Here is a 113893-nt window from a genome sequence, read left to right as displayed (position 1 = left end):
GGGCGGCCCCGGCCGCGAGGCAGGCCCCGGCCGTCGCCGACACGACGACCGCCCCGACGGGCGCGGTCGTGCCCCGGTCCAGCACGGCGGCGGTCACGGCCGCCGCCTGCACCACCGCGGCGGTGGCCGGGAGGAGGGCGTGCGGGCGGTGCCCGGCCGCGGTCACGGCGAGCGCCGCACAGACGGCGAGCATGCCCAGCGCGGGCGGGAGGACGACCGGCCCGCCGTAGTCGCCCGCGGTCATCGCCACCGGCCAGAGCGCGGTCAGGGCGAGCAGCACGCCGAGCGTGGTGAGCGGGGCCCGCCGCAGCCACAGCAGCGTGACCGCCTGGGCGGCGGCCAGCAGCGCGAAGAGCACGCCCGCCGACACCGGCCCGGCCGATACGGCCTCCGCCCGCACGACCAGCGCCGGCACCAGCGGCTGCAGGACGAGGCCGGCGGCCGCCGTCACCTGCGCCAGGCGGTAGCCGCGCGAGCCGGACCGCTCCGTGAGGGCGGCGGTGCGCCCGGGCAGGGCCGCCCGCACCTCCCAGCCGCCCTCCGGGGTGGGGCCGGTGGTCAGGGTGCCGCCCGCCTCCCGGGCCCGGGAGCGCAGGAAGCCCTGGCCGCGTCCTCCGCCGAGGCCCGCCCCGGGCGCCGGTGTGCCGGGCCGTGCCGCCCCGCTGGTGACCACGACGTCCGTGCGCTCGTCGCCGTACCGGCACAGCACCCGCGTGGGGGCCCCGGGGGCGTACCGTGCCACGTTGGTCAGCGCCTCGCGCACGATGCCGTACGCCGCGTCCGCGACGGCGCCGTCCGGCAGCGGGTCGATCTCGGCGTCCACCCGCTGGTCGAGGCGCCGGAATCCGGCGACCAGGTCGAGCAGCCGTTCCTCCGGCGACGGCAGGTCCTCGCCCGAGGGGGCCGGGGCCCGTACCGCGCCGAGCGCCCGGGTCACCTCGTGACCGGTGTCGACCGCGAACCGCAGGGCCTCCCCGGCGAGTTCGGGGCGCCGCTCGCGCAGGCCCAGCGCGGCGCCGGCCGTGACCACCACGGCCGTCAGGTGGTGGGCGCTGACGTCGTGCAACTCCCGCTCCATCCTGCGCCGTTCGACCGCCGGGAGCCGGTGGCGCTCGGACTCGGCGCGCCGCAGCAGCCGTTCGGACGCCTGCCGGGTGTGACGGGCCCGGCGGACGAACAGGCCGGTGCCGCACACGGTGGCGTACAGCAGGGCGGTGAGCACCAGGTCGAGTCCGTCGCGTTCGCTGATCCCGTGCAGGGTGATCCCGTACAGGAGCTGCCACAGCGCGAGCGCCACCACGCACAGCACGGAGGTGAAGGTGTCGCGTTCGGTCGCCACCGCGTACAGGGCGAGCGCGGCGCCCGCGGTGCCGAGCACCGCCGTCGCCCCGGCGGGCAGCGGCCCCGCGCCGAGCGCGCAGGCGGCGGCGGTCACGACCAGGGTGGTGACCGGGCGGGCGCGGCGCAGGGCGAGCAGGGCCGTGACGGGCCCCGCGACCAGGGCCGCCACGAGCAGGGCGGACGCGGACGGGACGTCCCCGCGCGCCAGTGCCGCCCCCGGCCACACCACGGCCTGGGCGCACAGCAGCAGGACCGGGAGCAGCCGGTCGTCGATTCGTTTCATGACCGGTTCAGGCTAGGGCGGCACCGGCAGGTCACGACTCCGGCTGGAGGGGGATTCCGCCCTCTTACCTGGGTTGCAGACGCGGGGTGGGTGGGGTCAGGGGGCGGGGTTCTCCGCCGCCGGTTCCGGACGGTGGTCGTCCCGGGGCCGGAGGACCGCCGGCCGGCCCGGTCCCGGGCTCGGTCACACCGGAAGGGCGGTGACGGGACGTCCCGTCACCGCGACCGCCCTGCGCGCCGGAGGTGACGCGGGAGGAGGCGGCCGGGTCGGAGAAGGGGGCCTGGCACGTCTCGGTGCCGGCGACGGCCGGTGACGGCGACACGGTGTTCGCACCGCGCGCCGCCTCCTTCGGTCTCGCCGGCCGCCCCGGGGCGGGCGGCGGCCGGGACCCCGCGTGGGGGGGGCGGGGTCAGGCCGCCGTCCCGGTCGCCGGGCGCGCCGCGTCGGCCGGCGCCGCGGGAGCCGCGGTGGCTACGGGGTCGGCAGGGGCCGCGGTGGCCGCGGCGCGCACGGCGCGGCGCCGGGTCGGCAGTCCGAGCGTCGGGTGGGCCACGGCCCAGGCGGCGCCCTTGCAGACCAGTTCCTTGTAGAGGGCGGCGAACCGCCCGGTCAGGGCCGCGTTCACGGAACGGTCGTCGGCGGTGACGTACTGGATGAGGCCCTCCTTGCGGCCCAGCGAGACGCACTGGTTGAAGTAGCGGATCGTCACGTCGGGCAGCTTCCCGCCGGTCAGGCGTGCCGCGATGGAGTCGGCGGCCTGCCAGGCGGTGGGAATGCCCGAGGCGCAGGACATCCGCAGCGGCTTGCCGCCGGGGCCCGTCACCATGGCCGCGTCACCGACGGCGTACACCTCGGGGTGCGAGACCGAACGCATGGTGCGGTCGACGACGATCTGGCCCGTGCCGGTGGTCTCCAGCGCGGTGGTCCGGGCGATCGGGTGGACGGCGAAGCCGGTGGTCCACACGGTGAGCGCGGCCGGGAGGGACACGCCGTCGGCGGTGGTGACGCGGTCGGCGTGGACCGCGGTGACGTCGACGTGCTCGTGGGCGGTGACGCCGAGCCGGTCGAAGACCTTGCGCAGGTGCCCGCGCCCCTTGGGCGAGAGCCAGTCGCCGAGTCCGCCGCGGGCGGCGAGGGCGACCTCGAGGTCCGGGCGGGCCTCGGCGATCTCGGTCGCGGCCTCCAGACCGGTGAGACCGCCGCCGACCACCATCACGCGCTGTCCGGCCTCCAGCAGGGCGAGGCGTTCGCGCACCCGGAGGGCTCCGCCACGGCCGGCGATCTCGTGGGCGTGCTCGGCGGCCCCGGGGACGCCCCGGTCGTTCCAGCCGCTGCCGAGGGCGTACACGAGGGTGTCGTACTCCAGTTCTCCCTCGCCCTCGCCGTCCGCGTCCCGGACGGTGACGGTCCTGCGGTCGACGTCGACCGCGGTGACCCGGGCGATCCTCAGTTCGACACCGGTGCCCGCGAGCATCTCGGCGAGGGGCCGGTGCCGCAGCCGCCGGCCGGCCGCGAGCTCGTGGTTGCGGACGCGTTCGACGAAGTCGGGCTCGGCGTTGACGAGGGTGATGGCGGTGTCCTGGCGGCGCAGCCGCCTGGCGAGGCGTCCGGCGGCGGAGGCTCCGGTGTAGCCGGCTCCGAGGACGATGATGCGGTGCTGCATGGCCTGCTCCTGTCGTCGGCGGGTTCGCCCCTTGAACCGGGCGGCCCGCCGTTTCCTGACAGGAGTGGCATGTGGCCTGTGTCACACGTCGTTCAGAAGGCGTGGAAGAGGGGTTCCCCGTGGTCCTCGGCGGCCCAGCGCTCCGTGAGGCGTGCGAGCTTGTCGGGGTTGGCCTGGCTGCGGATGGCGGTGATGCCCTCGGTGGTGACCTCCAGGCACATGACACCGACGACCCGGTCCTCGACGACCGCCACCAGGGCGGGACCGCCGTTGACGGTCGCGACGTGGATGCCGGGGGAGCCGCCGACCAGGGCGCGCTTGCCCTTGCCCGGCGTGAACAGGCCCCGCATGAACCGGGCGACCGCGAGCGCGCCCTCGAACGCCTTGGTGCGGGCGGGGACCTTCCCGCCGCCGTCGCCGACCGCGACGGCGTCCGCGGTGAGCAGCCGGACCAGCGGCTCGGTCCGGCCGCTGGTGGCGGCCGCGAGGAACTCGTCGAGGACCTTGCGGGCGGCGGCCGCGTCGACCTCGGTACGGGCCCTGCCCTGCGCGAGGTGCTTCCGGGCGCGGTGCAGCAACTGCTGGCTGGCGGCCTCGGTGAGGTCGAGGATCTCCGCGATCTCCCGGTGCGGGTAGTCGAACGCCTCCCGCAGCACGTACACCGCCCGCTCGTTCGGGGCGAGCCGCTCCAGCAGCACCAGCACCGCGTACGACACCGACTCCCGCTGTTCGGCGGTGTCGGCGGGGCCGAGCATGGGGTCACCGGCGACGAGCGGCTCGGGCAGCCACTCGCCCACGTACGTCTCGCGCCGGGCCCGGGCGGAGGTCAGCTGGTTCAGGCACAGGTTGGTGAGGACCTTCGTCAGCCACGCCTCGGGCACCCGGACGCTCCCGGCGTCGGCGGCCTGCCACCGCAGGAACGTCTCCTGCACGGCGTCCTCGGCCTCGCTCGCGGAACCGAGCAGCCGGTAGGCGATGGCCTCCAGCCGCGGCCTGGAGACCGTGAACAGCTCCACGTCGCTCGCGCTCAGGGCCATGCCCGGATCCTAACTCCGGTGACGGGGAACGGCCCTGGGGGGGGCCGACGGGTCACGGTCCCGCCGCCCCCCTCACGCCTTCGGGGCGCTGTCCTCGGCGAGGGTGTGGGCGACCAGGGCGTTGGCGTGACCGTGGCCCAGGCCGTGCTCGGTCTTGAGCCAGGCGACGAGCTCCATGTGCCGGGTCAGCGGCGACGCCCGGATGAGGTCCTTCCACTCCGCGACCGGGCGGCCGTACTTCTTCTCGATGGACGGGAAATAGCTCGCGGGGCCCTTCACCTGTGCGCTCATGCCGGCCGCTCCTTCTCTCGCTCGCGTCTGCGTCTCACCTGTCATGACCGGCGGGAGGGGCGGACGTCACCGGACCAGCGGAGTGACGTGTGCCACAGTCACCTGGTCACGGGGTGAGGCCGATCTCCGCGCAGGCCGCCGCGTAGGGCTTGGTGCAGATCTCCCGCACGCTGTAGACGCCGTCACCGACCACGGTGTCCTCGACGTTCTCCCTGGTGAGGGCGGTCACCGGGACCAGCATGGCGGGGATGTCCTCGCGCGTGGAGCTGTCGACGCGGTCCCGGGCCAGCGCGTCGAACTGGATCGAGCGGTCCTGCACCTTCGCCACCGCCATCTCCGCGGCCCCGGTCGCCTCCTGGAGGAACGGCTTGTACACCGTCATGTACTGGGTGCCCGCCACGACCCGCCGCACGGCCGCGAGGTCCGCGTCCTGCCCGGTCACCGGCGGCAGGTCGGTCACACCGGCGTCCTGGAGGGTCTCGATGACGGCGCCGGCCATACCGTCGTTGGCCGAGTAGACGGCGGCGACGTTGCCGGCGCCGACCTCGTCGATCGCCTTGCGCATGTTCTCCGCGGCGACCTCGGGCAGCCACTTCTCGGTGTCGTAGGACCTGGCGATGTCGACCTTGCCGTCCAGCTCGCCGAGGGCGCCCTTCTTGAACAGCGCCGTGTTCGGGTCGGCGGGAGCGCCGTTCATCATGACGACCTTGCTCTTCTCGGCGTCGTCGCCGAGCGCGTTCACCAGGGCGCGGCCCTGCACCTGGCCGACGAGTTCGTTGTCGTGCGAGACGTAGGCGTCGATGGGACCCTCGGCGAGCCGGTCGTAGGCGATGACGGGGATGTCCGCCTCCTTCGCCCGGCGCACGTCCGGCGCGATCGCTGCGGAGTCCACGGCGTTCACCAGGATCACGTCGACGCGGTCGGCGACCAGCTGCCGGAACTGCTCGCTCTGCCGGGTCCTGCTGCCCCCGGCGTTCGCGTAGACGACCCGGCCCTGCTGGTCGGTGAGCGAGGAGACCCGCTGCTTGATCAGCGGGTAGTCGAACTTCTCGAAGCGTGCCGTGTCCGTGTCGGGCAGCAGCAGGCCCACGGTGATGTCGTAGCTCCGGGACTCCGGTCCCGCGTCGGCGCCGCCGGTGGCGCCGAGGACACCGCAGCCGGTCAGTGAGAGGGCCGACAGCGCGGCGGCGAGGACCGTGACGCGGCGGCGTACGGAGGTGGGGGCGTGGGGGGTACGGGGGTTCACGTGGGGCGCCTTCCGGGCGGGAGTGCGGCGTGGGCGGCCGCCCGGCCGGGCGGCCGGCGCGGCACCTCGGCAGGGCGTCGGGGCCGGTGCGCGGCCACGCCCTGGACGTCGGTCAGCAGTGTGTCCGGTGCGGGGCGGCGCGGCGGGCGTGCTCACGACCTTCTCGCCCGGTGCGCCGAGAACGTGCGCAGGAGAGGCACACGGGCTGCACACAGTCGGCCGAAGGCGTGGCTAGCGTGGCTGTTCCCCGCTCCGGACCGGGCCCCTTCCCGGACGGCCGGTCCGACGACTCAGGAAGAAGCGGATGGACTACTGCTCCACGTGCCGCCGGCATCTCAACGGCGCCCTGGTCTGCCCCGGCTGCGGCGCCTACGCCCCCGACATCGCGCCCAGCCTCATCGGTGGCCGCGCCCTTCCGGGGACGGCGACCGTCGCCGCCCGGACCGGCGCCGTGCCTTCGGCCGTCCCGCCGGCCGTGCCGCCGGCCGTCGCGTCGGCCGTCACGGCGCCCGACGGCACAGGGGACGGCGCGGGTCACGGTGTACCGCGGGAGACGGCCGCGGCCCCCGACACAGGTGCGGGTACCGGCCGGGCGGCGCGGCGGCGGCAGCTGGCCCGCTGGAGGAAGACCCAGCGGCGCGCCCTGGTCGCCACGGCCGTGGCGCTGGCGGGCGGCGGTCTGACCCTCGCCTCGGCGAACGGCGGCAGCGGTGACCGGGGGCAGGCCGCCACCGCGCCCGACGTCCGGGGCATGGGCGGCGCGACGGGACCCGCGGACGGTTCCCCCGGTCCGGCGTCCCCCTCCACGCCTGCGGACCGTGCGCCCGCGTCGCCCCCGGCGGGCGACGGTGAGCGGGCTTCGGACGCCGCGGCCCCGGCCTCCACCGCCGGTGGCACCGCTCCCCGCACGGAGGCGGTGGCCCCCGCGCGGTCGGCCGACCCGGACTCCGTCTCCCGCTCCGGCGGACGCGCGGGCGGGGACACGGGCGCGGGCGTGGACACCGGCCAGGGGCAGGCTCCCCCCGCCGCGGGTACCACCCGGCCCGCGTCCCCGCCGCCGGCCGCGGACGACGGCACCGGGGGCACCGGCGGGGGCGAGGACGCCCGGCCCGCCCCCTCCACCCCTCCGGCCACCGCCCCGGAGAACACGCCGGAGACCGACCCGGACTCCGCACGGCTCTGTCTGCTGGTCATCTGCCTGGGCTGACCCGGCGCGTGCCCGTCGCCCTCGCTGCGGAACAATCGGGACATGAGCATCGTCAAGATCAACGTACTCACGGTTCCCGAAGAGCAGCGCGAGACGCTGGAGCAGCGGTTCGCCGCGCGGGCCGGGGCGGTGGAGGGTTCGGACGGGTTCGAGTGGTTCGAGCTGCTGCGCCCGGTCGAGGGCACCGACACCTACCTCGTGTACACCCGCTGGCGGACCGAGGAGGACTTCCAGCGCTGGATGGCCGGCCGCGGCCAGGCGGCGCACGGCGGCGAGCAGGGCGGGAAGCCGCGCCCCGCGGCCACGGACGCCACCCTGTGGTCCTTCGAGGTGGTCCAGCAGGCCGCGCCGAAGCAGGGCTGACGGCACGCGGCGCCGCCCTCCGGGTCAGCCGAGGGCGGTGAGGACGCGGCGGGTGACCTCGGCGATCAGCGGGTCGACGGGGTCGGCGTCGCGGTCCGGGCGGTCGGTGAGGACGGCCAGCACCAGCGGGGCCCCGCGGTCCGGCCACAGCACGGCCACGTCGTGGGCCCGGCCCCACTCACCGGTCCCGGTCTTGTCGCCGACCTTCCAGCCCACGGGGACGCCGGCCCGGATGCGCCGGTCGCCGGTGGTGTTGCGGACCAGCCAGTCCGTCAGCAGGGCACGCTCGGCGGGCGGCAGCGCGTCGCCGAGGGTGAGGGCGCGGTAGTCGGCGGCGACGGCGCGGGGTGTCGTGGTGTCGCGCGGGTCTCCCGGCGGGTTGCCGTTCAGCTCGGGTTCGACGTGGTCCAGGCGGCTGACGGAGTCACCGAGTCCGCGCAGGTGGGCGGTGAGGGCGCGCGGCCCGCCGAGGTCGCGCAGCAGCAGGTTGGCGGCCGTGTTGTCGCTGTGCCGGACGGCGGCGTCGCACAGGTCGCGGACGGTCATGCCCGTTCCGGTGTGCCGCTCGGTGACGGGTGAGTACGCGACCAGGTCGTCCCCGGTGTAGGGGACGCGTTCGTCCAGGCGGGCGAGCCGGCGGCGGTCCAGGACGGCTCCGGCGGCAAGCGCCTTGAAGGTGGAGCAGAACGCGAAGCGTTCGTCGGCGCGGTGGACGACCGTGGCTCCGGTGCCGGTCGCGAGGGCGTACACCCCGAGACGGGCGCCGTACGCGCGCTCGAGTCCGGCGAGGCTCCGCGGGGTCACCGGCGCGGGCGCGGACCGGCCCGCGGAGGAGGGCGTGCCACCCCGGCCGTCGGGCCGCGCGGGGGCGTCGTCGGTGGCACATCCGGCCACCGGGGCGAGGGACCCGGCCAGCAGCAGCGCACGGCGCCGGAGGGAGAGGGCCACGGGAACGCTTCCTTTCGGACAGGCCGGCGGCATCACGGTCACGCGACCGGATACGGAATAGCGGGTGAATGCAGCGTGCCGATCGGCGGAAAACAAAGAGCAGGGGCCCGCACCGAAGTGCGGACCCCTGCTCTTGAATCCCTGCGTGCAGGTCAGGCGGGGACGATGTTCTCCGCCTGCGGGCCCTTCTGGCCCTGGGTGACGTCGAAGGTCACCTTCTGGCCTTCCTGGAGCTCACGGAAGCCCGAGGTGGCGATGTTCGAGTAGTGGGCGAACACGTCAGCGCCGCCGCCGTCCTGCTCGATGAAGCCGAAGCCCTTTTCCGAGTTGAACCACTTCACCGTACCGGTGGCCATATCAAATCTCCTGAGACAGTGTCGGAACTCGCACTTTACGAATCCCTACATCGTCGCGATGATCACCTGCCCGGAGACCCGGTAGCAAACTGGCAACCACAACTGCAACTGGCGTCAGCCTAGCACGGAGAGGACTCGCGGCAAGCGAGGAAAATCACTGGAATAAAACGCCGATGGCGTGTTTAGGGAATGAGATTTTCCGCAGCGGGAGAGGAAATTCTGTCCCGACGGGGGGAGATTTTCACCGTGACCCGCGGGCCGGGCCCGCCGCCCGCGCGCGCAGCTCCTCGTTGGCCCGTTCGGCCTGCTCCAGCCGCTCCTCCAGACTGATGATCCGGCACGCCGCGTCGACCGGTGTGCCCTGGTCGATCAGCTCGCGGGCGCGGGCCGCCAGCCGCAGCTGGTGGCGCGAATAGCGGCGGTGACCGCCCCCGGAGCGCGCCGGGGTGATCAGCCGCGCCTCGCCCAGCGCGCGGAGGAACGCGGGGGTGCTTCCGACCAGTTCGGCGGCCCTGCCCATGGTGTAGGCCGGGAAGTGGTCGTCGTCGAGCCGGTCGGCGACGGGGAGCCGGTCCTGGTCCGGCTGCCGGCCGTCGGCGTACGGCTGACTCTCCGGGGGCATGCGCGCCTTTCCGCGGACCACCGTGGGCACGGTCCGCCACGGGGACGGGTTCCCCGCAGGGAAACTCTAGTCGGCCTGGCGGAAAAACTGTCGTGACGGAGGCAGATGTCCGTTCCCCGCGCCGGCGGAGCGCACACCACCCGTCCGGGCGCATTCCCCGGCGGCCCGGCCCCCGTGCGCTTCCCGCCGGTGCCCTCGTCCGTTCGGGTGCGATGGGACCCGTCCCGCCGAGTGCGTTCCCCAGCCCGGTCCGGGTGAGGACGGCTCCGTGGAAGGGGACCCGCGGGGCGGTGCGCGGGCCGCCCATGAACACGACGAGGGGGCGGCGCCAGGCGTCGGGGGCGGTGGCCGTGACGGGAGGGCGGGACGGCACCGCCGGGGGCGGCCAGGGCGAGGGACGGGTCCCCGGTGGTGGCGTCGGGCCGCGTGGCACCCGGCGCGCGTGCCGGGCCCAGGACGGCAGCCGGGTGGTCCTGCGTCCTGAGGTCGCTGGTGCCGCGGCCGGCCGCGAGCACGGCGAAGACGGTGCGGAGGCAGCCCGTCCGTCCCGCCCAGGCGCCCGGCGCGGGCGTGCTCCCCGGCCGTCATGGTGCTCGCGGTCCTGCGGGGCGAGACCGCTGCCGCGGTCGAGGAGTCGCCGCCGGCGCGGCCGGCGCGCCCGGACGCCGGGCGCCGGGCGCGGGAAGACCGGGCCGGGCCCCGAGCTGCACACGTGGGGACGCGACGGCCCGTCCCGGCCTTCCCTCCGGCCGCAATCTGTCACGGGCCGGGGCCCGCCGCCCGCCGGGACGGGCCGAACGAGGGCCCGCCGCACGGCCGGTGGCGCCCTGATCCTCCCGCGGAGCCATGGCCAACGATCTGGACATTCCGGGCGCTTTATCTCATTTCCTCGTCCATACTCAAAGCATGAGCATCGGAACGTATCAACTTCTGGCGGCCGTTCAGAGTGGGTGGAGCGTGACCGCGATCGTCGTCGGCGGGCTGATCGTGGCCGGCGCGCTGGTCTGGGCCGTACGGGTCGGCATGCGCGTCATGGACCAGGAATCCCCCCGTCCCACTCCCGAGCAACAGCCGAAGCTGCCGGACGGCGGCGCGGTCCGCGAGATGCGGGAGATGCGGGAACCCGACGAGATGCCCCGGGTGGAGAGGGGCGGGTCCCGGCTCATGCCCTACGAGATCCACCACTCCGGGTCCAGGACCGGCAAGGACCAGAAGCGCAAGCGCTGGCTGCCCGGCTCCAGCGGGGCCTTCGGCAGCGGTGGCCCGGGACACGTCTGACATGACGGCCCCCAGCCGTCGCGCGGCCGCCGGAGCGGCCGCGCTGACGGCTCTGCTGGTCGGCGGCGCGGTCGGCTGCACCGGCGGGGAGGACGGCGCGGAGCCGTCCGTCTCCTCCGCGGCCTCCCGCGCCACCGGGGCGTGGGAGTCGGCGACGGCCGAGGCGGGGCGCCGGTTCGAGGACTTCACGCGGAACCTCGACGCGAAGGACGACGTCACCCTGGGCTCCCCCGACGTCCCCGCGAGCGGGCGCGCGTCCGTCGGGGTGACCGTGCGCAACACCGACGACTCGGCCCGGTCCTTCCTGGTGCAGATCGACTTCAGGGACGCGGGCGGCGACCTGGTCGACGTGGCCCTGGTGACCGTGGACGACGTGCCGGCGGGCGAGTCCGCGCGGGCCACCGCGCGCAGCACGCACGACCTGCCCTCCGACGCCCGCCCGGAGGTGGCACGAGCGGTGCGCCACTGAGAGGTGCGCTACGGAGCCACGGTGATCTGGATCTGCTCGCTCGACGCGCTCACCCCGTTCAGGGTGGCGGTGGCCTGGAGACGGTTGGGGCCCTCGGGCAGGGCACGGGCGGGGGTGCAGACCCAGAGGCCGTCGGAGCCGGTGGTGTCGGTGCACACCTCGCCGCCGTCCTGGTCGGAGACGGTGATCTGCGCCCCGGGGTGCGCCCGGCCCGCGATCGCCGGCCGCCCCTCCAGCGGGACGCCGGACTCGGGCCTGGCCAGGGTGGGTTCGGCCAGCCCCACGGTCACCTGGCACCCGCCCGACGCCCTGACCGCGCCGCCCGCGTCCGCGAGCCGCAGCACGCAGCCGCCCAGCCGGGTCCCGGGCACCGCGTCCGCGGGGACCGCGACCACGAACGGGAACGCACCGTCCCGCCACGGCCGCTCGGCCGAGGCCGCGGTGTAGACGGCGGTGCGGCCGTCGGCGGCCACCGCGCCCCGGTAGCCGGGGGTGTCGAGGGGGACGCCCGTCACCCGCGTCCCGGCCGGCGCGGTCAGGGTCAGCGTGGATCCGCTGCCGAGCACCGGCCCGGTGACGCCGCCGGCCTCCACGATGCCGTCCCGCCCCGGCGGGATCGTCACGTCGCCCCACAGCACCGCGGGCCGCGCGACCGGGGCGGGCAGGGCGGTGGCTCCCGCCGTCCCGGCCTGCAGCCACCCGCCCGCGAGCACCCCGGCCGCGCCCCACACGGCGGCGGCTGTCCTGCTTGACCTGTTCATCGTCGGCGGGCTCCCTGTACGACCTTCACGGACACACCTGGTAGCGATCATGACGGCGCTCCCGCCGGGCCGCCCGCGCTGGACGGCCGTACGGGTGCCCACCGCGGCCGCCCCGGCGCGGCGGGCACCGGGGCGGAGCGGCACGGTTCAGCGGGCGAGCCAGGCCGTGGTGTCGGGGGCGAGGCGGCCGTCCTCCAGGGGGGCGCTGGTCAGCAGGACCTCACCCGCCGGGAGGGGCACCGGGGCGGCGGACAGGTTGGCCACGCAGCGCCAGCCGTCACCGCGGTCGAACTGCACCACTCCGGCCGGGGCGTCCTCCGCCCAGGTCAGCGTCTCGCCGTCCAGCAGTTTGCGGCGCAGTCGGAGCGCCGTGCGGTAGAGCTCCAGGGTGGAGCCCTCCACCCCGTCCTGCGCCTCCACGGCGTACTCCGCGAAGGACGGCGGCTGCGGCAGCCACGCGCCGGCCGATCCGAAGCCGTACGAGGGGCCGTCCGTGGTCCACGGCAGGGGCACCCGGCATCCGTCGCGGCCCTTGCGCACATGGCCGGTCTGTTCCCAGATGGGGTCCTGGAGGACCTCGGTGGGCAGGTCGGCGACCTCGGGCAGACCGAGTTCCTCGCCCTGGTAGACGTAGGCCGAGCCGGGCAGCGCCAGCATCAGCAGGGTGGCCGCGCGGGCCCGGCGCAGACCGGCTCCGGCGTCGACGGCGGGGGCGTGGCCACCGGACAGCAGCCAGGCGTTGTCGTCGGTGCCCGGCGGGAGCACCAGCCGGGAGGCGTGCCGGACCACGTCGTGGTTGGAGAGCACCCAGGTCGCCGAGGCCCCGACCGCGTGGGCGGTCGCGAGGGAGTCGGCGATGACCCGGCGGAGCGCGTCCGCGTCCCAGGGGGTCTCCAGGTACTCGAAGTTGAAGGCCTGGCCCAGTTCGTCCGGACGGGCGTACAGGGCGCGCCGCTCGCCGGGGATCCAGGCCTCGGCGACGGCCGTCCGGGGCGGCGTGTAGGCGTCGAGGATCTTGCGCCAGTCGCGGTAGATCTCGTGCACCTCGTCGCGGTCGTAGAACGGGTGGGTGCCGGGCGCGAAGTCGGTGAGGGCGGCTTCACCGCCCGCCGCGTGGTCGCCGAGGTCGCGCAGCGGCTCGCTCAGGTCCTTGACCAGGGCGTGCGCCACGTCGACCCGGAAGCCGTCCACGCCCCGGTCGCTCCAGAACCGCAGGGTGGTGCGGTGGTCGTCGCGGACGTCCTGGTGGCCCCAGTCGAGGTCGGGCTGCTCGGCGGCGAACAGGTGCAGGTACCACTGCCCGTCCGGCACCCGCTGCCAGGCGCTGCCGCCGAACACGGACTGCCAGTCGGTGGGCGGCAGCTCGCCCCGTTCGCCCCGGCCGTCGCGGAAGACGTAGCGGTCGCGGGCGGGCGAGCCGGGACCGGCGCGCAGCGCCTCCTGGAACCAGACGTGCTGGTGGGAGGTGTGGTTGGGGACGATGTCGACGATCACCTTCAGGCCGAGCCGGTGGGCCTCGCGCACCAGCGCGTCGAAGTCGTCGAGGGTGCCCAGGCGCGGGTCGACGTCGCGCGGGTCGGCGACGTCGTAGCCGCCGTCGGCGAGCTCGGAGGGGTAGAAGGGGCTCAGCCACAGGGCGTCGACGCCGAGGGCGGCGAGGTGGGTGAGGCGGCGGGTGATGCCGCGCAGGTCACCGAGTCCGTCACCGTCGGCGTCGGCGAAGCTGCGGGGGTAGATCTGGTAGACGACGGCCTGCCGCCACCAGTCGGGGTCCCGCGAGGAGAGGTCGGGCGTGGCGTCGGGTGCGGGGTGGGGCGGCAGGGCGTCGGAGGGGTTCGGGCGATCGGTCACGCGGTCTCCTCTGGGTGCGTGCGGGTACCGGCGGAGAATCTGTCCAGACCACCGTAAAAGCGAACGCACCGGCAGCGGGGAGCCATTCCCTGGGCATGTGGCGTACGGCGCCGTTCACCCGCGCCGGGAGGGGGAACGGGTGTCCGATCACACGGCGGGGCGTTCGACCGTCGTCAGGTACAGCCGCACGTAGCGCTCCACGTCCACGTCCAGGCCGACGTCCACCAGGGGCTGCTCGCGCACCCCCTCGTGGAGTTCGGACTCGCCCGCGCGGGGGCGGCGGTCCACCACGGTCTGGCCGCGGGCCGGACCCGGGGCGAGACCGACCTCGACGGGGAGGCGGTGGGTGGTCAGGCCCTCCGGGTCGGCGACCGCGCACAGCGCGCCCGCGTCGCCGAGACCGCCGGCGTCCTCGGCGGGGTCGTCGGGTCTGCTGCCCGGGTGCGCCGGCCGGTGGGCGAGCAGGTCGCCGGCCAGCCGGGTGCCCGGTTCGGCACTCGCGCGCAGCCGCCGCACCTCGGCGCCCGGGACGACGACCCGGGTGAACACGTCCAGGCCGTACATGGTGATCGGCACGCCCGCGGTGAGGAGGATCGCGGCGGCCTCCGGGTCGTGCCACACGTTGAACTCGGCGACCGGGGTGGCGTTCCCCACGCCCGCCGCGCCGCCCATGAACACGATCCGCCCGATGTTGCGGGTGACCTCGGGGTGGGTCCGCAGCAGCAGCGCGATGTTGGTGAGCGGGGCGGTGGGCACGAGGGTGACCGGGCGGGGCGAGGCGAGGATCTCGCGGCGCAGCAGGGTCACCGCGTCCACCCCGGCCGGGGCGCGGCGCGGGGCGGGCAGCCCGAGGTCGCCCATCCCGTCGTGGCCGTGCACGTGGCGGGCGGAGCGCGGCTCCTCGATCAGCGGCCGTTCGGCGCCCCGCGCGACCGGGACGTCCGGCGCGCCCGCCCGCTCCAGCACGGTCAGCGTGTTGCGCACGACGCCGTCCACGTCGGTGTTCCCGGCCACGCAGGTGACGGCACGCAGGTCGATCCCCGGATGGCGTACGGCGAACAGCAGGGCCAGGGCGTCGTCGACCCCGGTGTCGCAGTCGATGATCACCGGGACGGGCTGACCGTCGGTCACGGCGGTGCTCCTTCCGAGGGCGGTCCTGCCCCGTGACCCTACGCGGGGTTCCCGGCCGCGGCGCCGCGCGCTCCGCCGCTCACCCGGACGGCCCGCCGCGCTGGTGACGCGGCCCGCCCGGTGGTGGCGTAGGGGCACGGCCGCTCGTGGACGGCCCGGTCCCCCCAGGAGGCACCCCGATGACCCATGCCCCGGCCACCCGTGTCCTCCTCGCCTCCGCCCTGTCGGTGACGGCCCTGTTCGCCGCGGGGTGCGTCGCCGACGACCGGAACGTGCCGCGCGCGCTGCCGGAGGCCGTCTCCCAGCCCCCCGAGCCGTCCCGGTCCGCCTCCGTCCCGGCCGGCGAGCGGCCCGCGCCGTCCCCGCCCGCGCTCAGCGAGGCGCAGCTGCGGGAGGCGCTGATCACGGACGCGGACCTGGGGGAACCGTGGATGATGAGCCGGGGCGCGGCGACCTGGCGGGACGGACTGCTCAAGGGGACCACGGACGACCCCGACTGCCGCCGCCTCCTCGACGTCCTCTACACGGAGGAACTGTTCGGCACCCCGGCCGGCCCGCGCGTGACGACCACCCTCGACGACGCCTACAACGACACCCAGCTGCGCTATCAGATCGCCGCGTACCGTCCCGCCGACGTGGACCGTGCCCTGGACTGGCTGGGCACCCTGCCCGAGAGGTGCGAACGCTTCGAGACGAGGACCCCCCGGGCCGGCACCCAGCTCGTCGAGGTGGCACGGCTCCCGCTCCCCGGGGCGGGCGACGCCCGGGCGGCCGTGCGCCTGCGCATGACCGGGGAGGCGTCGGACGGGGCACCCACCGTCCTCACCCTGAACCTCGCGGCGGTCCGCGTCGGCGAGGACACGATCACCCTCACCAACGCCGGCTTCGGCGCGGTCCTCCCGGAGGTCACCCAGGCGGTCACCCAGCTCGGCGCGGACCGCCTGGCGGAGGTCGGCCGCCAGGAGCGCCTGCGGATCTGAGCGGCGAGGGCCCGCCGCCGGTCAGACCAGGCGGTCCACCGCCTGCTTGGCCTCCAGCAGGTCCGCGCCCGTGGTCTCGCGGTACAGCTTGATCGCCTGGACCTGCTTGCCCGCGCGGACGAGGCCGATGATCTCGTCCTTCCCCGGGATCTCCTCCTCCAGGCCCAGGTGGCCGAGGATCAGGTCGAGTTTGCGCTCGACGCGGACGGCGCGGCGCTCGGCGCGGGAGAGGGCGGTCTGCAGGGTCATGACGCCGGCGATCACGAGGCAGGTGAGGAAGAGAATGGCTATGTCCATGGTCCCGCAGCGTAGTTGGCGTCCGTACGCGCGGGGCGGCGCGCAAGGGACGGCTGCCCGGCGGGTGTTGTCACCGGGTGTCGAAGCGCCGGCGGTGGGAGACGACGTCCAGGGCGACCTCCAGCGCGGTACGGCCGTGGGCGAAGGCGTCGCCGCGGAGCCGGGCCAGTGCCTCGTCGGCACCGACACCGAGCTGGGCCATGATCATGCCGACGGCCTGGTGGACCCGGTCGTGATCGGCGGCCAGCCCGCTCAGCCAGGGTTCGTCGCCGTCGGGCAGGCCGTACGGCAGGTCCATCAGCGCCGAGGTCATCGCGTCGGCGACGAGGCCCGCCACGCCCAGCTGGCGGTCGGTGAGCACGCCGGGGGTGTCGCGGTAGAGGTCCAGGCTGCCGAAGCAGGCGCTGCCGCTGCCGAGGGGCAGCGCGTAGACGGCCCGCACTCCGGTGCCGAGCGCCTGCTGGGCGAAGACCGGCCAGCGGTCGGCGCCGTCGGCGGCGGCCAGGTCGCGGACCAGGACGGGGCTCCCGGTGTCCAGGACGTGCCGGCAGGGCCCGTCGCCCAGCGTCGCCTGCAACGCGGCGAGACGCGCGGCGTACGGGCTGGAGGCGGCGAGGTGTACGGGCATGCCGGAGCCGCGCAGCGACACGCTCGCGCCGTCCACCGGCACCAGGGCGACGGCCGCCCCGCAGAGCCGGCCCGGCACGGCGGCGGGCCCGTGCTCGCGCAGCCCCGTCGTGATCGCCTCGGCGACCTGCTCGTACACCCCCCGCTCGGCGCCCCGGCCGTCCGGGTCGCCCCCGGAGTCGTCCGCGGGTCGCACACCCCTCGCCTCCCGTCACGTCCGAAGCGCCCCCCGACTACCCCTGCGCCCATCCGGCGAAACAGGCCGGGTCCGGGGCGGCCGGTGTCCGGGGTGCCGGGTCAGAGCTGGGGCTGGGCGGGGGCCGGGCCCAGGGTGGTGGTGCCGGGGGCCGTGCGGTGGCCCAGGCCGGTGCGGTAGGCGTCCAGGGCCGCCTCGACGCGGCCGCCGCGGCGCAGCAGGTCACCGAGGAGGCGGCACAGGTCGGCCAGGTCACCGGCGGCGCCCGCGCGCTCCAGCAGGCTCAGCGCGCGGACGTAGTGCTCCTCGGCCTCCTCGGTCCGCCCGGCGTCCTCGGCGATGATGCCGAGCAGCCGGTGCGCGGCCGCCGCGTGCACCGCGCCGCGCTCGGGGGACAGCCCGCCGAGCACGCCCCGCAGCAGCTCCGCCGCCTCCCCGGAGCGGTCGCGCCGGTGCAGGACGTCCGCCAGCTCCACCGTGAGCTGGCTGCTGTAGAGGGCCGCGCGGTTCGCGGACAGCATGTGCAGCGCCTCCCGCATCTCGTGCTCCGCGCGCTCCAGCTCGCCGTTCTGCGCGTACACGTACCCGCGCATCCAGTGGCAGTGGGCCAGCTCGGTGCGCAGTCGCAGCCCCCGGTACAGTTCCGCCGCCTTGGCCAGCGAGGCGTCCGCCTCGGCCAGACGGCCCTCGGCGAGCAGGGTGCGGGCGACGGAGCGGTGCATGCGCGCCACCAGCGCCGGGTCACCGGCCTGCGGCGCCAGGGCCAGCGCGAACTCCGCCGCCTGCGCGGCCCGCGCGTGCGCGCCCATGTCCATGTACGGCCCGATCGCACCGGAGTAGAGCAGCAGCAGCGCGTCCGGGTCGTGCAGACCGCTCCGGTTCAGCTCGTCGAGGGTGGACTCCAGCAGGTAGACCGCGTACCGCAGCTCACCCGCCAGATAGTGCGCGACGGCCCGCCCGCGCAGCGCCGGCACCCGCGCGGTCAGCGGCGCGTCAGCGAGCCGCGCCTCGGCCCGCTCGAAGTACCCGCGCCCTTCCTCCAGTTCACCCGTCTCCAGGCAGCACTCCCCGAGTCCGAGCAGGGCGGCGGCCTGTTCCTCGGCCAGCCCGTGCGTCTCCGCCTCGGCGAGCAGCCCGGTGTACTGCTCCACCGCGGTCTCCGCCGCACCGGCGGCCAGCGTGCGCTGCGCCTCGGTCAGCCGCAGCCGCAGCTCGGTCACCAGCCGGGCCGGACGTCCGGTCGCCAGTTCGTCGAACTCGACTCCCAGACGGTCGGCGAGATGCCGCAGCGCCTCGTCGGAGGGGCGCACCCGGCCGGCCTCCAGGGTGGAGACGTACGCGGGCGTGTACACCGGCTCGGCCAGCTGTTTCTGGGTCAGTCCACGCGCCACGCGCAACCGCTGCACCCGGCGTCCGATGGTCCCCGGCTCGTCCCGATCCCCCATGCCAACTCCCCCAGCGCCCCTTGCCGTTCGTGTCCGGCAGCCCCTAGGTTAAACCGCGGATTAAACGTGCTTAACCCGTCGCTGTTGCGAGGTCGCCGTGCTGGAACGCACACGCTCCGCCGAGCGTTACGCCCGAGGCTTCGCCGCGGCCGTCGCCGCGGTCGCGGCGCTGGTCCTGGCGGCGAACGCCGGCCCGGCCAGAGCCTCCGCCGACCCCGCACCGGACCGACAGACCACGATCCCCGCCGAAGCGACGGTCCGCTAGGCCCTGTCCGGCGGACGAGTCGGAGGGTCCGGGCCCGACCGACGGCTGCGGCGCCGTGCGACGCGGCCGGCGCCCGGGGGCCGTGCGGGTCAGGGCTGTGTCTGCAGCTGCCGCAACTGCCGTCGCACGTGGGCCAGCGCGCCCTCCTGCCGGCCGGGGACCCGGCCGCGGAGTTCCGCCAGCACCACGCCCAGCTCACGGGCGCGGACCGGATCACCGATCCGGCCCCACTGGTGGTGCGCCCGGTCCACGGCCGCCTCGACGGCGGGCGCGTCGGCCGGCTGCCCGGCGGCCAGCCGTGCCGCGGCCACCGACAGCCAGCTCCGGCAGCTGCGGGCCGCGTCTCCCGCCAGCATCGCCAGGTCCGCCCGGACCTCGCTCCAGTGCAGCGCCTCCTCGGAGCCGGGCCCGTGGGCGAGGCCGGCCGCCTGTTCCAGCCGCGCGGCGAGCGCGTCGGCGTCCGCGTGCCGGCCGGAGCGCACGGCGGCGGTGACGGCCGCGTGCGGATCGCCCGGGAGGGGCCCGTGCCGCGCCAGCAGCAGGTCCCGGCCCGCGCTCTCCGGGGCGATCCGCGTCAGCGCCAGCCGGTGCAGCTCCTCCTCCGGCGGCCGCCGCCCGCTGCGCAGAATCGTCGCGACCGCCTTCATGTACTCCGGTGCCGCGACCGCGCGCCGCGCCGGCGGCGGTGCGACGCGACCGTACACGGCGGCGTCCCGCCCGCAGTCCAGCGGGAACGCGCCCGGCGGCCCCGGCGCGCACAGCGACTGCCAGCTCTCCGGGTCGGCGTGCAGATCGAGGACCAGGGTCGTCGCGCCCGCCGGCCGCAGCCGCAGCTCCTCCCGGAACCACTGCCAGGGCAGCGCCGTGTACCGCACCGTGGACGGCGTCGTACGGGCCAGCGCCAGGTGCGGCTGCCGCTGCCGGCGGTCGAGCTGGAGCTGGCCGGTGACGTACACGGTCAGCGGCCCCGGTGCGGCGGCCGCCGCGCGCAGCCGGGTCAGTACGGCCTGCGGCTCCAGCGGGTCGGCGAGTTCGACCACGTTCGCCGTGTCCGTGCCGGACAGCACGGCGGGCGGCACCGCGGCGAGGACCGGGAGCACGGACGCCGCGTCGACCAGCCGCCCCCGGCCCAGCGGCGCGGCCGCCAGCAGCAGCACGGTTCCGGGCATGGTCCCCTCCCCCTGTCGATCACCCACGGCAGCACGGTAACGGCTGCGGCTGCAAAGGGTGGGGTCACTACGGTGAACGTCCCCCTTCGTGCCCTTCGCGCACCGCCGGGAGGGCCCGCCGCACCGCGAAGGCGGTGGTGTCGTCGGCCAGATGTCCCTCGCAGTGCCGCAGGGTGCCGTCCCGAACGAAGTTGGCCAGCCGGGCCGGCGCGGCGATCCGCGGGTCCGCCGACACCGCGCGGGTGAGCTGTTCGGCGAGCCGGTAGAAGCGGCCGTCCGCGTCCCGGGCCTCGGTCACCCCGTCCGTGACCACCAGCAGCGTCTCGTCCGTGGCCAGCGGCACCCTGCGGCTGTGCGGCACCCCGGGCGCGAGGTCGCGGTAGCCGAGCGGCAGCCCGCCCGTGACCGGCAGCATCCGCACGCCCGCGGGGCCGACGGCCAGCGGCGGCTCGTGCCCGAACACGATGACGTCCACGACGTCACGGCGGTCGGCCGGGAAGCCGAGCAGCACGGCGGTGGCGAACCGGTCGCCGTCGTTCCGGCCGAGCGCCGTGGTGTACTCGCGGTGGCGGAGCATCCGCGTCTCCAGCCGGTCGGCGACGGACGACAGGTCCGCGTCGTGGTAGCCGCCCTCGCGGAACGCGCCGAGCAGCACCGCCGCCGTCTCCACCGCGCCCAGCCCCTTGCCCTGCACGTCACCGACGAACACGCGGGTGCCGTGCGGGCCCGGCTGGATGTCGTAGAAGTCGCCGCCCACGCGGGCGTCGGCGTCCGCGGTGAGGTAGATCCCGGCGTGCTCCAGACCGCCCCATCTCTTCGGCAGCGGCCGCAGCACGGTGCTGCGGATGGTGTCGGTGACGTCCCGCATGTGCAGCGCGCGGCGCTCGCCGCGCACCCGCACCGCGCAGGCCAGGGTGGCGAGGACGCCACCGGCGGCGACGAGGATGAAGTCCGGCAGCCCTGCCTGGAACTGGTGCGGCCAGGCGCTGTCGACGACGCTGTACACGACCATCGCCAGCACCGCGTACAGGGCCGTGCCCCACACCCCGCAGATGGCGGCGGCGATGCCCGGCACCAGCACGATCCAGGAGAGGATGCGGAACTCGCCGGTGGTGTTGTAGTCGGCCACGGCGATGGCGACGAGCAGCAGCAGCGGGGGCACCCAGGCGACGCTGCGGCCCCTGACCTGGAGCATCTCGTGCCGGTGCACGACGTCCCGGCGGCCGGCCCGCGGGTGCCGGCCGGCCAGGCCGTGTCCCGCGCTGCCCGGACTCATCGACCCCAGCGAAACACGGGCCGGGACGGCCCGCATCCGGTCCCGGCCCGGCGCCGGATCCGCGCGACCGACTTGCCGACGCGGCCCCGCGGGTGTGCTCTGGAAGCCGGGGGTGAGGAGAGAGGAGTGCTCACATGGCGCACGCGGCACCCCGGAACCGGGCAGCGATCGAGCGGGGCGGCACGACGGACCTCTTCAGCCGGAAGGCCCACCGGGCGGCCGTGATCGCGCTGCCCGTCGTCCTCGGACTCGTCTACGGCTTCTGGGCAGCCGCCAACCGGCGTTACGGCGGGCCCGTCACCGGCTGGAACCTCCTGTTCGGGTTCGTCACCGCGCTCGTCTTCGCCGTGGTCCTCATCGCGCTGCTCACACTGGCGCCGAAACTCCGGAGGGAGATCCACGCGGTGGTCTGGGCCGCCTTCTGCGGCATCGCGGTCGCCTTCCTCTTCAGTCAGTCCGGCGCCAGCGTCCTGCGGGGCGCGGCCCTGGGCCTGGCGGTCACGGCCGGCGTCTTCGCCATCATGTTCTACCGCTTCTACACCCAGGAAGACGCCGAGGGCCACCGCATCCGCTGACCTCCGCGCCGTACCCTGGCGGGCGGCCCCGCCCCGGGGGCACCGCGCGCGCAGGCCCGCCTCCCGGCCGCCCGCACCGCACCTCCGGTGACACGCTCCGGAGGTGCGGTGACACGCTCCGGAGGTTCGGCGGCCCGTCCGGACCTTCGGTGGGCCGTACCGGAGATCTCCGGTGCGCCGGTCCGGACCTCCGGTGGCCCGGACCGGATCTCCGGTGGCCCGGACCGGATCTCCGGCGACCCGCACCGGACCTCCGGTGGCCCGCTCCGGATCCACGGCGACCCGCACCGGACCTCCGGTGACCCGCGCCGGGACCCGCAGCGGGACCTCCGGTGACCCGCTCCGGATCCACGGCGGCCCGCACCGGACCTCCGGTGGCACGTTCCGGGTCTCGCACCGGAACCTCCGGTGGGCCGGCTCAGGCCCTTCGGCCGTTCGCCCCCCGGGGACCCGTGCGGACGGGTCCCCGGGGCACCCGTACGCGCCCCAGCACTCGCGCGCCGGGCCCTCACCCCGTTGCCTGGGAAGCGTGCCCCTCCGCGACGCCCTCTCCGCGACCCTCCTCGCCCTGGCCTGCCTCCTCGCCCCCTGCGGCACCCTCGCCGCCTGGGCGACCCTCGGCCTCGCCGACACCGGCCGCTACGTCGACACCATCGCCCCCCTCGCCACCGACCCGGCCGTGCGGGACGCGGTCGCCGACGCCGTGGACGACGAGGTCGTCCGCACCCTGGCCCCCGCACCGGCGAACGCGGACACCGGCACCGACGCCGCCCTCACCTCGTTCGTCCGCGACGCCGTCCACTCCTTCACCCGCACCGAGGCGTTCCGCACCGCCTGGGAGGCGGGGAACAGAGCCGTCCACGACGCGGTCCTGCACGCCCTGCGCGACGACACGGCACCCCGGGGCCCGGTCACCGTGGACCTCGCCCCCGTCACCGCGCAGCTGAAGCAGCGGCTCGCCGCCGACCGCATGCCCTACGCCCACCGCATCCCCGTCGAGCACACCGCGGTCCCGGTGGTGCCGGCCGAGGAGGTGGCCGGACTCCGGAAGGGGTACCACGTGCTGGACGCCGCCGCGTTCTGGCTGCCGCTCGCGACGGTCGTCCTCGCCGTCACCGGGATCGCCGTCGCCGCCCGCCGCCGCCGCGCGCTCACCGCCACCGGCCTGGGCACGGCGCTGGGCGGCGCCCTGCTGGCCCTCGCGGTCGCCGTCGGCCGCCGGCTCACCCTCGCCGACCTGCCCGACCGCCTCCACCGCCCGGCCGCGGCCGCGATCTACGACGCCCTCACCGCCACCCTGCGCACCGCGTCCTGGCTGCTGCTCGCGCTGGGCCTGACGGTGGCCCTGGTCTCCTGGCTGGCCGGCCGCCACGCCGCCCGGCGCGACGCCCCGCCACCGGTGGCCGCCCCGGACGGCCGTTTCCGGCAACCGCCCGCCACGCTCCCCGGTCCATGAGGGAGGATTCGGGCATCGCACCCGCGAGCGGAGGACCGGAACCTTGGACACTGCGACTGCCGACCCGACCGTCACCGACGACGCGCGGGGACGGCGGCCCGGGGGAGGGCGGCGGTTCGGCACCTGGTGCGCGGCGCTGCTGTTCGCGGGGGTGAGCACGGTCGTCGGCTGCCGCGTCGCGGACACCGACGGTGTCACGCCGGTGCCCCAGCTGCTCGCCTTCCTGCCCTGGCTGCTCGTGCCCACCGCCGCGGGCCTGCTGTTCACCGTGCTCGCCCGCTGGTGGACCGGCGCCGTGTGGGGTGTCGTCCTGCTCGGCCTGCTGGCCTGGTACATCGAGCCGTACGGGAAGACGGGCGACCCCTCCGGGCCGCCCGTCGCCGAGCTGCGGGTGCTGACCTCCAACGTGGAGTTCGGGCAGGCCACCGACGCGCTGATCGACGCCGTGCGCCGCGAGACGCCGGACCTCGTGTTCGTCCAGGAGTGCGAGTACACGTGCGACGCGGCCCTCAAGCGGGAGCTGGCGGCCACCCATCCGCACCGGCGGGCCGTGGAGGGCGGCGGGTCCGAGGGCTCGGTCATCCTCAGCCGCCACCCGCTCGCACCCACCGACGGCGTCCCCGGCACCATGGGCATGCCCGGCGCGCTCGCCGACGTCGACGGTCACACCGTACGGCTCCAGCTCGCCCACCCCATGCCGCCGCTGCCCGAGCAGGTCCGCCTGTGGCAGCGGGAGCTGGACCGGCTGCGCGACGCGGCCGCCGCCGGGGCGGACACCCCGGCCGTGTTCGCCGGGGACTTCAACGCCACCCAGGACCACGCCGCGTTCCGCCGCATCCTCGACACCGGTCTGCGCGACGCGGCCCGCCTTGACGGCGCCGACCGCACTCCGACCTGGCCGACCCGCACGACCCCGGCGTTCGGCGCGCAGATCGACCACGTCCTGGTCTCCGAGCACTTCACCGCGACCGGGGCCCGCTTCCTCGACCTCCCCGACACCGACCACCGAGCCCTGCTGGTCGACCTGACCCTGCACCGACCCTGACCCCGGCGGACCGTGCGGCGACCGGCGGGCGCCTACCGCGCGGACTTCTGCAGCGCCTTCTCCGCCTCGTCCAACGCCGCGGCGAACCCGTTCGCCCACAACTGGTTCACCCGGGACCGCTCGGCGGAGTTGGGGTACGCGTTCGTGCACGACGGCCCGGGACCGCCCCCGGACATCAGCTCACTGCACGGCCCCGAGTAGCGGTCCGGCAGCCCCAGCACGTGCCCCGTCTCGTGCGCGGTCACCCGCGTGGAGTTGTAGACCTGGTTCTGCCGGTAGTCGAGGAAGATGTACCCCCGCCCGTGCCCGTCCGTCGACGCGTACGAACCGCGCGAGTCGTTCCCCTCGCGGTACGAGAAGTCGGCACCCGACGTGCCGGCCTGGAGTCTCACGTTGGAGACCGAGCTGTTCCAGATCTGCGTGCTGCGGGCTATCTGCGTGGCGAACGACGGCGCGCGGGAGGCGTTGTAGACGACGGTGACGGCGGCGGCGCTCGACGGGTTCGCGGCCCGCTTCTCCGCCGCCGACTTCAGCACGGCCTCGAAGAACGCACGGGTGGCCGCGGCCTCCTCCGAGGACCCGTCGTACGCGGCGAACGAGGGCGCCGCGTCGAGGGGAGCGGGAGCGGCGGCCGCCGGGGCCGCGCCGAGACCGAGAGCCGTGACGCTCAGGCCGGCGGCGGCGAGGAAGGACAGGGGCGTGCGCAGACGTGTACGCATCGATGACTCCTTCGGTGGGGGTGAGTCACGTGTCATCGGTGAGTGTCCGCGCCGCTCCGGCGGCTGTGATGATGGCAACCGCTGATAGGACCGCGCTATCGCCGCACTCCGGCCAAGCCGTCCCGCCCGCCCGACTCCGCCTGAACGGACGGGGTTTGTGAGTCTGGTGAAAGCTGAACTTCCGCCTTACCCTCCCAGGCCATGGAGCTTGAGGTCAGGCACCTCAGGGCGCTGTGCGCGATCGCCGACACCGGCAGTCTGCACCGTGCCGCACGTCAGTTAGGCGTGGCCCAGCCCTCGTTGAGCACGCAGCTGCGGCGCATCGAACAGGAGCTGGGCGGCGCCCTGTTCGTGCGCGCCCGCACCGGCTGCCGCCCCACACCGCTGGGCCGGCTGGTGCTCAGCCGTGCCCGTCCGCTCGTCACCGAGCTGCGTTCCCTGGTCACCGAGGCCCGGGCCGCCGCCGTCGGCGGCCGGCAGCTGCGCATCGGCTCCACCGCGAGCCGTGCCCTCGCCGGCTGGCTGCGCCGGCTGCGCCGGCACTGGCAGGAGCCCACCCTGCACATGGACGTCTCCGCCAACGCCCTGCTGCGCATGGTGGCCGACGGCCAGCTCGACGTCGCCTTCGTGCACGAGGTCGAGGGCTGCCCGCTGCGCATCCCCGAGAGCCTGCGCACCCGGGTCCTCATCGAGCGCGAACCGCAGTGCGTCTCGCTTCCGGCCGACCACCCGGCCGCCGCGCGGCCGGTCGTCCACCTGTCCGAGCTGGCCGGCGACCGCTGGATGATCGACCCGGCGGTCGACGGCGAATGGGACGCCGTACGCCGTGTCCTGCGCGCCGCGGGGATCAGCCCCCGGGTGCTGCACGGCGACTACCACACGGCCGCGTCGCTGGTGGCCACCGGCGAGGCCGTCACCGTGTGCCAGCCGACCTCGCCGTCCCGCCCCGAGACGGCCGTGCGCCGGCTGTACGGCGATCCGCTCGGCGTACGGCTGCTGCTGGCGGCCCGCACGGACAGCGAGCTGGAGGGCGTCTACCCCGACCTGGCCGACGCCTACCGGGAGGTGGCACGCCAGGCACCGGCGTACCGGGAGTGGCTGGAGGACCTGGTGCCACCGGGCCCCCGTCCTCCGGCCCCTCCCTTCGACGGCTCGCGTCAGACGCCGATGTCCCTGCCGTCCGCCCGGTACACCGCGACCACCGACGGACGGACGTAGGTGCCCGGCCCGTCCGGCCAGGTGCTGGCGGGCGCGGCGACCGTCGCGCCGTCCACCTCGCCCGGGTGCTGCACGGCGACCAGCACCCGCCGGTCCTGGATGACCGGGCCGCAGGTCTCCGCGCCCTTCGGCACGGTCAGGAACTGCTTCAGCTCACCGCGCCGGTCACCGCGGGTGGCGACGCCGAAGAGGCCGTCGTGGGAGCCGAGGGCGCTGCCGTCGGTGGAGATCCACAGGTTGCCGTGGTCGTCGAAGGCGACGTTGTCCGGGCAGGAGATCGGGCTGACGGAGTCCTTCGGGAATCCGGCGAAGTACGTCGCCGGGTCCTCCGGGTCACCGGCGACCAGGAACAGCGACCAGGCGAACCGGGTGCTCTCCGGCCGGTTCCAGCGCTCGGTCAGCTCCAGGACGTGCCCGTGCTTGTTGGCGTGGCGCGGATTGGCCTCGTCCGCCTTGGGGTTGGCGTCGACACCGCGCCGGGTGTTGTTGGTCAGGGCGACGTACACCTTGCCGGTGACCGGGTTGGGCTCGATGTCCTCGGGCCGGTCCATCTTGGTGGCGCCGACCTTGTCACCGGCCAGCCGGGTGAAGACGAAGACCTCCTCGGCGGTCATGCCCTCGACGTGCGAGACGGAACCGCGGGCGGTGGCGGTGGCCAGCGGGATCCACTCGCCGCTGCCGTCGAACTCGCCGTCCCGGGGCAGCTTGCCCGTGCCGTCGATCTCGATCGCCGGCGAGTCACCGGTCAGCCGGGCGACGTACAGGGTCCCCTCGTCGAGCAGCGAGAGGTTGTGCTCGCGGGCGGAGCGGCTGTTGCCGTGCCGCATCCGCTTGCTGCCGACGAACTTGTAGAAGTAGTCGAACCGCTCGTCGTCCCCGCTGTAGACGACCGGCCGGCCGTCGTGCGTGAGCCGCACGGTCGCCGCCTCGTGCTTGAACCGGCCGAGCGCGGTGTGCTTGCGCGGGACGGAGTCGGGGTCGTACGGGTCGAGCTCGACGACGTACCCGAAGCGGTGCGCCTCGTTCGGCTCCTGGGCCAGGTCGAACCGCTTGTCGAAGCGTTCCCACTTGCGCTCGGTGGCGCCGGTGCCGATGCCGTACCGCTTGTCGGTCGCGCTGCTGCCGTGGGCGAAGTACTGGTTGAAGTTCTCCTCGCCGTGCAGGGTGGTGCCCCACGGGGTGGTGCCGCCGGCGCAGTTGTTGAGGGTGCCGAGCACCTTCCGCCCGGTCGGGTCGGCGGACGTCTTCACCAGGTCCGACCCGGCGGCCGGCCCGGTCAGCCGGAACTCGGAGGTCGCGGTGAGCCGCCGGTTGAGCTGGTGCCGGTGGACGGCCGTCAGCCTGCCGCTCCCGCGCTCCTCCTCCACCGCCACCACGGCCAGGCCGTGCGCGGCCCAGGCGATCTCCACCTGCTCGCGGGTGGGGTTGTCGGCGTCGTAGTCCCGGAACATCAGGATCTCGTCGGTGTACTCGTGGTTGGCGACGAGCAGTTGCCGGCCGCGCTCGCCCTTGAGGGGCAGCAGCGACAGGAAGTCGCAGTTGTAGCCGAACTGCCCCGCCTGCGCCTTGGCGGTCTGCCGCTCCGGGTCGAAGGCGGGCGCACCGCGCAGGATGGGCTCGCCCCAGCGGATGACGACGTTCTGCCGGTAGCCCTCCGGCACGGTCACGGCGTCGTTCGTGTTGGGCGCGACGGGCGTGAACCGCAGACCGCGGGCACCCTTGGGTGTGGGCCGGGGGCGGCCCCCCGCGACCGCGGCCGCCTGCGCCTCGGGAGCGGCGGCGACGCCGACCGCACCGGCGCCGGCCGCGGCGACGGTCACCACGGCGGCGGCGCGCATCACGGACCTGCGGCTGAGCGCGCCGGCGATGACGTCACCGACGTACTCGTTGGAGCTGGTGTTGGGCACCTCGTGGAAGCAGGCGTCACCACACCGGAAACGACAAGTCAGGGCGGACCGGCCGCCGGGGTGCGAACCGGACGGCGTTCCGATCAACGGCAGCAGCTTTCGCACGTTTTTTTCTCCTTGGGTGCCCGTGGTGTCAGCGAGACCGTAGGGGCACATATGTGCGGTAGCCGGGCGCCCGGGTGAACGACGGGTGAACCTGCGAGGGCGCGGCGGAAGTTGGGCCGCGAGAATCCGACCCGCCGCTCGCAGGCCGGATCGCACTCTTGACATATACGATTCCGCAAACCCAACCCTGCCCAAGATCGCCCTTGCGGGCCGCTAACCTTACGTGTCCGTCCTGGCCAGGGATTGACGGGCATCAACTCACGCGAAGGGTTGCGCACATGGGCATTCTCACTCTCCTGCGGAACGCGTTCGGACGGTCACGCAAAGCGAGGGCCGCCGAAGCGGAGGGTACGGCGCAGGCCGCCGAGCCGACGCAAACGGCCGCTCCGACATCGCCCGAGCCGTCCCCGGCGATTCCCTCCCCGTCCCCGGAACCGGCCCCCGCCACGGCCTCGGTCCCGGAACAACGCGACGAACACGACCTCGTCAGCGCCGCGTTCGACAACATCACGGTCCCCCACCCCACTCCCCCCGCGGACGACACCCCGCCCCCCACAACAGCCACCACCGAGCCGAAGCCCAGCCCCAACCCGGAGCCGGAGGCCAAGCCCGAGCCCAAGGCCGAAGCCGGCGCCGAGCCGGAGCCGGAGCCGGAGCCCAAGGCGGAGGCCAAGCCCGAGCCCAAGGCCGAAGCCCAGCCGGAGCCCGAAGCGGAGGCCAAGCCCGAGCCGGAGCCGGAGGCGGAGGCCAAGCCCGAGCCCAAGGTCGAAGCCCAGCCGGAGCCCGAAGCCGAGGCGAAGACGGAGCCTGAGCCCAAGGCGGAAGACAAGGCTGAACCCGACACTGAGCCGGAGCCGGAGCCGGACCCCAAGGCGGAGGCCAAGCCCGAGCCCAAGGCCGAAGCCGACGCCGAGCCGGAGCCGGAAGCCGAGCCCAAGGCCGAAGCGGAGCCCGAGCCCGCAGCCGAGGTCGAGCCGGTCACGGAAGCAAAGCCGCAGGCGGACGCCGAGCCCGCTCCCGCCACCGAGGACGCACCCGCAGCCGCCGACGGCGAGACCGCCCCGCAGGGGCCACCCGCACCCGACGACGAAAGCCGCACGGGTGGTGCGGGTGGGAACGACTCCCCGGCCGAAGGCGAAGCCGAGGCCGAAGCGGAATCCGAGCCCAAGCCGGAAGCGGAGCCCGAGCCCGCAGCCGCGGCCGAGGCCGACGTGAAGACGGAGACGGAGCCCGAGGCAGAAGCGGACGCCGAGTCCGAGTCCGAGGCCACCCCGGACCGCAAGCCGGAGGCCCCCGTCCCCGCCACCCTCGGCACCGCCCACAAGGCCGCCGCCACCGCCCTCGCCAAGCACGGCCTCACCGGCACCCGCGCCAAGGTCTACCTCGTCCTCGACCGCTCCGCGTCCATGCGCCCGTACTACAAGGACGGCTCCGCCCAGGCACTGGCCGAGCAGACCCTCGCCCTCGCCGCCCACCTCGACCCCGAGGCCACCCTCAAGGTCGTCTTCTTCTCCACCGAGCTCGACGGCACCGGCGACCTCGCCCTCACCGACTTCGAGGACAGGATCGACACCCTGCACGCCTCGCTGGGCCGTATGGGCCGCACCAGCTACCACGCGGCCGTCGCGGAGGTCCTCGCGCAGCACGACGCGTCGGGCCCCGGCCCCGACACGCCCGCCCTGGTGGTCTTCCAGACGGACGGTGCCCCGGACGCGAAGACCCCGGCCACCCAGGCCCTCACCGAGGCCGCGAAGACCCACCCCAGCGTCTTCTTCTCGTTCGTCGCGTTCGGCGACCCGGAGAACAAGGCGTTCGACTACCTCCGCAAGCTCAAGACGCCGAACACCTCGCACTTCCTGGCCGGCGAGACCCCGCGGGAGCTCACCGACGCGGAGCTGTACGAGGCCGTCCTGGCGTCCTGGCGCCCGTAGGGGCACCGGACACCGCACCGGACACCGCGCCGGACACCGGCACCGGGCCGCACACCGCGGCCGCACGCACGACACCCCCGGGGGGTGGACGGGACAGGGCACCGGAAGCCCCCCGTCCACCCCCCGAAACGCGTGTGAGCCGACCCCCACCGGGCCAGTAGGATTTCGCCCATGGCGGCCACTGGATCAGAGAAGCAGGGAGCGAAGGCGTACTACGTCTCGACCCCCATCTACTACGTCAACGACGCTCCTCACCTGGGCCACGCCTACACGACCGTCGCAGGCGACGTGCTCACCCGCTGGCACCGCCAGCGCGGCGAGAAGGTGTGGTACCTCACCGGCACGGACGAGCACGGTCAGAAGATCATGCGCACGGCCGAGGCGAACGGGGTCACCCCGCAGGCCTGGGCCGACAAGCTCGTCACGGAGGCGTGGAAGCCCCTGTGGGAGCACCTCGACATCGCGAACGACGACTTCATCCGCACCACGCAGAAGCGGCACACCGACCGCGTCCAGGAGTTCGTGCAGGACCTGTACGACAAGGGCGAGATCTACAAGGGCGGCTACGAGGGCCCGTACTGCGTGGGCTGCGAGGAGTACAAGCTCCCCGGCGAGCTGCTCGACGGCGAGGGCGACCACGCGGGCCAGAAGCTGTGCCCGATCCACAAGAAGCCGGTGGAGATCCTCAGCGAGGAGAACTACTTCTTCAAGCTGAGCGAGTACAGCGAGAAGCTGCTCGCCCACTACGAGGCCAACCCGGGCTTCATCCAGCCCGAGTCCGCGCGCAACGAGGTCGTGAACTTCGTCCGCCAGGGCCTCCAGGACCTGTCCATCTCCCGCTCGACGTTCGACTGGGGCGTGCCGGTCCCGTGGGACGACAAGCACGTCATCTACGTGTGGGTCGACGCGCTGCTGAACTACGCCACGGCGGTCGGCTACAACGAGAACCCGGAGAAGTTCGGGTCGACCTTCCCCGCCGACGTCCACCTCGTCGGCAAGGACATCCTCCGCTTCCACGCGATCATCTGGCCGGCCATGCTGATGGCGCAGGGCCTCCCCCTGCCGGGGAAGATCGCCGCGAACGGCTGGCTGATGGTCGGCGGCGAGAAGATGAGCAAGTCCAACCTGACCGGCATCAAGCCGCAGGACCTGACCTCGCACTTCGGCGTGGACGCGTACCGCTGGTACTTCCTGCGCGCGATCGCCTTCGGTCAGGACGGCAGCTTCTCCTGGGAGGACTTCTCCGCCCGCTACACCAGCGAGCTGGCCAACGACTACGGCAACCTCGCCTCCCGCGTCGCCGCGATGGTCGGCAAGTACTTCGGCGGCGAACTGCCGGCGGCGACCGCCGACGGCGAGGCCGAGCAGGCCGTCCACGACGGGCTGGCCAAGGCCGTCGCCGAGGCGGACCGCCGCATCGGCGAGGAGCTGGACTTCCAGGGCGGCATCCTGGCGGTGTTCGACTTCGTGAAGCAGGTCAACGGCTACATCACCGAGCAGGAGCCCTGGAAGGTCGCCAAGGACGACTCGCCCGAGGGCAGGGCCCGCCTGGCCACCATCCTCTACACGGCCGCGGAGTCCCTCCGCGCGGTGGCCGTCCTCCTCAACCCGGTCATGCCGGAGACCTCCCAGAAGCTCTGGGACTCCCTCGGCGCGGAGGCCGGCCTCGGCGCCCTCGCCGGCCAGAACGTCCAGCAGGCCGGCACCTGGGGCCTGCTGCCCGCCGGTTCGACGGTCACCAAGGGCGCGGTCCTCTTCCCCCGTCTCGAGGAGAAGCCGACCGCGTAACGCGATCGCCACAGCAGGGCCCGGGAGCAGAGCGCCTCTTCTCCCGGGCCCTGTCCCTTTGCGAAGATCATATGAAGGCGGCCGACACCCGACCGCCGTCATCACTCCCGTGGGGGGACCCTTTCCATGGCACTCTTCGGCAACGCGCACACCGTCGACCCGGCCCAGGCACAGCAGGACTACGCCCGTCTCCTCGGCCACGGCGAGCAGGTGCACGCCGCGTTCCTGCTGATCCGCGACACCATCCTGTTCACCGACCGCCGGCTGATCCTGGTCGACAAGCAGGGCATCACCGGCAAAAAGGTGGAGTACCACTCCATCCCCTACCGCAGCATCACCCACTTCGCGGTGGAGACCGCCGGCACCTTCGACCTCGACGCCGAACTCAAGATCTGGCTCTCCGGCTCCCAGGCCCCCATCCAGAAGACCTTCACCAAGGGCGTCGACATCTACGAGGTCCAGGCCATCCTCACCCAGTTCGTGGCGCGCTGACCCGTTCACCACATGAGGCCTCCCACCGGCTCTTCCAGGAGCACCCGGAGGCCCTCACCCCCGTCTTCGAGGCACTGGGCCCACCACCGTCCGTGAAGACGGACTTCCACCGCGACCGTTCCACGGCGGCCTGGGCGACGGGGCCTTTCGAAAGCACCGTGGGCACCTGGACGAGCCGGATCACCCGTCCGTTCGTCCTAGGACCGCAGACGGTCCCGGAGGTCACCGACGCGGCAGTGGTGACCACGAAGTACTGGTTCGAGGTGGTGGAGGTCGGTCTGGAGTCCACTCCGACCGCGGAGGACCTGTTCATCGGGCACTGAGCGGCTGTAGATCCCGCACATGGCAAGGGCCCGGAACCGAGTCGGTTCCGGGCCCCTTCGCTGCTTCCGGCGGGACTACTTCGGCTGCGGCTTGCGGACCGAGAGGCTCAGCTCCCTGAGGCGGGCCTCGTCCAGTTCGGTCGGGGCGCCCATCATCAGGTCCTGGGCGTTGCCGTTGAGCGGGAAGGCGATCGTCTCGCGGATGTTGGGCTCGTCGGCGAGGAGCATGACGATGCGGTCGACGCCGGGGGCGATGCCGCCGTGCGGCGGGGCGCCGAAGCGGAACGCGCGGAGCATGCCGGCGAACTTCTCCTCGACCGTCTCGCGGTCGTAGCCCGCGATCTCGAACGCCTTTAGCATGATCTCCGGCTCGTGGTTCCGGATCGCCCCGGAGGACAGCTCGACACCGTTGCAGACGATGTCGTACTGCCAGCCCAGGATGTCCAGCGGATCCTGGGTCTCCAGGGCCTCCAGACCGCCCTGCGGCATCGAGAAGGGGTTGTGGGAGAAGTCGATCGCGCCGGTCTCCTCGTCCTTCTCGTACATCGGGAAGTCGACGATCCAGCAGAAGCGGAAGACGTTCTCCTCGAAGTGGCCGGCGCGCTTGGCGGCTTCGACCCGCACCGCGCCCATGATCTTCGAGACCTCGTCGAACTCGCCCGCGCCGAAGAACACCGCGTGGCCGGGCGCCAGCGAGAGGCGCTTGGTCAGCTCCGCGACGTTCGCCTCCGTCAGGAACTTCGCGATCGGGCCGGTCAGCGAGCCGTCCTCGCCGACGCGCACCCAGGCCAGGCCCTTGGCGCCCTGGGAGACCGCGTAGTCACCGAGCTGGTCGAAGAACTTGCGGGGCTGGGCGGAGACGTCCGGCACGGCCAGCGCGCGGACGTGCTTGCCGGCGAACGCCTTGAATTCCGAGCCCTCGAACACGTCGGTGATGTCGACGAGCTCCAGCTGGGCGCGCAGGTCCGGCTTGTCGGAGCCGTACTTCAGCATCGCCTCGCGGAACGGGATGCGCGGGAACGGCGACGTCACGTGACGGCCACCCCCGAACTCCTCGAACAGCTCGGTCATCAGCTTCTCGATCGGCTGGAAGACGTCCTCCTGCTCGACGAAGCTCATCTCCACGTCGAGCTGGTAGAACTCGCCCGGCGACCGGTCCGCGCGGGCGTCCTCGTCGCGGAAGCAGGGCGCGATCTGGAAGTAGCGGTCGAAGCCGGAGACCATCAGCAGCTGCTTGAACTGCTGCGGCGCCTGCGGCAGCGCGTAGAACTTGCCGGGGTTGAGGCGGGAGGGGACGACGAAGTCGCGGGCGCCCTCGGGGGAGGTGGCGCTCAGGATCGGCGTCGCCATCTCGTTGAAGCCCAGCGCCGTCATCTTCTGGCGGATCGCCGAGATGACCGACGTGCGCAGCAGGATGTTGCGGTGCATGCGCTCGCGGCGCAGGTCGAGGAAGCGGTACTCAAGGCGCCGCTCCTCGTTGACGCCGTCCTCGGCGTTGATCGTGAAGGGCAGCGGGGCGGCCGCGCCCAGCACCTCCACCGTGCCGACCTCGACCTCGACCTCACCGGTCGGCAGCTCGGCGTTGACGTTGTCCGCACCGCGCGAGACGACCTTGCCGTCGACGCGGACGACGGTCTCCTTGGAGAGCTTGTCCAGCGCCTCGTACGCCTCGGTGCCGGGGCGCGCCACGAGCTGGGTGATGCCGTAGTGATCGCGCAGATCGATGAAGAGAATGCCGCCCAGGTCGCGCCGATTGTGCAGCCAGCCACTCAGCCGGACGTCGGTTCCGACGTCAGAGGCGCGGAGCTCGCCGCAGGTGTGGGACCTGTACCGATGCATCGTCGTTCATCCAGCCTTCGCGGATCGGGGTCGTTGTTTCACGTGAAACTCCCCCAAGCCTACCGGCCGGGCCGCTGTCGCTTCGCTGCCATGACGAGGTGGCCGCAGTGGAACTTTTCGCCCCCCTCTTCCTAAAGTGGTGCAATGCGCACTGGTGAGCCCCTGCCCGCCCTGGGGGACGTCCTCGCCGCCCTGGACACCGGGGTGTGGCACTGGGACACCGCCGCCGGGCTGGTCACGGTGGACGCCGTGGCGGCACGGCTGCTCGGCCTGCCCGCCCGGGAGGTCACGCTCACCGAACCCCAGGTCAGGGCCCGGCTGCACCCCGTCGACTGGAACGAGATCACCGGAGTGGTGCAGCTCGCCGTCGCCGAGGGCACCATCGCCGAGGTGCGCATCCGGATCATGGACGACCGCAAGAGGGTCGTCCGGGTCGTACGCAGCCGCTCCAAGCCCTCCTTCGACCGTGCCCGCAAGGCGTACGTCCTGACCGGTTCCCTCCAGGAGGTCACCGAGCCGACACCGGGCACGGCCGCCGGCCGCGCCGCGGTCACCGGTGACTGGCGGCGCTCACGGGAGGCGTTCCTGCTGGACGCGGGCCGCGCGCTGGCGGAGGCGCGGTCGACGCAGGAGGTGCTGCGGGTCACGGCCAACCTGTCGATGCCGGGGTTCACACCGGACGGGCTGGCCGTCTTCGGGGTGGAGGGCGACCAGCTCACGATCATCGGCCACCACGGACACGAGCCCGGCGCCGACAACCCCTTCTACATGCCGCTGGACACGGACTACCCGGCCGCCGAGGTGGTGCGCACCGGCCGCGCGGTCTACATCTCCTCCCCGGAGGAGTACCGGACCCGTTACCCCCTCACCTGGCCGCTCGCCCAGCGTTTCGGCCGCCGCTCCTGGGCGTTCCTCCCCCTGACGGCGTCCGGCCGCACGATGGGCACCTGGCTGGCGGCCTTCGCCTACCCGGTCGCCTTCACCCCCGACGAGCGGTCGGTGCTGACCACGGTGGCCCGGATGCTGGCGCAGGCGCTGTCCCGCGCGGGCACGGCCGAGAGCGAGCGTGCGCTGACGGACGGTCTGCAGCGCTCGATGATGCCGAAGCTCGGCCCCGGCATCCCGGGCATGGGCATCGCCGCCCGCTACATCCCCACCGGCGGCGGCCTCCAGATCGGCGGCGACTGGTACGACGTGATCCCGCTGCCCGGGGGAGAGCGGTTCGCGCTCGTCATCGGCGACGTGCAGGGGCACGACGTACGGGCCGCGGGGTTGATGGGGCAGCTGCGGACGGCGCTGCGGGCGTACGCCTCCGAGGGCCACCGGCCCGACGCCGTGCTCTCCCGCGCCTCCCGCTTCCTGCACGGCATCAGCGAGGCGGACCCGGCCGAGCTGCGTTTCGCCACCTGTCTGTACGCCGAGGTCGACCCGGTGAGCGGCGTGCTGGAGGTCGCCCGCGCCGGGCACCCGGAGCCGGTGGTCCGCATGGCGGACGCGACGGTGCTGACGCCGCCGACGGCGGGCGGGCTGCCGCTGGGCATCGACCCGGACGCCGACTACCCGACCACCCGGCTGGTCCTGGAGCCGGGCGAGACACTGATGATCTGCACGGACGGGCTGATCGAGACCGGCGGCCACGACCTGGACACCGGCCGCCGGCGTCTGCGCACCGTCCTGGAGCAGCACCGGGGCACCCCGGAGGAACTGGCCGACGCCCTGGTCCAGGCGGTGCACGGCCCGTCCTCCCACCACAGCACCGGTCCGCTGATCGACCGCCGCGAGGACGACATCGCCGTGCTGCTGCTGTCCCGGCACGGCGGCGGCTGCGGGTGCGGCGCGGAGCCGGACACGGTGCGGCCGCCGGTGCGCCGCACGATGCTGACCGTGGCCCAGGCCGAGCCCGAGCGGATCGCGGTGGCCCGGCACCAGCTGCGGGAGCTGCTGCACGACTGGTCCTCGGCGGACCAGGTGGACTCGGCGGTGCTGCTGCTGTCGGAAGTGCTCACCAACGTCCTGGTGCACACCGACACCGACGCCCTGTTGCTCGCCGAGGTCGCCGACGGAGGGGACGGCCGCCGCATCCGGGTCGAGGTCACCGACGGCGGCGACGACCTGCCGCACCGGCGCCGGCCGGGCGAGCTGGCGTCCTCCGGGCGCGGTCTGGTCCTGGTCCAGCTCCTCGCCCACACCTGGGGCGTCGACCCGCGCGGCGAGGGCAAGACCATCTGGTTCGAGCTGTACGAGAAGGACGGCACCGACCCCGCCGGCTGAACGGCCGCGGGCGGACGCCGTCGCGTCCGCCCGCGGCCGGGAGCACCGCCGGTCAGGCCTGCTGCGGGCCCTTCTCCGACATGCCGTGCACGGCGGGGACCGTGCCGAGCCGGCCCTTCTGGAAGTCCTCGAAGGCCTGCATGAGCTCGGCCTTGGTGTTCATCACGAACGGCCCGTAGTGCGCCATCGGCTCCCGGATGGGCCGCCCGCCGAGGAGGACGATCTCCAGGTCGGGGGTGTGCGCGTCCTGCTTCTCGTCCGCGCGGACGGTCAGCGAGGAGCCGGTGCCGAAGACCGCGGTCTGGCCGAGGTGGACCGGACGGCGCTCGGCGCCGACCGAGCCGCGGCCGGCCATGACGTACGCCAGGCCGTTGAAGTCCTCCCGCCAGGGCAGGGTGACCTCGGCGCCGGGCGCCAGCGTCGCGTGGACCATCGTGATCGGCGTGTGGGTGATGCCCGGGCCCTCGTGACCGTCCAGCTCACCGGCGATGACCCGGAGCAGGGCACCGCCGTCGGGGGAGGTGAGCAGCTGGACGCTGCCGCTGCGGATGTCCTGGTAGCGGGGCGCCATCATCTTGTCCTTGGCCGGGAGGTTCACCCACAGCTGGAGCCCGTGGAAGAGCCCGCCGGACATGACGAGCTGCTCCGGCGGCGCCTCGATGTGCAGCAGGCCGCTGCCGGCCGTCATCCACTGGGTGTCGCCGTTGGTGATCGTGCCGCCACCGCCGTTGGAGTCATGGTGGTCGAAGATCCCGTCGATGTACCTCCTTGGGTACGCCCAGTTTAGTTGAGCGTTGAACTTCCTGCCACCCGGAACAGAGGAAGCCCGGAGGGAATTCCCTCCGGGCTCCGCTCTGGAGTGACAAGGTCGGCGGGCTCCAGGCCGTCCGCGCGACGACTTCAGCCGCCTGCGCGGCACATCTTCAGCCATACATCCGGCGCATGGCGAACTCCACCATCTGCTCCACGGCCTTCGCGTCGAACACCATCCGGTGCTCGCCCTCCATGTCGAGCACGAAGCCGTAGCCGGTCGGCAGCAGGTCGATCACCTCGGCGCCGGTGATCACGAAGTACTTGGACTCCTTGCCCGCGTACCGCCGCAACTCCTTCAGCGAGGTGAACATCGGGATCACCGGCTGCTGGGTGTTGTGCAGGGCGAGGAAACCGGGGTTGTCACCGCGCGGGCAGTAGACCTTGGACGTGGCGAAGACCTGCTGGAAGTCCTCGGCCGCCAGCTGGCCCGTGGTGAAGGCGCGCACGGCGTCGGCGAGCGAGGGCGCGGACGGCTCGGGGTACAGCGGCGCCTGCTGCCCGTACCCGCCCGGCATCTGCTGCTGCGGCGGTACGTAGCCCTGCTGCGTGCCCGCGCTCTGGTCGTAGCCGTACATGCCGCACAGACTAACGACCCCACGGGAGGGCTGAGTCACAGATGTCCGGATCGGGGTTGCTTCTTATTACCGACGGGTAGCATCATCGGAGCTACTTGCTGGTACGTGTACTAGGTGCGAGGAGACAGTGCCTCGCCGATCTCTCTCTTACGGAGCCGTCGCCATGGGGCACTACAAGTCGAATCTCCGCGACATCGAGTTCAACCTCTTCGAAGTACTCGGGCGCGACAAGCTGTACGGCACCGGCCCGTTCCAGGAGATGGACGTCGAGACCGCCAAGAGCATCCTGGAGGAGATGACGCGCCTCTCGGAGAACGAGCTGGCGGAGTCCTTCACCGACGCCGACCGCAACCCGCCGGTCTTCGACCCGCAGACCAACACCGCGCCGGTCCCCGCGTCCTTCAAGAAGAGCTACCAGGCCTACATGGACTCCGAGTACTGGCGCCTCGGCCTGCCCGAGGAGATCGGCGGCACCACCTCGCCCCGCTCCCTGATCTGGGCCTACGCCGAGCTCATCCTGGGCGCCAACCCGGCCGTGTGGATGTACTCCTCGGGCCCTGCGTTCGCCGGCATCCTCTTCGAGGAGGGCAACGAGGTCCAGAAGCACATAGCCAAGGTCGCCACGGAGAAGCAGTGGGGCTCCACGATGGTGCTCACCGAGCCGGACGCCGGCTCGGACGTGGGCGCCGGCCGCACCAGGGCCGTGCAGCAGGAGGACGGCTCCTGGCACATCGAGGGCGTGAAGCGCTTCATCACCTCGGGCGAGCACGACATGTCGGAGAACATCCTCCACTACGTGCTGGCCCGCCCCGAGGGCGCGGGACCCGGCACCAAGGGCCTGTCCCTCTTCCTCGTCCCGAAGTACCTCTTCGACTTCGAGACCGGCGAGCTGGGCGAGCGCAACGGCGTCTACGCCACCAACGTCGAGCACAAGATGGGCCTGAAGGCCTCCAACACCTGCGAGATGACCTTCGGCGACCAGCACCCCGCCAAGGGCTGGCTGATCGGCGACAAGCACGACGGCATCCGCCAGATGTTCCGCATCATCGAGTTCGCCCGCATGATGGTCGGCACGAAGGCGATCTCCACGCTCTCCACGGGCTACCTCAACGCCCTGGAGTACGCCAAGGAGCGCGTCCAGGGCCCCGACCTGGCGAACTTCATGGACAAGACCGCGCCCAAGGTCACCGTCACCCATCACCCCGACGTGCGCCGCTCGCTCATGACGCAGAAGGCCTACGCCGAGGGCATGCGCGCCCTGGTGCTCTACACGGCCTCCATCCAGGACGAGATCCAGGTCAAGGAGGCCGCCGGCGAGGACGTCTCCGCCCTGGAGGCCCTGAACGACCTGCTCCTGCCCATCGTCAAGGGCTACGGCTCCGAGAAGGGCTACGAGCAGCTCGCGCAGTCGCTGCAGACCTTCGGCGGCTCCGGCTTCCTCCAGGAGTACCCGATCGAGCAGTACATCCGGGACTCCAAGATCGACACCCTGTACGAGGGCACCACCGCCATCCAGGGCCAGGACTTCTTCTTCCGGAAGATCGTCCGCAACCAGGGCGCCGCCCTGAACACGCTCGCCGAGGAGATCAAGAAGTTCCTGGCGGTCGGCGAGGGCGGCGAGGAGCTGGCGGGCGCCCGCGAGCACCTGGCCAAGGCGGCCGTCGAGCTGGAGGCCGTCGTCGGCCTGATGCTCACCGACCTCGCGGCCACCGAGCAGGACGTCAAGAACATCTACAAGGTGGGCCTCAACACCACCCGCCTGCTGATGGCCTCCGGCGACGTCGTCGTCGGCTACCTGCTCCTGCGGGGCGCCGCGGTCGCCGCCGAGAAGCTCCCCACGGCCTCCGCCAAGGACAAGGCCTTCTACACCGGCAAGATCGCCGCCGCGAAGTTCTTCGCGGCGAACGTCCTCCCGGGCGTCACCCTGGCCCGCAAGATCGCCGAGGGTGTCGAGCTGGACCTGATGGAACTGGACGAGGCCGCGTTCTAGGACGAGCCCGTACAGACGCCGTGGAGACCCCGTGACGAGGGGTCCGAGGGCCCGCTCCCGCACCGGGAGGCGGGCCCTCGCGCTCGTTAAGGTGAACCCATGAGCGAACCCCCCCGCTTCGATCGCGGTCACACCGACGACCTGATGTCCTTCCTGGCGGCGAGCCCCACGCCGTACCACGCCGTGGCGAACGCCGCCGACCGGCTGGAGAAGGCGGGCTTCCGGCAGGTCGCGGAGACGGACGCCTGGGACGGGACCGCCGGCGGCAAGTACGTGCTGCGCGGCGGCGCGATCATCGCCTGGTACGTCCCCGAGGGCGCCCCCGCGCACACCCCCTTCCGGATCGTCGGCGCCCACACCGACTCCCCCACCCTGCGCGTGAAGCCCCGCCCCGACAGCGGCGGGCACGGCTGGCGCCAGGTGGCCGTGGAGATCTACGGCGGTCCGCTGCTCAACTCCTGGCTCGACCGCGACCTGGGCCTGGCCGGCCGGCTCTCCCTGCGGGACGGCTCCAGCCGCCTGGTCGACGTCGACCGTCCGCTGCTGCGCGTCCCCCAGCTCGCCATCCACCTGGACCGCGCGGTCAACTCCGACGGCCTCAAGCTCGACAAGCAGCGGCACATGCAGCCCGTCTGGGGCATGGGCGACGACGTCCGCGACGGCGACCTCATCGCCTTCCTGGAGGAGACCGCGGGTCTTCCGGCCGGCGAGGTCACGGGCTGGGACCTGAGCGTGCACCCCGTCGAACCGCCCGCCTACCTGGGCCGCGACCGCGAGCTGGTGGCGGGCCCGCGCATGGACAACCTGCTCTCCGTGCACTCCGGTACGGCCGCGCTGGCGGCGGTGGCGGGCCGGGGCTCCGACCTCTCCTTCATCCCCGTCCTCGCGGCGTTCGACCACGAGGAGAACGGCTCCCAGTCCGACACCGGCGCGGACGGCCCGCTGCTCGGCGGCGTCCTGGAGCGCTCGGTGTTCGCGCGCGGCGGCTCCTACGAGGACCGGGCGCGGGCCTTCGCGGCCACCGTCTGCCTGTCCTCCGACACCGGTCATGCCGTCCACCCCAACTACGCGGAGCGGCACGACCCGACGCACCACCCGCGCGTCGACGGCGGCCCCATCCTCAAGGTCAACGTCAACAACCGGTACGCCACGGACGGTTCGGGCCGGGCGGTGTTCGCCGCGGCCTGCGAGAAGGCGGGCGTCCCCTTCCAGTCCTTCGTCTCCAACAACGCGATGCCGTGCGGCACCACGATCGGCCCGATCACCGCGGCCCGGCACGGCATCCGGACCGTCGACATCGGCGTGGCCATCCTGTCGATGCACAGCGCCCGCGAACTGTGCGGCGCGAAGGACCCGTACCTGCTGGCGAACGCGCTCGTGGCGTTCCTTGAGGGTTAGTCAACCCCCCGTCACGCCACGGCGCATGGGAGCCGCCGGTCCGGGTACCCGGTGCACACCGGAGACACCGGACAGGGAGGCGACACTCATGGGCCTCGGCGGATGCATCATCCTCATCGCCGTGGGAGCAATCCTCACGTTCGCGACCGACTGGGACATGCAGGGTGTCAACCTTGACCTGGTCGGCATCATCTTCATGATCGTCGGTCTGATCGGCGTCGCGACCTTCAGCAGCATCGCCCGGCGGCGCCGGGTCGTCGTACCACCGGCCACGCCGGTCGTCGACGACCCCGCCCGCCCCCGTACCCGCGACGGCTACAGCGACGGCTACGGCGTCTGAGCGGCGCCTTCACGCGGGCCACGGGACGGCCGCCGTCAGGCCCTCCCGGACCACGCCCCCGCGCGGCCGGGAGTGCTCCGGGCTGACCCCCGCCCCCGGCGTGACCGGGGGGCGGGGGTCAGCCCGTCGGCCTACCGGCGGCGTTTCGGCGGCGGGCACGGGGAAGTGCTGGATGCATGAGATTTCTCGTGCGGGACCGGATCCTGGGGATCGGCGACGACTACTGGATCGAGGACGAGCGGGGCGACAAGGTCTTCCTCGTCGACGGCAAGGCCCTGCGACTGCGGGACACCTTCGAGCTGAAGGACACCGAGGGCCGGGTACTCGTCGACATCCGCCGGAAGATGTTCGCCCTGCGGGACACGATGGTGATCGAGCGCGGTGACGAACCGCTCGCCACGGTCCGGCGCAAACGGCTGTCACTGCTGCGCAACCACTACCGGGTGGCCCTGGCGGACGGCAGCACCGAACTCGACGTCAGCGGCCGTGTCCTGGACCGCGAGTTCGCCGTCGAGTACGACGGCGAACTGCTTGCCGTGATCTCCCGCCGGTGGCTCACCCTCCGCGACACCTACGGCGTCGACGTCGTGCGGGAGGACGCCGACCCGGCGCTGCTGATCGCGGTGGCGGTGTGCGTGATCCACCTGGCGGAGAAGGAACGGGAGGACTGACCCGCCGCGCGGGACCCCGGGGTCAGCGGCGGGGGCGGTCCAGGCCCAGGACGCGGTCCTTGAGCGCCGGGAAGCGTTCCCGGGTGCCCGCCACCGTCGCCGGGTCGAAGTCCACCGTCAGGACCTCCTCGCCGGGGCCCGCCTCCGCGAGGACCTCACCCCACGGATCGACCACGGCCGAGTGACCCGCCTGCGCGATCCCGGCGTGCGACCCGGCCGTCGCGCACGCCAGGACGAACGCCTGGTTCTCCACCGCCCGCGCCCGGGCCAGCAGCGTCCAGTGCGACCGGCGCCGCTCGGGCCAGCCCGCCGGGACGACGAGCGTCTCGGCGCCGGCGTCCACGAGACCGCGGAAGAGTTCGGGGAAGCGGAGGTCGTAGCAGGTCGCCAGGCCGAGCACGGTCTCCGGCAGCCGGACCGTCACCAGCGTGTCGCCCGCCCCCATCAGCACGGCCTCGCCCTGGTCGAAGCCGAAGCGGTGGATCTTGCGGTAGGCGGCGGCCAGGTCGCCGGAGGGGGAGAAGACGAGCGAGGTGTTGTAGAGGGTGCCGTCCGGGGCGCGCTCGGGGATCGAGCCCGCGTGCAGCCACACGCCGGCGTCGCTCGCGGCCTTGGCCATCGCCTCGGACGTCGGCCCCTCGAGGGGTTCCGCCTCGCTGCCGAACTCCTCGTACGCGAACGCCCCCGTGGTCCACAGCTCCGGGAGCACCACGAGATCGGCAGCGGCCTGATCCCGTACCGCCGCGGCGACCCGGCGCCGGCGCGATTCGACCGATTCGCCCTCGTTCACGTCGACTTGGAGCAACGAAGCGCGCACACTACCACCGTCCTGGCATTCGACCCGCGCACACGGGCCTACGATCGTCACACGAAAGCACTGCCGGGGTGCCTCTCCGCAGCGTAACTTGGGGGCCTCCCGGGTTCGAGCCAAGCCGAGAACCCGGGGAGTTCCGAGACACCCGCCGAGTGCAGCCACCGCCCACTGGCAACGCCGCCACAACCTGCCCGTGTACCGACCGCCGAGGGGTCCCGTTCCGTGAGTCTGCATCCCACCCTCCAGCCCTATGCCGACGCCTGGTCCCACTCCATCGAGGCGATATCCGAGCTGGTGCAGCACCTCCCGGAGGCCGACTGGAACCGGCGGACACCGTGCCCGGGATGGTCGGTCCGTGACGTGGTCTCGCACGTCATCGGCCTCGACTCCGAGATGTACGGGGACCCCCGCCCCATCCACACCCTGCCGCGCGACCTGTTCCACGTCACCAACGACCACCAGCGGTACATGGAGATGCAGGTCGACGTGCGCCGCCACCACACGGCGCCGGAGATGACCTCCGAGCTGGAGCTCATGACCATCCGCCGCAACCGTCAGCTGCGCAACGAGAACCGGCAGCCGGACGCCAGGGTGCGCGGCCCGCTGGGTACGGAGCTGACGCTGGAGGAGGCCATGCGCCGGCACGCCTTCGACGTCTGGGCGCACGAGCAGGACCTGCGCACGGCCCTCGGCCACCCCGGCAACCTCGACTCGCCCGGCGCGCACGTCGCCCGGGACGTGCTGCTCGCCGAACTGCCGCGCGTGGTCGCCGAGAAGGCGCAGGCGCCGCGCAGCTCGGCCGTCGTCATCGACGTGCACGGCCCGCTGGAGTTCCTGCGCACGATCCGCGTCGACATCCAGGGCCGCGGCACCCTCGAGACGGCCCCCGCCCTCGGCCCCGCCGCCACCCTCACCCTCGACTGGGAGACCTTCTTCCGCCTGGCCTGCGGCCGGGTGAGCGCGGACGCGGCGGCGGACCGGGTGAAGACGGAGGGCGATCTGGACCTGGCGGCGGCGATCCTGCGGCACTTCGCGGTCACCCCGTAGACGTCACGGCCGGTCGTGCCCTTCCAGGCCCCCGGGCCCGGGAGGCACCCGCCAGGAGGCGCGGGTGGGCCGTGGGCCCGCTCGGCCCACCCCGCCCGCCCCGGCCCGGCTCCGGGCGCCTACACGGGCACGTGCACCGAGGAGACCCGGCTGGCGACCAGCCGTTCCGACTCCCGGCGCGCCGCCCGCCGCCGCAACCGCAGGATCTGCGAGACCCCCAGCGCCTGCAGCACGAACACCGACGAGAAGGCGACGGCGTAGTCGTCCCCCGTCGCGTCCAGCAGCACCCCGATCGCGAACAACGTCGTCATGGAGGCGACGAAGCCGCCCATGTTCGTGATCCCGGACGCCGTCCCCTGCCGCTCCGGCGGGTTGGCCGGGCGGGCGAAGTCGAACCCGAGCATCGAGGCGGGCCCGCAGGCCCCCAGCACCGCGCACAGCACCACCAGCAGCCACATCGGCGCGGTGTCCGCCGGGTAGGCGAGCGTCACCGCCCACAGCAGCGCGGTCGCGCCGACCGTCCCCAGCGCCAGCGGCAGCCGCGCCCCGTGGTGCCGGGCGACGACCTGGCCGTAGACGAGCCCGACGGCCATGTTGGAGAGCACCACGAGCGTCAGCAGCTCACCGGCGACGCCCCGGGACAGGCCCTGCGCCTCCACCAGGAACGGCATGCCCCACAGCAGCAGGAACACCATCGCCGGGAACTGCGTCGTGAAGTGCACCCACAGCCCCAGCCGGGTCCCCGGCTCCCGCCAGGACGCGGCGATCTGCCGGCGTACGTAGGCGGCGCCCCGGTGCGGCACCGGCTCCGGTTCGTGGCCCTCGGGGTGGTCCTTGAGGAACAGCACCAGCAGCACGAACACCACGACCCCCGCGAGCGAGCTGCCCGCGAACGCCGCCGTCCAGCCGATGTCGTGCAGCAGCCGGGCGAGGACCAGCGTGGAGACCAGGTTGCCCGCCATGCCGGCCAGTCCGGCCAGCTGCCCCACCAGTGGCCCGCGCCGGGCCGGGAACCACCGGGTGCCCAGCCGCAGCACGCTGATGAACGTCATCGCGTCACCGCAGCCGAGCAGCGCCCGCGAGGCGAGCGCCGTGCCGTACGACGGCGAGAGGGCGAAGCCGAGCTGCCCGGCCGTGAACAGCACGACGCCGATGCCCAGCACCCTCTTGGTGCCGAGCCGGTCCACCAGCAGGCCGACGGGTATCTGCATGCCCGCGTAGACCAGCAGCTGGAGGATGGAGAAGGTGGAGAGCGCCGAGGCGTTGACGCCGAAGCGGTCGGCCGCGTCGAGTCCGGCCACGCCCAGGGACGTGCGGAAGATGACCGCGACGAAGTAGACCGAGACGCCGATCCCCCAGACGGCGAGGGCGCGCCGGCCCCCGGGAGGATCGCCGGGCCGGACGGCGGTACGGGGGCGGGCCGCGCTCATCGCACCTCTCCCCTGGCCAGGTGCGAGAACCAGCCCACGTGCCGGTGGACCACGCCCACGGCCGCCTCCGCGTCGCCCGCGCGCAGCGCCCGGAGGATCTCCTCGTGCTCGGCCAGGGTCTTGGCGATGCGGTCGGGGTGGGAGTGCATCACGGCGACGCCCATGCGCAGCTGGCGGTCGCGGAGCTGGTCGTAGAGGCGGGAGAGGATCTCGTTGCCGCCGCTGCGGACAATCTCGGCGTGGAAGCACCGGTCGGTCACCGAGGCGGCGGCGAAGTCGCCCGCGGCCGCCTGCTCCTTCTGCCGGGCCAGCAGCTGCTCCAGACGCTCGATCAGGCCGGGCGGCGCGGGCACCGCCTTCCGGGCGGCGTGCTCCTCGACGAGCAGCCGGGTCTCCACGACGTCGGCGATCTCCTGGGCGGAGACCGGCAGCACGAGGGCGCCCTTCTTCGGGTAGAGCTTGAGCAGCCCTTCGGCCTCCAGCCGCAGCAGCGCCTCCCGCACGGGGGTGCGCGAGACCCCCACGGCCTCCGCCAGCTCGCCCTCGGTGAGCAGCGTGCCGCCCTCGTAACGGCGCTCCAGGACGCCCCGTTTGACGTGACCGTAGACGCGCTCGGCGGCGGGTGCTTGCTTCACGGGAGCCAGGCTGGTCATGCCGACAGCATAGATACATCACGTACGCGTGGAAGAATACGTCCACGATGCGGACTGCACCCCGAACCCGGAAAGTCGTCCCGCCCCGCGTACAACCATCCGCCCCCGGAAGGAGTCGGACATGTGCGGACCCACTGCCGGCCGCACCCACAACTTCGCTGCACCACCGGGGCATTCAACTCAATCGGGGTATCTCACTTGAAGATCGCCACTCAGGCCATCCGCCTCCGCAGAGCCGTCGGCGTCGCCGTGACCAGCGGCGCCCTGGTCTCGGCGGGCGCCCTCTCCGCGGCGCCGGCGCAGGCCGCTCCCGTACAGGCCGCTCCCGTTCCCGCGATCGTCGCCAAGGGCGGCTACGTGATGAACAACGGGAACGGCAAGTCGCTGTACTCGAAGGCCGCGGACACGCGCCGTTCGACCGGCTCGACGACGAAGATCATGACCGCGAAGGTCGTGCTCGCGCAGAAGAATCTGAACCTGGACGCCAAGGTCACCATCCAGAAGGCGTACAGCGACTACATCGTGTCGAAGAACGCCTCGTCCGCGCGGCTGATCGTCGGCGACAAGGTGACCGTGCGCCAGCTGCTGTACGGGCTGATGCTGCCGTCCGGCTGCGACGCGGCGTACGCGCTGGCCGACAAGTTCGGCACGGGCTCGACGCGCTCGGCGCGGGTCAAGTCGTTCATCGGCAAGATGAACGCGGACGCCAAGAAGCTGGGGCTGAAGAACACCCACTTCGACTCGTTCGACGGCATCGGGAACGGCAAGAACTACTCCACGCCCCGCGATCTGACGAAGATCGCGAGCAGCGCGATGAAGAACTCGACGTTCCGCTCGATCGTGAAGACGAAGAAGTACACGGCGAAGACGCGGACGAAGTCGGGCGGCACCCGCACGATGGCGCCGTGGACCAACACGAACTCCCTGCTCAGCAGCTACGCGGGCACGATCGGGGTGAAGACCGGCTCCGGCGCGACCTCCAAGTACTGCCTGGTCTTCGCCGCGACCCGCAACGGCAAGACGGTGATCGGCACGGTCCTCGCCTCCTCCTCCGCCGCCCAGCGCGAGAAGGACGCCAAGAAGCTCCTGGGCTACGGCTTCGGCAAGGTCTGACCCCCGCGCACCGCAGAAGGGCCCGCCGGAGAACCGGCGGGCCCTTCTGCCGTGCTGGATCTACCGCTTCGTGGCCGTCAGGCCCACGTGATCAGCCGCTTCGGGTTCTCCAGGATCGCGGCCACGTCGGCCAGGACCTTGGAGCCCAGCTCGCCGTCGACCAGGCGGTGATCGAAGGAGAGCGCCAGGGTGGTGACCTGACGCGGCTTCACCTTGCCCTTGTGGACCCACGGCTGGAGCTTGATCGCGCCGACCGCGAGGATCGCGGACTCCCCCGGGTTGAGGATCGGCGTGCCCGTGTCGACGCCGAAGACGCCGACGTTGGTGATCGTGACCGTGCCCGCCTGCATCGCGGACGGCGAGGTCCTGCCCTCCCGGGCCGTGGACACCAGTTCGCCCAGGGACTCGGCCAGTTGCGGCAGGGTCTTGGCGTGGGCGTCCTTGATGTTCGGGACGATCAGACCGCGCGGGGTGGCCGCCGCGATGCCCAGGTTGACGTAGTGCTTGACCACGATCTCCTGGGCCGCCTCGTCCCAGGAGGCGTTGACGTCCGGGTTCCGCCTGATCGCGACCAGCAGGGCCTTGGCGATCAGCAGGAGGGGATTCACGCGCAGGCCCGCGAACTCCTTGTCCTGCTTGAGCTCCTCGACCAGCTTCATGGTGCGGGTCACGTCGACCGTCACGAACTCCGTGACGTGCGGCGCCGTGAACGCCGAACCGACCATCGCCGCCGCCGTCGCCTTGCGCACCCCCTTTACCGGGACACGGGTCTCCCGTGCGGTGTCGTACGACACGGGGGCCGACGGAGCGGGCACGGCAGCCGGCACGGCCGCTGCCTGCTCCTGTGCCTCTGCCGGGGCCTGCGCCGGGGCCGTGGTCACCGCCGCGTGGACGTCCTCGCGGGTGATGACGCCGTCCGGGCCGGTCGGGGTGACCGTGGCCAGGTCGACGCCCAGGTCCTTGGCGAGCTTGCGCACCGGCGGCTTCGCCAGCGGGCGGTCCTGCGGTGCGGCGGCGGGGGCGGCGGCGGGTGCCGCGGGGGCGGCCGCCGTGGCGCCGTGGCCGTTCAGTTCCGCCTGGACCGCCACCGCCGCCTGCCGGCCGGCGGTGTCGTCCGGTGCCTGCTTGCGCGGGCGCCGGCGGGTGGAGGACGTCGCCACGCCGTAACCGACCAGCACGGGCTGGCGGGCGGCCGGCTTCTCCTCGGGTTCCGCGGCGGGCTCGGCGGGGGCGGCGGGCGCCTCCTCCACCGGGGCCGCGCCACCCGCGACGTCCACCGCGATGATGGACGTGCCCACGTCCACCGTGGTGCCCTCGGGGAAGTGCAGCGCGCGGACCACGCCGTCGTAGGGGATGGGCAGTTCGACGGCCGCCTTCGCCGTCTCGACCTCGCACACCACCTGGCCGTCGGTGACCGTGTCACCCGGCTGGACGTACCACTTGAGGATCTCGGCCTCGGTGAGGCCCTCGCCCACGTCCGGCATCTTGAACTCGCGTACGGACGCGTTCGTCATCGTCGTCACGACCCTCTCCTCAGTACGCCAGCGAGCGGTCGACGGCATCGAGCACCCGGTCCAGGTCCGGGAGGTAGGACTCCTCCAGACGGGCCGGCGGGTACGGGGCGTGGTAGCCGCCCACCCGCAGCACCGGGGCCTCCAGGTGGTAGAAGCAGCGCTCCGTGATCCGCGCCGCGATCTCCGCGCCCGCGCCGAAGAACACCGGCGCCTCGTGCACCACGACCAGACGGCGCGTCTTCTCCACCGACGCCTGGATCGAGTCGAAGTCCAGCGGGGAGACCGAGCGCAGGTCCAGCACCTCCAGGGAGCGGCCCTCCTCTGCGGCCGCCTCGGCGACCTCCTGGCACAGCTTCACCATCGGGCCGTACGCGACCAGGGTCAGGTCCGTGCCCTCGCGGACGGTCCTCGCCCTGTGCAGCGGGCCCGGGATCGCCTCGGTGTCGACCTCGCCCTTGTCCCAGTAGCGCCGCTTCGGCTCGAAGAAGATCACCGGGTCGTCGCTCTGGATGGCCTGCTGCATCATCCAGTACGCGTCGGACGCGTTCGACGGCGACACGATCTTCAGACCGGCCACGTGCGCGAACAGCGACTCCGGGGACTCCGAGTGGTGCTCGACCGCGCCGATGCCGCCGCCGTAGGGGATGCGCACGACGACCGGCATCTTTACCTTGCCCAGCGCGCGGGCGTGCATCTTCGCGAGCTGGGTGACGATCTGGTCGTACGCCGGGAAGACGAAACCGTCGAACTGGATCTCCACCACCGGCCGGTAGCCGCGCAGCGCCAGGCCGATCGCGGTCCCGACGATGCCCGACTCGGCGAGCGGGGTGTCGATGACGCGGCTCTCGCCGAAGTCCTTCTGCAGGCCGTCCGTCACCCGGAACACGCCGCCGAGCTTGCCGACGTCCTCGCCCATGACGAGGACCTTCGGGTCCGTCTCCAGGGCGTGCCGCAGCGACTCGTTGACCGCCTTGGCCAGGGCCATGTTCTTGGATGTCACGGTCTCCGCCATGTCACTTACCCCCGTCTTCGTCCGCGAACGACGCCTGGTAGGCGGCGAACTGTGCCCGCTCCTCGTCCACGAGCGCGTGCCCGTCCGCGTACACGTTCTCGAAGATGGCGAAGTGGTCCGGGTCCGGCATGGCGCGGACCGCCTCACGCACCCGCCTGCCCAACGCCTCGTTCTCCGCTTCCAGTTCCGCGAAGAACGCCTCGTCGGCGTGGTTCGAGGACTCGAGGTAGCGGCGCAGGCGCAGGATCGGGTCCTTCGCCTCCCAGGCCAGACGCTCCTCGTCACCCCGGTAGCGGGTGGGGTCGTCGGAGGTGGTGTGCGCGCCCATGCGGTACGTGAACGCCTCGACCAGCGTCGGTCCCTCACCCGCGCGGGCCCGCTCCAGCGCCCACTTGGTGACGGCCAGGTTCGCCAGCACGTCGTTGCCGTCCACGCGGACGCCCGGGAAGCCGAAGCCCTGCGCGCGCTGGTAGAGCGGCACCCGGGACTGCTTCTCGGTCGGCTCGGAGATCGCCCACTGGTTGTTCTGGCAGAAGAACACGACCGGTGCGTTGTAGACCGCGGAGAAGGTGAAGGCCTCGGCCACGTCGCCCTGGCTGGAGGCGCCGTCGCCGAAGTACGCGATGACGGCGCTGTCCGCGCCGTCCTTGGTGATGCCCATCGCGTAACCCGTGGCGTGCAGCGTCTGGGAGCCGATGACGATCGTGTACAGGTGGAAGTTGTTACCGCTGGGGTCCCAGCCGCCGTTGTTCACCCCGCGGAACATGCCGAGCAGGTTGGTCGGGTCCACCCCGCGGCACCACGCGACGCCGTGCTCACGGTAGGTGGGGAAGACGTAGTCGTCGTCGCGCAGCGCCCGGCCGGAGCCGATCTGCGCCGCCTCCTGCCCGAGCAGCGACGCCCACAGACCCAGCTCGCCCTGGCGCTGCAGGGAGGTGGCCTCGGCGTCGAAGCGGCGGGTGAGCACCATGTCGCGGTACAGGCCGCGCAGGTCGTCGGCGGTGATGTCGGCGACGTACTTGTCGAACTCGGCGTTCTTGACGCGCTTGCCCTCCGGCGTCAGCAGCTGGACGAGGGCGGGCTCGGCGCTCCTCCCGGCGCCGGCGGCCTTCTTGGTGGTGCTGGTGGTGCGCTTGGTGCCGGTGGTGCCGGCCTTGCTTCCGGCGCTGCGTCGCGGTGTGCGCGCGGCAGTGCTCTCCACGGTCACGTGTGCTCCTCCGTCGGTCCGGCCCCCGGGGTTGCCGGTGGGCCAGTGCGGCTCACCTGTTACTCGACCACCGGGCACGGGGTGGGTGCCACTCGGCCGGGAACAGGCGTGACAGGTGCCCCGGCGAGCGCCCTGCAACAGGCACGTTACCCAGTGCTCCACATTTCTGTGAAACCCCTCTTGACCTGCGTTTTTGCTTGGATTTCCAAGTAAATCCGGAAGGCGGTGAGAGCGCGCTGGTCACAGCCTTGCAGGAGGCCGGAGCAACGGCACGTTATCCCGGCCACCCCGGGGACGGGAAGAGCCGACTTCGCTGACGGCACGGCGTGCCACGCCGGGCGTCACGGGGTGCCCGATGCCGGGCGTCACGGGGTGCCCGATGCGGGCGTCCGGGTGCCCGTGGAGAGGGGGGCGCCGCCGGGCCCGGGGCAGGTCAGCCCCGGGGCAGCGGGCGCGTCGCCGGGCACGTCGCCCGGGTCGCGGCCGGGACGGTCAGCCCGCGCCGCCGGGCACGCCGCCCACGTTCGTCCCGCCCGCGTCGGCGCCGCCGGCCGCCGCGCCGCCGTTCTCGGTGCCGCCGTTCTCGGTGCCACCGTCCTCCGTGCCGCCCGTCTCCGTGCCACCGGTCTCGGTGCCGCCGGTCTCGGTGCCGCCGTCCTCCGTGCCGCCCGTCTGGGTCGGCTGGGTGGCCGACGGCGGGTCGGTCGGCTCCTCCGTCTCCGTCTCCGTCGGCGCCTCCTCCGACGGCGTGTACGACGGCGTCCAGTCCCCGCCGCCGCCGGAGCCCGTCCCCGGGTCGGTGCCCGGGTCGGTGGTCTCCTCGGTCTCCTCGTCGCTCGGGGAGGAACTGGCCGTCTCGTCCTTGGTGCTCTGCGTGACGGACGGCGACTTCTCGGTCTTGCCGCCGCCCCCACTCCCGCCGGTGTTGTTGAGCGCCAGCGCGACTCCCGCCGCGACCGCGATCACGGCGAGCACCGCCAGGATCCACAGCTTGCCGCGGCCGCCGCCCCGGTTGCCGTTGCCCTCGAAACCGCCGTCGTCCCCGCCGTAGCCGGCGGGCAGGATCGGCTGCGGGATCGCCGTGGTGCCGGCGGCGTCCGGGTGCGGCATCACGGCCGTGCCCGCGAAGCCGGCCGACGGGGTGGGCGGTCCCTCGTGCAGGTCCACCGGGCCGGTGTTCCAGGTGCCCGTGTGCCCGCCCTGCTCGTAGAGCATCTGGAGCCCGTACTGGACCAGGCCGCGCATCTCCTCGGCCGTCTGGAAGCGGTCGTCGGGCTCCTTGGCGAGGGAGCGCATGACCAGCCCGTCCAGCTCCGGCGGGCAGGCGTCCGAGGCCTCCGAGGGAGGCGTGGGGATGTCCTGGACGTGCTGGTAGACCACCGACAGCGGCGTCTCACCGGTGAAGGGCGGACGCAACGCCAGCAGTTCGTACATCAGGCAGCCGGTGGCGTACAGGTCGGAGCGGTGGTCGACGGCCTTGCCGAGGGCCTGCTCCGGGGAGAGGTACTGCGGGGTGCCCATGACCATGCCGGTCTGCGTCATCGTCGTCGACGCGCCGTGCAGCGCGCGGGCGATGCCGAAGTCCATCACCTTCACGGCGCCGTTGTTGGTGATGATGACGTTGGCCGGCTTGATGTCGCGGTGCACGATGCCGTGCTGGTGCGAGTAGGCGAGCGCCTCCAGGACACCGGAGACGATGATCAGCGCCTGCTCGGGGCCGGGGGCCTCCGCGTTCAGCAGCAGGTCGCGGATGGTGCGGCCCTCGACGATCTCCATCACGATGTACGGGACGGCCTGGCCGCCGATGACGTCCTCGCCGGAGTCGTACACGGCGACGATCGCGTGGTGGTTGAGACCGGCCACCGACTGCGCCTCGCGCGTGAAGCGCGCCTTGGCGATGGGGTCCTCGGCGAGGTCGGAGCGCAGCAGCTTGACGGCGACCGTGCGGCCGAGACGTACGTCCTCGGCGGCGAACACCTCGGCCATGCCGCCCCGGCCGAGCCGGTGGGTCAGCCGGTACCGGCCGTCGCCGACGAGCCCGCCGTTGCCCCAGTTGTCCGGCGCGTCCGACATGCCGCCGCCAGTCGCCTCGGGGTCGGACGGGCCCTGAGCGCGCTGCTGCTGTGCCATCAGTCCTCGCCGTCGTTTCTGCCCGCGGTGCGCGCGGTGTTGTCACGGTCTCCGTCGGCCCACGCTACAGCCTTCGCACGAGGCTCCGGTCCGAGACGGGCTGCCGGGGCCGGCACGAGACGGACCGGCCATGAAACCCGCACTCCGTACTGTCGTGCAAATTCCGTGCACCGGCAGTACGACCCCTGTAACGCTTCCGCGACGCTTCTTTCGCGTACGGTCACGGATCGGGCACCACGCTTGACGTGTCAGTGGCCTGGGGCAGACTTGGCCGGGAATAGCACTTTCGATCTACGACGAACAGTCACCGACGGCGGCGCCGGAGAGGCTACGGGGGACGCGGAACATGAGCCAGGACGGCGCACGGGGCCAGTACGCGGGGCGGGCTCTCGCCGGTGGCCGTTACCAACTGCGGGACCTGCTCGGCCAGGGCGGCATGGCGTCGGTGCACCTCGCCTACGACAGCGTGCTGGACCGTCAGGTCGCGATCAAGACGTTGCACACGGAACTCGGCAGGGAGCAGGCGTTCCGTGAGCGCTTCCGCCGCGAGGCCCAGTCCGTGGCGAAGCTCACGCACACCAACATCGTCTCGGTCTTCGACACCGGCGAGGACGACGTGGACGGCATGACGACGCCGTACATCGTCATGGAGTACGTCGAGGGCCGCCCGCTGGGCTCCGTGCTCGACGAGGACGTCCGGCAGCAGGGCGCGATGCCCGCCGACAAGGCGCTGAAGATCACCGCGGACGTGCTGGCGGCGCTGGAGATCAGCCACGAGATGGGCCTGGTCCACCGGGACATCAAGCCGGGCAACGTGATGATGACCAAGCGCGGCGTGGTCAAGGTGATGGACTTCGGCATCGCCCGCGCCATGCAGTCGGGTGTCACCTCGATGACGCAGACCGGCATGGTCGTCGGCACCCCCCAGTACCTCTCCCCGGAGCAGGCCCTCGGGCGGGGCGTCGACGCGCGCTCGGACCTGTACTCGGTCGGCATCATGCTGTTCCAGCTGGTCACCGGGCGGCTGCCGTTCGAGGCGGACTCGCCGCTGGCCATCGCGTACGCGCACGTCCAGGAGGAACCGCCGACCGCCTCCTCGATCAACCGCTCGCTGCCGCCGGCCGTGGACGCGCTGATCGCCCGTGCGCTGAAGAAGAACCCCAACGAGCGCTTCCCCAGCGCGGAGGCGATGCGCGGGGAGTGCCTGCGGGTGGCGCAGTCCTTCCGGGCGGCCCCGCCGAGCATCGTGCCGGGCGCCCAGGCGCAGAGCGGCGCGGGCGTCGGCTCCGCGGTCTTCCCGCCGGTCGACCAGGCGACCCCGGCCCCCACGGGCAACGTCCAGACGCCCTACCAGCCGCCCCAGCAGCCGAACCCGTACGGGACGCCGGCGGCCCCCTCCACGCCCTCCCCGGCGTACGGCTACCCGCAGCACGGCGGCTACCCGACGCCCTCCCCGGCGCCGTACGCGCAGCAGGGCGCGTCGACCCCGCCGCCGTACAACATCACCCCGCAGTCCTCGGGCTCCGGTGCCGGCGGCGGCGGACGGAACAAGCCGGTGATCATCGGTTCGATCGCCGTGTCCGTGCTGGCCGTCGGCGGCCTGGTGACGGCCCTGCTGATGAACGGCGGCGACAAGGACCCGCAGGGCGGCGGGGACACCAGCGCCTCGGCGTCGGCCTCGGCGACCAAGGCAGAGGGCTACCGGGGGCCCGACACGTCGAAGAAGATCGACGCGGAGGAGTGCGAGGAGCCGCAGGAGTCGTACAACGACCCCGACAAGATCCGGCTGCCCAACTTCAAGTTCAAGTACATCGGTTCGGTCAGGGAGTGTCTCCAGGCCGCCGGCTGGGGCGACTTCAAGATCCTCGAGGTGGACGAGAACACCTACGGCGAGGGTTCGGTCCGCGAGCAGTTCCCGCCGGCCGGCACCGACGTCGACCCCGAGGACATGCCGGAGATCACCCTCAAGGTCTCGACGGGCAACCCGCCCTCCTGACCCGCGGCGGTACGCGGCAGCACGCGGCAGCACGGCGAAGGGGCCCGGCATCGGATGCCGGGCCCCTTCGGATCGTTCGGATCGTTCGGGCAGGGACAGGGACGGTTACAGGTACGGGCCGCCCGAGCGGCCGCCCAGGTGCGGCTCCTCCGGGCCGTCGCCGACACCGGGCGGAAGCGCGCGGCGCATCTGCTCCAGCTGGGCGCGCGCCGCCATCTGCTGGGCGAACAGCGTGGTCTGGATGCCGTGGAAGAGGCCCTCCAGCCAGCCCACCAGCTGGGCCTGCGCGATGCGCAGTTCGGCGTCGGTGGGTGTCGCGTCGTCCGTGAAGGGCAGCGAGATCCGCTCCAGCTCCTCGACCAGCTCGGGGGCCAGACCGTCCTCCAGCTCCTTCACCGAGCTCGAGTGGATCTCCTTGAGCCGGGCCCGGCTGGCCTCGTCCAGAGGAGCCGCTCGCACCTCCTCCAGCAGCTGCTTGATCATGCTGCCGATCCGCATGACCTTCGCCGGCTGCTCCACCTGCTCCGTCACCGGGGTCTCGCGGGAGTCCTCGTCTCCGCTGCCGCCGCTGAGCGCCATGCCGTCCTGGCCGACGACCAGGATCTGCGGATTCTCCGGCGACCGTTCGTTCCTCGGCATCTCCATGGCGCCATTGTCTCGCACCCCGGCGGCCGACATCGGGGTGCCCCCGACGACGGCGGCCGATCCGGGCGTCCACCCGACGGACGCGCCCGGAATGCCGGGTCGGGTACGCGGTGCGAGGCTGTTGGGCGTCCATCCGGCCCAACTTGCCGACGGTGCGACCGGGCACCGGCCGGCGCGGGAGGTCACGCTCGTGACTCCATGGCTGCGTGTAGTGGGGGCGACGATCGTCCTGGCGGCGGGGGCGGCGGTGCTGCCGTACGGCCCGGGCGCGGGGCCCGCCCGTGCGGTGACGGCGGCGGCCGCGACGTACAGGGCCTCGGGGGTCGACGCCGGACCGGTGTCCCACACCCCCTCGTCCGCTCCCCGGCCCTCCGTCCCGTCCGCCTCGTCCTCGCCGTCCGCCTCGTCCGCGTCGTCGGGCCCGCCGTCACCGACCGGGCGGCCGTCACGGGCCGAGGACCGGCCGGACCAGGGCCGGGAGCGCCCCGGACGGCACGAACCGCCCGGGGACCCCCGGGACGGGGACCCCCGGGAGCGGGACAAGCGGGGCGAGGCGCACGACGGGGGCGCCCGTGACGGCAGGGGACGCCATGACACCGGCCCGGACGCGTCCCGTCCGGAGCGCGAGGAGGCGGAGCGCCGGGCGCCCGTCGACAGCCCGGCGGTGGCGCCCACGTCGCCGGCGGCGGTCCCGGCGCCCTCCACCTCCGCGCCGGTGGCACCGGACGCGGCCGCGAGCGCCGAGCCGGTCCTGCGGATCCTTCCGCTCGGCAGCGGACTGGTCCTCATCGGCCTCGGCCTGGGACTCGCCTTCGTCGCCCTGCGCATGCGCCAGGCCTGACCACCAGCCGTACGGCCGTGCCCCACCCGGGCGCGAGCAGGCCCCCGCGGCGCTGCGCGGCGCCGGGCCTCGCAGCGCCGCGGGTCCGGGCCGGTACCGGGGCCCGGGCCGGTACCGGGGCCCGGGCCGGGGGCCGAAGGGCGGGTCTGGGCCGGGGGCCGAAAAAGCGGGTCCGGGCCAGGGGCCGAAGAGCGGGTCCGGGCCAGGGGCCGAAAAAGCGGGTCCGGGCCAGGGGCCGGCGGCCAATCCGGGCCAGGAGTCGGGGAGCGGGTGTGGGCCGAGGGCCGGGGGACGGATCCGGGCCGGGGACCGGGCCCGTCGGCCCGGGATCAGTCCGTCGTGACCAGCAGGACCTTGCCGATGTGGCCGCTGTCCTCCACGACCCGGTGGGCGGCAGCCGCCTCCAGCATCGGGATCTCGCGGTCGACGACGGGGCGGACCCGACCCGTGGCGACGAGCGGCCAGACGTGCTCCCGCACGGCCGCCACGATCGCCGCCTTCTCCGCGGCCGGCCGGGCCCGCAGCGAGGTCGCGCTGATCGCGGCGCGCTTGGTGAGCAGCGCGCCGATGTTCAGTTCACCCTTGGCCCCGCCCTGCATGCCGATGATCGCGAGCCGGCCGTTGACCGCGAGGGCCTGGACGTTGCGGTCCAGGTACTTGGCGCCCATGTTGTCCAGGATGACGTCCGCGCCCGCCCCGCCGGTGGCCTCCCTCAGCTCGGCCACGAAGTCCTGCTCCCGGTAGTTGATCAGGATGTCGGCGCCGAGTTCCGCGCAGCGCTCCAGCTTCTCCGCCGTGCCGGCCGTGACCGCGACCCTCGCGCCGACGGCCTTGGCCAGCTGGATCGCCATGGTGCCGATGCCGCTGGAGCCGCCGTGCACCAGGAAGGTCTCACCGGGGCGCAGGTGGGCCACCATGAAGACGTTGGACCAGACCGTGCAGACGACCTCCGGGAGCGCCGCCGCCTGGTCGACGGTGATCCCCTCGGGCACGGGCAGCAACTGCCCGGCCGGCACGGCGACCTTCTCGGCGTAACCGCCGCCCGCGAGCAACGCGCAGACCTCGTCGCCGACGGCCCAGCCGCTCACCCCGGGGCCCAGCGCGGCGATCCGACCGGAGCATTCGAGACCGGGGTAGGGGGACGCGCCGGGCGGGGGGTTGTAGAAGCCCTGCCGCTGGAGGATGTCGGCCCGGTTGACGGCCCCGGCCACCACCTCGACCAGGACCTCGCCCTCGCCGGGCACCGGATCGGGGACCTCCTCCCACACCAGCGCCTCGGGTCCACCGGGTTCGGGAATCGTGATCGCATGCATGAGGCGACGGTACCCCCGGGCAGGCCGGCGCCACGGGTGGCGCCGGTGGAATCCGTGTGCGGGACCGATGAGTTTGCGCGACCGTAAGAGTCTCCCCCTGCGTAGCCCGAGCACGCGGAAGGACCTCCAGCATGAGCACGCATTCGTCCGGCCCGGCGATCGAGACCGTGGGCCTGGTCAAAACCTTCGGTGAGACACGGGCCGTCGACGGCGTCGATCTGACCGTGCCGGCCGGCACGGTGTACGGCGTCCTCGGACCGAACGGCGCCGGCAAGACCACCACCGTGAAGATGCTCGCCACCCTGCTGCGCCCCGACGGCGGTGAGGCCCGGGTCTTCGGTCACGACGTCGTCCACGAGGCCGACGAGGTACGCGGCCGGGTGAGCCTCACCGGCCAGTACGCGTCCGTCGACGAGGACCTCACCGGCACCGAGAACCTGATCCTGCTGGCCAGGCTGCTCGGCCACCGCAAGCCCACCGCCCGCACCCGCGCCGCCCAGCTGCTGGAGGCCTTCGGTCTCACCGAGGCGGCCGGCAAGCAGGTCAAGCACTACTCCGGAGGCATGCGACGCCGCATCGACATCGCCGCTTCCATCCTCAACACCCCCGACCTGCTGTTCCTGGACGAGCCCACCACGGGTCTCGACCCGCGCAGCCGCAACCAGGTGTGGGACATCGTGCGCGCGGTCGTCGCCCAGGGCACGACCGTGCTGCTGACCACGCAGTACCTGGACGAGGCCGACCAGCTGGCGTCCAGGATCGCCGTCATCGACCGGGGCCGGGTGATCGCCGAGGGCACCAAGGGGGAGCTGAAGGCGTCCGTCGGCGCCGGCTCCGTCCATCTGCGGCTGCGGGACGCGGACCGGCGGCCCGAGGCCGAGCGACTCCTGCGGGAGCTGCTGGTCGCGGAGGTGCAGCCGGAACCCGACCCGGTGGCGCTCACCGCCCGCCTCAGCGCGGCGACGAGCGACTCCGCCGCCGAGCAGGCGGCACGGGCACTCGGCGAGCTGACCCGGGCCGGGATCACCGTCGACAACTTCTCCCTGGGACAGCCCAGTCTCGACGAGGTCTTCATGGCACTGACCGGGCGCGAGGCCGGCCCGGCCACCGGCCGCGACGCCGGCACCGACACCGACACCGACGCGAAGGACGAGGTGGCGGCATGAGCACGGTCACCAGCACCGAGAGCAAGGATCTTGCGCCGGTCAGCACCGAGACGCTGACGGCCCTGCTGGTCGCCAAGGAGCGCCCGCCGCGCCCCAGCTCGCTGTCCACGTCCCTGACCTTCGGCTGGCGCGCCATGCTGAAGATCAAGCACGTGCCGGAGCAGCTCTTCGACGTCACCGCCTTCCCGATCATGAACCTGCTGATGTTCACGTACCTCTTCGGCGGTGCGCTGGCGGGCTCACCCGACGACTACATCCAGTTCGTGCTGCCGGGCATCCTGGTGATGTCGGTCGTGATGATCACGATGTACACCGGGGTCTCGGTGAACATCGACATCGAGAAGGGCGTCTTCGACCGCTTCCGCTCGCTGCCCATCTGGCGGCCGTCGGCCATGGTCGGCTATCTGCTGGGGGACGCGCTGCGCTACACCATCGCATCGGTCGTCATGCTGGCCATGGGGCTGCTGCTCGGTTACCGGGCGGACGGCGGGTTCGTCGGCGTGGTCGCCGGGATCGCCCTGCTGCTGGTGTTCTCGTTCGCCTTCTCGTGGATCTGGACCATGTTCGGCCTGATGCTGCGCACCGAGAAGTCGGTGATGAGCGTCAGCATGATGGTGATCTTCCCGCTCACCTTCCTCTCCAACGTCTTCGTCGACCCGCGCACCATGCCGGGCTGGCTCCAGGCGTTCGTCAACAACAGCCCCGTCACTCACCTGGCGTCCGCGGTGCGCGGTCTGATGGCGGGCGACTGGCCGGCCGACGAGATCGCCTGGACGCTGGGCTGGTCGGGGCTGTTCGTGGTGGTGTTCGGGCCGGTCACGATGCGGCTCTACAACCGCAAATGAGCCGGGCCGGGGGCCCGCCCCACAGGGGAGGGCGGGCCTCAGGTCCAGGGGAGGGGGCGGGTGTCGGGCGTCACCTGGGTGCCCGGCGTCGCCCGCACGATCGTGATCAGCCGGTCGGTCAGTTCCAGGGTCCCGACGTCCGGGTCGTCGTAGCCCAGCACCCGGTGCCCGCGTACGACGCTCACCACCAGGTCGTTCGTCTCCCGGGGCGTCTTGCCCACCTCGGCCTTTATGACCGGCCGCTCGACCATGTCGAGACCGGTGCCCTGCTGGATCAGGTCCTCCATGACCATGCCGGCCGAGGGACTGAGCACGGAGAGCCCGAGCAGCCGCCCGGCCGCGCTGGCGCTGGTGATCACCGCGTCGGCGCCTGACTGCTTCAGCAGCGGGGCGTTCTCCTCCTCGCGCACCGCCGCGACGATCTTGGCGTTGCGGTTGAGCTGCCGTGCCGTCAGCGTCACCAGGACCGCCGTGTCGTCGCGCTGCGTGGCGATGATGATCTGGCGTGCCCGGTAGACCTCGGCCCGCTTCAGCACCTCGCTGCGCGTGGCGTCCCCTATGACGCCCGCGAAGCCGTCGGCCGTCGCCGCCTCGATCGCCTTCGCGCTGGGATCGACCACCACGACCTGCTCCTTGCGGAGCCCCGTCGCACAGACCGTCTTGATCGCGGACCGTCCCTTGGTCCCGAACCCGACGACAACGGTGTGATCGCGCAAGGTGGACCTCCAGCGGTTCAGTCGCCACTCCTCCCGGGTGCGTTCGGTGAGGGCCTCGAGGGTGGTGCCGACCAGGATGATCAGGAACAGCACACGCAGCGGCGTGATGACGAAAATGTTGGTGAGACGGGCGGCGTCGCTGACCGGCGTGATGTCGCCGTACCCGGTGGTGGAGAGAGTGACGGTCGCATAGTAGAACGCGTCGAGAAGGTCGATGGACCCGTCGGCGTTGTCGTTGTAGCCGCTGCGGTCGGCGTACACGATGAACGCCGTCACCACGAGGACCACCAGGGCCATCGACAGCCGCTTGGTGACCTGGCGGATCGGATGCTCCACCAGCTTTCTCGGCAGTTTCACCCGATGTGTCACCAGATGTTCGTCCGCCTGGCGAGCGATGGCGTCCTGGCCCGGAAGTTTCACGTGAAACACACCCCGATTCCTCCGGACGCCCAGGGCAGGTCGAGCAGTTCCGTCTCCGTACCGGGTCCCGAACCGCCCGGGGGTACGACAGCGAGCGCGTCGGCCGCCGCGACACCGCGCAGCATGGCCGGACCGTTGTAGAGCAGCGGCACCGCCCGGTCCCCGCGCAGCGCGACGGGAATCAGCCGGGTGTCGTACGGATGCCCCTGTACGCCGTCCCGCAACGGCAGCGCGTACGGCTCCGGGGCGGGGCGGGCCGCGAGGGTCCGCAGCAGGGGCTCGGCGAGGGTGAGCAGGCCGGAGACGGCGGCCAGCGGGTTGCCGGGCAGACCGACGAGGTACTGGCCGTCCCTGACGCGGGCCAGGAGCATCGGGTGGCCGGGGCGCACCTGGACGCCGTCCACGAGGAGTTCGGCGCCGATGCGACGCAGCGTGGGGTGCACATGGTCGACCGGACCCGCGGCGGTGCCGCCGGTGGTGACGACGAGGTCGGCGTCGCAGCCGGTGATCGCGTCGCGCAGCGCCTGTTCGTCATCGCCGATCCGGCGGACCTCGGTGACCTCCGCGCCGAGGGCGCGCAGCCAGGGCGGCAGCAGCGGTCCGAGGGCGTCCCGGATCAGTCCGTCATGGGGCAGTCCCTCGCCGAGCAGCTCGTCACCGAGGACGAACACGGCGGCACGGGGGCGGGGGACCGCCATGAGCGTGTCGTAGCCGGCGGCGGCGGCCATGCCCAGCACCGGCGGGGTGACCAGGGTGCCCACGGGAAGCAGTTGATCACCGCTGCGGCACTCCTGCCCGCGGGGGCGGATGTCCTGGCCGTGGGAGACGGTGTGCGGTGGCCGGTCGGCGGCGGTGGCGTGCAGCCGGCCCTTGTCGTCGGTGCGGCCGCGCTCGCTGCGGAGCACGGCGGTGGTGTCCGGGGGGACACGGGCGCCGGTGGCGATCCGGACGGCCTCCCCGTCGGTGAGCGGCGCGTGCTCCGCGTGTCCGGCGAGCACGCCCTGCTCCCGTACGTCCCAGGGGCCGGGGCCGGAGACCGCCCAGCCGTCCATCGCCGAGGTGTCGAAGGAGGGCAGGTCGGTGAGGGCGGTGAGGGGGGCGGCCAGGGTGAGGCCGAGGGCGGAGCCGAGGGGGACGGGGACCGGGGTCAGGAATCCGGTACGGCTCCGGGCGCCGTGCCGCGGGGCGCGCTCGGCGACGGCACGGGCGTCGGCCCAGGCGGTGTCGCGGTGGTGCGGGTGGCCGGTGCCGCCGCCCCGCTCACCGGCGGAGCGGCCGGAGTGGTCGGGGCGGCGGGAGTGGTCGGGGCGGCCGGAGCGGTGGTCGCGTGTGTTCACGAGGGCGAGCGCCTCCTCGACGTCGAGATCGTCGGCGTCCTCGCCGGCCCGGGTGCCGTGCGCGGTCATCCCGCGTCCGGGCGGGCGTCGGGAGCCGCGTCGGGTGCGGCGCCCGGGGTGGCGTCGGATGCGGTGCCGGGGGCGGAGGGGGCGGCCGAACGGGAGCCGGCCGGGGCATCGGCGGAGGGGGTGTCCTCCTCCGCCCAGCGCCGCGCCAGCGCCACGGCCCTGCGGGTCGCCTCGGCGACGGCCTCGCGGTCGCCGCCCGCCCGCGCGGCCGCGTAACCGACGAGGAAGGTGGTCAGCGGCGCGGCGGGCCTGGCCACCCCGTGGGCGGCGTCACGGGCGAGGTCGAGCAGCGCGGCGGTGTCGACGTCCAGGTCGATGCCCAGCTCGTCCTTGACTGCGGAGATCCATTCGTCCAACACGTGTCCATGCTCCCTGATGCGTGCCCTGGCGGCGGCGATGTCGTCCCAGGTGTCGCAGTCGAAGGACGCCACCGGGCCGGCGATGCGGATGAGGTCGAGGGCGCCGGTCAGCCGGCGCAGCGGGAGCCCGGTGAGGGCGCCGTGACGGTCGGTCAGCGCGGTCAGTCCGCGGCGCAGGGACGCGGTCCGGTACGCGGCGACGAGCGGCTGGTCCCGGCCGTCGGAGTCGGTCAGCAGCACGCCGTCGGCCGTCCCGCGGCCGAGGGCCGCCGGCAGCCCGGCGACGGTGCGGCGGTCGAGGAACGGCAGGTCCGCGGAGAGCAGCACGACGAGGTCGGCCGTGGTGTGCCGGAGCCCGGCGTCGAGCGCGGCGAGGGGTCCGCCGCCCGGAGGGTCCTCGCGGGCCCAGGTCACGGGGCGCACGGTGGGCCGGGGAGTGGCGACCACCACCGTGGTGCGGGCGTCGGCGCAGGCCGTCAGGACCCGGTCGAGCAGGGCCCGTCCGCCGACGCGCACACCGGGCTTGTCGGCGCCCCCGAGCCGGCGGGCGGCACCGCCGGCCAGGACGACGGCGTCGTAGACGGCGCCGGTCTCCCCGGAGGAACGGCCCGAGGGGTCAGCTGAGGGACCGCGGGGCGGCTCACCGGGTGGCTGATACTCGGTCACCCCCCGAGTATGCGTGCCCCCGCGATCACGGAGAACGCGGGGGCACGTGGAGCCGGTCGGCGGGACCCGGTGGAGGACCGGACCGGGGGCCGGATGGCGGACCGGGTGGGGGGCCGGGTGGGAAAGCGGGCGGGGGGCCGGGTGGGGGATCGGACTCACAGCGTCCGCAGCAGCACCGCCGGTTGCTCGACGCAGTCCGCCACGTAGCGCAGGAAGCCGCCCGCCGTACCGCCGTCGCAGACCCGGTGGTCGAAGGTGAACGAGAGCTGCACGACCTGCCGCACGGCCAGCTCGCCCTCGTGCACCCACGGCTTGGGGACGATGCGGCCGACGCCGAGCATGGCGGCCTCGGGGTGGTTGATGATCGGCGTGGAGCCGTCGACCCCGAACACGCCGTAGTTGTTCAGCGTGAAGGTGCCTCCGGTGAGTTCCGCGGGCGTCAGCGTCCCGGCCCGGGCCGCCTCGGTGAGGCGGGCGAACTCGGCGGTCAGCGACTCGGCGTCGCGCGTGTGCGCGTCACGGACGACGGGGACGACGAGGCCGCGGTCGGTCTGCGCGGCGAAGCCGAGGTGCACGCCGCCGTGCCGGACGATCTCCCTGGCCGCCGTGTCCACCGAGGAGTTGAGCTCGGGGAAGCGGGCGAGCGCGGCGGTGCAGATCCGGGCCAGCAGGGCGAGGACGGAGATCTTCGGACCGCCGGCGGCGTTCATCGCGGCGCGCGTGCGCATCAGTTCGGTGGCGTCGGCGTCCACCCAGCAGGTCGCGTCCGGTATCTCGGTGCGGCTGCGGGTGAGCTTGTCGGCGACGGCACCACGGATGCCCTTGAGGGGAACGCGGGTGACGCCCGGCCCGTCCGGCACCGCGGCGGCCGGCGCGCTCGCCGGGGCGGTGTGCGTCCGCGGGGCGCCGGACGGCGCCTCCGTACGGCTCTGGGTGGCGGCGGCACGCAGCGCGTACTCCACGTCGGCCCGCAGGATCAGCCCGTCGGGTCCGGATCCGGTCATCTCCCGCAGGTCCAGGCCGTTCTGCCGGGCCAGCCTGCGCACCAGGGGGGAGATCACGGGGACGGGCCCGTCGGCGACGGCCGCGGGGGCGCCGGACGGGGTGTCCGCGGACTCCCTGACCGTGCCGTTCACCCCGCGTGCCGCGGGTGCGGACGGCGTCGCCGGTTCGGCGCGGCGCACCCGGCGGCGACGGGCCGGAGCCTCGGAGGTGCCGTAGCCGACCAGGACGTTGCCGGAGCCCTCACCGGCCGCGGTCCGGCCGTCCGCCTCCGCGGAGCGCGGGGCGTCCGCGGCCGCGGCGGCGTCCGTGCCGCCACCGGTGCGATCCGCGGCCGTCTCGCCCACCGCCACGGTCAGCAGCGGAGCGCCGACGGGCAGCTCCGTGCCCTCGGCGCCGAAGCGGGCGGTGACCACACCGCCGTAGGGGCAGGGCACCTCCACCATCGCCTTGGCCGTCTCGACCTCCACGACCGGCTGGTCCACGACGACGACGTCGCCGACCTCGACCAGCCAGCGCACGATCTCCGCCTCGGTGAGCCCCTCACCGAGGTCGGGCAGTTTGAACTCCAGCACCTGTGCCATCAGCTCTCGGCCTCCCACTGCAGGCGCCCCACGGCGTCCAGGATCCGGTCCACACCGGGCAGGTGATGGCGCTCCAGCATCGGCGGCGGATACGGCAGGTCGAACCCGGCCACCCGCAGCACCGGCGCCTCCAGGTGGTGGAAGCAGCGCTCCGAGACCCGGGCCGCTATCTCCCCGCCCGGGCCGCCGAAGCCACCCGACTCGTGGACGACCACCGCGCGTCCCGTCCGCCGTACCGAGGCACACACCGTCTCGTCGTCGAACGGCACCAGGGAGCGCAGATCGACGACCTCGAGGTCCCAGCCCTCGGCCTGGGCCGCCTCGGCCGCCTCCATGCAGACGGGTACGGACGGCCCGTAGGTGATGAGCGTGGCGCTCCGGCCGGAGCGCCGCACCACCGCACGGCCTATCGGTTCAACGGCCGTCGGCTCCTCCGGGTTCCAGGCGTCCTTCGACCAGTAGAGCCGCTTGGGCTCCAGGAAGACGACGGGGTCGTCGGAGGCGATGGACGCCCGCAGCAGGCCGTAGGCGTCCGCGACGGTCGCGGGCGTGACGACATGGAGCCCCGGAGTCGCCATGTAGTACGCCTCGGAGGAGTCGCTGTGGTGCTCGACGCCGCCGATGCCGCCGCCGTAGGGGACGCGGATGGTGATCGGCAGGGGCATCTTCCCGCGCGTGCGGTTGCGGGTCTTCGCCACGTGGGAGAGGAGCTGCTCGAACGCCGGGTACGCGAAGGCGTCGAACTGCATCTCCACGACCGGGCGCAGCCCGTACATGGCCATGCCCACCGCCGTGCCCAGGATGCCCGCCTCGGCCAGCGGCGTGTCCGTGCAGCGGTCCTCGCCGAACTCCTTGGCGAGTCCGTCGGTGATTCGGAAGACACCGCCGAGGGTGCCGACGTCCTCGCCCATGACGTGCACGGACGGGTCGGCGGCCATGGCGTCGCGCATCGCGCGCGTGAGGGCCTGCGCCATGGTGGCCGGCTTGACGGCGACGGTGGTCATCACTGCGTCCCTTCCGGTTCGGCCTCGGCCGCCAGCTCGGCCCGCAGCTGCTCCCGCTGCTCCAGCAGCTGGGGGGTGGGCTCCGCGTAGACGTGCGCGAAGAGGTCCATGGGGTCGAGCGCCGCGTCCTGGTTCATGCGGGCCCGCAGGTCGGCGGCCATCGTCTCGGCGTCCTGGCGGACGCTCTCGGCAGCGGCCTCGTCGAGCAGGCCGCGCCCGGTCAGCTCCCGCTCCAGGAGGGCGATCGGGTCGTGCTGCTTCCAGGTCTCCACCTCGGCGTCGCCCCGGTAGCGGGTCGCGTCGTCGGCGTTGGTGTGGGCCTCCACGCGGTACGTGATCGCCTCGACCAGCGTCGGGCCGCCCCCCGCGCGGGCGCGGCGCACGGCGTCGGCCAGGACCTCGTGCACGGCGGCGGCGTCGTTGCCGTCGACCAGGCGGCCGGGCATGCCGTAGCCGACGGCCTTGTGGGCCAGCGACGGCGCGGCGGTCTGCTTGGCGAGCGGCACCGAGATCGCGAAGCCGTTGTTCTGCACCAGGAAGACCACCGGGGCCTGCCAGACGGCGGCGAAGTTCAGCGCCTCGTGGAAGTCGCCCTCGCTGGTGCCGCCGTCGCCAACCATGGCGAGCGCGACCACGTCGTCACCCTTGAGGCGGGCGGCGTGCGCGAGACCGACGGCGTGCGGGAGCTGGGTGGCGAGCGGGGTGCTCAGCGGGGCGACACGGTGCGCGTGGGGGTCGTAGCCGGTGTGCCAGTCGCCGCGCAGCAGGGTGAGGGCCTCCACCGGGTCCACACCGCGCGCCACGACCGCGAGGGTGTCGCGGTAGCTGGGGAACAGCCAGTCGCGCTCCTCGAGCACGAGGGCGGCGGCGACCTCGCAGGCCTCCTGGCCGGTGCTGGAGGGGTAGACCGCGAGACGGCCCTGCTTGGTGAGGGCGGTGGCCTGCGCGTTGTACCGGCGGCCCTTCACCAGCTCCGCGTACAGCCGGCGCAGCAGCTCCGGGTCGGCCCCGGCGGCGGCCTCGGTGCCGAGCACGCGGTACGGCTCCGCGTCGGGCAGCAGCGGCGCGGGGTCGGTACGGGGCTGCCAGGCGGGCGGCGGGGTCGGCCGGTAGGCCCCCCGCTGCTCCATGACCGTCATGACGGCACCTCCTCGTGGGAAGACGGAGGCGCGGCGTCTGTGACGCGCCTCACCAACCGATTGTTCGGTCGCCGGCACATTTTGGCTACGGGTGGCACCAGGCTGTGGACAAACGGTTCTCCACATCATGGGATGGATGCAGGACGTCCACGGCGGAGAGGTGGGGGCGGGTGGCATCTGAACAAATGGCCGAGGGCCAGGAGGGGGCCGGGCCGCTGCCTCCCGCACGGCCCCTGGACGCCATCGACCAGGACATCCTGCGCATGCTCCAGGCGGACGGCCGCGCCTCCGTACGCTCGGTCGCCGAACGGGTGCACGTCTCCCGCGCGAACGCCTACGCGCGCATCAACCGGCTCGTCGAGGACGGCGTGATCCGGGGCTTCGGGGCCCGCGTCGACCACGAAAGGGCCGGCCACGGGACGTCCGCCTACATCACCCTGAAGATCGTCCAGAACACCTGGCGCACCGTCCGCGAGCAGCTCAGACAGCTCCCCGGCGCCTCGCACATCGCGCTGGTCGGCGGGGACTTCGACGTGCTGCTGCTGGTGCACACGCCGGACAACCGGACGCTGCGGGAGCTGGTGCTGACCCGGCTCCAGGCGATCCCGGAGGTGCTGAGCACGCGCACGCTGCTGGTCTTCGAGGAGGAGGACCTGGAACCACAGGCGTGAGGGCCGCGGGGCAGTGCCGCGGGACCGCGGGCGTGAGGGCCGCGGGGCAGCGCCACCGGCCGGCCCCTCGCTGAGCAGGCCGGAACCGCCTCAGACCGCCTTGCGCAGGCCCCCGAAGGCCAGCTGCGCCACCGCGTCCGCCACCTCGCGCTCGTCCATGCCGCGCCCGTCCGGCCTGTACCACTCCACGATCGAGTTGATCATGCCGAAGACCAGCCGGGTCACCAGGCGCACCTCTATGTCCTCGCGCACGTCCCCGTCGGCCGCCGCGGCCCTCAGCAGCCCGGCCACCCGGTGGTCGAACTCGCGCCGGCGCTCCAGCGCCCACCGCTCGGTGTCCGTGTTGCCGCGCACCCGCAGCAGCAGCGTCACGTACGGCAGCTCGGCGATCAGCACCTCGACCATGCGCCGTACGACGTACTCCAGCCGTTCGGCGGCGCGGCCGGTGCGCGCCGGCTCCTCCTCGAGGATCGCGAAGAGCCCGTCCAGGGCCCGGCTCACCGCACGGCGCAGCAGTTCCTCCTTGCCGGCCACGTGGTGGTAGATCGACGACTTGGAGATGCCGGCCGCCTTGGAGAGGTGCTCCATGGAGGTGCCGTCGTAGCCGCGCTCGTTGAACACCCGCACGGCCACGGAGAGCAGCGTCTCCGGGGTGTACGTGTCGCGCCTGGCGGTGGTCATGCGGTGTCCTCCCGCTCGTCGGGGGTGGCGCACGCGTACTGGTAGAGCGCGAGGGACGGCGCGTAGCGGCCGGAGGGGTCGATGTCGTGCATCTCGTCCAGCAGGCCCCCGGCCCAGCCCCGGCCGAGGCGGCGGCTCCACTCGAAGGGACCGAGGGGGTAGTTCACGCCCAGCCGCATCGCGGTGTCGACGTCGTCCTCGGTGGCCACGCCCCGGGCGACGGCGTCCACCGCGAGGTCGATGATCCGGGCCACCGTCCGCGCGACGATCATCCCGGGGACGTCCCCGATGACGCTGACCTTCTTGCCGAGCGCCTGGAACAGGCCGGTGGCCTCGGCGACGGTCCGCGCGGAGGTGTCCCGGCAGTGCGACAGGGCGATGCGCGAGGCGGTGCGGTAGTCGAGGGCGAGGTCGAAGTAGACCACGTCGAGGAACTCCACGGACGTCTGCCCGTCGGCGAGCACCAGCTGTCCGCCGCCGGGCAGCACCAGGCGGGTGCCGCTGTCCTCGTCCCGCTCGCGCACCTCGATGCCGGCCTCGCGGATCAGCGCGAGCAGCTCCGCGGCCGGGCCCAGATCACCCTCGGCGATCACGTACGCGGGCGGTTCGGCGGGCTCGGCGGTGTGCGGTTCGGGGCGCTCGGCGCCGTCGGCGTGGTCGTACCAGCCCCGGCCGGTCTTGCGGCCGAGGCGGCCGGACTCGACCAGCCGGCGCTGGGCCAGGGACGGGGTGAAGCGCACGTCCTGGAAGAAGGACCGCCACACCGAGTGGGTGACGGACTCGTTGACGTCCTGGCCGATGAGGTCGGTCAGCTCGAAGGCGCCCATCCGGAAGCCGCCGGACTCGCGCAGCACCGCGTCGATGGTCGCCGGGTCGGCGCCCTGGGACTCGTACACCGCGAAGGCCTCGGCGTAGAAGGGCCGGGCGATCCGGTTGACGATGAAGCCGGGGGTGTCGGCGGAGGCGACGGGCGTCTTGCCCCAGGCGCGGGCCGTCTCGTAGGCGCGGGTGGCGCTCGTCACGTCGGTGGCGAAGCCGGAGACGACCTCGACGAGCGGCAGCAGCGGCGCGGGGTTGAAGAAGTGCAGGCCCACGAACCGGCCGGGCAGGCGCAGCGCGCCGCCGATCGCGGTGACCGACAGGGAGGAGGTGTTGGTGGCGAGGAGACAGTCCTCGGGGACGATGTCCTCCAGCGCCCGGAACAGCTCCTGCTTGACGTCGAGCCGCTCGAGCACCGCCTCGACGACGAGGGAGCAGCCGGCCAGCCCGGTGAGCTCGTCGACGGGCCGGAGCCGGGAGCGCGCGGCGTCCCGCTCGGCGGCGGTGAGGCGCTCCTTCTCCACCAGCCGGTCCAGCCGGGCGCCGATCGCGTCGGCCGCGCGGCGGGCCTGACCCGGGGCGGTGTCGTACAGCCGCACGGGATGGCCGGCGACCAGCGCGACCTGGGCGATTCCCTGGCCCATGGTGCCGGTGCCGACCACGGCCACGGGACTGCTGAGGTCGAGTGCTGTCATGTGCGCGATCCTCCCGCACGGGGTTTTCCACAGATGCGGCGGACCCCCTTGTCCCGACCGATCGTTCGGTTACCCTAACCCTGACCGCCCGTTCCTGACTACGTTTCCGCACCGGTCCATGAGCTCGACGAAGAGTTCCTGAGACGAGGAGTTGGTCCCGCATGGCCGCCGAACTCACGGCGCACGAGCTGATCGCCCGCCACCGTCCCACGCTGGACCAGGCGCTGGAAGCGATCCGTACGCGCGCGTACTGGTCCCCGCACCCCGAGCACCCCAAGGCCTACGGGGAGAACGGCAGCCTGGACATGGCGGCGGGCAAGGCGGCCTTCGACGCCCTGCTCGGCACCCGCCTCGACCTCGGCCAGCCGGGCACGGACGGCTGGGTGGACGGCGAGACCTCCCCGTACGGCGTCGAGCTGGGCGTGAGCTATCCGCACGCCGACCTCGACGAGCTGCTGCCCGCCATGCGGGCCGGGATGCGTGCCTGGCGCGACGCGGGCGCGGAGACCCGCGCGGTGGTCTGCCTGGAGATCCTCAAGCGGATCAGCGACCGGACGATGGAGTTCGCCCAGGCGGTCATGCACACCTCCGGCCAGGCGTTCATGATGGCCTTCCAGGCCGGCGGCCCGCACGCGCAGGACCGCGGCATGGAGGCGGTCGCCTACGCGTACGTGGAGCAGATCCGCACGCCGGACACGGCGGAGTGGACCAAGCCGCAGGGCAAGCGCGACCCGCTCGCGCTCAGCAAGCAGTTCGTCCCCGTGCCGCGCGGCATCGGCCTGGTCATCGGCTGCAACACCTTCCCGACGTGGAACGGCTACCCGGGTCTGTTCGCCTCCCTGGCCACCGGCAATGCGGTCCTGGTCAAGCCGCACCCCCGCGCGGTGCTGCCGCTCGCGCTCACCGTCCAGGTGGCCCGCCAGGTGCTCTCCGAGGCCGGCTTCGACGCGAACCTCGTGGCCCTGGCCGCGGAGCGGCCCGGTGAGGGCATCGCCAAGACCCTGGCCACCCGCCCGGAGATCCGGATCATCGACTACACCGGCTCGACCGGCTTCGGCGACTGGCTGGAGGCCAACGCCCGCCAGGCGCAGGTGTACACGGAGAAGGCCGGCGTCAACACGGTGATCGTGGAGTCGACCGCCGACTACAAGGGGATGCTGTCCAACCTGGCGTTCTCCCTGTCCCTGTACAGCGGCCAGATGTGCACCACCCCGCAGAACCTGCTGATCCCGCGCGAGGGCATCGCCACCGACCAGGGACCCAAGTCCTTCGACGAGGTCGCCGCCGACCTGGCGCGGGCCGTCGACGGCCTGCTCGGCGACGACACGCGGGCGAACGCGCTGCTGGGCGCGATCGTCAACCCGGACGTCAAGGCCCGTCTGGAGGCCGCCGGCGGGCTCGGCGAGGTCGTCCTCGCCTCCCGCGAGATCACCCACCCGGAGTTCCCGGGCGCGGTGGTGCGCACCCCGGTGATCGTCAAGCTGGACGGTTCCAAGCCGGACGCCGAGGCCGCGTACATGAGCGAGTGCTTCGGCCCGGTCTCCTTCGCCGTCGCCGTCGACTCGGCGGACGACGCGGCCGAGCTGCTGCGGCGCACCGTCCGGGAGAAGGGCGCCATGACGGTCGGCGCCTACACGACCTCCCCGGAGGTCGAGGAGACGGTGCGGGAGGTCTGCCTGGAGGAGGCCGCCCAGCTCTCCCTCAACCTCACCGGCGGGGTGTACGTCAACCAGACGGCCGCCTTCTCCGACTTCCACGGCTCCGGCGGGAACCCGGCGGCCAACGCGGCCCTGTGCGACGGCGCGTTCGTGGCCAACCGGTTCCGGGTGGTCGAGGTGCGCCGGGAGGCCTAGGAAGTACGGGGTGCGCCCCCGGTGGCGCTCCAGTGGTACAGCGTCATGGCCACACTGGTGGCGAGGTTGTAGCTGGAGACCTGGGGGCGCATCGGCAGTGCCACCAGGTGGTCGGCCCGCGCGCGCAGCCCGGCCGACAGTCCGCTGCGTTCCGAGCCGAAGGCGAGCAGCGCGTCGTCCGGCAGCTCCAGCCCGCGGATGTCCTCACCCTCGGGGTCGAGCGCGAAGACCGGCCCCGGCGGCAGCTCCCGCACGGTCAGCCGTTCCACCGCGGTGGCGAAGTGCAGCCCCGCCCCGCCGCGCACGACGGTGGGGTGCCAGGGGTCGAGCGTGCCGGTGGTGACGACGCCGGTCGCCCCGAAACCGGCGGCCAGCCGGATCACCGCCCCCGCGTTGCCGAGGTTGCGCGGGTTGTCGAGGACCACCACGGGCGCGCCGCGCGGGGTGTGCGCCAGCTTCTCCAGGTTGCCCGCGCGGGAGGGGCGGGCGGCCAGGGCGGCGACGGCGGTGGGATGCGGGCGGGGCACCAGCGAGGCGTACGTCCCGTGCGGCACCTCGGTCAGCAGCGCCGCCAGCGCCTCCCGTACGTCCCCGGCGAGCTCGTCGGCGAGCGCGAGCGCCCCGGCCCGGTCCGCGGTGAGCGCCATGCGCACCTCGGCCCCGAAGCGCACGGCGTGCTTGAGCGCGTGGAAGCCGTCGAGCAGGACGGCGTCGCCGGCCAGACGGTGCCAGGCGGACACGGCGCCGCCCGGGTCCTCGTCTGCGGTGGTGCGGGCGGGGTCGGTCATGGCGTGCAGCCTACGTGCGCGGGGCCGGCCCTCCGCCGGGTGCCGGAGCCGGCAGCCGGCCGGCCGGGGCGCCGGCGGGGGACCGCGGCCCCGGGAGGGGCGTCCCGTCCCGGCGGCGCGGGCGCAGTCCCTTGCGCGCGCGGGCCGTCAGTGTGCCCAGCCGGCGCAGGAAGGACGTGGGCAGGAAGACGGCGTCGGCGGCGATCATCGCCAGGGAGAAGAAGGGCAGCCCCAGCACGACGGCGATCACCGCGTGTTCGAGGATCATGAAGCCGAGCAGGGCGTTCTTGACCCGCCGGTTGAACAGGGTGAACGGGAAGGCGACCTGCACGGCGACCGTCGCGTAGGTCACCAGCATCACCAGGGTGCCGCTGGCCGACAGCAGGTCCGCGAGGGCCGGCCAGGGGGAGAAGTACTCCAGGTGGAGCGGGTAGTAGACGGCCGTGCCGTCCTGCCAGCGGGAGCCCTGGACCTTGTACCAGCCGGCCGTGGCGTAGATCAGGCACGCCTCCGCCATGATCACCAGCAGCGCCCCGTTGTGCACGATGTTCGCGACCACGTCCAGCAGGATCCGCGACCGGCCCGTCCCGGCGCGGCGCCCGGCCAGCCACCACAGCGCCTGCGCGAGCCACACGGCCCACAGCAGCGCCGGTATGAAGCGGTCGCCGTCCGTCCGGCCCGCGAGCGTCGCCAGGAGCAGCAGGACACCCAGCACGGCCCACAGCGCCGGACCGACCCGGTCGCGCGGCCGGTCGCCGCGCGCGCGTGCCCCGGCAGCGCGGCGGGCGCGCCGCGCGTCCAGCGACCACACCTGGCCGCAGCGGGTGAAGACCAGGTAGATCGCCATCAGGTGCAGGACGTTGTCGCCGCCGTCGCCCATGAAGACACTGCGGTTCTGCAGCGACAGCACGCCCACCATGAACAGCACCGACGTGGTGCGGGTGCGCCAGCCCAGCAGCAGAAGGAGGCTGCACAGCACGGCCAGCGCGTAGACCGCCTCGAACCAGACCTGGCCGTCGGACCAGAGCAGCACGGTGAAGGCGCCGTTCGACGCGACCAGCTGCTCGGCCAGCTCCCGGCTCCACGGGCCGTCGGGCCCGTACAGCTCCTGGCGGTGGGGGAACTCGCGCAGCAGGAACAGCAGCCAGGTCAGGGCGAAGCCGATCCGGATCACGGCGGTCTGGTAGGGGCCGAGCGCGGAGTCGGTGACGCGGGCGATCCCCCGGGAGAGGGCGAGCGAGAAGCGGTTCACCCGATGCCTCCGCGGGTCTCGTCCCCGGGCAGGGTCCACCAGGGCAGGGTGCGGTACACGGGCGTGGCGGAGAGCCTCTCCCCGCCGGCCTCCTCCTCGCTCCAGTCGGGCGGCGGGATGTCCGTGGTGCGGGAGCGGACCTGGACCCGCTCGACGGCACCGTCCGCTCCGGCGGCGCCCGCGCGGTCGAGGCGCATCGCCATGATCCGGCGCAGGTACGCCTCGGAGAGCGCCCCGCGCAGGCCCACCGGCCGGTTGTCGTCGTCGTGCGTCGAGACGAAGAAGTCCCACGCGCGGCGCAGCTCGTTCTGCTGGGTGTGGCTGGGCAGCGGGTTGCCGTCGATGGCCCGGCCGTCGCGCGCGGACAGGTCGTACCAGCCGGTGGTCCGGGAGGTCCCGTCCGCGGTGCGGATCTCGGCGCGCACCTGGACGGCGACGTTCTGCTGCAGGGGGTTGGGCGCGAACAGCTTCCAGTTCTGTTCGAACTCCGGGTAGATCCAGTTCTCGATCGTCGCGCGGTGCTGCTTGCTGACCGTGTTCGCGGGCGCGACGTGCAGGAACGTCATGCCGAGGTGCACACAGACCACGACGGCGACGACCGCGAGCGCGAGAGCGGCGCCGATCTGGTGGGGCAGGGAGAGGGCGGCCACACCGGTGCGGGGTTCGGCGGGCGGGGCGGTCACCGGGTCCGGACCGGGTTCGGGATCAGGTCGGGGACCGGCTTCGGGGGCGGGTTCGGGATCAGGTCGGGGACCGGCTTCGGGGGCGGGTTCGGGATCAGGTCGGGGACCGGCTTCGGGGGCGGGTTCGGGATCAGGTCGGGGACCGGCTTCGGGAGCGGGTAGGAGGCCGGGGGCCGGACCGGACACGGGGTCGCGGGCGGGGTCGGCTCCGGGGCCGGTGCCCTCCCCCTCGGGCCCCCGCCGGGCGCCCGAGCCCTTGTCGTACGCGTTCATCCCGCCCCGATCCCACCGATCCCGGTCCGTCACTGCCACCGCCGCGGCCGCGAGGCCCGTCCCCTGTCGCCCGCCCGCGCCGTCGCTCCGCCGCGTCGCACGGAACGGTACTCAGCGCGGGGCACCCGGGCACAGTCCCCCTGGTCCTCCTGCCGCGCGGCAGCCGCCCCCGCGGGCCCCGGGCGCCGTCGTCCACAGGCGGCACCCGCAGGTTATCCACAACGGTTGACACCTCGCGGCACCCGTCCCACCATGGAATCGCACGAACCGAACGATCGGTCGGGAGCGTGCTCCGGGAAGCATTCAGGTCGAGGGGGACCTCATGGCGACAGCAGCCGCCCGCGACACGGCGGGCAGCCGGGCGTACGGCGTGACGGCCGGCGCGGACGACACCGCCGGACACCAGCACGCCTTCGACGCGGCCGTCGCCGCCGACGAGCGGATCGAGCCGCGCGACTGGATGCCGGACGCCTACCGGGCGACGCTCGTCCGGCAGATCGCGCAGCACGCCCACTCCGAGATCATCGGCATGCAGCCCGAGGCCAACTGGATCACGCGCGCGCCGTCCCTGCGCCGCAAGGCGATCCTGATGGCCAAGGTGCAGGACGAGGCGGGGCACGGCCTGTACCTCTACAGCGCCGCCGAGACGCTCGGCACCAGCCGCGAGGAGCTGCTCGACAAGCTGCACTCCGGCCGCCAGAAGTACTCCTCGATCTTCAACTACCCGACGCTGACCTGGGCGGACGTCGGCGCCATCGGCTGGCTCGTGGACGGCGCGGCGATCACCAACCAGGTCCCCCTGTGCCGCTGCTCCTACGGGCCGTACGCGCGCGCGATGGTCCGGATCTGCAAGGAGGAGTCCTTCCACCAGCGCCAGGGCTACGAGCTGCTGCTGGCCCTCAGCAAGGGCACCCCGGAGCAGCACGCGATGGCGCAGGACGCGGTGGACCGCTGGTGGTGGCCGTCACTGATGATGTTCGGCCCGCCCGACGACGAGTCCCAGCACTCCGCGCAGTCGATGGCCTGGAAGATCAAGCGGCACTCCAACGACGAACTGCGCCAGCGCTTCGTCGACATCTGCGTCCCCCAGGCGGCGTCCCTCGGCCTCACCCTCCCCGACCCGGACCTGAAGTGGAACGAGGAGCGGGGACACCACGACTTCGGCGCCATCGACTGGGCGGAGTTCTGGGACGTCCTCAAGGGCAACGGCCCCTGCAACGAACAGCGGCTGACCCGGCGCCGGCGGGCCCACGAGGAGGGCGCCTGGGTCAGGGAGGCGGCAGCGGCCCACGCGGCCAAGCACTCGAACGGCGAGACAGGAGCTACGCGAGCATGACCCACACCGACTGGCCCCTGTGGGAGGTCTTCGTGCGCTCGCGCCGGGGCCTGTCCCACACCCACGCCGGCAGCCTGCACGCGCCGGACGCGGAACTCGCCCTGCGCAACGCCCGCGACCTGTACACCCGGCGCGGCGAGGGCGTCTCCCTCTGGGTCGTCCCGTCGTCCGCGATCACCGCCTCCTCGCCCGACGAGAAGGACCCCTTCTTCGAGCCGGCCGCCGACAAGCCCTACCGGCACCCCACGTTCTACGAGATCCCCGAGGGGGTGCAGCACCTGTGACCACGACTCCCGCCGCCGGCACCGCCGCGGTCACCGCCGCCGCGCTCGCCCTCGGTGACGACGCGCTGGTGCTCTCCCACCGCCTGGGCGAGTGGGCAGGCCACGCCCCCGTCCTGGAGGAGGAGGTCGCTCTCGCCAACATCGCGCTGGACCTGCTCGGCCAGGCCCGGGTGCTGCTGTCGATGGCGGGCGACGAGGACGAGCTGGCGTTCCTCCGCGAGGAGCGCGCCTTCCGCAACCTCCAGCTGGTCGAACAGCCGAACGGCGACTTCGCCCACACCATCGTCCGCCAGCTGTTCTTCTCCGCACACCAGTACCTGCTCTACGGTGAACTGGCCTCCGGCGACGGCCCCTTCGCCCCGCTGGCCGCGAAGGCCGTCAAGGAGACCGCCTACCACCGCGACCACGCCGAGCAGTGGACGCTGCGCCTCGGCGACGGCACGGACGAGAGCCACGCGCGGATGCAGCGGGCCGTGGACGCGCTGTGGCGCTACACCGGCGAGATGTTCCAGCCGGTCGAGGGCGTCGACGTCGACCCGTCCCGCCTGGAGCGGGCCTGGCTGGAGCGGACCGGCGAGGTGCTGCGCCGCGCCACGCTCACGGTGCCCGACGGGCCGCGCACGGGGGCCTGGGCGGCCGGCGCCGGCCGGCAGGGCCTGCACACCGAGCCGTTCGGCCGGATGCTCGCCGAGATGCAGCACCTGCACCGCAGCCACCCGGGGGCGGCATGGTGACCGCCACCCCGCTGGAGGCGGAGCTCCTGGAGCTCGCCGGTTCGGTGCCCGACCCCGAACTGCCGGTGCTGACCCTGCGCGAACTGGGAGTCGTGCGTGCGGTGCACGCGCACGGTCCGGACGCCGTCGAGGTCGAGCTGACCCCGACGTACACCGGCTGCCCGGCCGTCGAGGCGATGAGCGTCGACATCGAGCGCGTTCTGCGCGGGCACGGGGTGCGCGAGGTCACGGTGCGCACGGTGCTCGCGCCGGCCTGGTCGACCGACGACATCACGGACGAAGGACGGCGCAAGCTGCGGGAGTTCGGCATCGCCCCGCCGCGCACCGGAGTCCCCGCCGGGCCGGTCCCGGTGACGCTCGGAGCCACCCGCACCCGGTCGGAACCAGCGGCGAACGACCTTCCTCCCGTCGAGTGCCCGCACTGCGGGTCCGAGGAGACCGAACTGCTCAGCCGCTTCTCGTCCACCGCGTGCAAGGCACTGCGCCGCTGCCTGGCCTGCCGTGAACCGTTCGACCACTTCAAGGAGTTGTGATGGCCCGCTTCCACCGGCTCCGGGTGGCCGCGGTCGACCGGCTCACCGACGACTCCGTCGCCCTCACCCTCACCGTCCCCCCGCGGTTGCGCGAGGAGTACCGGTACGCGCCCGGCCAGCACCTGGCCCTCCGCCGCACCGCCGACGGCGAGGAGATACGCCGCACGTACTCCATCTGCTCCCCCGCCCCCGACGGCGAGGGCCCGAGCACGCTGCGGGTCGGCGTGCGGCTCGTCGAGGGCGGCGCCTTCTCCACGTACGCGCTCAAGGAGATCGACCTCGGCGACGAGCTGGAGGTGATGACCCCGGCCGGCCGCTTCACGCTCCCTCCCGCTCCCGGCCGGTACGCGGCCGTCGTCGGCGGCAGCGGCATCACGCCGGTGCTGTCGATCGTCTCGACCCTCCTCGCCCGCGAGCCGGACGCCAGGTTCTGCCTGATCCGCAGCGACCGGACGGCCGCCTCCACGATGTTCCTGGAGGAGGTCGCCGACCTGAAGGACCGCTACCCCGAGCGCTTCCAGCTGGTGACGGTGCTCTCCCGCGAGGAGCAGCAGGCGGGACTGCCGTCCGGGCGGCTGGACCAGGAGCGGCTGACCGGGCTGCTGCCGGCGCTGCTGCCCGTCGGGCAGGTGGACGGCTGGTTCCTGTGCGGGCCGTACGGACTGGTCGAAGGCGCCGAGCGGGCGCTGCGCGGCCTGGGCGTCGCCCGCTCCCGCATCCACCAGGAGATCTTCCACGTCGACGCCGGTACGGCGACCGTCACCACCGCGACCGCCCCCGCGCACAGCACGGTCACCGCCCGGCTCGACGGACGCGGCGGCACCTGGCCCGTCCAGGCCGGGGAGTCCCTGCTGGACACGGTGCTGCGCAACCGGCCCGACGCGCCCTACGCCTGCAAGGGCGGGGTGTGCGGAACCTGCCGCGCCTTCCTCGTCTCTGGTGAGGTGCGGATGGACCGCAACTTCGCGCTGGAGTCGGAGGAGACGGAGGCCGGCTACGTCCTGGCCTGCCAGTCCCGTCCGGTGACGGAGCGGGTGGAGCTGGACTTCGACCGCTAGACCGGCGGCCCGGCGGCCCGGCGGCCCGGCGGACCGCTGGACCGGGGGGTCGGCGGACCGCTGGACCGGGGGACCGGTGGACCGCCCGGGCTACAGCACGTGCCCCGGCTCTCCGTCGTCGGTGACGACGGGGCGGCCGGCGGACTCCCACAGCTGCATGCCGCCGTGGACGTTCACGGCGTCGATGCCCTGCTGGGCCAGGTACATGGTGACCTGCGCCGACCGCCCGCCGGAGCGGCAGATCACATGGACCCGGCCGTCCTGCGGGGCGGCCTCGGTCAGCTCGCCGTAGCGGGCCACGAAGTCACTGATGGGGATGTGCAGTGCCCCTTCGGCATGACCGGCCTTCCACTCGTCGTCCTCCCGGACGTCCAGCAGGAAGTCGCCGTCCTTGAGGTCCGTGACCTGGACCGTGGGCACACCAGCTCCAAAACTCATGCCCACGACGCTACCCGACCAGGCGGGGCCGGGTTCAGGTCAGCAGCGCCGCCAGCTCGGCCTCACGCTCGGCCACCTGGGCGCGCAGCCGGCCGGCGATGTCCTCCAGCAGCCGGTCGGGGTCCTCGGGGGCGAGGCGCAGCATCGACCCGATGGCGCTCTCCTCCAGCTCCTTGGCGACCAGGGTGAGCAGTTCCTTGCGCCGGGAGAGCCATTCGAGGCGGGCGTAGAGCTCCTCGCCGGCGCTCGGCAGGCGCTTCAGCTCCGGTCCCCTGGCCCACTCCTCGGCGAGCTCGCGCAGTTCCGCCTCGCTGCCACGGGCGTAGGCGGCGTTGACGCGGGTGATGAACTCCTCGCGGCGGGCGCGTTCCGTGTCCTCCTGCGCCAGGTCCGGATGGGCCCTGCGGGCGAGCTCCCGGTAGAGCTTGCGGGCCTCCTCGCTGGGCCGCACCCGCTGCGGGGGCCTTACCGGCTGGTCCGTGAGCATGGCGGTGGCCTCGGGGAACAAGCCGTCCGCGTCCATCCAGCCGTTCATCAGCTCTTCGACGCCGGGGATCGGCAGGAGCCGGGCGCGCGCCTCGTCGGCCCGGCGCCGGTCCTCGGGGTCGTCGCTGCGGGCCGCCTTCGCCTCCAGGATCCGGGCGTCCAGCTCCTCGAGGCGGGCGTAGACGGGGCCGAGCTTCTGTTCGTGCAGCCGGGAGAAGTTCTCGACCTCGACGCGGAAGGTCTCCACCGCGATCTCGAACTCGATCAGCGCCTGCTCGGCCGCCCGCACGGCCTGTTCCAGCCGTTCCTCGGGCCGCGCCACGCCGTCGCCGGCGGACGTCCGCTCCGCGCCGGCGCCGCCGGCCTGCTCACCTTCCGGGGTCGTCACCCGGACAGCGTAGGCCACCGGCCCGGACGGCACGCCCCGCACCAGCGGCGCACCACCTGCCGGGAGGGCCTCCCGCGCCCGTCCGGGGGCCGCCCGTGGGCGCCGCGCCGCTCATACCCCCGTCTCGGCGGCGATGCGCCCGGACCGCACCGCCGTGACCAGATCCGTGTGGTCCGCCTCGGTGAGGTCGGCGTAGGCGACGGCGAAGGCCGCCACCGCCTCGTCCAGCTCGTCGTTCTTGCCGCAGTAGCCGGCGAGGAGGCGGGGGTCGGCGCTGTGGGAGTGGGCGCGGGCCAGCAGGGCCCCGGTCATCCGGGCGTAGTCGTCGACCTGGTCGGCGGCCAGGGCGGCCGGGTCGACGCTGCCCTTGCGGTTGCGGAACTGGCGCACCTGGTAGGGGCGGCCGTCGACCGTGGTCCAGCCGAGCAGGCTGTCGCTGACCACCTGCATCCGCTTCTGGCCGTCGACCACCCGCCGGCCCTCGTGCCCCGCCTCGGGCGTGCCGAAGCCGGCCGTCGGCAGGTGCGGGACGAGCGCCGAGGGGCGGGCCTCCTTCACCTGGAGGACCAGCGGCTCGCCCCGGTGGTCGAGGAGCAGCACGACATAGGAGCGGGTTCCGACGCTGCCGGTGCCGACGACGCGGAACGCCACGTCGTGCACGGCGTGCCGGGCGAGCAGCGGGTGGCGGTCCGGCGGGAGCGTGCCGAGGTACTCCTCCAGGGAGGCGGCCACCCGGGCGGCCTCCGCGTCCGGTATGCGGCGCAGCACCGGCGGCGCGTCGACGAAGCGGCGCCCGCCGTCCGCGCCCTCCTCGGTGGACTTGGCGGCGAAGCGGCCGCTGGTGTTCGCGCGGGCCTTCTCGGAGACCCGCTCCAGGGTGCCGAGCAGGTCGTGGGCGTCGGCGTGGGAGACGAGTTCCTCGTCCGCGATGGCGTTCCAGGCGTCCAGCGCGGGCAGCCTGGACAGCAGCCGCATGGTGCGCCGGTAGGCGCCCGCGGCGTCGTGGGCGGCCGCGCGGCAGGTGTCCTCGTCCGCCCCGGCTTCCCGCCCGGCGAGCACCAGGGAGGTGGCGAGCCGCTTGAGGTCCCACTCCCAGGGGCCGTGGACGGTCTCGTCGAAGTCGTTCAGGTCGATGACCAGGCGGCCGCGCGCGTCCCCGTAGAGACCGAAGTTCGCCGCGTGGGCGTCACCGCAGATCTGGGCGCCGATCCCGGTCACGGGGGTGCGGGCCAGGTCGTACGCCATCAGGCTGGCCGATCCGCGCAGGAAGGCGAACGGGGTCGCCGCCATCCTGCCCACCCGGAGCGGGGCCAGCTCGGGCAGCCTGCCGCGGCTGGACTCCTCGACGGCGCCGACCGCGTCGGGGCGGGCGGGATCCGGGTCGAGGGTCGCGTGCGCACCGCGCGGGACCTCCGCGCGCAGGGCCTTGCCCTCCCGCTTGGGCGAGCCCGCGGCCGGCCACTCGGCGAACCCGGGCACCCGTGGCAGGCGCCGCCCCCGGTCCGCGTCCCCGGCCGCGCCCTCGGCCCCGTCCGTCCCGGTGACGAACTCGCTCACCGCAATCGCCTCCCCCGTACACCTGTGTGCTGGGCACACGCGTCGACATCGATCGTGCCGACCGTACAACCGGTGGCCGAAAAGCGTCAGGCCCCTGTGGACGACTCCCAGCCTGTGGACGACCGGCCCCGGCGGAGACCCGCCCTGTGGACGACCGACCCCGGCGGAGGCCCGCCCTGTGGACGACCGGCCCCCCGCGGACTCCCGCCCTGTGGACGACCGCCCCCTGCGGAAACCCGCCCGCGCCTATCCCGCCTCCACCACGTCCCCCGCCACCGGCAGCGGCCGTACCTCGGCGAGCAGCCGTGCGGCGCGGTCCTCCGAGATGTCCAGCCGGGCCAGCACCGCGGGAACGGCGATGCCCGGCAGCAGGTGGTGGAACAGCACGACGACCCGGTGTTCCAGGTCCTGCCGCTGGCAGCGCACCTGCGACAGCAGCTGCACCCCCGAGAAGCTGGCGACGAGCAGCTCCGCCGTCTCCGTCGCCTCCACGTGCGGCAGCAGTTCGCCGCCCGTCTTCGCCTCGGCCAGGGTCCGGGTGGTCTGGTCGATCCACATGCCGAACGCCGGAGTGCGGTCCAGTCCCAGCGCGCCCTGGTCCAGGGCCAGTCCGACACTCGCCCGCACCAGCGGTTCGGTGCGCAGCCGCGTGGCCAGCACCAGGCCGGAGTCGACCAGTTCCTGGAGCTTGCTCGACTGGGGCGGCAGGGAGATCGCCAGCTGCTCCTCGAACACGCCGAGCGCCAGCTCCTCCTTGGAGCCGAAGTGGAAGTACAGGGCCCCCTTGGTCACCCCGGCCCGCTCCAGGATCTCCCCGATGGTCGCCGAGGTGTAGCCGCGTTCGTCGAAGACGGCGGCCGCCGCCTCCAGAATCGTCCGCCGGGTGCGGATCGCGCGCTCCTGTCGCGCCATCGGGTGCCTCCTGATCTGCGTGGATCCTCGTGGATCTCCTGGGTCGCACCGTGCAGCCGCCGCGGGGCCGGCGCGGGCACCACCGTGCGGTCGGTCGCACGGTGCGAGGGGCGCGCGGGCTCGGATCCGGCGATGTGGATCACCCTTGGAAAAAAACCGTCTCGTCCGTATCTTAGTGCGAATCGACCGGAGCCAGACTGCCGATCCCGGGGGTTCCCATGCCGCAGCCGGATTCCTCGAGCGCGCCCAGGGAGGATCAGACCGGACAGCGGGCCTCGCCCGCAAACGGCGCCGGTCCGGCCGCCGCCCGCACCCTCGTCACACCGGAACTCGCCCACCGGCCCCGCGCCGAGGACGTCTTCCCGGCCGCCTGGGTGCGACTCGCGGAGGACCGCTTCCGCGTCACCGCGCACTGGCCCGCCGCCCACAGCTTCTTCGGTCCCGTCGACAGCCGCCACCAGGATCCGATGATCGTCGGTGAGACGTTGCGCCAGACGTCGATGGCCCTGGCGCACGCCGAGTTCGGCGCCCCCGCGGACACCCACTTCGTCATGCACGACCTGGAGGTCTCCACCGACCCCGCCGCCCTCCTGCTGGCCGACGCCGCCGAACCGGTCACCGTCGACGTGGTCTGCTCCGAGGTGCGCCGCCGGGGCCGCGGCCTGAACGGCATGCGCACCACCATGGAGTTCCGCCGCGCGGGGCTGCTCGTCGCCCGCGGCACCGGGAGCACGGGCTGTCTCTCCCCGGCCGCCTACCGCCGTCTGCGCGGCTCCCGCTCCGCCGTCGTGGACGGCGCGCGAATACCGCTGCCCGCCCCGGTTCCGCCCGCCCCGGTTCCGCCCGCACTGGTGGGCCGGCACCGCGCGCGGGACGTCGTCCTCGCCCCGGCCGACCGGCCCGGCAGCTGGCTGCTGCGGGTCGACGGGCGGCACCCGGTGCTCTTCCCCCGCCCCAACGACCACGTGCCCGGCATGGTCCTGTTCGAGGCCGCCCGCCAGGCCGCGGCCGCAGCCTCCGGCCGGCTGCCCTTCCTGCCGTCCGAACTCTGCGTCCGTTTCAGCCGCTACGCCGAGCTGGACAGCCCTTGCCGGCTCGACACCGAGGTGCTCGACAAGGGCGAGGACGGGGTGACGGTGCGGGTGTCGGGACGGCAGGACGACGAGCCGGTCTTCGCCGCCACCCTCACCTGCTCGCCCACCGCCCCGGTACGGTCGCTGCCGTGACCACGGACCTCCTGATCACCGGTGCGACGGGCTTCATCGGCAGCCGGGTCGCCGCGGCGGCCCGCACGCGCCCCGGTCTCCGCGTGCTGTCGCTCTCCCGCCGCGCGCGGGACGGACGCGGGGACGCCGGGACCGTGGCCGGCGACCTCGCCGACCCCCGCACCCTGCGCGGGGCGTGCGCCGGCGTCGACGTCCTGATCCACTGCGCCTCCCGGGTGGGAGGCGACCCGCGGTCCGTCGCGACGGTCAACGACCTCGGCACGAAGGCCCTGGTGGAGGAGGCCGTACGGGCCGGGGTGGGCCGCATCGTGTACGTGAGCACCGCCGCCGTCCACGGCCGGGGCCCCTTCCGCGGCGTACGGCCCGGGGAGGCCCCGGTCGCGCCCGTCTCCGCCACCAGCCGCACCCGCGCGGCGGCGGAGGCGCACGTCCTCGACGCGGGCGGCCTCGTGCTGCGCCCGCACCTGGTGCACGGCGAGGGCGACCGCTGGGTGGTCCCCGGACTGGTGGGCCTGGGGCGGGAGCTGTCCGCGACGGTCACCGGCTGCACGGCCGTCCACTCGATGATCGACGTCGGCACCCTGGGCCGCGCGGTCGTCGCCGCGGCCCTGTCCCCGCACCACGGGCCCGGCGCCCGTTACGTCGGTCACCCGGACCCCGTACCCGCCTCCGAGCTGCTCGCGGCGGTCTGCGAGCTGGTGGAACGGCCCGGCGGCGGGGCCGGGGTGGACGTGGCCACCGCCCGCGCGCGAGCGGCCGGATCGCCCCGCGCGCTGCACCACCTGGACCTGCTGACCGTGGACCACTGGTTCGCGGACGACGGCTTCTGGAAGGACCTGGACTGCCCGCCGGGCGAGGACTTCGCGACCGCCTTCACCCGCGCGGCACCCTGGTACCGGCGGTGGACGGCACAGTGAGATAGCTCACGCATCGATCCGCTGCGGACGGCACGGGCCAGGTCGTGTGGGATGCCTCACAGGGAGAGCGAAACGAGAAACGGGCCCCTCCGGCGACTTCCGTCACCTGGAGGGACCCGTTTCACAGGTTGTGCGCGAGGGGGGAGTTGAACCCCCACGCCCTTGCGGGCACTGGAACCTGAATCCAGCGCGTCTGCCTATTCCGCCACCCGCGCATTGGGTGTGTCCTCGAGCCCTTGCCCCTGGGGGCCTTGCGCCTTCCGACACCCAGAACATTAGCACGCTGATCGGGGTGGATTCACATCCCTTTCCCCGCCCCCGGACCGGCCTCCCGCGAACCTCCCGCGGCGGTCCCCGCACGGGTCGCCCCTCCCGCGCCGCACGGGCGCCCGCCGTGCAACAACGGCGATTGCTTCACGTATCAACCTCGTACCGGTGGACCCCGTCTCCCCCGGAGCCGGACGGAGTCCACAGCCAGGTGCGGGACACTGGTCTGCGGCCCCCTCTACGATCCATGGCAGAACTAGGCGCACGCGCACGGCCGGAGGAGTTCGAAAGGGAGTCCCGCAGGGAACTTCGTCAGGCGTCGACACCCGTCGGCCGGGCGGACGGGGGGAACCAGCCGATCGGGCGACGCGTGGATACGATCAGTAAGCAGTACCAGGTAAGCGGTGCACGAAAGAGTGCACGGGGCAGTACACAGGACGGCAGCGACGGAGGAGGTGCCCCATGGGAGTCCTGAAGAAGTTCGAGCAGCGTCTCGAAGGTCTGGTCAACGGCACCTTCGCCAAGGTGTTCAAGTCCGAGGTGCAGCCCGTGGAGATCGCGGGAGCGCTCCAGCGGGAGTGCGACAACAACGCCACCATCTGGAACCGCGACCGCACCGTCGTACCCAACGACTTCATCGTCGAGCTGAGCACCCCCGACTTCGAGCGCCTCAGCCCGTACTCGGGCCAGCTCGGCGACGAGCTCGCCGGCATGGTGCGCGACTACGCCAAGCAGCAGCGCTACACCTTCATGGGTCCCATCAAGGTGCACCTGGAGAAGGCGGACGACCTCGACACCGGCCTGTACCGGGTGCGCAGCCGTACGCTCGCCTCCTCCGCCAGCCAGGCCGCCGGAGCGGGCGGCCCCGCGGCCGCGGGCCCCGGCGCCCCGCCGGCCGGCCGTCCCGGTGGCTACGGCTACCCGCCGGCCACGCCCGGGAGCCCTCCGCCCATGCCGGCCGCGCCGCCCCCGGGCGGCAGGCCCGGCGGTTACGGCTACCCGCAGCCCGCGGGCGGCCAGCGGCCTCCCGCCGCCCCTGCCCCCGGCGGACGCACCCGCTACTGGATCGAGATCAACGGCACCCGCCACCAGATCTCCCGCGCCACCCTCGTGATGGGCCGCTCCACCGAGGCCGACGTGCGGATCGACGACCCCGGCGTCTCCCGCCGGCACTGTGAGATCCGGACCGGAACGCCCTCGACGATCCAGGATCTCGGATCCACCAACGGCATCGTGGTGGACGGACAGCACACCACCCGCGCTACGCTCCGCGACGGCTCGCGGATCGTCGTGGGCAGCACCACCGTTATCTATAGGCAAGCCGAAGGGTGAAGCGGGGGCAATGTCAGAGCTGACCCTCACGGTCATGCGGCTGGGGTTCCTGGCCGTACTGTGGCTGTTCGTGATCGTGGCCGTGCAGGTCATCCGGAGCGACCTGTTCGGGACCCGCGTCACGCAGCGCGGATCACGGCGGGACGCCGGCCGGGCCCCGCAGGCCTCCCGCCAGGCACCGCCGCAGCAGCGCCAGCAGTCCGGCGGCGGACGCCGCGGCCGTAACACACCCACCAAGCTGGTCGTGACCGAGGGCACCCTCACCGGCACCACCGTCGCCCTCCAGGGGCAGACCATCAGCCTGGGCCGGGCGCACGACAGCACGATCGTGCTGGACGACGACTACGCCTCCAGCCGCCATGCCAGGATCTACCCGGACCGCGACGGCCAGTGGATCGTCGAGGACCTGGGCTCCACCAATGGCACCTACCTGGACCGGACCCGGCTGACGACTCCCACACCGATCTCGCTGGGCGCGCCGATCCGCATCGGCAAGACCGTCATCGAGCTGCGGAAGTAGTGCTACACCAATGAATGAGCGCGAGCGGAGCGAGCACGCAGTGGGGGCCTCGACCCAGGGCCCCGGCGCGCTCCCGACCGGAGGGTGGGCAGTGTGGCTCGACACGACCGGCTGTACCCGGAGCCGACGGGCGAGGTGCGCATGAGTCTGTCCCTGCGCTTCGCCGCCGGATCGCACAAGGGCATGATCCGGGAGGGCAACGAGGACTCCGGTTACGCCGGTCCCCGCCTGCTCGCCATCGCCGACGGCATGGGCGGCGCCGCGGCCGGCGAGGTCGCCTCCTCCGAGGCGATCTCCACCATCGTCGCGCTCGACGACGACGTCCCCGGCTCCGACCTGCTCACCTCCCTCGGCACCGCCGTCCAGCGGGCCAACGACCAGCTGCGCATGATGGTCGAGGAGGACCCCCAGCTCGAGGGCATGGGCACCACCCTGACCGCCCTGCTGTGGACCGGTCAGCGCCTCGGCATGGTGCACGTCGGCGACTCCCGCGCCTACCTCCTGCGCGACGGCGTCCTCACCCAGATCACCCAGGACCACACCTGGGTGCAGCGGCTGGTCGACGAGGGCCGCATCACCGAGGAGGAGGCCACCACCCACCCGCAGCGGTCCCTGCTCATGCGGGCCCTCGGCAGCGGCGAACACGTCGAACCCGACCTGTCCATCCGCGAGGTGCGGGCCGGCGACCGGTACCTGATCTGCTCCGACGGCCTGTCCGGTGTGGTCTCCCACCAGACCCTCGAGGACACCCTGGCCGGCTACCAGGGCCCCGAGGACACCGTCCAGAACCTGATCGAGCTGGCGCTGCGCGGCGGCGGTCCCGACAACATCACCGTGATCGTCGCCGACGTCCTGGACCTGGACACCGGTGACACCCTCGCCGGGCAGCTGTCCGACACACCGGTCGTGGTCGGAGCCGTCGCCGAGAACCAGAACCAGCTCCACGACAACGGCATCATGCAGACGCCCGCCGGCCGTGCCTCCGGACTCGGCCGCCGGCGCTCCCAGGGCGGCGGCGAGTTCGGCCCGCCCGGCAGCGGCGACGTCACCGGCTTCATCCCCACCGACGGCTTCGACTACGGCGACGACGACTTCGTCAAGCCCGCCAAGAACCGCAGGTGGCTCAAGAGGTCCGTGTACGGGCTGCTCGCGCTCGCCGTCCTCGGCGGCGGCCTGTACGGCGGCTGGCGCTGGACCCAGACGCAGTACTACGTCGGCACCAAGGGCGAGCACGTCGCGCTCTACCGGGGCATCAGCCAGGACCTGGCCTGGGTCTCGCTCTCGAAGGTCGAGAAGGACCACCCCGACATCGAACTCAAGTACCTGCCGCCCTACCAGCGGAAGCTGGTCGAGGCGACCATCGCCGAAGGCGACCTCTACGGCGCGCGCAAGAAGATCGAGGAACTGTCGGTACAGGCCTCCGCGTGCCGCAAGCAGGCCGAACGGCGGGCCGCCGCGAGCGAGAAGAGCGCGAAGACCGGCGAGGGCGAGGCCGGAGGCACCACGGGAACCACGCCCGTCTCCTTCACGTCCAAGGCTTCGCCGACGCCGACCCCCTCGGGATCGGCCAAGGCCCCGGAGCAGTCCACGCCCCCGTCCACGACCGCACCCACTTCCAGCCCCGGCCCCAGCCTCTCGGAGGAAGAGCAGAAGGTCGTCTCGCTGTGCGGTAAGCAGTAGGCAAGCCGTGAGAGGCCCTGTCACACGATGAGCAGTACTACGAACCCGTCGACGCAGCACACGTCCACGATCGGCGCGATCGGCGCACCCAGCCGCCGCAACACCGAGCTGGCGCTGCTGATCTTCGCCGTCGTCATCCCGGTCTTCGCCTACGCCAACGTGGGGCTCGCCCTCAACGACGAGGTGCCGGCCGGGCTGCTGAGCTACGGCCTCGGCCTCGGCCTGATGGCGGGCGTCGGCCATCTCGCCGTCCGGAAGTTCGCCCCGTACGCGGACCCGCTGCTGCTGCCGATCGCGACGCTGCTGAACGGCATCGGCCTGGTCGCCATCTGGCGCCTGGACCACTCCGAGCGCCTCCAGGCGAGCCGGACGTTCGTCGAGGCGGCACCGCGGCAGCTGATGTACTCGGCGCTCGGCGTGGCCTTGTTCGTGGCCGTGCTGTTCTTCCTCAAGGACCACCGCGTCCTGCAGCGCTACACCTACATCTCGATGGCCGGCGCGCTGGTACTGCTGCTCCTGCCGCTGGTCCCGGGACTCGGCCACAACGTGTTCGGCGCCAGGATCTGGATCAAGATCCCCGGTCTCGGCACCCTCCAGCCGGGCGAGTTCGCCAAGATCGTCCTCGCGGTGTTCTTCGCGGGCTACCTCATGGTCAAACGCGACGCCCTGGCGCTCGCCAGCCGCCGCTTCATGGGGCTCTACCTGCCCCGAGGCCGTGACCTCGGCCCGATCATCGTCGTCTGGATCATCTCCATCCTGATCCTCGTCTTCGAGACCGACCTCGGTACCTCGCTGCTGTTCTTCGGCATGTTCGTGATCATGCTGTACGTCGCCACCGAGCGGACCAGCTGGATCGTGTTCGGTCTGCTGATGTCAGCGGTCGGCGCCGTCGGCGTGGCGAGCTTCGAGCCGCACATCCAGACGCGTGTGCAGGCCTGGCTCGACCCGATGCGCGAGTTCGAGCTCAGCCGGGCCGGGGTCAGCGACGGCATCGTCCACTCCGAGCAGGCCATGCAGGCCCTGTGGGCCTTCGGCTCCGGCGGCACCCTGGGCACCGGCTGGGGCCAGGGCAACTCCGACCTCATCGGTTTCGCCTCCAACTCCGACTTCATCCTCGCCACCTTCGGCGAGGAGATCGGCCTGGCCGGCGTCATGGCGCTGATCCTGCTCTACGCGCTGATCGTGGAGCGCGGCGTGCGCACCGCCCTCGCCGCCCGTGACCCGTTCGGCAAGCTGCTCGCCATCGGCCTGTCCGGTGCCTTCGCGCTCCAGGTCTTCGTCGTCGCCGGCGGTGTCATGGGCCTCATCCCGCTGACCGGTATGACGATGCCCTTCCTGGCGTACGGCGGTTCGTCCGTCATCGCCAACTGGGCGCTGATCGGCATCCTGCTCCGGATCAGCGACACCGCCCGCCGCCCGGCGCCCGCCCCCGCCGCCAACCCCGACGCCGAGATGACCCAGGTGGTCCGCCCGTGAACAAGCCCCTGCGCCGGGTCGCGATCTTCTGCGGCCTGCTCATGCTCGCCCTGCTCGTCCGCAACAACTGGATCCAGTACGCCCAGGCCGACAAGCTGAGGACCGACGAGAAGAACCGCCGCGTGGCGATCGAGCGGTACGCCTCGCCGCGCGGCGACATCATCGTCGACGGCGAACCCATCACCGGGCACAAGGCCACCGACGGCGACTTCGCCTACAAGCGGACCTACAAGGACGGCGCCATGTGGGCGCCGGTCACCGGTTACGTCTCCCAGGCCTTCGGCGCCAACCAGTTGGAGGCCATCGAGGACGGCATCCTCACCGGCAACGACGACCGCCTCTTCTTCCGCAACACGCTCGACATGCTGACGGGCAAGAAGAAGGAGGGCGGCAACGTGGTCACCACCCTCAACGCCGCCGCGCAGAAGGCCGCCTACGAGGGCCTGAAGAAGCGGGGCGGCAAGGGCTCCGTCGTCGCCCTGGAACCGTCCACCGGCAAGATCCTCGCCCTGGCCTCCTTCCCGTCGTACGACCCGTCGACGATCGCCGGCAACAGCCTCAAGACGGACGCCAAGGCGTGGGACAAGCTCCAGAAGAAGAACAACCCGAACGACCCGATGCTCAACCGGGCGCTGCGCGAGGTGTACCCGCCCGGCTCGACCTTCAAGGTCGTCACCGCGGCCGCCGCGCTGGAGCACGGACTGGTCGAGGACGCGGACCAGAAGACCGACACCCCGCTGCCGTACGTCATGAAGGGCACCAGGACCGAGCTGAAGAACGACGGCGACCTGCCCTGCAAGGACGCCACCCTGCGCGAGGCGCTGCGGGTGTCCTGCAACACCGTCTTCGGCAAGGCCGGCACCGACCTCGGCAACGACAAGATGCTGGAGACGGCCAAGAAGTTCGGGTTCACCGAGGAACAGTTCACCCCGGTCCGCTCCAGCGCCTCCGTGTTCTCCGAGAACATGGAGCCCTCGCAGGTGGCGCTCTCCTCCATCGGCCAGTTCAACACCGCGGCGACGCCGCTGCAGATGGCCATGGTCTCCGCCGCCGTCGCCAACAACGGCACCCTGATGAAGCCGTACATGGTCGACGAACTCCAGGCGCCCAGCCTGGACACCGTCGAGAAGACGGAGCCGGAGAAGCTGAGCGAGCCGATGTCGGCGAAGAACGCCCAGATCCTCCAGTCGATGATGGAGACGGTCGTCAACGACGGCACCGGCAAGAACGCACAGATCTCCGGCGTCACGGTCGGCGGCAAGACGGGCACGGCCCAGCACGGCGAGAACAACAGCAAGAACCCCTACGCCTGGTTCATCTCCTACGCCAAGAACAGCGACGGCAGCTCGCCCGTGGCCGTGGCGGTCGTCATCGAGGACGAGAACGCGGTGCGCGGTGACATCTCCGGCGGCGGTCTCGCGGCCCCGATCGCCAAGAGCGTGATGGAGGCGGTCGTCAAGGGCAAGCAGTGACCCCGGTCACGTCCGCCGCGCATCGGCGCACGTTGCGGTACCGGTCCTGTATCGGCTTGACGCACTTGGCCAGGTCACAGAAAAAGAGCCGGGTACGGTAGGCCCGGAACGCAGCCTCCGACCGCACATTCGTGCCGGTCGGGACCGACGGAGAGGGCTGGTAGGTAGCTATGGAAGAGCCGCGTCGCCTCGGCGGCCGGTACGAGCTGGGCCCGGTGCTCGGCCGTGGTGGCATGGCGGAGGTTTACCACGCGCATGACACCAGGCTCGGGCGCCAGGTGGCGGTGAAGACGCTGCGCGCGGACCTCGCACGTGACCCGTCCTTCCAGGCCCGGTTCCGCCGGGAGGCCCAGTCGGCCGCCTCGCTCAACCATCCCGCGATCGTCGCGGTCTACGACACGGGCGAGGACTACATCGACGGGGTGTCCATCCCGTACATCGTCATGGAGTACGTCGACGGCTCCACGCTCCGTGAACTCCTGCACAGCGGCCGCAAGCTGCTGCCGGAGCGGACGCTGGAGATGACCATCGGCATCCTCCAGGCGCTGGAGTACTCGCACCGGGCCGGCATCGTCCACCGCGACATCAAGCCCGCCAACGTCATGCTGACGCGCAACGGCCAGGTCAAGGTCATGGACTTCGGCATCGCCCGCGCGATGGGCGACTCCGGCATGACGATGACGCAGACCGCGGCCGTCATTGGCACCGCGCAGTACCTCTCGCCGGAGCAGGCCAAGGGCGAGCAGGTCGACGCCCGTTCCGACCTGTACTCCACCGGCTGTCTGCTGTACGAACTGCTGACCGTCCGCCCGCCGTTCGTGGGCGACTCCCCGGTCGCGGTCGCCTACCAGCACGTCCGGGAGGAACCGCAGCCGCCGAGCGTCTTCGACCCCGAGATCACGCCCGAGATGGACGCGATCGTGCTGAAGGCGCTGGTCAAGGACCCCGACTACCGCTACCAGTCGGCCGACGAGATGCGCGCCGACATCGAGGCCTGCCTCGACGGGCAGCCCGTCGCGGCGACCGCGGCGCTCGGTGCGGTCGGCTACGGCGGCTACCCCGACGACCAGCCGACGACGGCACTGCGCCAGGACGCCGGCGCCGGGGCGGCGACCTCGATGCTGCCCCCCATGAACCCGGACGACGGCGGCTTCGGCTACGACGACCGCCAGGGCCGGCGCCGCCAGCCGAAGAAGAACAACACCTCGACGATATTGCTGGTCGTGGCGGGTGTCCTGGTCCTCATCGGCGCCATCCTGATCGGCCGCTGGGCCATCAGCGGCAGCGGTGGTGTGGGCAACGACACCGTCGCGGCCCCCAGCTTCGTCGGCGAGACGAAGGAGAGCGCCCAGCAGCTCGCCGACAACGCCGACCTGACACTCGGCTTCGAGGAGAAGCCCTGCGAGAAGCAGGCCAAGGGCAAGATCTGCTCGCAGAACCCGGCGGCCGGCACCAAGGTCGACAAGGAGTCCACCGTCACCCTGGTGGTCTCCACCGGGGCGCCGAAGGTGGCGGTGCCGAGCGTCGTCGGTGACAACGTCGACGACGCCAGGGCCGAACTCGAGGGCGAGAAGTACGAGTTCGTCGTCGAGGTCAAGGAGAAGGTGGACGCCCAGGAGCCCGGCACCGTCCTCAAGCAGGACCCGGGGCTCGGTGCCGAGGTGGAGAAGGGCACCACCATCACCCTCACCGTCGCCAAGGAGCAGGCCAAGTCGACCGTCCCGGACGTCACCAACCAGAGCTGTGACGCCGCCAAGGCGCAGATGGCGGCGAACGACCTCGTCGGCAACTGCACCGAGGAAGAGGTCGACGACCCGAACCAGGCCGGCAAGGTGCTGCGCACCACCCCGTCGGCGAACACCCAGGTCGACAAGAACTCGCAGGTGACGATCGTCATCGGCAAGGCGAAGCAGAACGAGAAGGTCGCCGTGCCGAACGTCAACGGCCAGACCCTCGGGGACGCCCAGCGGATGCTCCAGGAGGCCGGGCTCGCGGTCGGCAACGTCGGGCCCGCGCAGGACCCCAACTCCCGCGTCGTCGCGTCCAACCCGGGCCAGGGCAACCCGGTCGACAAGGGCTCGAAGGTCGACCTGATCACCGTCGAGCAGCAGGGCGGCAACAACGGCGGTGGCGGCGGCTTCTTCGGCGGCCTCGACGGCGGCGACTAGGTCCACCGGCCCGCGGGACCCCCGCGGCACGGCGGACGACGGGAGCCCCGGCCCCCCTCCTCGGCGGAGGGGGGCCGGGGCTCCCGGCTTCGCGGGTGGTCCCGCGGTGTGTCAGCGCAGTTCGGCCGGCGGGGTGCGGTTCTCGTCCACCTTCTCCGTGCGGACCAGTTCGCCCCAGACGATGTAGCGGTACTTGCTCGTGTAGACCGGCGTGCAGGTCGTCAGCGTGATGTAGTGGCCGGCCTTCTTCCTGCCGGACTCCTCCGGGATCTTCCCGAGGACGTCGACGTTGTACTTCGAGGTCTCGGGAAGGATCGCGTACGTCTTGTAGACGTACCACTTGTCCTTCGTCTCGAAGACGATCGGGTCGCCCTCCCGGATCTTGTGGATGCCGTGGAACTTCGCGCCGTGACCGTCGCGGTGGGCCGCGAGGGAGAAGTTGCCCTTCTTGCCCGAGGTCGGCAGGGTCGCCTTCACGGGGTCCGTGTAGTAGCCGGCGACACCGTCGTTGAGGACCTTCATCGAGGTGCCCTTCTCGACGAGGATCTCGTCACCGGTCATGGCGGGCACATGGAGGAAGCCGATGCCGTTCTTGCTGTCGTAGGAGGCGGGTCCGCCGCCTTCCCCGCCGTTCCCCGGCCCCCCGGCCCAGGCGTCACGGACCTTGTCCGCCTGCTGGCCCGCCTCGCGGTCCGCGACGACGTTCGTCCACCACAGCGAGTAGGCGACGAAGAGGCCGAGCACCAGGCCCGCGGTGATGAGGAGTTCACCGAAGAAGCTGACGACCATCGCCACCGGCCCCATGCGGCGGGGCCGGTGCGCCCGCGGCGTCGCGGACGCGGGATCGGTGTGCTGTTCGGTGTCGTCGGCGGTCGCTGCCACGTTTCCACTGCCCTTAACTGACGAGCGCATCCGGCTTGCCCTTGCTGCGCGGCCGTTCCTCGACCATCTTGCCCCAGACGATCAAGCGGTACTTGCTGGTGAACTCCGGAGTGCACGTGGTCAGCGTGATGTAGCGGCCCGGTCCGGTGAAGCCCGATCCCTTCGGGACGGGGTCGAGGACGCTCACGTTGCTCGGCGGCGTCACCGGCAGCATGGACGCCATCTTGTAGACGAAGTACTCGCCCTGTGTCTCCACGACGATCGGGTCGCCCGGCTCCAGCCGGTTGATGTACCGGAACGGCTCCCCGTGCGTGTTGCGGTGCCCGGCCAGCCCGAAGTTGCCGGTCTTCGCGTCCGGCATCGCCGTCTTGAGGGCACCCTCCGCGTAGTGGCCCACCATGCCCCGGTCGAGCACCTTCTTGCTGTTGATGCCCTCCGCGATCGGCACCACCACGTCCAGCTTGGGGATGTGCAGCAGCGCGAAGCCCTGCCCCGGCTCGAACGCCCCCGGCTTGCGCTCGCCGCTCTCCCACTCATTCTGGAGGTCGCTGGCCTCCTGGCCCGCCTGTGCCTGCGCCCGCACGTTGGTCCACCACAGCTGGTAGGTGACGAACAGCAGCATCAGCACCCCGCAGGTGATGAACACCTCGCCGATGGCCCGGCTCGCGAGGACCGCGGGGCTCGCCTTGCGCGCTCGCGCCTGCCTGCGCGCCTCCATCCGGGACAGCGGCGCCCGGGAAGCACCGCCGGAATCCGCTGAGAGCCCTTCTCCGGCGTCTGCGGCCCCCGGGCTCCCCGTGGCCTCGTGCGGGCCTCCACGGCGCCCGTGACGCTTTCTGGCGGCCTTCCTCCGTGCCGCCCGGCCCCCCGTCGGCACCGGTGCGGCTTCCGCACGCTCCCCGCGCTCCGGCGGGGCGGGGATGCGCAGCGCGACCGTCTCCTCGTCCACCGGCGGCAGATACGCCGTGCTGTCGGCGGCACCGCCCTGTGGGCGGGGAGCCGCCGTGCCGTAGGAGGCGCCGTGCGGGCCCGGAGGCGCCGTCCCGTAGGAGGCGTCGTGCGCGGCGTGGTGCGGGCCGGGAGGCGCCGTCCCGTGGGAGGCACCCTGCGCGGCCTGCGCGGCCGTGTGGTCGTACCAGCCGTCCCCGTACGCGCCCGGCGCCCCGTACGGCTGCCCGCCGTACGAGGTGCCCTGGTCGCCGACGCCGTAGGCGCCGGACTCGCGCTCGGGGCGCAGCGCGGTCACGCCGTGGACCTGCCCACCACCGGGGCGAGCCCCGCCGACCTCGCCACCGCGCCCTCGTCCCCGCATTCCGTCAGCCAGTTGGCCAGCATCCGGTGGCCGTGCTCGGTCAGCACCGACTCGGGGTGGAACTGCACGCCTTCGACCGCTAGTTCACGGTGCCTCAGGCCCATCACGATGCCGTCCGCCGTCCGGGCCGTGACCTCCAGCTCCGCGGGGACCGTGGCCGGCTCGGCGGCCAGCGAGTGGTAGCGGGTGGCCGTGAACGGCGACGGCAGACCGGCGAAGACGCCCCTGCCCTCGTGCGTCACCGGCGAGGTCTTGCCGTGCAGCAGCTCGGGGGCGCGGTCCACCACGCCGCCGTACGCCACCTGCATCGACTGCATGCCGAGGCAGACACCGAAGACCGGCACGCCGGTCGACGCGCAGTGCCGCACCATGTCGACGCAGACCCCGGCCTCCTCGGGAGTGCCGGGCCCCGGGGACAGCAGCACCCCGTCGAACCCGTCCTGCGCGTGCTGCGTCGACACCTCGTCGTTGCGCAGGACCTCGCACTCGGCGCCCAGCTGGTACAGGTACTGGACCAGGTTGAAGACGAAGCTGTCGTAGTTGTCGACGACGAGAATGCGCGCGCTCACTGGTTGTCCACCGTCACATCGTTGAAGGGCAGCAGCGGCTCGGCCCACGGAAAGACGTACTGGAAGAGGACGTAGACCACGGCGGTGATCAGCACCAGTGAGAGGAGAGCCCGCACCCATCCATTGCCCGGCAGATGCCGCCAGATCCAGCTGTACATGCCGTCCCTTCCGTCGTACCACGGCATCAGACCCGCGCCGTACGCCACCAGACTAACGGCGCGACCCCTCCGGTTTCAGGCCTCCGCGCGCTGTGCGAACTCCGTGCGAGTCCGGCCGCGTGTACCCATCTGTACGCGGTACAGGGCCGATCGCCTCGATGTCCGGGCATGTTCCACGTGAAACATCGCCCGGGTCCGGTTGCGCGTGCGGGGGCCGCTACTCCACGGGCTCGGCGTAGTGCAGGTCTACGGTGCCCGCGTAGCCGGGCAGCGTCACCGTGCCCTCGTCCTCGACCTGCCAGCCGAGGCCGTAGACGTTGACGTAGACCATGTAGTTCTGGATCGCCGGCGAGGCAGCCAGGGCCTTCTTCAGCTTCTTCGGGTCCCCGACCGCCGTGATCTTGTACGGCGGCGAGTAGACGCGGCCCTGGAGGATCAGGGTGTTGCCCACACAGCGCACGGCGCTGGTGGAGATCAGCCGCTGGTCCATGACCTTGATGCCCTCGGCTCCGCCCTGCCACATCGCGTTCACCACGGCCTGGAGGTCCTGCTGGTGGATGACCAGGTAGTCGGGCTGGGGCTCGGGATAACCGGGGAGCTTGGCGGTGGCGTCCGGCGGGGCGTCGTTCAGGGTGACCGTCACCGCCTCGCCCTTGAGCTTCTGCGTGCCGGCGCGCTCCTCCAGGGCGGCGAGCTTGTCGTCCTCCTCCTCGGTGCTGCCGTCGTCGCGCTCGGCGAGGGACTCGATGTCCCCGCGCAACGCACCGTTGGACTCCTCCAGCTCGCCGTTCTTGCGGCTGCGTTCGTGGATCAGGTCGGAGAGCTTCAGCAGCGAGGCGTCCGTGCGGATGTTGGTGCCCTTGGCGGTGTCGAAGCTGGTGAAGAAGATGAGTCCCGCCAGGGCGAAGACGCCCGCGGTGAGGATGCGCACGGGCCGGACACGGCGTCGCCGGGCAGGACTGGATCCCGGTCCGGGGAAGTCGGCAGAATTGCTCAACGTACCCTTATCTCCTTCGGCGCCGCGGAAGCACTACGCTAACGGACGCCCGGGGGAGCGCTCAGAGTCCCCTTGTACGCTGCTCCGAGCCTGACCCAGTTCCCTGCGCGGCCACGCAGCGCATCGACAGGAGAGACTCTCGTGCCGAAGTCACGTATCCGCAAGAAGGCCGACTACACGCCGCCGCCGGCCAAGCAGACGACCGCGATCAAGCTGACCAACCGCGCCTGGGTCGCGCCGGTGATGCTGGCCCTGTTCCTCATCGGCCTGGCCTGGATCGTCGTCTTCTACGTCACCGACGGTTCGCTGCCCATCGACGCCCTGGGCAACTGGAACATCGTGGTGGGCTTCGGGTTCATCGCCGCCGGATTCGGTGTCTCGACGCAGTGGAAGTAGCGCCCACCGCACGGTGAGCGGAGTCCTGCCCAGAGCTGCCCCTCAGCTCTGGGCAGGACTATCCCCTGAGTTATCCACAGGCCTTGTCCACATGTGGACAGCAAACTCGATCTGTGGATAACCCTTCGAAGGTTGACGCCGGTGTGACAGAAACACCACCAACCGAAAACCTGTTCGTAAGTCACCTGACCTGCACAAACGCGGGTCGATCCGGGATCGGGCAGACCTCCGCGCACCCTGTGCACAAGATCCGCCACCTTCTGTGGACAACCTCTGTTCCCCAGGTGAGCCGCGCCGCGTTCCTCAGGTGAGCTGCGCCGTCCTCAGCAGGGTCATCACCACGACCGCGGCCAGCACCAGCGCGCAGGTGCCGTACTGCACCAGCGCCCGCCGTTCCCGTGGGGCGTGGACCATGGCGTACCCGATCACCACACCGGCGACGAAGCCTCCCAGGTGGGCCTGCCAGGCGATGTTGCTCCAGCCGATGGTGATGATCACATTGATGACCAGCAGGGCGATGATCCCCCGCATGTCCTGGTTGAGCCGTCGCATCAATACGGCGATCGCGCCGAACAGACCGAAGATCGCACCGGACGCGCCGAGCGAGGCCGTGCTGCCCGAGGCCAGGACATAGGTCAGCGCACTGCCCGCGAGGCCCGAGACCAGGTAGAGCGCGAGGAAGCGGGCCCTGCCCAGGGCTTCCTCCAGCGGTCCGCCGAGCCACCACAGGCCGAGCATGTTGAAGGCGATGTGCCATATCTCCTCGTGCGTGAACATCGAGGTGAACAGGCGGTACCACTCGCCCTCGGCCACCCCGTCCCGGGGCAGGAACGGCTCCGGCGGCCAGACGCCGACCAGGACGAGCGGATCCAGCAGCGAGGGCCTGATCTGCACGGCGAGGAACACCGCGAGGTTGATCCCGATGAGGATCTTGGTGAGCAGCCGGGGATCGGCGGCGACCGTTCCGCCCGCGAGCGTGCGGGGCAGGGAGGCGGAGGGCGCGTGCCCGGTGCCCGAGCCGGTGCGGACGCACTCCGGGCACTGGAAACCGACCGAGGCGTCGATCATGCACTCCGGGCAGATCGGCCGCTCGCACCGGGTGCAGCGGATGCCGGTCTCACGGTCCGGGTGCCGGTAGCAGACAGGGACACGCTGGGCGTCCCGCGCGTCGCCGGCAGCCTGGTCGTCCATGACGTCCCCTAGGTCGTGTGGAAAAGCCCCGCCCCGCCCATCCTTACGGATGAGCGGGGCGATTGGTTCCCTACGAGGGCTTTCGCACTCCGGGACGAGGTGCTCAGCCCTCGCGGATCTCGACCGACTCGATCACCACGTCGTTGACCGGGCGGTCGGTGCGCGGGTTGGTCTGCGCCGACGCGATGGTGTCGATGACCTTCTGGCTCGCGGCGTCGGTGACCTCACCGAAAATGGTGTGCTTGCGGTTCAGCCACGCCGTCGGGGCGACGGTGATGAAGAACTGCGAGCCGTTGGTGCCGGGCCCGGCGTTGGCCATCGCCAGCAGGTACGGCTTGTCGAAGCGCAGGTCCGGGTGGAACTCGTCCTCGAACTGGTAGCCGGGACCACCGGTGCCGTTGCCCAGCGGGTCACCGCCCTGGATCATGAAGCCGCTGATCACCCGGTGGAAGACCGTACCGTCGTAGAGCTTGTCCGTGGACTTCTGCCCGGTCTCGGGGTGGGTCCACTCCCGCTCGCCCTTGGCGAGCTCGACGAAGTTCTTGACCGTGATCGGCGCGTGGTTCGGGAAGAGCCGGACCTCGATGTCGCCGTGATTGGTCTTCAGGGTGGCGTGGAGCTGCTCAGCCACGATGTGCCTTCCGTTGTCTTTCCGTGACTCCCTGATCCTCGCACGGACGGAGCGCCCAGTCGCCCGGCCTGCGGACACAGGGGGGCAACCGGGTCGTCCGGTGCGCCGAAATCAGGTCGGGTACCCCCGTGACGGGGGCGTGCGGAGGCGATCCGTGGCATTGTCGACGACAGGCGCCCGTTGCCCGGGATTCATCCGCTATTGCACTGTTACCGCAATCGACCGACTTCACCGGCACCCGGATGCCCGTCCGCGCATGACTGACAGCGACCCGGCAGGCATGATCCGTAAAAGGGTGGAAAGTCGAAATACCGTACGCCACCGAGGAGGAGGAACCCGTGACCCGCATCGACAGCGTGCGCGCCGCGACCGGTTCGGCGAAGGACAGCGTGCTGCACGCCGCGGAAGTGGTGGCGCCCTACGCCGACACGGCCAAGGTCAGGGCCGCGCACTACGCACAGGAAGCCCGCGTACGGCTGGCTCCCAAGGTGACGCAGGCAGCCGGGCAGGCCCGTGTCCAGTACGGCGCCCATGTGCAGCCGTATCTGGAACAGGCCCGGACGCATGTGCCACCAAAGGTCGACAAGGCCGCCCATCAGGCGGCCGCCCGTACCCGCACGGCCGCTCGGCAGGCCGCCGACTACTCCCGCCCCGTGATCGAGCAGGCGATCGCCGCAGCCGGCCCCGCGCGTGAGGAGGCAGCGGCTCGCAGTGCGGCGGCTCTGGCCGCTCTGCGGGGCCAGGTGTCGGCCCAGCAGATCCAGAAGCTCGTGCGCAAGCAGCAGCGGCGGGCGAAGGCCGGCCGGGCCGCGAGGAAGGCCCTGCTCCTGGGCGCGGTGGCCGGCGGCGCCTTCGCCGTCTGGAAGTGGTGGGACAAGCAGGCCAACCCCGACTGGCTGGTGGAGCCGCCGGCCGCGACGGACGTGTCGGGCTCGTCCCAGCTGACGTCGGTGGACGGCAGCGACCTGAACGCGCTCGACCCCGAGGTCGAGGCCAAGGAGGCCGCGGAAGAGGCCGCCCGGCGCGACGAGACCTGACGGGCGACGCCGCCGCCAACGGCGCGGTGGGGCAGGCGACTTGACCGTTGCCTGCCCCACCGCGCCGTTTCACGTGAAACAAGAACCCCTCCCCCCGCGTTTTCGCAGGTGGGAGGGGTTTGCTTGTGGAGCCTAGGGGAGTCGAACCCCTGACATCTGCCATGCAAAGACAGCGCTCTACCAACTGAGCTAAGGCCCCGAAGGAAAGCGACCACCTGGAAGAACACTTCTCGGCGGGCGCTCGGCACCAGAGTACCGGGTCCCCCCGGGGATTCCGCAAAAAGATTGGGGGTCCCCGTGACCGACCACTCTCCGTAAGATGCTCGGCGTGGTTCGCTACAGCGAACCACGGTTCATGGGGAAGCGATGGGGAGACGCAATGGACGCCGCACAGCAGGAAGCCACCGCCAGAGCGCGGGAACTGCAGCGGAATTGGTACGGGGAGCCGCTGGGGACGCTCTTCCGTAGGCTCATAGACGACCTGGGGCTCAACCAGGCCCGTCTGGCGGGGGTGCTGGGACTCTCCGCGCCGATGCTGTCGCAGCTGATGAGCGGCCAGCGGGCGAAGATCGGCAACCCCGCGGTGGTGCAGCGGGTGCAGCTCCTGCAGAACCTGGCGGGGCAGGTCGCCGACGGCAGCGTCAGCGCGGCCGAGGCGACCGAGCGCATGGAGGAGATCAAGAAGTCCCAGGGGGGTTCGGTGCTCAGCAACACCACGCAGACGACGAGCAGTTCGGGTGCCCCCACGGTCAAGCGGGTGGTCCGCGAGATCCAGTCCCTGCTGCGCTCGGTCGCGGCCGCGGGAGACATCATCGACGCCGCCGACACCCTCGCTCCTACCCACCCCGAACTGGCGGAGTTCCTCCGCGTCTACGGCGCCGGCCGCACCTCCGACGCGGTCACGCACTACCAGTCCCACCAGAACTGACCCGCCCCACGGGGGAAGAGCCGGGCGACACCGGGGGAGTCGTCCCGCTCGTGGACGGGGAGGGACAGGGGGACACCGCAGGGGGAGGAGCGACGCACTGCCATGGGTGAGGTCTTCGCCGGCCGGTACGAGCTGGTCGATCCGATCGGACGCGGGGGTGTCGGCGCCGTGTGGCGCGCCTGGGACCACCGCCGTCGCCGTTATGTGGCCGCCAAGGTCCTGCTGCAGAGCGATGCCCACTCCCTGCTCCGCTTCGTCCGTGAGCAGGCGCTGCGGATCGATCATCCCCATGTCCTCGCTCCCACCAGCTGGGCGGCCGACGACGACAAGGTCCTGTTCACGATGGACCTGGTCGCCGGTGGTTCCCTGGTCCACCTCGTCGGCGACTACGGCCCCCTGCCGCCCGCCTTCGTCTGCACACTGCTCGACCAGCTGCTGGCGGGGCTCGCCGCGGTGCACGCGGAGGACGTCGTGCACCGTGACGTCAAACCCGCCAACGTGCTCCTGGAAGCCACCGGTACGGGCAGGCCGCGGCTGCGGCTGTCCGACTTCGGCATCGCGATGCGGCTGGGCGAGCCCCGGCTTACCGAGACCAATCTGGTGGTGGGCACGCCCGGTTATCTCGCGCCGGAGCAGATGATGGGTGCGGAGCCGGACTTCCCCTCCGACCTGTTCGCCGTGGGTCTGGTGGCGCTGTACCTGCTGGAGGGCGCCAGACCGGACGCCAAGGCCCTCCTCCAGTACTTCGCCGACCACGGCACGCCCGGTGCCCCCCAGGGCATCCCCGAGCCGCTCTGGCAGGTCGTGGCCACGCTGCTCCAGCCGGACCCCGTGGCGCGGTTCCGCACGGCGACGGGGGCACGCAAGGCGCTCGCCGCGGCCGCCGAGCTGCTGCCGGAGCCCGGGCCCGACGACGAACTGATCGAGATCTTCGACCAACTCGGACCCCTGCCCCCGGGCTTCGCCGCGGACGGCCCGCTGAAGGCGGCCTCGGGGGTGCGCTCGGGCGGGGCCGGTGCGTCCCCGCCGTCGCACGCCACCGGCGAGCATCCGGCGAGCGGCACCGGCGAGGAGGGGGCCGGGGGAGGATCCCCCGCCGGGAGCGGCGGAGACACCTCCGAGCGACCCCACGGCCGGGGCACGGACATCACGGAGACCCCGGACACCCCGGGGGACGGCTCGGCCGACCCCGAGCCCGCCCGGCCGGCCGCTCCCGGTCCGGCCACGGGGGCGCCCGGTCCGGGTCACGACACGGGCGGTGGCGGCGGTTCCGTGCCCGCCGAGCCGCTTCGGGGCGGTGTCTCCCCCACGACACCGCCCGGGTCCTCCCCTGGGCCACCCGGCATGTCCGGGACGGGCAGTTTCCCTCTCCCGCCGCCCCGGAGCTCGGACACCTCCTCCCCCGTGCCCGCTCCGCCTCCCCCCGCACACGCACCGCACCGCCCGCACCAGGACCGGGACCCCGCACCGCACCGGGTGGCCGGCGCCGCCCCCGCCGTCTCCCCCCACGACCCGACCCGTCCGCTGCGCTCCGCCCCGGCACGGCCGGCCGCCCGCCCCGACGCGTCCACCGCGGAATACACCGCCCAGAGCACGCCGGTGCCGCTCCCGGGTGACGCCGGGACCCCGCACGGCACCACCCAGCCCCGGTCGCACCGCCGGCGCCGCCGCCGTCCCGGCCCCCCGGCCGCGGTGGCCGTCCCGCTCCTGCTCCTGGCCCTCGTCTGCTACGCCGTGGGCTTCTGGGCCCTCACCCGCATCTGAGCCACACCGTCTACGGGAGGGCCCGCCGCCGGACCCCGCCGTCTACGGGAGGGCCCGCCGCCGGACCCCGCCGTCTACGGGAGGGCCCGCCGCCGGGCCGCCAGGGTCCACACGCCGAGTCCCACCAGCAGCGCGCTTCCCGTGCCGATGCCGCCCACCGCGAGCACCCGGTACGGGGCGTCGTCGCCCGCACTCCCGCCCTCGGCCGCCGCCTCCCGGTCCTCCCCCGTGACCGTGAAGACGTCCGCCGGGACGGGCTGCCCCGCGTAGCCGGGTCCGTCCTGGGGCGTGCCGTCCAGCCCCACCCGCAGGGTCAGGGGCACCGGCCCGTCACCGAAGTCGTCGGCGACCTCCGCCGTCAGGTGCGCGGCGAGGTAGTACGAGCCGGCGAACCGCGTCGCCGTGACCTGGCGGGCGGAGGAGTACCGGTTGGCGTGCGCCACCGGTGGCAACGGTCCGAGGCTCCTGGACTTCCGGCCGCCGCCGTAGCCGAGGCCCAGGTCGTCGACGCGGCCGCGGGCGGGGTTGTAGAGGTCCAGGTCGAGCGCGGCGGCGGCGTAGCCGCCGGCGTTCATGCCCGCGCCCCCCAGTTCGGCGGTGACGTGGAGCTGCTGTCCCCAGTCGACGGGGACCTTGTAGAAGAGGGTCTGGCCGGGGCGTATGTCGTCCCGCCACGCTCCCTCGCCGACCGCGGTGGCCACGGCGAAGCCCGCACCGCCCGCTCGCCGCTCCGGCTCCCCCGTGGCGGGCGTGGGAGGGGCGGAGTTCCAGTCCTCGGGCGCGCTCGTGGCGCCGGTCGTCCCCGGTGCCGGCTCCGACACCGTGGTGAGCTCCGTCTCCCAGGCGTCGGGGGAGGAGTTCCTGCCGTCAGGGTCGGCGCGCTCGACGGTCAGGTAGTAGGTGCCGGTGTCGTCGCACGGGGAGTTCCTGGGGGAGATCTCCCGCATGGCCCACGCGGTGACCGGGTGAGGGCTGCCTCCGGCGCCGAAGCTCGCCGTGTCCACGTCGCAGGAGCGGCCGTCGCTGTTGCGCAGGGACACCTTGACCCCGTCGGTGACGGGGGCGTCGCGGCCGGCCGGGGGGACGGCGGTGGCGGAGGCGTAGAGGTTCGTGGTGCCGTCGAGGCGCAGCCGGTAGTGGACCTTGCCGTCCGGCGGGAGGGTGCTCCGGTAGGAGAGGCCGGGCAGCAGTTCCACGGCGTCCGTTGTGCTCACGGCGCCGTCGATCCGCCGCGCGTCCTCGGCGAAGGCGTAGGTTCCGGGGTCCGCCTTCCCGGGTGGTCCCGGCCGGGGAGCCCCGACGGGGGCGGTGACGCCGGCGGCGGGGCCTGTCTTCCCTGCGGTCCCGAGGGCCGAGGCATCCTGCCCCGGCACAGCGCCTCCCAGCACCAGCACGGCCGCCAGGCCCGCGCCCCCGGCGGCCAGGCGCCGGCCCCGCCGGATGTCCGCCCGTCCCCGCGCCTTACCCTGCCGTCCCCTCACGCGCCACCCCTCGTCGCTGCCCGGACGTCGCACCGTGTCGCCCATCCTGCCGCGTGATTGAGGCCCCCGGACAAGGTCCCGGCACACACAAAACCCCGACCGCGAGGCGGCCGGGGTCTGTTCAGCCAGGGCTGTCGGTACTCACGAACCCGTGGGCACGGAGTCAGTCGCCTCCGTCCACAGATCCTGCTCGGCGCGATCCGCCTGGATCTGGCGGTACACGAGGAGCCCGCCGATGGCGGCCAGTGCGACCAGGAGAAGCTTCTTCACCGCGCGACCTCGTCTTTCGTTGACGTAGGGGACCTCTGGCGCCCGACTATACACACCGGTCGATACCGATCGGTGACCTGCGTCGGCCACGTGAACTGCCCCGCATCGCGGCGCAGTAGGAGTGGGACACACGGCCCTCGGACCGGGCGGTGACCACCTCAGCGATCACCTCTCCACGGGCTGTGGCCCCACGGCTTACCCCCCGTCTTCTCAGCTTTTCTCCCTTCATGCGTCCATCCGAGTGGTGTTCATCTGAACATCCACGCGCCACGGGCGTCGGTCCACCACTTCGCGAGCCTCATACACATCATGAGGAAAGTACGCAAATCGCCCAACCCGAAAGTGAGGGGCCATGGCCCGGAACAAGGTCATGAAGCTGTGGAACACCGTCGTCACCGCCTTCCTCGCGCTGTGCACGGCGCTCGGACTGATCACCACGACCGCCTCGGCGGCCGTACCGCAGACCGAGAAGCCGCGCAACAGCGACAGCGCGTCCACGACGGCTGAGCTGACGGTGCCCCTCTGGTCCTGGTCACTGATCAGGGCCTTGCCCCCCACGATGAAGCAGCGCATCCACGCCGAGGCCCACGGGAAGTCCCCCGGCTGCCGGCACAGCTCCGTCGACGAGAGCGAGGCGGAGTCGGACTCCGCGGACTGCTCCGGTGACACGGCGTCCTCCCGGCCCGAACCCGTCAGCGGCCGCATCCCGCTCCAGCGCTGACCGCGCCCGCCCCTCCCGGGCTGACCGCGCCCGCCCCTCCCGAGCCCTCCTCGTGCCGTCGCTGCTTCTCCGAGTCCTGGCGAACTTGCGTACAGCACACCGGCACGACGACGACTCCCCGGCCGCGCCGACGGCCACCGCGGCCCCAGCACCGGACGACCCCCGCCGACACCGGCGGGGGTCTCCTGCTGTCCCCGGCACGTCCCCGGACCCGTGGCACGGGGACCGCGGTCCTGGCGGCTTCTCGCGGATCCGTGGCCGGCGCCCCCTCCGACCTGCCGGGGAGCGGCGCCCTCTCCCGCACCGCCTGTTTTCAGCCGTACACACAGAAGACCCCCAGCCTGTGATGGCTGGGGGTCTTCTCGCTGGTGGGGCTAACAGGATTTGAACCTGTGGCCTCATCCTTATCAGGGATGCGCTCTAACCAACTGAGCTATAGCCCCGCCGCGCTCTGCGGTGTGTGTCCCGCGCGCTGACCCCTGAAGATTAGCGCACGACCGGGGCAGTCCCAAAATCGGTTGTCGCGGGGCTGCCGGAGGAGCCGGTGGAACCGTGCTGAGCAGCTCACTCGTCCTCGGCGAGCGTCAGCTCGACGCCGCCCACGAAACCGGCGGAGAGGTTGTAGATGAACGCGCCGAGGGTCGCGAGGGCCGTCGCCAGGACGACGTCGATGACCGCGATGATCGTCGTGAACATCAGGACGTTGGGCAGCGACAGGAACGACTGGAGGTCGAAGCCGTTCGACTCGTTGGAGCCCGTCGCCTCGGAGATCGTGCCGCCGACCGTCGAGAACACGCCCATCGCGTCCATGACCATCCACAGCACCGCGGCCGCGACGATCGTGCAGATGCCGAGCGCGATGGAGAGCAGGAAGCTGACCTTCATCACCGACCAGGGGTCGGCCTTGGCCACGCGCAGGCGCGCCTTGCGCACCCGCGGGGTGGTGCGCGCCCCCGTGCGCGGGCGCCGTACCGCGCCGGTCTGGCCGGCTGCCGCACCCGCCTGGGCGGGGTAGGCCTGCGGCGGGTGGTACGGGCCCGCCTGCTGCTGCGACTGCCGTTCCCCCGGCAGCGGTGAGGCCGTCTGTGTGCCCGCGCCCTGGTCCGGCGCGGCCTGAGGGCCTCGGGTGTCCGTCACGGTTCCCCCCTGGGATCCCTGCCTGTCGGACGAAGAGGCGTCCTTGACGGGCGACTTGATCGCTTTGAGATTGGTCGTGTGCGGATCGGTCGCCCGCGCGGCGGAGCCACGGCCACCGCCGTCCGTTCCCGTGCTGGTACCGGCCGGTCCGGCGCCCGTGGCTCCGCTCACGCTGACTCACTCCTCGTGCTACTCGGCCGAGGGCGCCTCACCCTCGTCCGTACCGGGGGTCGCGTCCCCGTCGGTGGTGTCGTCCACGGCCACGTCGCCGTCGACTTCCTCCGCCTCGCGTCCCGCCTCGGCGTTACGGGCGATGCCGACGACGGCATCGCGCTTGCCCAGATTGATCAGTTGGACGCCCATGGTGTCACGGCCGGTTTCCCTGATCTCGTTGACTCGCGTACGAATCACACCGCCCGACAGCGTGATGGCGAGGATTTCGTCGTTCTCCTCGACCACCAGCGCGCCGACGAGGGATCCGCGGTCCTCGACGATCTTGGCGGCCTTGATGCCGAGGCCGCCGCGTCCCTGGACGCGGTACTCGTCGACAGCGGTCCGCTTCGCGTACCCGCCGTCCGTAGCAGTGAACACGAACGTACCGGGTCGAACAACATTCATCGAGAGCAGCTCGTCCCCCTCGCGGAAACTCATGCCCTTGACACCCGAGGTCGCACGGCCCATGGGACGCAGCGTGTCGTCCGTGGCCGTGAACCTGATCGACTGCGCCTTCCTGCTGATCAGCAGGAGATCGTCGTCGGCCGAGACGAGTTCGGCACCGATCAGTTCGTCGTCGGTTCCGTCCTCCTGCTCCCGCAGGTTGATCGCGATCACACCGCCGGAGCGCGGCGAGTCGTAGTCCTTCAGCGACGTCTTCTTCACCAGGCCCGCCTTGGTGGCCAGGACCAGGTAGGGCACCGCCTCGTAGTCCCGGATCGCGCGGATCTGGGCGATCGTCTCGTCCGGCTGGAAGGCCAGCAGGTTCGCCACGTGCTGCCCGCGCGCGTCGCGCCCGGCGTCGGGGAGCTCGTACGCCTTCACCCGGTAGACGCGGCCCTTGTTGGTGAAGAACAGCAGCCAGTGGTGGGTGGTGGACACGAAGAAGTGGTTGACGATGTCGTCTTCCTTGAGCTTCGCGCCGCGCACCCCCTTGCCGCCGCGCTTCTGCGCCCGGTAGTCGTCGGTCTTGGTGCGCTTGATGTAGCCCCCGCGCGTGACCGTGACGACGATGTCCTCTTCGGCGATCAGGTCCTCGATGGACATGTCGCCCTCGTAGGGGATCAGCTTCGTCTTGCGGTCGTCGCCGTACTTCTCGACGATCGCGGCGAGTTCCTGGCTGACGATCCCGCGCTGGCGGACCGGGGAGGCGAGGATGTCGTTGTACTCGCTGATCTTCGCCTGGAGTTCGTCGTGCTCCTGGACGATCTTCTGGCGCTCCAGCGCGGCCAGCCGGCGCAGCTGCATCTCGAGGATGGCGTTGGCCTGGATGTCGTCGATCTCCAGGAGGTCCATCAGGCCCCCGCGCGCGATCTCGACGGTGTCACTGCGCCGGATCAGGGCGATGACCTCGTCGATGGCGTCCAGGGCCTTCAGCAGGCCGCGCAGGATGTGCGCCCGCTCCTCGGCCTTGCGCAGCCGGAAGCGCGTACGGCGGACGATGACCTCGATCTGGTGCGTCACCCAGTGCCGGATGAACGCGTCCAGGGACAGCGTGCGCGGCACTCCGTCGACCAGGGCCAGCATGTTGGCGCCGAAGTTGGTCTGCAGGTCGGTGTGCTTGTAGAGGTTGTTCAGGACGACCTTGGCGACCGCGTCCCGCTTCAGCACGATGACCAGGCGCTGGCCGGTGCGCGAGGACGTCTCGTCGCGCACGTCGGCGATGCCGCCGATCTTGCCGTCCTTCACCAGGTCGGCGATCTTCTGCGCCAGGTTGTCGGGGTTGGTCTGGTAGGGCAGCTCCGTGACCACCAGGCACTGGCGGTTCTGGATCTCCTCGACCTCGACCACCGCGCGCATGGTGATCGAGCCGCGGCCCGTGCGGTAGGCCTCCTCGATGCCCTTGCGGCCGACCACGAGGGCGCCGGTCGGGAAGTCGGGACCCTTGATCCGCTCGATCAGCGCGTCCAGGAGCTCCTCGTGGGAGGCCTCCGGGTTCTCCAGGTACCACTGGGCGCCGGCCGCGACCTCGCGCAGGTTGTGCGGCGGGATGTTGGTCGCCATGCCGACCGCGATACCGGCCGAGCCGTTGATCAGCAGGTTCGGGAAGCGGGCCGGCAGGACGGTCGGCTCCTGGGAGCGGCCGTCGTAGTTGTCCGTGAAGTCGACGGTCTCCTCGTCGATGTCACGGACCATCTCCATCGACAGCGGTGCCATCTTGCACTCGGTGTAGCGCATCGCCGCCGCCGGGTCGTTGCCCGGGGAGCCGAAGTTGCCGTTGGAGTCCACCAGCGGCATTCGCATCGACCACGGCTGCGCCAGGCGGACCAGCGCGTCGTAGATCGAGGAGTCACCGTGCGGGTGGTAGTTGCCCATGACGTCGCCGACCACGCGGGCGCACTTGTAGAAGCCGCGCTCGGGGCGGTAACCGCCGTCGTACATCGCGTAGAGCACGCGCCGGTGGACGGGCTTGAGGCCGTCTCGGACGTCGGGCAGCGCACGCGAGACGATGACGGACATCGCGTAGTCGAGGTACGAGCGCTGCATCTCCGTCTCGAGCCCGACGGGCTCGACGCGCATGGCGGAGGGTTCCACGTCCCCGAGAGGCGTGACGGGAGTGTTCTCGTCGGTCATTGCTGGTGAAGGTCCTTCCTGGTGCGGTCAGCTGAGACCGACTCAGATGTCGAGGAAGCGGACGTCCTTGGCGTTGCGCTGGATGAACGCGCGGCGGGCCTCGACGTCCTCGCCCATCAGGACCGAGAACAGGTCGTCGGCCTGGGCGGCGTCGTCCAGGGTGACCTGCCCGAGGACACGGTGCTCCTGGTCCATCGTGGTGATGCGCAGTTCCTCGGCGTTCATCTCGCCGAGGCCCTTGAAGCGCTGCACGGAGTCCTCACGGATGCGCTTGCCGGCGTTGCGGCCCATCTCGATCAGCGCGTCGCGCTCGCGGTCGGAGTACGCGTACTCGAAGTCGTCCCGGCCCCACTTGATCTTGTAGAGCGGGGGACGGGAGAGGAACACGTGCCCGGCCTCGACCAGCGGCCGCATGAAGCGGAACAGGAACGTCAGCAGCAGGGTGTTGATGTGCTGGCCGTCGACGTCGGCGTCCGCCATCAGGATGATCTTGTGATAGCGGAGCTTCTCGATGTCGAAGTCCTCGTGCACACCGGTGCCGAACGCGGAGATCATCGCCTGGATCTCCTGGTTCTGCAGGATCCGGTCGATACGCGCCTTCTCGACGTTGAGGATCTTGCCGCGAATCGGGAGGATCGCCTGGTACTGCGGGTTCCGGCCGGACTTGGCCGAGCCGCCGGCGGAGTCGCCCTCGACGATGAAGATCTCGCACTTGGTGGGGTCGTTCGACTGGCAGTCGGACAGCTTGCCCGGCAGGGACGCCGACTCCAGCAGGCCCTTGCGCCGCGTCAGGTCACGCGCCTTGCGGGCCGCCACGCGCGCGGTGGCCGCCGCGATGCCCTTGCGGATGATGTCCGCGGCCTCGTTGGGGTTGCGGTCGAGCCAGTCGGTCAGGTGCTCGTAGACGACCTTCTGGACGAAGGTCTTGACCTCGGTGTTGCCCAGCTTCGTCTTGGTCTGGCCCTCGAACTGGGGCTCGCTCAGCTTCACCGAGATGATCGCCGTCAGACCCTCGCGGATGTCGTCACCCGTGAGGTTGTCGTCCTTCTCGCGCAGCAGCTTCTTGTCCCGCGCGTACTTGTTGATCAGCGAGGTGAGCGCCGCGCGGAAGCCCTCCTCGTGCGTGCCGCCCTCGTGCGTGTGGATGATGTTGGCGAAGGAGTACACGCCCTCGGTGTAGCCGCCGTTCCACTGCATCGCGACCTCGAGGGACAGGTTCTTGTCCCTGTCCTCGGCCTCCAGGTCGATCACCGTGGGGTGCACCAGGTCTCCCTTGCGGGAGTTGAGGTACTTCACGAAGTCGACGATGCCGCCCTCGTAGTGGTACGAGACGCTCTTGACCTCGTGCTTCTCGTCCTCGCCCGCCTCGTCCGCGCCGGCCGTGGCCTTCGCCGACTCGCGCTCGTCGGTGAGGTTGATCCGCAGGCCCTTGTTGAGGAAGGCCATCTCCTGGAAGCGCCGGGAGAGCGTCTCGAAGGAGTAGTCGGTGGTCTCGAAGATGTCGCCGTCGGCCCAGAAGGTGACCGACGTACCCGTCTCCTCGGTGGCCTCGTGCTTGGCGAGGGGCGCGGTGGGGACACCCAGCTTGTAGTCCTGCGTCCAGCGGTGGCCGTCGGTCCTGACCTCCACCGCGACCCGGGTGGACAGGGCGTTGACGACGGAGACACCCACGCCGTGCAGACCGCCGGAGACCGCGTAACCGCCGCCGCCGAACTTGCCGCCCGCGTGCAGCACGGTCAGCACGACCTCGACGGCGGGCTTGCCCTCGGAGGGGACGATGCCCACCGGGATGCCGCGGCCGTTGTCGACGACCCGGACGCCGCCGTCGGCGAGGATCGTCACGTCGATCGTGTCCGCGTGACCGGCCAGCGCCTCGTCGACGGAGTTGTCGACGACCTCCTGCACCAGGTGGTGCAGCCCTCGCTCACCGGTCGAACCGATGTACATACCGGGTCGCTTGCGGACCGCGTCCAGACCCTCGAGGACGGTGATGGCACTGGCGTTGTACGAGGCGGTGACCTCGCTGCCCGAGGTGGTCGCCTCGCTGCTCACGCCGGTGTCGGTGGACGGGATGTTCTCGTTGGGGTTGCCGGAATCGGCCACGAAGCGCCCTTTCTGGCACAGCACGAGCCGGGCTCGGCGGCAGGTTGCCGGAGCGGCTGCGGCATGTTGCGTTGGTCAGCCTTGATCAGCGTTGCTCAGCTTTTCCCGGGCGGTCCCCACGATGGGGGCGGGATTGTCTTCCATTCTACCGGTAGCGCTGACATCGATGGGGGTTTGCGGGCACCTGAGTCCGCATGTGCCGCCCTCAACCGGTCTCGTCCGACTCCCGATATGCGGAAGGGGGCTCCAAGAGCCCCACGGCGGCACTCAGCGCTTCCGGCCGTCAACCCTTTGCTACTTAGGAGTCAGGTAGTGGTGAGGACCCCTGCGCGACCACCGGGAGAGGACCTCGCCGACGCCTCCCGCGCGGCACCGGTAAGCCCTGATGTGATGTCAGTCACGTGTTCCGTAAGAGGCGGAAATGACCATCCGGTCACCCGTACGTGTCACCGGGACCCGTGCTGCCGGGGGCGCGCAGCGGCCCGAAGCGACGGGCGGGACCGGCCGGACCGACGACCTTGATCAGCCGCACCGTGCCGTGCCCCAGGTCCTCGTTCAGCCGCGCCACCAGGGTCGGCGCGAGCAGCCGCAGATTGGTCGCCCAGGCCGTCGAGTCGCAGCGCACCACCAGCACCCGCTCGTCCTCGTCGTACCGCTCCGGCTCGCAGTGCTTGGCGACGTCCTCACCGACGATCTCCGGCCAGCGCCCCATCACCCCGCCCACCGCCGCCGGGGCCTCCCAGCCGCGCTCGGTGAGCAACCGGTTGATCGCGGCGCCCAGCGCCATCGGGTCGCGCCGGTCCGCGCGCGCGCCGGAACGCAGGCCGCCGCGCCGCGCCTGCTTCTTCTGCTGCGCCGCGTCACCGCGCGCGCGGGCCGCCTCCCTGGCGGCCCGCAACGCCACCCGCGCGAGATCCACACCGGAGGGCTCCGGGCCCTGCCCGGGCCCGCTCCCCGACGCCTCCTGCCCGCTCATACGCGCTCCACCGTCCCCCCGGCCACGGCGAACCGCGTACCCGCCAGCACCTGGGGCACGTCGTCGTCGACGGCCGCGGTCACCAGCACCTGCTCCCCGGCGGCGACCAGCTCGGCCAGCCGTTCGCGGCGCCGCGTGTCCAGCTCGGCGAACACGTCGTCGAGCACCAGCACCGGCTCGTTGCCCTCGGCGCGCAGCAGTTCGTACGAGGCCAGCCGCAGCGCCAGCGCGTAGGACCAGGACTCGCCGTGCGAGGCGTAGCCCTTGGCGGGCATCCGGCCCAGCTTGAGGAGCAGGTCGTCGCGGTGCGGGCCGACCAGGGTGACGCCCCGCTCGATCTCCTGCTTGCGTGCCTCCGCGAGCGCCGCCGTCAGCTGCCCGTAGAGGTCCTCCCGGGTGTGCGCCTCACCGGGCGCGGACGGCTTGTACTCCAGGGCGACCGGACCGCCGCCGGGCGCGAGCTGCTCATACGCC

103 protein-coding genes, 3 tRNA genes and 1 pseudogene (2 of these 107 cut by a window edge) are annotated in these 113893 nt (G+C 72.6%); 45 read left to right on the top strand and 62 right to left on the bottom strand.

Annotation, left to right across the window (positions count from 1 at the left end; translation table 11 throughout):
- From IE118_RS09880 to IE118_RS09860, 5 genes are all read right to left on the bottom strand, one after another.
- A protein-coding gene (locus tag IE118_RS09880; RefSeq protein ID WP_189557379.1) for a sensor histidine kinase crosses the window boundary here: on the bottom strand, positions 1-1624 show its 5' portion. The gene continues 659 nt to the left of window position 1, outside the view; 1624 of the gene's 2283 nt are visible here — the first part of the coding sequence; the start codon lies at positions 1622-1624; its stop codon lies beyond the left edge, outside the window.
- 409 nt (positions 1625-2033) lie between these two features.
- Positions 2034-3287: an NAD(P)/FAD-dependent oxidoreductase gene (locus tag IE118_RS09875; RefSeq protein ID WP_189557378.1), complete on the bottom strand. Its 1254-nt coding sequence runs from the start codon at positions 3285-3287 to the stop codon at positions 2034-2036.
- A gap of 92 nt (positions 3288-3379) precedes the next feature.
- Positions 3380-4324: an RNA polymerase sigma-70 factor gene (locus IE118_RS09870; RefSeq protein ID WP_189557377.1), complete on the bottom strand. Its 945-nt coding sequence runs from the start codon at positions 4322-4324 to the stop codon at positions 3380-3382.
- A gap of 72 nt (positions 4325-4396) precedes the next feature.
- Positions 4397-4615 (bottom strand): DUF4287 domain-containing protein, encoded by a 219-nt coding sequence (locus IE118_RS09865; protein WP_189557376.1) that lies wholly within the window; start codon positions 4613-4615, stop codon positions 4397-4399.
- Between the two features lie 106 nt (positions 4616-4721).
- Entirely contained in the window at positions 4722-5861 is a 1140-nt protein-coding gene (locus IE118_RS09860) for a sugar ABC transporter substrate-binding protein (RefSeq protein ID WP_189557375.1), read from the bottom strand.
- A gap of 304 nt (positions 5862-6165) precedes the next feature.
- On the opposite strand from IE118_RS09860, the gene IE118_RS09855 reads away from it, so the two are divergent.
- On the top strand, positions 6166-7068 hold the full coding sequence (locus IE118_RS09855; protein ID WP_189557374.1) for an SCO2400 family protein: 903 nt from the start codon (positions 6166-6168) through the stop codon (positions 7066-7068).
- A 42-nt stretch (positions 7069-7110) separates the two neighbouring features.
- On the top strand, positions 7111-7431 hold the full coding sequence (locus IE118_RS09850) for an antibiotic biosynthesis monooxygenase family protein (RefSeq protein ID WP_189557373.1): 321 nt from the start codon (positions 7111-7113) through the stop codon (positions 7429-7431).
- Between the two features lie 24 nt (positions 7432-7455).
- Here IE118_RS09850 and bla read toward each other — a convergent pair whose 3' ends face one another.
- The 3 genes from bla to IE118_RS09835 form a co-directional block, all read right to left on the bottom strand.
- Positions 7456-8412 (bottom strand): class A beta-lactamase, encoded by a 957-nt coding sequence (bla, locus tag IE118_RS09845; RefSeq protein WP_189557615.1) that lies wholly within the window; start codon positions 8410-8412, stop codon positions 7456-7458.
- A 119-nt stretch (positions 8413-8531) separates the two neighbouring features.
- Positions 8532-8735, bottom strand: coding sequence for a cold-shock protein (locus IE118_RS09840; protein WP_004985680.1), 204 nt, complete (start codon positions 8733-8735; stop codon positions 8532-8534).
- Positions 8736-8976: 241 nt separating this feature from the next.
- A complete protein-coding gene (locus IE118_RS09835; protein ID WP_189557372.1) occupies positions 8977-9357 on the bottom strand; it encodes a MerR family transcriptional regulator in 381 nt (126 codons plus the stop codon).
- A gap of 906 nt (positions 9358-10263) precedes the next feature.
- Between IE118_RS09835 and IE118_RS09830 the strand changes: the two genes are divergently transcribed.
- Positions 10264-10635, top strand: a complete 372-nt coding sequence (locus tag IE118_RS09830) for a DUF6479 family protein (protein WP_189557371.1) — start codon at positions 10264-10266, stop codon at positions 10633-10635.
- Position 10636: 1 nt separating this feature from the next.
- A complete protein-coding gene (locus tag IE118_RS09825) occupies positions 10637-11104 on the top strand; it encodes a hypothetical protein (protein WP_189557370.1) in 468 nt (155 codons plus the stop codon).
- A gap of 8 nt (positions 11105-11112) precedes the next feature.
- Here the strand turns inward: IE118_RS09825 and IE118_RS09820 are convergent, their stop codons facing one another.
- The 3 genes from IE118_RS09820 to IE118_RS09810 all read right to left on the bottom strand — a co-directional run bounded on the left by IE118_RS09820 (position 11113) and on the right by IE118_RS09810 (position 14847).
- Positions 11113-11865 (bottom strand): Ig-like domain-containing protein, encoded by a 753-nt coding sequence (locus IE118_RS09820; RefSeq protein ID WP_189557369.1) that lies wholly within the window; start codon positions 11863-11865, stop codon positions 11113-11115.
- A 147-nt stretch (positions 11866-12012) separates the two neighbouring features.
- The gene (locus tag IE118_RS09815) at positions 12013-13716 is read right to left on the bottom strand and encodes a glycoside hydrolase family 13 protein (protein WP_189557368.1); all 1704 of its coding nucleotides are present in this window, start codon (positions 13714-13716) and stop codon (positions 12013-12015) included.
- A 147-nt stretch (positions 13717-13863) separates the two neighbouring features.
- Positions 13864-14847 carry a nucleoside hydrolase gene (locus tag IE118_RS09810; protein WP_189557367.1) on the bottom strand — a complete coding sequence of 328 codons (984 nt, stop codon included), beginning with the start codon at positions 14845-14847 and terminating at the stop codon, positions 13864-13866.
- A 179-nt stretch (positions 14848-15026) separates the two neighbouring features.
- Between IE118_RS09810 and IE118_RS09805 the strand changes: the two genes are divergently transcribed.
- The gene (locus tag IE118_RS09805; RefSeq protein ID WP_189557366.1) at positions 15027-15827 is read left to right on the top strand and encodes a hypothetical protein; all 801 of its coding nucleotides are present in this window, start codon (positions 15027-15029) and stop codon (positions 15825-15827) included.
- 21 nt (positions 15828-15848) lie between these two features.
- Here IE118_RS09805 and IE118_RS09800 read toward each other — a convergent pair whose 3' ends face one another.
- From IE118_RS09800 to IE118_RS09790, 3 genes are all read right to left on the bottom strand, one after another.
- Complete coding sequence (locus tag IE118_RS09800; RefSeq protein ID WP_189557365.1) at positions 15849-16124, bottom strand: hypothetical protein; 276 nt, start codon at positions 16122-16124, stop codon at positions 15849-15851.
- Between the two features lie 70 nt (positions 16125-16194).
- Positions 16195-16947, bottom strand: a complete 753-nt coding sequence (locus IE118_RS09795; protein ID WP_189557364.1) for a GAF and ANTAR domain-containing protein — start codon at positions 16945-16947, stop codon at positions 16195-16197.
- Between the two features lie 101 nt (positions 16948-17048).
- Positions 17049-18392 (bottom strand): helix-turn-helix domain-containing protein, encoded by a 1344-nt coding sequence (locus IE118_RS09790; protein WP_189557363.1) that lies wholly within the window; start codon positions 18390-18392, stop codon positions 17049-17051.
- 97 nt (positions 18393-18489) lie between these two features.
- Here IE118_RS09790 and IE118_RS09785 point away from each other — a divergent pair, with 97 nt between their 5' ends.
- A complete protein-coding gene (locus IE118_RS09785) occupies positions 18490-18657 on the top strand; it encodes a hypothetical protein (protein WP_189557362.1) in 168 nt (55 codons plus the stop codon).
- An 89-nt stretch (positions 18658-18746) separates the two neighbouring features.
- Here the strand turns inward: IE118_RS09785 and IE118_RS09780 are convergent, their stop codons facing one another.
- The gene (locus IE118_RS09780; RefSeq protein ID WP_189557361.1) at positions 18747-19826 is read right to left on the bottom strand and encodes a hypothetical protein; all 1080 of its coding nucleotides are present in this window, start codon (positions 19824-19826) and stop codon (positions 18747-18749) included.
- Between the two features lie 67 nt (positions 19827-19893).
- The gene (locus IE118_RS09775) at positions 19894-21102 is read right to left on the bottom strand and encodes a PP2C family protein-serine/threonine phosphatase (protein ID WP_189557360.1); all 1209 of its coding nucleotides are present in this window, start codon (positions 21100-21102) and stop codon (positions 19894-19896) included.
- A gap of 134 nt (positions 21103-21236) precedes the next feature.
- On the opposite strand from IE118_RS09775, the gene IE118_RS09770 reads away from it, so the two are divergent.
- From IE118_RS09770 to IE118_RS09760, 3 genes are all read left to right on the top strand, one after another.
- Positions 21237-21677 carry a hypothetical protein gene (locus tag IE118_RS09770; RefSeq protein ID WP_189557359.1) on the top strand — a complete coding sequence of 147 codons (441 nt, stop codon included), beginning with the start codon at positions 21237-21239 and terminating at the stop codon, positions 21675-21677.
- Between the two features lie 529 nt (positions 21678-22206).
- The gene (locus tag IE118_RS09765) at positions 22207-23133 is read left to right on the top strand and encodes a hypothetical protein (protein WP_229846733.1); all 927 of its coding nucleotides are present in this window, start codon (positions 22207-22209) and stop codon (positions 23131-23133) included.
- A gap of 43 nt (positions 23134-23176) precedes the next feature.
- On the top strand, positions 23177-24178 hold the full coding sequence (locus IE118_RS09760) for an endonuclease/exonuclease/phosphatase family protein (protein ID WP_189557358.1): 1002 nt from the start codon (positions 23177-23179) through the stop codon (positions 24176-24178).
- 32 nt (positions 24179-24210) lie between these two features.
- Here IE118_RS09760 and snpA read toward each other — a convergent pair whose 3' ends face one another.
- A complete protein-coding gene (gene snpA, locus IE118_RS09755) occupies positions 24211-24897 on the bottom strand; it encodes a snapalysin (RefSeq protein WP_189557357.1) in 687 nt (228 codons plus the stop codon).
- Between the two features lie 201 nt (positions 24898-25098).
- On the opposite strand from snpA, the gene IE118_RS09750 reads away from it, so the two are divergent.
- A complete protein-coding gene (locus IE118_RS09750; protein ID WP_189557356.1) occupies positions 25099-26115 on the top strand; it encodes a LysR family transcriptional regulator in 1017 nt (338 codons plus the stop codon).
- On the opposite strand, the gene IE118_RS09745 is transcribed toward IE118_RS09750, so the two are convergent.
- Positions 26055-28127 carry a PhoX family protein gene (locus IE118_RS09745; RefSeq protein ID WP_189557355.1) on the bottom strand — a complete coding sequence of 691 codons (2073 nt, stop codon included), beginning with the start codon at positions 28125-28127 and terminating at the stop codon, positions 26055-26057. The genes IE118_RS09750 and IE118_RS09745 overlap by 61 nt on opposite strands.
- Positions 28128-28405: 278 nt before the next feature.
- On the opposite strand from IE118_RS09745, the gene IE118_RS09740 reads away from it, so the two are divergent.
- From IE118_RS09740 to IE118_RS33990, 4 genes are all read left to right on the top strand, one after another.
- On the top strand, positions 28406-30058 hold the full coding sequence (locus IE118_RS09740; protein WP_189557354.1) for a VWA domain-containing protein: 1653 nt from the start codon (positions 28406-28408) through the stop codon (positions 30056-30058).
- A gap of 171 nt (positions 30059-30229) precedes the next feature.
- On the top strand, positions 30230-31846 hold the full coding sequence (gene metG, locus IE118_RS09735) for a methionine--tRNA ligase (protein ID WP_189557353.1): 1617 nt from the start codon (positions 30230-30232) through the stop codon (positions 31844-31846).
- A 126-nt stretch (positions 31847-31972) separates the two neighbouring features.
- Positions 31973-32338 (top strand): PH domain-containing protein, encoded by a 366-nt coding sequence (locus IE118_RS09730; RefSeq protein WP_189557352.1) that lies wholly within the window; start codon positions 31973-31975, stop codon positions 32336-32338.
- Positions 32339-32496: 158 nt separating this feature from the next.
- Positions 32497-32661, top strand: coding sequence for a hypothetical protein (locus IE118_RS33990; RefSeq protein WP_229846732.1), 165 nt, complete (start codon positions 32497-32499; stop codon positions 32659-32661).
- A gap of 75 nt (positions 32662-32736) precedes the next feature.
- Here IE118_RS33990 and aspS read toward each other — a convergent pair whose 3' ends face one another.
- Entirely contained in the window at positions 32737-34500 is a 1764-nt protein-coding gene (gene aspS / locus IE118_RS09720) for an aspartate--tRNA ligase (protein WP_189557351.1), read from the bottom strand.
- Between the two features lie 144 nt (positions 34501-34644).
- Between aspS and IE118_RS09715 the strand changes: the two genes are divergently transcribed.
- Positions 34645-36771, top strand: coding sequence for an ATP-binding SpoIIE family protein phosphatase (locus tag IE118_RS09715; RefSeq protein WP_189557350.1), 2127 nt, complete (start codon positions 34645-34647; stop codon positions 36769-36771).
- Between the two features lie 52 nt (positions 36772-36823).
- On the opposite strand, the pseudogene IE118_RS09710 reads toward IE118_RS09715, so the two are convergent.
- Together IE118_RS09710 and IE118_RS09705 are read right to left on the bottom strand one after the other, a co-directional pair.
- Positions 36824-37534: pseudogene (locus IE118_RS09710) on the bottom strand (pirin family protein); the annotation flags it as partial.
- Positions 37535-37694: 160 nt separating this feature from the next.
- On the bottom strand, positions 37695-38159 hold the full coding sequence (locus tag IE118_RS09705; protein WP_189557349.1) for an SseB family protein: 465 nt from the start codon (positions 38157-38159) through the stop codon (positions 37695-37697).
- A gap of 163 nt (positions 38160-38322) precedes the next feature.
- Here IE118_RS09705 and IE118_RS09700 point away from each other — a divergent pair, with 163 nt between their 5' ends.
- From IE118_RS09700 to IE118_RS09685, 4 genes are all read left to right on the top strand, one after another.
- Positions 38323-40149, top strand: a complete 1827-nt coding sequence (locus tag IE118_RS09700; protein WP_189557348.1) for an acyl-CoA dehydrogenase — start codon at positions 38323-38325, stop codon at positions 40147-40149.
- A 99-nt stretch (positions 40150-40248) separates the two neighbouring features.
- Positions 40249-41547 carry a M18 family aminopeptidase gene (locus IE118_RS09695; protein WP_189557347.1) on the top strand — a complete coding sequence of 433 codons (1299 nt, stop codon included), beginning with the start codon at positions 40249-40251 and terminating at the stop codon, positions 41545-41547.
- Between the two features lie 88 nt (positions 41548-41635).
- On the top strand, positions 41636-41887 hold the full coding sequence (locus tag IE118_RS09690) for a DUF6458 family protein (RefSeq protein ID WP_189557346.1): 252 nt from the start codon (positions 41636-41638) through the stop codon (positions 41885-41887).
- Positions 41888-42063: 176 nt separating this feature from the next.
- Entirely contained in the window at positions 42064-42558 is a 495-nt protein-coding gene (locus tag IE118_RS09685; protein ID WP_189557345.1) for an LURP-one-related/scramblase family protein, read from the top strand.
- Positions 42559-42580: 22 nt separating this feature from the next.
- On the opposite strand, the gene IE118_RS09680 is transcribed toward IE118_RS09685, so the two are convergent.
- Entirely contained in the window at positions 42581-43375 is a 795-nt protein-coding gene (locus tag IE118_RS09680) for a carbon-nitrogen family hydrolase (RefSeq protein ID WP_189557344.1), read from the bottom strand.
- A 219-nt stretch (positions 43376-43594) separates the two neighbouring features.
- Between IE118_RS09680 and IE118_RS09675 the strand changes: the two genes are divergently transcribed.
- The gene (locus tag IE118_RS09675) at positions 43595-44419 is read left to right on the top strand and encodes a maleylpyruvate isomerase family mycothiol-dependent enzyme (RefSeq protein WP_189557343.1); all 825 of its coding nucleotides are present in this window, start codon (positions 43595-43597) and stop codon (positions 44417-44419) included.
- A gap of 119 nt (positions 44420-44538) precedes the next feature.
- On the opposite strand, the gene IE118_RS09670 is transcribed toward IE118_RS09675, so the two are convergent.
- Positions 44539-45849 (bottom strand): MFS transporter, encoded by a 1311-nt coding sequence (locus tag IE118_RS09670; RefSeq protein WP_189557342.1) that lies wholly within the window; start codon positions 45847-45849, stop codon positions 44539-44541.
- Positions 45846-46502, bottom strand: a complete 657-nt coding sequence (locus IE118_RS09665; protein WP_189557341.1) for a GntR family transcriptional regulator — start codon at positions 46500-46502, stop codon at positions 45846-45848. The genes IE118_RS09670 and IE118_RS09665 overlap by 4 nt, the downstream gene beginning before the upstream one ends.
- 198 nt (positions 46503-46700) lie before the next feature.
- Between IE118_RS09665 and IE118_RS09660 the strand changes: the two genes are divergently transcribed.
- On the top strand, positions 46701-47615 hold the full coding sequence (locus tag IE118_RS09660; RefSeq protein ID WP_189557340.1) for a D-alanyl-D-alanine carboxypeptidase family protein: 915 nt from the start codon (positions 46701-46703) through the stop codon (positions 47613-47615).
- A 77-nt stretch (positions 47616-47692) separates the two neighbouring features.
- On the opposite strand, the gene IE118_RS09655 is transcribed toward IE118_RS09660, so the two are convergent.
- The 4 genes from IE118_RS09655 to IE118_RS09640 all read right to left on the bottom strand — a co-directional run bounded on the left by IE118_RS09655 (position 47693) and on the right by IE118_RS09640 (position 53478).
- Entirely contained in the window at positions 47693-49129 is a 1437-nt protein-coding gene (locus IE118_RS09655; protein ID WP_189557614.1) for a dihydrolipoamide acetyltransferase family protein, read from the bottom strand.
- 19 nt (positions 49130-49148) lie between these two features.
- On the bottom strand, positions 49149-50141 hold the full coding sequence (locus tag IE118_RS09650; protein ID WP_189557339.1) for an alpha-ketoacid dehydrogenase subunit beta: 993 nt from the start codon (positions 50139-50141) through the stop codon (positions 49149-49151).
- 1 nt (position 50142) lies between these two features.
- The gene (pdhA, locus tag IE118_RS09645; RefSeq protein ID WP_189557338.1) at positions 50143-51348 is read right to left on the bottom strand and encodes a pyruvate dehydrogenase (acetyl-transferring) E1 component subunit alpha; all 1206 of its coding nucleotides are present in this window, start codon (positions 51346-51348) and stop codon (positions 50143-50145) included.
- A gap of 492 nt (positions 51349-51840) precedes the next feature.
- The gene (locus IE118_RS09640; RefSeq protein WP_189557337.1) at positions 51841-53478 is read right to left on the bottom strand and encodes a protein kinase domain-containing protein; all 1638 of its coding nucleotides are present in this window, start codon (positions 53476-53478) and stop codon (positions 51841-51843) included.
- A gap of 346 nt (positions 53479-53824) precedes the next feature.
- Between IE118_RS09640 and IE118_RS09635 the strand changes: the two genes are divergently transcribed.
- Positions 53825-55474: a protein kinase domain-containing protein gene (locus IE118_RS09635; protein ID WP_189557336.1), complete on the top strand. Its 1650-nt coding sequence runs from the start codon at positions 53825-53827 to the stop codon at positions 55472-55474.
- A 105-nt stretch (positions 55475-55579) separates the two neighbouring features.
- On the opposite strand, the gene IE118_RS09630 is transcribed toward IE118_RS09635, so the two are convergent.
- Positions 55580-56119, bottom strand: coding sequence for a bacterial proteasome activator family protein (locus tag IE118_RS09630; RefSeq protein WP_189557335.1), 540 nt, complete (start codon positions 56117-56119; stop codon positions 55580-55582).
- A 190-nt stretch (positions 56120-56309) separates the two neighbouring features.
- On the opposite strand from IE118_RS09630, the gene IE118_RS09625 reads away from it, so the two are divergent.
- The gene (locus IE118_RS09625; protein ID WP_189557334.1) at positions 56310-56960 is read left to right on the top strand and encodes a hypothetical protein; all 651 of its coding nucleotides are present in this window, start codon (positions 56310-56312) and stop codon (positions 56958-56960) included.
- A gap of 329 nt (positions 56961-57289) precedes the next feature.
- On the opposite strand, the gene IE118_RS09620 is transcribed toward IE118_RS09625, so the two are convergent.
- Positions 57290-58273 (bottom strand): NAD(P)H-quinone oxidoreductase, encoded by a 984-nt coding sequence (locus IE118_RS09620; protein ID WP_189557333.1) that lies wholly within the window; start codon positions 58271-58273, stop codon positions 57290-57292.
- A 131-nt stretch (positions 58274-58404) separates the two neighbouring features.
- Here IE118_RS09620 and IE118_RS09615 point away from each other — a divergent pair, with 131 nt between their 5' ends.
- Positions 58405-59439, top strand: coding sequence for an ATP-binding cassette domain-containing protein (locus IE118_RS09615; protein ID WP_189557332.1), 1035 nt, complete (start codon positions 58405-58407; stop codon positions 59437-59439).
- Positions 59436-60284, top strand: a complete 849-nt coding sequence (locus tag IE118_RS09610; protein WP_189557331.1) for an ABC transporter permease — start codon at positions 59436-59438, stop codon at positions 60282-60284. The genes IE118_RS09615 and IE118_RS09610 overlap by 4 nt, the downstream gene beginning before the upstream one ends.
- A gap of 38 nt (positions 60285-60322) precedes the next feature.
- Here the strand turns inward: IE118_RS09610 and IE118_RS09605 are convergent, their stop codons facing one another.
- The 6 genes from IE118_RS09605 to pdhA (IE118_RS09580) form a co-directional block, all read right to left on the bottom strand.
- Entirely contained in the window at positions 60323-61420 is a 1098-nt protein-coding gene (locus tag IE118_RS09605; protein ID WP_189557330.1) for a potassium channel family protein, read from the bottom strand.
- Positions 61417-62826, bottom strand: coding sequence for a molybdopterin molybdotransferase MoeA (locus tag IE118_RS09600; protein WP_189557329.1), 1410 nt, complete (start codon positions 62824-62826; stop codon positions 61417-61419). The genes IE118_RS09605 and IE118_RS09600 overlap by 4 nt, the downstream gene beginning before the upstream one ends.
- Positions 62823-63851: an NTP transferase domain-containing protein gene (locus tag IE118_RS09595; RefSeq protein ID WP_189557328.1), complete on the bottom strand. Its 1029-nt coding sequence runs from the start codon at positions 63849-63851 to the stop codon at positions 62823-62825. The genes IE118_RS09600 and IE118_RS09595 overlap by 4 nt, the downstream gene beginning before the upstream one ends.
- Positions 63852-64006: 155 nt before the next feature.
- Entirely contained in the window at positions 64007-65437 is a 1431-nt protein-coding gene (locus IE118_RS09590) for a dihydrolipoamide acetyltransferase family protein (RefSeq protein WP_189557327.1), read from the bottom strand.
- A complete protein-coding gene (locus IE118_RS09585; protein WP_189557326.1) occupies positions 65437-66441 on the bottom strand; it encodes an alpha-ketoacid dehydrogenase subunit beta in 1005 nt (334 codons plus the stop codon). Before IE118_RS09585 ends, IE118_RS09590 begins: the two co-directional genes overlap by 1 nt.
- The gene (gene pdhA / locus IE118_RS09580) at positions 66441-67580 is read right to left on the bottom strand and encodes a pyruvate dehydrogenase (acetyl-transferring) E1 component subunit alpha (protein WP_189557325.1); all 1140 of its coding nucleotides are present in this window, start codon (positions 67578-67580) and stop codon (positions 66441-66443) included. Before pdhA (IE118_RS09580) ends, IE118_RS09585 begins: the two co-directional genes overlap by 1 nt.
- 185 nt (positions 67581-67765) lie before the next feature.
- Here pdhA (IE118_RS09580) and IE118_RS09575 point away from each other — a divergent pair, with 185 nt between their 5' ends.
- Positions 67766-68251, top strand: a complete 486-nt coding sequence (locus tag IE118_RS09575; protein ID WP_189557613.1) for an Lrp/AsnC family transcriptional regulator — start codon at positions 67766-67768, stop codon at positions 68249-68251.
- A 90-nt stretch (positions 68252-68341) separates the two neighbouring features.
- On the opposite strand, the gene IE118_RS09570 is transcribed toward IE118_RS09575, so the two are convergent.
- Together IE118_RS09570 and IE118_RS09565 are read right to left on the bottom strand one after the other, a co-directional pair.
- Positions 68342-68932: a TetR/AcrR family transcriptional regulator gene (locus tag IE118_RS09570; RefSeq protein ID WP_189557324.1), complete on the bottom strand. Its 591-nt coding sequence runs from the start codon at positions 68930-68932 to the stop codon at positions 68342-68344.
- The gene (locus IE118_RS09565) at positions 68929-70446 is read right to left on the bottom strand and encodes a 3-hydroxyacyl-CoA dehydrogenase (protein WP_189557323.1); all 1518 of its coding nucleotides are present in this window, start codon (positions 70444-70446) and stop codon (positions 68929-68931) included. The genes IE118_RS09570 and IE118_RS09565 overlap by 4 nt, the downstream gene beginning before the upstream one ends.
- Before the next feature lie 161 nt (positions 70447-70607).
- Between IE118_RS09565 and paaN the strand changes: the two genes are divergently transcribed.
- Positions 70608-72299 (top strand): phenylacetic acid degradation protein PaaN, encoded by a 1692-nt coding sequence (paaN, locus tag IE118_RS09560; protein WP_189557322.1) that lies wholly within the window; start codon positions 70608-70610, stop codon positions 72297-72299.
- Here the strand turns inward: paaN and IE118_RS09555 are convergent.
- From IE118_RS09555 to IE118_RS09545, 3 genes are read right to left on the bottom strand one after another with little or no spacing between them, the layout of a single operon-like run.
- A complete protein-coding gene (locus IE118_RS09555) occupies positions 72296-73087 on the bottom strand; it encodes a TrmH family RNA methyltransferase (protein ID WP_189557321.1) in 792 nt (263 codons plus the stop codon). The genes paaN and IE118_RS09555 overlap by 4 nt on opposite strands.
- A gap of 10 nt (positions 73088-73097) precedes the next feature.
- On the bottom strand, positions 73098-74339 hold the full coding sequence (locus tag IE118_RS09550) for an HTTM domain-containing protein (RefSeq protein ID WP_189557320.1): 1242 nt from the start codon (positions 74337-74339) through the stop codon (positions 73098-73100).
- Complete coding sequence (locus IE118_RS09545) at positions 74336-75295, bottom strand: DUF5819 family protein (RefSeq protein ID WP_189557319.1); 960 nt, start codon at positions 75293-75295, stop codon at positions 74336-74338. Before IE118_RS09545 ends, IE118_RS09550 begins: the two co-directional genes overlap by 4 nt.
- A 322-nt stretch (positions 75296-75617) precedes the next feature.
- Between IE118_RS09545 and paaA the strand changes: the two genes are divergently transcribed.
- The 5 genes from paaA to paaE are packed head-to-tail and all read left to right on the top strand — an operon-like array spanning position 75618 to position 79240.
- The gene (gene paaA, locus IE118_RS09540) at positions 75618-76631 is read left to right on the top strand and encodes a 1,2-phenylacetyl-CoA epoxidase subunit PaaA (RefSeq protein ID WP_189557318.1); all 1014 of its coding nucleotides are present in this window, start codon (positions 75618-75620) and stop codon (positions 76629-76631) included.
- On the top strand, positions 76628-76915 hold the full coding sequence (gene paaB, locus IE118_RS09535) for a 1,2-phenylacetyl-CoA epoxidase subunit PaaB (protein ID WP_103543825.1): 288 nt from the start codon (positions 76628-76630) through the stop codon (positions 76913-76915). Before paaA ends, paaB begins: the two co-directional genes overlap by 4 nt.
- On the top strand, positions 76912-77649 hold the full coding sequence (paaC, locus tag IE118_RS09530) for a 1,2-phenylacetyl-CoA epoxidase subunit PaaC (protein ID WP_189557317.1): 738 nt from the start codon (positions 76912-76914) through the stop codon (positions 77647-77649). Before paaB ends, paaC begins: the two co-directional genes overlap by 4 nt.
- The gene (gene paaD / locus IE118_RS09525; RefSeq protein WP_189557316.1) at positions 77643-78182 is read left to right on the top strand and encodes a 1,2-phenylacetyl-CoA epoxidase subunit PaaD; all 540 of its coding nucleotides are present in this window, start codon (positions 77643-77645) and stop codon (positions 78180-78182) included. Before paaC ends, paaD begins: the two co-directional genes overlap by 7 nt.
- A complete protein-coding gene (gene paaE / locus IE118_RS09520; RefSeq protein ID WP_189557315.1) occupies positions 78182-79240 on the top strand; it encodes a 1,2-phenylacetyl-CoA epoxidase subunit PaaE in 1059 nt (352 codons plus the stop codon). Before paaD ends, paaE begins: the two co-directional genes overlap by 1 nt.
- A gap of 90 nt (positions 79241-79330) precedes the next feature.
- On the opposite strand, the gene IE118_RS09515 is transcribed toward paaE, so the two are convergent.
- From IE118_RS09515 to IE118_RS09500, 4 genes are all read right to left on the bottom strand, one after another.
- Positions 79331-79660 carry a rhodanese-like domain-containing protein gene (locus tag IE118_RS09515; RefSeq protein ID WP_189557612.1) on the bottom strand — a complete coding sequence of 110 codons (330 nt, stop codon included), beginning with the start codon at positions 79658-79660 and terminating at the stop codon, positions 79331-79333.
- A 52-nt stretch (positions 79661-79712) separates the two neighbouring features.
- Positions 79713-80552: a J domain-containing protein gene (locus IE118_RS09510; RefSeq protein WP_189557314.1), complete on the bottom strand. Its 840-nt coding sequence runs from the start codon at positions 80550-80552 to the stop codon at positions 79713-79715.
- 111 nt (positions 80553-80663) lie between these two features.
- Positions 80664-82109 carry a DUF2252 domain-containing protein gene (locus IE118_RS09505; protein ID WP_189557313.1) on the bottom strand — a complete coding sequence of 482 codons (1446 nt, stop codon included), beginning with the start codon at positions 82107-82109 and terminating at the stop codon, positions 80664-80666.
- A 246-nt stretch (positions 82110-82355) separates the two neighbouring features.
- Positions 82356-83021 (bottom strand): ScbR family autoregulator-binding transcription factor, encoded by a 666-nt coding sequence (locus IE118_RS09500; RefSeq protein WP_189557312.1) that lies wholly within the window; start codon positions 83019-83021, stop codon positions 82356-82358.
- A gap of 218 nt (positions 83022-83239) precedes the next feature.
- On the opposite strand from IE118_RS09500, the gene IE118_RS09495 reads away from it, so the two are divergent.
- Positions 83240-84247: a ScbA/BarX family gamma-butyrolactone biosynthesis protein gene (locus IE118_RS09495; RefSeq protein ID WP_189557311.1), complete on the top strand. Its 1008-nt coding sequence runs from the start codon at positions 83240-83242 to the stop codon at positions 84245-84247.
- Positions 84244-85164 (top strand): NAD-dependent epimerase/dehydratase family protein, encoded by a 921-nt coding sequence (locus IE118_RS09490; RefSeq protein WP_189557310.1) that lies wholly within the window; start codon positions 84244-84246, stop codon positions 85162-85164. The genes IE118_RS09495 and IE118_RS09490 overlap by 4 nt, the downstream gene beginning before the upstream one ends.
- Positions 85165-85295: 131 nt before the next feature.
- Here the strand turns inward: IE118_RS09490 and IE118_RS09485 are convergent.
- Positions 85296-85379 (bottom strand) — tRNA-Leu (locus tag IE118_RS09485).
- Positions 85380-85893: 514 nt separating this feature from the next.
- On the opposite strand from IE118_RS09485, the gene IE118_RS09480 reads away from it, so the two are divergent.
- From IE118_RS09480 to pknB, 6 genes are all read left to right on the top strand, one after another.
- The gene (locus IE118_RS09480) at positions 85894-86763 is read left to right on the top strand and encodes an FHA domain-containing protein (protein WP_189557309.1); all 870 of its coding nucleotides are present in this window, start codon (positions 85894-85896) and stop codon (positions 86761-86763) included.
- A 10-nt stretch (positions 86764-86773) separates the two neighbouring features.
- Positions 86774-87283: an FHA domain-containing protein FhaB/FipA gene (locus tag IE118_RS09475; protein ID WP_189557308.1), complete on the top strand. Its 510-nt coding sequence runs from the start codon at positions 86774-86776 to the stop codon at positions 87281-87283.
- Positions 87284-87376: 93 nt separating this feature from the next.
- Entirely contained in the window at positions 87377-88963 is a 1587-nt protein-coding gene (locus tag IE118_RS09470; protein ID WP_189557307.1) for a Stp1/IreP family PP2C-type Ser/Thr phosphatase, read from the top strand.
- A gap of 27 nt (positions 88964-88990) precedes the next feature.
- On the top strand, positions 88991-90439 hold the full coding sequence (locus tag IE118_RS09465; RefSeq protein WP_189557306.1) for an FtsW/RodA/SpoVE family cell cycle protein: 1449 nt from the start codon (positions 88991-88993) through the stop codon (positions 90437-90439).
- On the top strand, positions 90436-91911 hold the full coding sequence (locus tag IE118_RS09460) for a peptidoglycan D,D-transpeptidase FtsI family protein (protein ID WP_189557305.1): 1476 nt from the start codon (positions 90436-90438) through the stop codon (positions 91909-91911). The genes IE118_RS09465 and IE118_RS09460 overlap by 4 nt, the downstream gene beginning before the upstream one ends.
- A gap of 170 nt (positions 91912-92081) precedes the next feature.
- Positions 92082-94079, top strand: a complete 1998-nt coding sequence (gene pknB / locus IE118_RS09455) for a Stk1 family PASTA domain-containing Ser/Thr kinase (RefSeq protein ID WP_189557304.1) — start codon at positions 92082-92084, stop codon at positions 94077-94079.
- Positions 94080-94190: 111 nt separating this feature from the next.
- On the opposite strand, the gene IE118_RS09450 is transcribed toward pknB, so the two are convergent.
- The 5 genes from IE118_RS09450 to IE118_RS09430 form a co-directional block, all read right to left on the bottom strand.
- Positions 94191-94961 (bottom strand): class E sortase, encoded by a 771-nt coding sequence (locus IE118_RS09450; RefSeq protein WP_229846731.1) that lies wholly within the window; start codon positions 94959-94961, stop codon positions 94191-94193.
- 13 nt (positions 94962-94974) lie between these two features.
- Entirely contained in the window at positions 94975-96207 is a 1233-nt protein-coding gene (locus tag IE118_RS09445; RefSeq protein WP_189557302.1) for a class E sortase, read from the bottom strand.
- On the bottom strand, positions 96204-96842 hold the full coding sequence (locus IE118_RS09440) for an aminodeoxychorismate/anthranilate synthase component II (protein ID WP_189557301.1): 639 nt from the start codon (positions 96840-96842) through the stop codon (positions 96204-96206). Before IE118_RS09440 ends, IE118_RS09445 begins: the two co-directional genes overlap by 4 nt.
- The gene (locus IE118_RS09435) at positions 96839-97027 is read right to left on the bottom strand and encodes a hypothetical protein (RefSeq protein ID WP_030215371.1); all 189 of its coding nucleotides are present in this window, start codon (positions 97025-97027) and stop codon (positions 96839-96841) included. The genes IE118_RS09440 and IE118_RS09435 overlap by 4 nt, the downstream gene beginning before the upstream one ends.
- Before the next feature lie 190 nt (positions 97028-97217).
- The gene (locus tag IE118_RS09430) at positions 97218-97997 is read right to left on the bottom strand and encodes a DUF881 domain-containing protein (RefSeq protein WP_189557300.1); all 780 of its coding nucleotides are present in this window, start codon (positions 97995-97997) and stop codon (positions 97218-97220) included.
- 141 nt (positions 97998-98138) lie between these two features.
- Between IE118_RS09430 and crgA the strand changes: the two genes are divergently transcribed.
- Positions 98139-98393, top strand: coding sequence for a cell division protein CrgA (crgA, locus tag IE118_RS09425; protein ID WP_053635432.1), 255 nt, complete (start codon positions 98139-98141; stop codon positions 98391-98393).
- Between the two features lie 303 nt (positions 98394-98696).
- Here crgA and IE118_RS09420 read toward each other — a convergent pair whose 3' ends face one another.
- Positions 98697-99584 (bottom strand): rhomboid family intramembrane serine protease, encoded by an 888-nt coding sequence (locus IE118_RS09420; RefSeq protein WP_189557299.1) that lies wholly within the window; start codon positions 99582-99584, stop codon positions 98697-98699.
- A gap of 103 nt (positions 99585-99687) precedes the next feature.
- Positions 99688-100215 carry a peptidylprolyl isomerase gene (locus IE118_RS09415; protein WP_189557298.1) on the bottom strand — a complete coding sequence of 176 codons (528 nt, stop codon included), beginning with the start codon at positions 100213-100215 and terminating at the stop codon, positions 99688-99690.
- 338 nt (positions 100216-100553) lie between these two features.
- On the opposite strand from IE118_RS09415, the gene IE118_RS09410 reads away from it, so the two are divergent.
- Entirely contained in the window at positions 100554-101252 is a 699-nt protein-coding gene (locus IE118_RS09410; RefSeq protein WP_189557297.1) for a DUF5324 family protein, read from the top strand.
- Between the two features lie 126 nt (positions 101253-101378).
- Here IE118_RS09410 and IE118_RS09405 read toward each other — a convergent pair.
- A tRNA-Ala gene (locus IE118_RS09405) sits at positions 101379-101451 on the bottom strand.
- 180 nt (positions 101452-101631) lie between these two features.
- Here IE118_RS09405 and IE118_RS09400 point away from each other — a divergent pair.
- Positions 101632-102180 (top strand): helix-turn-helix domain-containing protein, encoded by a 549-nt coding sequence (locus IE118_RS09400; protein WP_189557296.1) that lies wholly within the window; start codon positions 101632-101634, stop codon positions 102178-102180.
- A gap of 102 nt (positions 102181-102282) precedes the next feature.
- Positions 102283-103944 carry a protein kinase domain-containing protein gene (locus tag IE118_RS09395; RefSeq protein WP_189557295.1) on the top strand — a complete coding sequence of 554 codons (1662 nt, stop codon included), beginning with the start codon at positions 102283-102285 and terminating at the stop codon, positions 103942-103944.
- A gap of 74 nt (positions 103945-104018) precedes the next feature.
- Here IE118_RS09395 and IE118_RS09390 read toward each other — a convergent pair whose 3' ends face one another.
- On the bottom strand, positions 104019-105470 hold the full coding sequence (locus IE118_RS09390; RefSeq protein ID WP_229846730.1) for a hypothetical protein: 1452 nt from the start codon (positions 105468-105470) through the stop codon (positions 104019-104021).
- 96 nt (positions 105471-105566) lie between these two features.
- Positions 105567-105695 carry a DLW-39 family protein gene (locus tag IE118_RS33985; protein WP_003999697.1) on the bottom strand — a complete coding sequence of 43 codons (129 nt, stop codon included), beginning with the start codon at positions 105693-105695 and terminating at the stop codon, positions 105567-105569.
- A gap of 352 nt (positions 105696-106047) precedes the next feature.
- On the opposite strand from IE118_RS33985, the gene IE118_RS09380 reads away from it, so the two are divergent.
- Positions 106048-106416: a DUF6344 domain-containing protein gene (locus IE118_RS09380; RefSeq protein WP_189557292.1), complete on the top strand. Its 369-nt coding sequence runs from the start codon at positions 106048-106050 to the stop codon at positions 106414-106416.
- A 366-nt stretch (positions 106417-106782) separates the two neighbouring features.
- Here the strand turns inward: IE118_RS09380 and IE118_RS09375 are convergent.
- From IE118_RS09375 to recF, 6 genes are all read right to left on the bottom strand, one after another.
- Positions 106783-106859 (bottom strand) — tRNA-Ile (locus tag IE118_RS09375).
- Positions 106860-106980: 121 nt separating this feature from the next.
- On the bottom strand, positions 106981-107724 hold the full coding sequence (locus IE118_RS09370; RefSeq protein ID WP_189557291.1) for a DUF3566 domain-containing protein: 744 nt from the start codon (positions 107722-107724) through the stop codon (positions 106981-106983).
- An 18-nt stretch (positions 107725-107742) separates the two neighbouring features.
- A complete protein-coding gene (gyrA, locus tag IE118_RS09365) occupies positions 107743-110340 on the bottom strand; it encodes a DNA gyrase subunit A (protein WP_189557290.1) in 2598 nt (865 codons plus the stop codon).
- A 42-nt stretch (positions 110341-110382) separates the two neighbouring features.
- On the bottom strand, positions 110383-112443 hold the full coding sequence (gyrB, locus tag IE118_RS09360; RefSeq protein ID WP_189557289.1) for a DNA topoisomerase (ATP-hydrolyzing) subunit B: 2061 nt from the start codon (positions 112441-112443) through the stop codon (positions 110383-110385).
- Between the two features lie 433 nt (positions 112444-112876).
- The gene (locus tag IE118_RS09355) at positions 112877-113419 is read right to left on the bottom strand and encodes a DciA family protein (RefSeq protein WP_189557288.1); all 543 of its coding nucleotides are present in this window, start codon (positions 113417-113419) and stop codon (positions 112877-112879) included.
- On the bottom strand, positions 113416-113893 hold the end of the coding sequence (gene recF, locus IE118_RS09350; protein ID WP_189557287.1) for a DNA replication/repair protein RecF. It continues 644 nt past the right edge of the window; the window shows 478 of its 1122 coding nt (coding positions 645-1122); its start codon lies beyond the right edge, outside the window; the stop codon is at positions 113416-113418. The genes IE118_RS09355 and recF overlap by 4 nt, the downstream gene beginning before the upstream one ends.

The sequence above is a fragment of the Streptomyces pilosus genome (assembly GCF_014649835.1).
GTDB classification, from domain to species: domain Bacteria; phylum Actinomycetota; class Actinomycetes; order Streptomycetales; family Streptomycetaceae; genus Streptomyces; species Streptomyces pilosus.
Note: the sequence above shows the minus strand (reverse complement) of the source record. Positions and strands in the feature narration are given on the sequence as shown.

Bases quoted from the DNA above. Each gene is read 5' to 3' on its own strand.
- IE118_RS09875 (WP_189557378.1), bottom strand. From the start codon at position 3,287: ATGCAGCACCGCATCATCGTCCTCGGAGCCGGCTACACCGGAGCCTCC.
- IE118_RS09870 (WP_189557377.1), bottom strand. From the start codon at position 4,324: ATGGCCCTGAGCGCGAGCGACGTGGAGCTGTTCACGGTCTCCAGGCCG.
- IE118_RS09865 (WP_189557376.1), bottom strand. From the start codon at position 4,615: ATGAGCGCACAGGTGAAGGGCCCCGCGAGCTATTTCCCGTCCATCGAG.
- IE118_RS09855 (WP_189557374.1), top strand. From the start codon at position 6,166: ATGGACTACTGCTCCACGTGCCGCCGGCATCTCAACGGCGCCCTGGTC.
- IE118_RS09850 (WP_189557373.1), top strand. From the start codon at position 7,111: ATGAGCATCGTCAAGATCAACGTACTCACGGTTCCCGAAGAGCAGCGC.
- bla (WP_189557615.1), bottom strand. From the start codon at position 8,412: ATGCCGCCGGCCTGTCCGAAAGGAAGCGTTCCCGTGGCCCTCTCCCTC.
- IE118_RS09840 (WP_004985680.1), bottom strand. From the start codon at position 8,735: ATGGCCACCGGTACGGTGAAGTGGTTCAACTCGGAAAAGGGCTTCGGC.
- IE118_RS09835 (WP_189557372.1), bottom strand. From the start codon at position 9,357: ATGCCCCCGGAGAGTCAGCCGTACGCCGACGGCCGGCAGCCGGACCAG.
- IE118_RS09830 (WP_189557371.1), top strand. From the start codon at position 10,264: ATGAGCATCGGAACGTATCAACTTCTGGCGGCCGTTCAGAGTGGGTGG.
- IE118_RS09825 (WP_189557370.1), top strand. From the start codon at position 10,637: ATGACGGCCCCCAGCCGTCGCGCGGCCGCCGGAGCGGCCGCGCTGACG.
- IE118_RS09820 (WP_189557369.1), bottom strand. From the start codon at position 11,865: ATGAACAGGTCAAGCAGGACAGCCGCCGCCGTGTGGGGCGCGGCCGGG.
- IE118_RS09805 (WP_189557366.1), top strand. From the start codon at position 15,027: ATGACCCATGCCCCGGCCACCCGTGTCCTCCTCGCCTCCGCCCTGTCG.
- IE118_RS09800 (WP_189557365.1), bottom strand. From the start codon at position 16,124: ATGGACATAGCCATTCTCTTCCTCACCTGCCTCGTGATCGCCGGCGTC.
- IE118_RS09790 (WP_189557363.1), bottom strand. From the start codon at position 18,392: ATGGGGGATCGGGACGAGCCGGGGACCATCGGACGCCGGGTGCAGCGG.
- IE118_RS09780 (WP_189557361.1), bottom strand. From the start codon at position 19,826: ATGCCCGGAACCGTGCTGCTGCTGGCGGCCGCGCCGCTGGGCCGGGGG.
- IE118_RS09775 (WP_189557360.1), bottom strand. From the start codon at position 21,102: ATGAGTCCGGGCAGCGCGGGACACGGCCTGGCCGGCCGGCACCCGCGG.
- IE118_RS09770 (WP_189557359.1), top strand. From the start codon at position 21,237: ATGGCGCACGCGGCACCCCGGAACCGGGCAGCGATCGAGCGGGGCGGC.
- snpA (WP_189557357.1), bottom strand. From the start codon at position 24,897: ATGCGTACACGTCTGCGCACGCCCCTGTCCTTCCTCGCCGCCGCCGGC.
- IE118_RS09750 (WP_189557356.1), top strand. From the start codon at position 25,099: ATGGAGCTTGAGGTCAGGCACCTCAGGGCGCTGTGCGCGATCGCCGAC.
- IE118_RS09740 (WP_189557354.1), top strand. From the start codon at position 28,406: ATGGGCATTCTCACTCTCCTGCGGAACGCGTTCGGACGGTCACGCAAA.
- metG (WP_189557353.1), top strand. From the start codon at position 30,230: ATGGCGGCCACTGGATCAGAGAAGCAGGGAGCGAAGGCGTACTACGTC.
- IE118_RS09730 (WP_189557352.1), top strand. From the start codon at position 31,973: ATGGCACTCTTCGGCAACGCGCACACCGTCGACCCGGCCCAGGCACAG.
- aspS (WP_189557351.1), bottom strand. From the start codon at position 34,500: ATGCATCGGTACAGGTCCCACACCTGCGGCGAGCTCCGCGCCTCTGAC.
- IE118_RS09715 (WP_189557350.1), top strand. From the start codon at position 34,645: ATGCGCACTGGTGAGCCCCTGCCCGCCCTGGGGGACGTCCTCGCCGCC.
- IE118_RS09705 (WP_189557349.1), bottom strand. From the start codon at position 38,159: ATGTACGGCTACGACCAGAGCGCGGGCACGCAGCAGGGCTACGTACCG.
- IE118_RS09700 (WP_189557348.1), top strand. From the start codon at position 38,323: ATGGGGCACTACAAGTCGAATCTCCGCGACATCGAGTTCAACCTCTTC.
- IE118_RS09695 (WP_189557347.1), top strand. From the start codon at position 40,249: ATGAGCGAACCCCCCCGCTTCGATCGCGGTCACACCGACGACCTGATG.
- IE118_RS09690 (WP_189557346.1), top strand. From the start codon at position 41,636: ATGGGCCTCGGCGGATGCATCATCCTCATCGCCGTGGGAGCAATCCTC.
- IE118_RS09685 (WP_189557345.1), top strand. From the start codon at position 42,064: ATGAGATTTCTCGTGCGGGACCGGATCCTGGGGATCGGCGACGACTAC.
- IE118_RS09670 (WP_189557342.1), bottom strand. From the start codon at position 45,849: ATGAGCGCGGCCCGCCCCCGTACCGCCGTCCGGCCCGGCGATCCTCCC.
- IE118_RS09665 (WP_189557341.1), bottom strand. From the start codon at position 46,502: ATGACCAGCCTGGCTCCCGTGAAGCAAGCACCCGCCGCCGAGCGCGTC.
- IE118_RS09655 (WP_189557614.1), bottom strand. From the start codon at position 49,129: ATGACGAACGCGTCCGTACGCGAGTTCAAGATGCCGGACGTGGGCGAG.
- IE118_RS09650 (WP_189557339.1), bottom strand. From the start codon at position 50,141: ATGGCGGAGACCGTGACATCCAAGAACATGGCCCTGGCCAAGGCGGTC.
- IE118_RS09640 (WP_189557337.1), bottom strand. From the start codon at position 53,478: ATGGCACAGCAGCAGCGCGCTCAGGGCCCGTCCGACCCCGAGGCGACT.
- IE118_RS09635 (WP_189557336.1), top strand. From the start codon at position 53,825: ATGAGCCAGGACGGCGCACGGGGCCAGTACGCGGGGCGGGCTCTCGCC.
- IE118_RS09630 (WP_189557335.1), bottom strand. From the start codon at position 56,119: ATGGAGATGCCGAGGAACGAACGGTCGCCGGAGAATCCGCAGATCCTG.
- IE118_RS09620 (WP_189557333.1), bottom strand. From the start codon at position 58,273: ATGCATGCGATCACGATTCCCGAACCCGGTGGACCCGAGGCGCTGGTG.
- IE118_RS09615 (WP_189557332.1), top strand. From the start codon at position 58,405: ATGAGCACGCATTCGTCCGGCCCGGCGATCGAGACCGTGGGCCTGGTC.
- IE118_RS09610 (WP_189557331.1), top strand. From the start codon at position 59,436: ATGAGCACGGTCACCAGCACCGAGAGCAAGGATCTTGCGCCGGTCAGC.
- IE118_RS09600 (WP_189557329.1), bottom strand. From the start codon at position 62,826: ATGACCGCGCACGGCACCCGGGCCGGCGAGGACGCCGACGATCTCGAC.
- IE118_RS09590 (WP_189557327.1), bottom strand. From the start codon at position 65,437: ATGGCACAGGTGCTGGAGTTCAAACTGCCCGACCTCGGTGAGGGGCTC.
- IE118_RS09585 (WP_189557326.1), bottom strand. From the start codon at position 66,441: ATGACCACCGTCGCCGTCAAGCCGGCCACCATGGCGCAGGCCCTCACG.
- pdhA (WP_189557325.1), bottom strand. From the start codon at position 67,580: ATGACGGTCATGGAGCAGCGGGGGGCCTACCGGCCGACCCCGCCGCCC.
- IE118_RS09575 (WP_189557613.1), top strand. From the start codon at position 67,766: ATGGCCGAGGGCCAGGAGGGGGCCGGGCCGCTGCCTCCCGCACGGCCC.
- IE118_RS09570 (WP_189557324.1), bottom strand. From the start codon at position 68,932: ATGACCACCGCCAGGCGCGACACGTACACCCCGGAGACGCTGCTCTCC.
- IE118_RS09565 (WP_189557323.1), bottom strand. From the start codon at position 70,446: ATGACAGCACTCGACCTCAGCAGTCCCGTGGCCGTGGTCGGCACCGGC.
- paaN (WP_189557322.1), top strand. From the start codon at position 70,608: ATGGCCGCCGAACTCACGGCGCACGAGCTGATCGCCCGCCACCGTCCC.
- IE118_RS09555 (WP_189557321.1), bottom strand. From the start codon at position 73,087: ATGACCGACCCCGCCCGCACCACCGCAGACGAGGACCCGGGCGGCGCC.
- IE118_RS09545 (WP_189557319.1), bottom strand. From the start codon at position 75,295: ATGAACGCGTACGACAAGGGCTCGGGCGCCCGGCGGGGGCCCGAGGGG.
- paaA (WP_189557318.1), top strand. From the start codon at position 75,618: ATGGCGACAGCAGCCGCCCGCGACACGGCGGGCAGCCGGGCGTACGGC.
- paaB (WP_103543825.1), top strand. From the start codon at position 76,628: ATGACCCACACCGACTGGCCCCTGTGGGAGGTCTTCGTGCGCTCGCGC.
- paaD (WP_189557316.1), top strand. From the start codon at position 77,643: ATGGTGACCGCCACCCCGCTGGAGGCGGAGCTCCTGGAGCTCGCCGGT.
- paaE (WP_189557315.1), top strand. From the start codon at position 78,182: ATGGCCCGCTTCCACCGGCTCCGGGTGGCCGCGGTCGACCGGCTCACC.
- IE118_RS09500 (WP_189557312.1), bottom strand. From the start codon at position 83,021: ATGGCGCGACAGGAGCGCGCGATCCGCACCCGGCGGACGATTCTGGAG.
- IE118_RS09495 (WP_189557311.1), top strand. From the start codon at position 83,240: ATGCCGCAGCCGGATTCCTCGAGCGCGCCCAGGGAGGATCAGACCGGA.
- IE118_RS09480 (WP_189557309.1), top strand. From the start codon at position 85,894: ATGGGAGTCCTGAAGAAGTTCGAGCAGCGTCTCGAAGGTCTGGTCAAC.
- IE118_RS09475 (WP_189557308.1), top strand. From the start codon at position 86,774: ATGTCAGAGCTGACCCTCACGGTCATGCGGCTGGGGTTCCTGGCCGTA.
- IE118_RS09465 (WP_189557306.1), top strand. From the start codon at position 88,991: ATGAGCAGTACTACGAACCCGTCGACGCAGCACACGTCCACGATCGGC.
- pknB (WP_189557304.1), top strand. From the start codon at position 92,082: ATGGAAGAGCCGCGTCGCCTCGGCGGCCGGTACGAGCTGGGCCCGGTG.
- IE118_RS09435 (WP_030215371.1), bottom strand. From the start codon at position 97,027: ATGCCGTGGTACGACGGAAGGGACGGCATGTACAGCTGGATCTGGCGG.
- IE118_RS09420 (WP_189557299.1), bottom strand. From the start codon at position 99,584: ATGGACGACCAGGCTGCCGGCGACGCGCGGGACGCCCAGCGTGTCCCT.
- IE118_RS09400 (WP_189557296.1), top strand. From the start codon at position 101,632: ATGGACGCCGCACAGCAGGAAGCCACCGCCAGAGCGCGGGAACTGCAG.
- IE118_RS09395 (WP_189557295.1), top strand. From the start codon at position 102,283: ATGGGTGAGGTCTTCGCCGGCCGGTACGAGCTGGTCGATCCGATCGGA.
- IE118_RS09390 (WP_229846730.1), bottom strand. From the start codon at position 105,470: ATGGGCGACACGGTGCGACGTCCGGGCAGCGACGAGGGGTGGCGCGTG.
- IE118_RS09380 (WP_189557292.1), top strand. From the start codon at position 106,048: ATGGCCCGGAACAAGGTCATGAAGCTGTGGAACACCGTCGTCACCGCC.
- gyrA (WP_189557290.1), bottom strand. From the start codon at position 110,340: ATGACCGACGAGAACACTCCCGTCACGCCTCTCGGGGACGTGGAACCC.
- IE118_RS09355 (WP_189557288.1), bottom strand. From the start codon at position 113,419: ATGAGCGGGCAGGAGGCGTCGGGGAGCGGGCCCGGGCAGGGCCCGGAG.